The sequence below is a fragment of the Streptomyces sp. SAJ15 genome, from assembly GCF_007595705.1.
Classification (GTDB): Bacteria; Actinomycetota; Actinomycetes; order Streptomycetales; family Streptomycetaceae; genus Streptomyces.
Genome location: NZ_NISY01000002.1, coordinates 573346 through 688688, shown reverse-complemented (window position 1 = coordinate 688688; position 115343 = coordinate 573346). Strand labels below are relative to the sequence as shown.

Annotated in this window: 99 protein-coding genes and 2 pseudogenes (2 of these 101 only partly in view); 26 read left to right on the top strand and 75 right to left on the bottom strand. The window is 73.1% G+C overall.

The features are described 5' to 3' along the window. Both CD790_RS08390 and CD790_RS08385 read right to left on the bottom strand, forming a co-directional pair. On the bottom strand, positions 1-562 hold the 5' portion of the coding sequence (locus CD790_RS08390) for a methionine ABC transporter permease (RefSeq protein ID WP_144382401.1). It extends 317 nt beyond the left edge of the window; only the first 562 of its 879 coding nucleotides appear in the window; it begins with the start codon at positions 560-562; its stop codon lies beyond the left edge, outside the window. Next, positions 559-1635, bottom strand: coding sequence for a methionine ABC transporter ATP-binding protein (locus CD790_RS08385; RefSeq protein ID WP_144382400.1), 1077 nt, complete (start codon positions 1633-1635; stop codon positions 559-561). Before CD790_RS08385 ends, CD790_RS08390 begins: the two co-directional genes overlap by 4 nt. Positions 1636-2354: 719 nt before the next feature. Here CD790_RS08385 and CD790_RS08380 point away from each other — a divergent pair. Continuing rightward, a complete protein-coding gene (locus tag CD790_RS08380) occupies positions 2355-2723 on the top strand; it encodes a hypothetical protein (protein WP_144382399.1) in 369 nt (122 codons plus the stop codon). Between the two features lies 1 nt (position 2724). Beyond that, positions 2725-3180: a hypothetical protein gene (locus CD790_RS08375; protein WP_144382765.1), complete on the top strand. Its 456-nt coding sequence runs from the start codon at positions 2725-2727 to the stop codon at positions 3178-3180. Positions 3181-3369: 189 nt separating this feature from the next. Here the strand turns inward: CD790_RS08375 and CD790_RS08370 are convergent, their stop codons facing one another. From CD790_RS08370 to CD790_RS08360, 3 genes are all read right to left on the bottom strand, one after another. Continuing rightward, on the bottom strand, positions 3370-3873 hold the full coding sequence (locus CD790_RS08370; RefSeq protein ID WP_144382398.1) for a GNAT family N-acetyltransferase: 504 nt from the start codon (positions 3871-3873) through the stop codon (positions 3370-3372). Positions 3874-3990: 117 nt separating this feature from the next. Then, complete coding sequence (locus tag CD790_RS08365; protein WP_144382397.1) at positions 3991-4509, bottom strand: sigma-70 family RNA polymerase sigma factor; 519 nt, start codon at positions 4507-4509, stop codon at positions 3991-3993. Between the two features lie 175 nt (positions 4510-4684). Next, on the bottom strand, positions 4685-5839 hold the full coding sequence (locus tag CD790_RS08360; RefSeq protein WP_144382396.1) for a glycerophosphodiester phosphodiesterase: 1155 nt from the start codon (positions 5837-5839) through the stop codon (positions 4685-4687). Positions 5840-6082: 243 nt separating this feature from the next. Between CD790_RS08360 and CD790_RS08355 the strand changes: the two genes are divergently transcribed. After that, positions 6083-6751: a 1-acyl-sn-glycerol-3-phosphate acyltransferase gene (locus tag CD790_RS08355; protein ID WP_144382395.1), complete on the top strand. Its 669-nt coding sequence runs from the start codon at positions 6083-6085 to the stop codon at positions 6749-6751. A gap of 49 nt (positions 6752-6800) precedes the next feature. Here the strand turns inward: CD790_RS08355 and CD790_RS08350 are convergent, their stop codons facing one another. From CD790_RS08350 to CD790_RS08290, 13 genes and pseudogenes are all read right to left on the bottom strand, one after another. Further along, entirely contained in the window at positions 6801-7625 is an 825-nt protein-coding gene (locus CD790_RS08350; RefSeq protein WP_144382394.1) for an alpha/beta fold hydrolase, read from the bottom strand. A gap of 243 nt (positions 7626-7868) precedes the next feature. Continuing rightward, the gene (locus CD790_RS08345; RefSeq protein WP_144382393.1) at positions 7869-9410 is read right to left on the bottom strand and encodes an MFS transporter; all 1542 of its coding nucleotides are present in this window, start codon (positions 9408-9410) and stop codon (positions 7869-7871) included. 2 nt (positions 9411-9412) lie between these two features. Next, the gene (locus CD790_RS08340; RefSeq protein ID WP_222108228.1) at positions 9413-9958 is read right to left on the bottom strand and encodes a TetR/AcrR family transcriptional regulator; all 546 of its coding nucleotides are present in this window, start codon (positions 9956-9958) and stop codon (positions 9413-9415) included. A 304-nt stretch (positions 9959-10262) separates the two neighbouring features. Beyond that, entirely contained in the window at positions 10263-11690 is a 1428-nt protein-coding gene (argH, locus tag CD790_RS08335) for an argininosuccinate lyase (RefSeq protein WP_144382391.1), read from the bottom strand. Next, positions 11687-12883: an argininosuccinate synthase gene (locus CD790_RS08330; RefSeq protein ID WP_144382390.1), complete on the bottom strand. Its 1197-nt coding sequence runs from the start codon at positions 12881-12883 to the stop codon at positions 11687-11689. Before CD790_RS08330 ends, argH begins: the two co-directional genes overlap by 4 nt. 137 nt (positions 12884-13020) lie before the next feature. Beyond that, positions 13021-13761 (bottom strand): hypothetical protein, encoded by a 741-nt coding sequence (locus CD790_RS08325; protein WP_144382389.1) that lies wholly within the window; start codon positions 13759-13761, stop codon positions 13021-13023. Between the two features lie 81 nt (positions 13762-13842). Beyond that, positions 13843-14433, bottom strand: coding sequence for an arginine repressor (locus tag CD790_RS08320; RefSeq protein WP_144382388.1), 591 nt, complete (start codon positions 14431-14433; stop codon positions 13843-13845). 7 nt (positions 14434-14440) lie between these two features. Then, positions 14441-15661 carry an acetylornithine transaminase gene (locus tag CD790_RS08315; protein WP_144382387.1) on the bottom strand — a complete coding sequence of 407 codons (1221 nt, stop codon included), beginning with the start codon at positions 15659-15661 and terminating at the stop codon, positions 14441-14443. Then, positions 15658-16557: an acetylglutamate kinase gene (gene argB / locus CD790_RS08310; RefSeq protein ID WP_144382386.1), complete on the bottom strand. Its 900-nt coding sequence runs from the start codon at positions 16555-16557 to the stop codon at positions 15658-15660. Before argB ends, CD790_RS08315 begins: the two co-directional genes overlap by 4 nt. Continuing rightward, the gene (gene argJ / locus CD790_RS08305) at positions 16554-17708 is read right to left on the bottom strand and encodes a bifunctional glutamate N-acetyltransferase/amino-acid acetyltransferase ArgJ (RefSeq protein WP_144382385.1); all 1155 of its coding nucleotides are present in this window, start codon (positions 17706-17708) and stop codon (positions 16554-16556) included. The genes argB and argJ overlap by 4 nt, the downstream gene beginning before the upstream one ends. Continuing rightward, entirely contained in the window at positions 17705-18733 is a 1029-nt protein-coding gene (argC, locus tag CD790_RS08300) for an N-acetyl-gamma-glutamyl-phosphate reductase (RefSeq protein ID WP_144382384.1), read from the bottom strand. Before argC ends, argJ begins: the two co-directional genes overlap by 4 nt. 146 nt (positions 18734-18879) lie before the next feature. Further along, positions 18880-19821, bottom strand: coding sequence for a hypothetical protein (locus CD790_RS08295; RefSeq protein WP_144382383.1), 942 nt, complete (start codon positions 19819-19821; stop codon positions 18880-18882). A gap of 355 nt (positions 19822-20176) precedes the next feature. Then, positions 20177-20317, bottom strand: a pseudogene (locus tag CD790_RS08290) (carboxymuconolactone decarboxylase family protein); the annotation flags it as partial. Positions 20318-20320: 3 nt separating this feature from the next. Here CD790_RS08290 and CD790_RS08285 point away from each other — a divergent pair. Beyond that, a pseudogene (locus CD790_RS08285) lies at positions 20321-20425 on the top strand (RNA polymerase subunit sigma-24); the annotation flags it as partial. Between the two features lie 141 nt (positions 20426-20566). Here the strand turns inward: CD790_RS08285 and CD790_RS08280 are convergent. Beyond that, on the bottom strand, positions 20567-21250 hold the full coding sequence (locus tag CD790_RS08280) for a DUF899 family protein (protein ID WP_144382382.1): 684 nt from the start codon (positions 21248-21250) through the stop codon (positions 20567-20569). 290 nt (positions 21251-21540) lie between these two features. Next, positions 21541-22365, bottom strand: a complete 825-nt coding sequence (locus CD790_RS08275; RefSeq protein WP_144382381.1) for a class I SAM-dependent methyltransferase — start codon at positions 22363-22365, stop codon at positions 21541-21543. A gap of 120 nt (positions 22366-22485) precedes the next feature. Between CD790_RS08275 and CD790_RS08270 the strand changes: the two genes are divergently transcribed. From CD790_RS08270 to CD790_RS08255, 4 genes are all read left to right on the top strand, one after another. After that, positions 22486-23142 carry a TetR/AcrR family transcriptional regulator gene (locus tag CD790_RS08270; RefSeq protein WP_144382380.1) on the top strand — a complete coding sequence of 219 codons (657 nt, stop codon included), beginning with the start codon at positions 22486-22488 and terminating at the stop codon, positions 23140-23142. 608 nt (positions 23143-23750) lie between these two features. Beyond that, positions 23751-24881, top strand: coding sequence for a class I SAM-dependent methyltransferase (locus tag CD790_RS08265; RefSeq protein WP_144382379.1), 1131 nt, complete (start codon positions 23751-23753; stop codon positions 24879-24881). A gap of 190 nt (positions 24882-25071) precedes the next feature. Next, the gene (locus CD790_RS08260) at positions 25072-26295 is read left to right on the top strand and encodes a beta-ketoacyl synthase (protein ID WP_144382378.1); all 1224 of its coding nucleotides are present in this window, start codon (positions 25072-25074) and stop codon (positions 26293-26295) included. A gap of 12 nt (positions 26296-26307) precedes the next feature. After that, the gene (locus CD790_RS08255; protein WP_260867413.1) at positions 26308-27201 is read left to right on the top strand and encodes an aldo/keto reductase; all 894 of its coding nucleotides are present in this window, start codon (positions 26308-26310) and stop codon (positions 27199-27201) included. 61 nt (positions 27202-27262) lie between these two features. On the opposite strand, the gene CD790_RS08250 is transcribed toward CD790_RS08255, so the two are convergent. Together CD790_RS08250 and CD790_RS08245 are read right to left on the bottom strand one after the other, a co-directional pair. Continuing rightward, the gene (locus CD790_RS08250; RefSeq protein ID WP_144382377.1) at positions 27263-27691 is read right to left on the bottom strand and encodes a GNAT family N-acetyltransferase; all 429 of its coding nucleotides are present in this window, start codon (positions 27689-27691) and stop codon (positions 27263-27265) included. A gap of 197 nt (positions 27692-27888) precedes the next feature. After that, positions 27889-29331 (bottom strand): PLP-dependent aminotransferase family protein, encoded by a 1443-nt coding sequence (locus CD790_RS08245; RefSeq protein WP_144382376.1) that lies wholly within the window; start codon positions 29329-29331, stop codon positions 27889-27891. On the opposite strand from CD790_RS08245, the gene CD790_RS08240 reads away from it, so the two are divergent. Then, positions 29330-30415: a DMT family transporter gene (locus tag CD790_RS08240; protein WP_144382375.1), complete on the top strand. Its 1086-nt coding sequence runs from the start codon at positions 29330-29332 to the stop codon at positions 30413-30415. The genes CD790_RS08245 and CD790_RS08240 overlap by 2 nt on opposite strands. A 110-nt stretch (positions 30416-30525) precedes the next feature. Next, complete coding sequence (locus CD790_RS08235) at positions 30526-30726, top strand: DUF1918 domain-containing protein (RefSeq protein ID WP_144382374.1); 201 nt, start codon at positions 30526-30528, stop codon at positions 30724-30726. Between the two features lie 52 nt (positions 30727-30778). On the opposite strand, the gene CD790_RS08230 is transcribed toward CD790_RS08235, so the two are convergent. Next, positions 30779-32077 (bottom strand): glycoside hydrolase family 10 protein, encoded by a 1299-nt coding sequence (locus CD790_RS08230; RefSeq protein WP_144382373.1) that lies wholly within the window; start codon positions 32075-32077, stop codon positions 30779-30781. A 241-nt stretch (positions 32078-32318) separates the two neighbouring features. On the opposite strand from CD790_RS08230, the gene CD790_RS08225 reads away from it, so the two are divergent. Both CD790_RS08225 and CD790_RS08220 read left to right on the top strand, forming a co-directional pair. Further along, positions 32319-33179, top strand: coding sequence for a 3-hydroxybutyryl-CoA dehydrogenase (locus CD790_RS08225; RefSeq protein ID WP_144382372.1), 861 nt, complete (start codon positions 32319-32321; stop codon positions 33177-33179). 406 nt (positions 33180-33585) lie between these two features. Continuing rightward, positions 33586-33843: a hypothetical protein gene (locus tag CD790_RS08220; RefSeq protein ID WP_144382371.1), complete on the top strand. Its 258-nt coding sequence runs from the start codon at positions 33586-33588 to the stop codon at positions 33841-33843. Between the two features lie 34 nt (positions 33844-33877). Here CD790_RS08220 and CD790_RS08215 read toward each other — a convergent pair whose 3' ends face one another. The 10 genes from CD790_RS08215 to infC all read right to left on the bottom strand — a co-directional run bounded on the left by CD790_RS08215 (position 33878) and on the right by infC (position 45476). After that, positions 33878-34408 carry an NUDIX hydrolase gene (locus CD790_RS08215; RefSeq protein WP_144382370.1) on the bottom strand — a complete coding sequence of 177 codons (531 nt, stop codon included), beginning with the start codon at positions 34406-34408 and terminating at the stop codon, positions 33878-33880. A 58-nt stretch (positions 34409-34466) separates the two neighbouring features. Beyond that, entirely contained in the window at positions 34467-35804 is a 1338-nt protein-coding gene (locus CD790_RS08210; protein ID WP_144382369.1) for a transcriptional regulator, read from the bottom strand. Positions 35805-35928: 124 nt separating this feature from the next. Next, a complete protein-coding gene (locus CD790_RS08205; RefSeq protein WP_186318925.1) occupies positions 35929-37314 on the bottom strand; it encodes a PP2C family protein-serine/threonine phosphatase in 1386 nt (461 codons plus the stop codon). Positions 37315-37695: 381 nt separating this feature from the next. Beyond that, positions 37696-40221 carry a phenylalanine--tRNA ligase subunit beta gene (gene pheT / locus CD790_RS08200; protein ID WP_144382367.1) on the bottom strand — a complete coding sequence of 842 codons (2526 nt, stop codon included), beginning with the start codon at positions 40219-40221 and terminating at the stop codon, positions 37696-37698. Continuing rightward, positions 40221-41339 carry a phenylalanine--tRNA ligase subunit alpha gene (gene pheS, locus CD790_RS08195; RefSeq protein ID WP_144382366.1) on the bottom strand — a complete coding sequence of 373 codons (1119 nt, stop codon included), beginning with the start codon at positions 41337-41339 and terminating at the stop codon, positions 40221-40223. The genes pheT and pheS overlap by 1 nt, the downstream gene beginning before the upstream one ends. A gap of 114 nt (positions 41340-41453) precedes the next feature. Beyond that, entirely contained in the window at positions 41454-42917 is a 1464-nt protein-coding gene (locus tag CD790_RS08190; RefSeq protein WP_260867411.1) for an ATP-binding protein, read from the bottom strand. A 67-nt stretch (positions 42918-42984) separates the two neighbouring features. Beyond that, positions 42985-43815, bottom strand: a complete 831-nt coding sequence (locus CD790_RS08185) for an RNA methyltransferase (RefSeq protein WP_144382365.1) — start codon at positions 43813-43815, stop codon at positions 42985-42987. 194 nt (positions 43816-44009) lie between these two features. Beyond that, positions 44010-44402 (bottom strand): 50S ribosomal protein L20, encoded by a 393-nt coding sequence (gene rplT, locus CD790_RS08180; protein WP_144382364.1) that lies wholly within the window; start codon positions 44400-44402, stop codon positions 44010-44012. Between the two features lie 100 nt (positions 44403-44502). Continuing rightward, positions 44503-44697 (bottom strand): 50S ribosomal protein L35, encoded by a 195-nt coding sequence (gene rpmI / locus CD790_RS08175; protein WP_144382363.1) that lies wholly within the window; start codon positions 44695-44697, stop codon positions 44503-44505. 134 nt (positions 44698-44831) lie between these two features. Further along, positions 44832-45476: a translation initiation factor IF-3 gene (gene infC / locus CD790_RS08170; protein ID WP_144382362.1), complete on the bottom strand. Its 645-nt coding sequence runs from the start codon at positions 45474-45476 to the stop codon at positions 44832-44834. A 338-nt stretch (positions 45477-45814) separates the two neighbouring features. Here infC and CD790_RS08165 point away from each other — a divergent pair, with 338 nt between their 5' ends. Continuing rightward, positions 45815-46204, top strand: coding sequence for a DUF1844 domain-containing protein (locus CD790_RS08165; protein WP_144382361.1), 390 nt, complete (start codon positions 45815-45817; stop codon positions 46202-46204). Positions 46205-46248: 44 nt separating this feature from the next. Here CD790_RS08165 and CD790_RS08160 read toward each other — a convergent pair whose 3' ends face one another. From CD790_RS08160 to CD790_RS08145, 4 genes are all read right to left on the bottom strand, one after another. Next, positions 46249-47025, bottom strand: coding sequence for an MIP family channel protein (locus CD790_RS08160; protein ID WP_144382360.1), 777 nt, complete (start codon positions 47023-47025; stop codon positions 46249-46251). Between the two features lie 117 nt (positions 47026-47142). Next, the gene (locus CD790_RS08155; protein ID WP_144382359.1) at positions 47143-47889 is read right to left on the bottom strand and encodes an SseB family protein; all 747 of its coding nucleotides are present in this window, start codon (positions 47887-47889) and stop codon (positions 47143-47145) included. 274 nt (positions 47890-48163) lie between these two features. Next, complete coding sequence (gene mycP, locus CD790_RS08150) at positions 48164-49315, bottom strand: type VII secretion-associated serine protease mycosin (protein WP_144382358.1); 1152 nt, start codon at positions 49313-49315, stop codon at positions 48164-48166. After that, positions 49312-50154, bottom strand: a complete 843-nt coding sequence (locus CD790_RS08145; RefSeq protein WP_144382357.1) for a hypothetical protein — start codon at positions 50152-50154, stop codon at positions 49312-49314. Before CD790_RS08145 ends, mycP begins: the two co-directional genes overlap by 4 nt. 362 nt (positions 50155-50516) lie before the next feature. On the opposite strand from CD790_RS08145, the gene CD790_RS08140 reads away from it, so the two are divergent. Continuing rightward, positions 50517-51737 (top strand): amino acid deaminase/aldolase, encoded by a 1221-nt coding sequence (locus tag CD790_RS08140; protein WP_144382356.1) that lies wholly within the window; start codon positions 50517-50519, stop codon positions 51735-51737. A 34-nt stretch (positions 51738-51771) separates the two neighbouring features. Here the strand turns inward: CD790_RS08140 and CD790_RS08135 are convergent, their stop codons facing one another. The 4 genes from CD790_RS08135 to CD790_RS08120 all read right to left on the bottom strand — a co-directional run bounded on the left by CD790_RS08135 (position 51772) and on the right by CD790_RS08120 (position 56478). Continuing rightward, positions 51772-52743, bottom strand: coding sequence for a DUF2510 domain-containing protein (locus CD790_RS08135; protein ID WP_144382759.1), 972 nt, complete (start codon positions 52741-52743; stop codon positions 51772-51774). A gap of 156 nt (positions 52744-52899) precedes the next feature. After that, entirely contained in the window at positions 52900-53682 is a 783-nt protein-coding gene (locus tag CD790_RS08130; protein ID WP_144382355.1) for a 3-oxoacyl-ACP reductase, read from the bottom strand. 5 nt (positions 53683-53687) lie between these two features. Beyond that, a complete protein-coding gene (locus tag CD790_RS08125) occupies positions 53688-55073 on the bottom strand; it encodes an aldehyde dehydrogenase (protein ID WP_260867409.1) in 1386 nt (461 codons plus the stop codon). Positions 55074-55083: 10 nt separating this feature from the next. Then, the gene (locus CD790_RS08120; RefSeq protein ID WP_144382353.1) at positions 55084-56478 is read right to left on the bottom strand and encodes a glutamine synthetase family protein; all 1395 of its coding nucleotides are present in this window, start codon (positions 56476-56478) and stop codon (positions 55084-55086) included. 74 nt (positions 56479-56552) lie between these two features. Between CD790_RS08120 and CD790_RS08115 the strand changes: the two genes are divergently transcribed. The 4 genes from CD790_RS08115 (at position 56553) to CD790_RS08100 (ending at position 61287) form a co-directional block, all read left to right on the top strand. Beyond that, entirely contained in the window at positions 56553-57278 is a 726-nt protein-coding gene (locus tag CD790_RS08115; RefSeq protein WP_144382352.1) for a FadR/GntR family transcriptional regulator, read from the top strand. A gap of 303 nt (positions 57279-57581) precedes the next feature. Continuing rightward, the gene (eat, locus tag CD790_RS08110) at positions 57582-59069 is read left to right on the top strand and encodes an ethanolamine permease (RefSeq protein ID WP_144382351.1); all 1488 of its coding nucleotides are present in this window, start codon (positions 57582-57584) and stop codon (positions 59067-59069) included. A 23-nt stretch (positions 59070-59092) separates the two neighbouring features. Beyond that, positions 59093-59803: a gamma-glutamyl-gamma-aminobutyrate hydrolase family protein gene (locus tag CD790_RS08105; protein WP_144382350.1), complete on the top strand. Its 711-nt coding sequence runs from the start codon at positions 59093-59095 to the stop codon at positions 59801-59803. 275 nt (positions 59804-60078) lie between these two features. Further along, entirely contained in the window at positions 60079-61287 is a 1209-nt protein-coding gene (locus tag CD790_RS08100; RefSeq protein WP_260867472.1) for an MBL fold metallo-hydrolase, read from the top strand. A gap of 127 nt (positions 61288-61414) precedes the next feature. On the opposite strand, the gene CD790_RS08095 is transcribed toward CD790_RS08100, so the two are convergent. The 3 genes from CD790_RS08095 to CD790_RS08085 form a co-directional block, all read right to left on the bottom strand. Beyond that, a complete protein-coding gene (locus tag CD790_RS08095; RefSeq protein WP_399217118.1) occupies positions 61415-62221 on the bottom strand; it encodes a VOC family protein in 807 nt (268 codons plus the stop codon). A gap of 137 nt (positions 62222-62358) precedes the next feature. Next, positions 62359-62616 carry a DUF397 domain-containing protein gene (locus tag CD790_RS08090; protein ID WP_144382348.1) on the bottom strand — a complete coding sequence of 86 codons (258 nt, stop codon included), beginning with the start codon at positions 62614-62616 and terminating at the stop codon, positions 62359-62361. A gap of 3 nt (positions 62617-62619) precedes the next feature. Further along, positions 62620-63492, bottom strand: a complete 873-nt coding sequence (locus tag CD790_RS08085) for a helix-turn-helix transcriptional regulator (RefSeq protein ID WP_144382347.1) — start codon at positions 63490-63492, stop codon at positions 62620-62622. A 140-nt stretch (positions 63493-63632) separates the two neighbouring features. Here CD790_RS08085 and CD790_RS08080 point away from each other — a divergent pair, with 140 nt between their 5' ends. Continuing rightward, positions 63633-64076 carry an ATP-binding protein gene (locus tag CD790_RS08080; RefSeq protein ID WP_260867408.1) on the top strand — a complete coding sequence of 148 codons (444 nt, stop codon included), beginning with the start codon at positions 63633-63635 and terminating at the stop codon, positions 64074-64076. A gap of 134 nt (positions 64077-64210) precedes the next feature. On the opposite strand, the gene CD790_RS08075 is transcribed toward CD790_RS08080, so the two are convergent. Beyond that, positions 64211-65041: an SGNH/GDSL hydrolase family protein gene (locus CD790_RS08075; RefSeq protein WP_144382345.1), complete on the bottom strand. Its 831-nt coding sequence runs from the start codon at positions 65039-65041 to the stop codon at positions 64211-64213. A 429-nt stretch (positions 65042-65470) separates the two neighbouring features. On the opposite strand from CD790_RS08075, the gene CD790_RS08070 reads away from it, so the two are divergent. Further along, on the top strand, positions 65471-66280 hold the full coding sequence (locus CD790_RS08070; protein WP_260867407.1) for a tyrosine-protein phosphatase: 810 nt from the start codon (positions 65471-65473) through the stop codon (positions 66278-66280). An 86-nt stretch (positions 66281-66366) separates the two neighbouring features. On the opposite strand, the gene CD790_RS08065 is transcribed toward CD790_RS08070, so the two are convergent. From CD790_RS08065 to CD790_RS07930, 28 genes are all read right to left on the bottom strand, one after another. Further along, entirely contained in the window at positions 66367-67566 is a 1200-nt protein-coding gene (locus CD790_RS08065) for a serpin family protein (protein WP_144382343.1), read from the bottom strand. A 45-nt stretch (positions 67567-67611) separates the two neighbouring features. Continuing rightward, the gene (locus tag CD790_RS08060) at positions 67612-69012 is read right to left on the bottom strand and encodes an aspartate aminotransferase family protein (protein ID WP_144382342.1); all 1401 of its coding nucleotides are present in this window, start codon (positions 69010-69012) and stop codon (positions 67612-67614) included. Beyond that, entirely contained in the window at positions 69009-71057 is a 2049-nt protein-coding gene (gene dxs / locus CD790_RS08055; protein ID WP_144382341.1) for a 1-deoxy-D-xylulose-5-phosphate synthase, read from the bottom strand. Before dxs ends, CD790_RS08060 begins: the two co-directional genes overlap by 4 nt. Positions 71058-71078: 21 nt before the next feature. Continuing rightward, positions 71079-72245, bottom strand: a complete 1167-nt coding sequence (gene ispG, locus CD790_RS08050) for a flavodoxin-dependent (E)-4-hydroxy-3-methylbut-2-enyl-diphosphate synthase (protein ID WP_144382340.1) — start codon at positions 72243-72245, stop codon at positions 71079-71081. 4 nt (positions 72246-72249) lie between these two features. Further along, on the bottom strand, positions 72250-73275 hold the full coding sequence (gene hpnH, locus CD790_RS08045) for an adenosyl-hopene transferase HpnH (RefSeq protein WP_144382339.1): 1026 nt from the start codon (positions 73273-73275) through the stop codon (positions 72250-72252). 5 nt (positions 73276-73280) lie between these two features. Next, positions 73281-73928, bottom strand: coding sequence for a 1-hydroxy-2-methyl-2-butenyl 4-diphosphate reductase (locus CD790_RS08040; protein ID WP_144382338.1), 648 nt, complete (start codon positions 73926-73928; stop codon positions 73281-73283). Then, on the bottom strand, positions 73928-75874 hold the full coding sequence (gene shc, locus CD790_RS08035; protein WP_144382337.1) for a squalene--hopene cyclase: 1947 nt from the start codon (positions 75872-75874) through the stop codon (positions 73928-73930). Before shc ends, CD790_RS08040 begins: the two co-directional genes overlap by 1 nt. A gap of 196 nt (positions 75875-76070) precedes the next feature. Continuing rightward, entirely contained in the window at positions 76071-77168 is a 1098-nt protein-coding gene (locus tag CD790_RS08030; protein ID WP_144382336.1) for a polyprenyl synthetase family protein, read from the bottom strand. Beyond that, positions 77165-78676 carry a hydroxysqualene dehydroxylase HpnE gene (hpnE, locus tag CD790_RS08025; RefSeq protein ID WP_144382335.1) on the bottom strand — a complete coding sequence of 504 codons (1512 nt, stop codon included), beginning with the start codon at positions 78674-78676 and terminating at the stop codon, positions 77165-77167. Before hpnE ends, CD790_RS08030 begins: the two co-directional genes overlap by 4 nt. Before the next feature lie 79 nt (positions 78677-78755). Next, a complete protein-coding gene (gene hpnD, locus CD790_RS08020; RefSeq protein ID WP_144382334.1) occupies positions 78756-79718 on the bottom strand; it encodes a presqualene diphosphate synthase HpnD in 963 nt (320 codons plus the stop codon). Beyond that, the gene (hpnC, locus tag CD790_RS08015) at positions 79715-80581 is read right to left on the bottom strand and encodes a squalene synthase HpnC (protein ID WP_260867471.1); all 867 of its coding nucleotides are present in this window, start codon (positions 80579-80581) and stop codon (positions 79715-79717) included. The genes hpnD and hpnC overlap by 4 nt, the downstream gene beginning before the upstream one ends. A gap of 483 nt (positions 80582-81064) precedes the next feature. Further along, on the bottom strand, positions 81065-81808 hold the full coding sequence (locus tag CD790_RS08010) for a TetR/AcrR family transcriptional regulator (protein WP_144382333.1): 744 nt from the start codon (positions 81806-81808) through the stop codon (positions 81065-81067). A 163-nt stretch (positions 81809-81971) separates the two neighbouring features. Further along, on the bottom strand, positions 81972-83588 hold the full coding sequence (locus CD790_RS08005; protein ID WP_144382332.1) for a cytochrome P450: 1617 nt from the start codon (positions 83586-83588) through the stop codon (positions 81972-81974). A gap of 20 nt (positions 83589-83608) precedes the next feature. Then, positions 83609-84493, bottom strand: coding sequence for an SDR family NAD(P)-dependent oxidoreductase (locus tag CD790_RS08000; RefSeq protein ID WP_144382331.1), 885 nt, complete (start codon positions 84491-84493; stop codon positions 83609-83611). A gap of 73 nt (positions 84494-84566) precedes the next feature. Continuing rightward, positions 84567-85010 carry an ester cyclase gene (locus tag CD790_RS07995; RefSeq protein WP_186318924.1) on the bottom strand — a complete coding sequence of 148 codons (444 nt, stop codon included), beginning with the start codon at positions 85008-85010 and terminating at the stop codon, positions 84567-84569. Between the two features lie 88 nt (positions 85011-85098). Continuing rightward, entirely contained in the window at positions 85099-87576 is a 2478-nt protein-coding gene (locus CD790_RS07990) for a KR domain-containing protein (RefSeq protein WP_144382329.1), read from the bottom strand. Next, the gene (locus tag CD790_RS07985) at positions 87573-93644 is read right to left on the bottom strand and encodes an SDR family oxidoreductase (protein ID WP_144382328.1); all 6072 of its coding nucleotides are present in this window, start codon (positions 93642-93644) and stop codon (positions 87573-87575) included. The genes CD790_RS07990 and CD790_RS07985 overlap by 4 nt, the downstream gene beginning before the upstream one ends. A 55-nt stretch (positions 93645-93699) precedes the next feature. After that, positions 93700-95247, bottom strand: a complete 1548-nt coding sequence (locus CD790_RS07980; RefSeq protein ID WP_144382327.1) for an acyltransferase domain-containing protein — start codon at positions 95245-95247, stop codon at positions 93700-93702. A gap of 74 nt (positions 95248-95321) precedes the next feature. After that, positions 95322-96695, bottom strand: coding sequence for an NAD(P)/FAD-dependent oxidoreductase (locus CD790_RS07975; RefSeq protein WP_186318923.1), 1374 nt, complete (start codon positions 96693-96695; stop codon positions 95322-95324). A gap of 194 nt (positions 96696-96889) precedes the next feature. Then, positions 96890-97171: a response regulator transcription factor gene (locus CD790_RS07970; RefSeq protein WP_186318922.1), complete on the bottom strand. Its 282-nt coding sequence runs from the start codon at positions 97169-97171 to the stop codon at positions 96890-96892. A 195-nt stretch (positions 97172-97366) separates the two neighbouring features. After that, positions 97367-98158, bottom strand: coding sequence for an IclR family transcriptional regulator (locus CD790_RS07965; protein WP_144382324.1), 792 nt, complete (start codon positions 98156-98158; stop codon positions 97367-97369). Positions 98159-98347: 189 nt separating this feature from the next. Beyond that, positions 98348-99163, bottom strand: coding sequence for an ABC transporter ATP-binding protein (locus CD790_RS07960; RefSeq protein WP_144382323.1), 816 nt, complete (start codon positions 99161-99163; stop codon positions 98348-98350). Next, entirely contained in the window at positions 99156-100082 is a 927-nt protein-coding gene (locus CD790_RS07955; RefSeq protein ID WP_144382322.1) for an ABC transporter permease, read from the bottom strand. Before CD790_RS07955 ends, CD790_RS07960 begins: the two co-directional genes overlap by 8 nt. A 79-nt stretch (positions 100083-100161) precedes the next feature. Continuing rightward, positions 100162-101043, bottom strand: a complete 882-nt coding sequence (locus CD790_RS07950; RefSeq protein ID WP_144382753.1) for a glycosyltransferase family 2 protein — start codon at positions 101041-101043, stop codon at positions 100162-100164. An 11-nt stretch (positions 101044-101054) separates the two neighbouring features. Beyond that, positions 101055-101843, bottom strand: coding sequence for a CDP-alcohol phosphatidyltransferase family protein (locus CD790_RS07945; protein WP_144382321.1), 789 nt, complete (start codon positions 101841-101843; stop codon positions 101055-101057). Continuing rightward, positions 101821-102882 (bottom strand): iron-containing alcohol dehydrogenase family protein, encoded by a 1062-nt coding sequence (locus tag CD790_RS07940; RefSeq protein ID WP_144382320.1) that lies wholly within the window; start codon positions 102880-102882, stop codon positions 101821-101823. The genes CD790_RS07945 and CD790_RS07940 overlap by 23 nt, the downstream gene beginning before the upstream one ends. Further along, on the bottom strand, positions 102870-103607 hold the full coding sequence (locus CD790_RS07935) for a sugar phosphate nucleotidyltransferase (protein WP_144382319.1): 738 nt from the start codon (positions 103605-103607) through the stop codon (positions 102870-102872). The genes CD790_RS07940 and CD790_RS07935 overlap by 13 nt, the downstream gene beginning before the upstream one ends. After that, positions 103604-105409: a DUF5941 domain-containing protein gene (locus CD790_RS07930; RefSeq protein ID WP_144382751.1), complete on the bottom strand. Its 1806-nt coding sequence runs from the start codon at positions 105407-105409 to the stop codon at positions 103604-103606. Before CD790_RS07930 ends, CD790_RS07935 begins: the two co-directional genes overlap by 4 nt. Before the next feature lie 259 nt (positions 105410-105668). Here CD790_RS07930 and galE point away from each other — a divergent pair, with 259 nt between their 5' ends. The 3 genes from galE to idi all read left to right on the top strand — a co-directional run bounded on the left by galE (position 105669) and on the right by idi (position 108500). Next, complete coding sequence (galE, locus tag CD790_RS07925) at positions 105669-106655, top strand: UDP-glucose 4-epimerase GalE (protein WP_144382318.1); 987 nt, start codon at positions 105669-105671, stop codon at positions 106653-106655. 188 nt (positions 106656-106843) lie between these two features. Next, positions 106844-107767 (top strand): cation diffusion facilitator family transporter, encoded by a 924-nt coding sequence (locus CD790_RS07920; protein ID WP_144382317.1) that lies wholly within the window; start codon positions 106844-106846, stop codon positions 107765-107767. Between the two features lie 115 nt (positions 107768-107882). Then, positions 107883-108500, top strand: coding sequence for an isopentenyl-diphosphate Delta-isomerase (gene idi / locus CD790_RS07915; RefSeq protein WP_144382316.1), 618 nt, complete (start codon positions 107883-107885; stop codon positions 108498-108500). On the opposite strand, the gene CD790_RS07910 is transcribed toward idi, so the two are convergent. Then, positions 108475-108996 carry an ATP-binding protein gene (locus CD790_RS07910; protein ID WP_144382315.1) on the bottom strand — a complete coding sequence of 174 codons (522 nt, stop codon included), beginning with the start codon at positions 108994-108996 and terminating at the stop codon, positions 108475-108477. The two genes, idi and CD790_RS07910, sit on opposite strands and share 26 nt — an antisense overlap. A gap of 280 nt (positions 108997-109276) precedes the next feature. Between CD790_RS07910 and CD790_RS07905 the strand changes: the two genes are divergently transcribed. The 3 genes from CD790_RS07905 to CD790_RS07895 all read left to right on the top strand — a co-directional run bounded on the left by CD790_RS07905 (position 109277) and on the right by CD790_RS07895 (position 113508). After that, complete coding sequence (locus tag CD790_RS07905) at positions 109277-110035, top strand: enoyl-CoA hydratase/isomerase family protein (RefSeq protein ID WP_144382314.1); 759 nt, start codon at positions 109277-109279, stop codon at positions 110033-110035. 76 nt (positions 110036-110111) lie between these two features. Then, positions 110112-110975, top strand: a complete 864-nt coding sequence (locus tag CD790_RS07900) for an SCO6745 family protein (protein WP_144382313.1) — start codon at positions 110112-110114, stop codon at positions 110973-110975. Between the two features lie 121 nt (positions 110976-111096). After that, entirely contained in the window at positions 111097-113508 is a 2412-nt protein-coding gene (locus CD790_RS07895) for a Tex family protein (RefSeq protein ID WP_144382312.1), read from the top strand. A 200-nt stretch (positions 113509-113708) separates the two neighbouring features. Here CD790_RS07895 and CD790_RS07890 read toward each other — a convergent pair whose 3' ends face one another. Then, on the bottom strand, positions 113709-115343 hold the 3' portion of the coding sequence (locus CD790_RS07890; protein WP_144382311.1) for an ABC-F family ATP-binding cassette domain-containing protein. The gene runs 3 nt beyond the window's last position; the window shows 1635 of its 1638 coding nt (coding positions 4-1638); the start codon falls outside the window, past its right edge; it ends in the stop codon at positions 113709-113711.

Here is a 115343-nt window from a genome sequence, read left to right as displayed (position 1 = left end):
CGTTCTCGAACCGCAGATAGCCGTAGCGGATGGCCAGATCGCCCAGGCCGCCGCCGCCGACGGTGCCGGCCATCGCCGAGTAGCCCAGCAGCGCGACGATGGTGGTGGTCGCGCTGGAGATCAGCGACGGCAGCGACTCGGGCAGCAGCACCTTGCGGACGACGGTCCAGGTGGAGCCGCCCATCGACTGCACCGCCTCGACCAGCCCCGGGTCCACCTCGCGCACCGAGGTCTCCACCAGCCGGGCGAAGAACGGGATGGCGCCGATCGACAGCGGCACGATCGCGGCGTCCGGGCCGATGGTGGTGCCGACCACCCAGCGGGTGACGGACATCAGCGCGACCATGAGGATCACGAACGGCATCGAGCGCGCGATGTTGACGGTCTGTCCGAGGACCTTGTTGACCACCACGTTCTGCAGCAGCCCGCCGCGGTCGGTCAGCACCAGCAGCACACCGAGCGGCAGTCCGCCCAGGATGGCGATCAGCGCCGACCAGCCGACCATGTGGAAGGTCTCGTCACCCGCCTGCTCCAGCAGCGGCTGCATCTCCGACCAGGTCACTTGGCACCATCCTTCAGCAGCTCGGCCCCGGCCGCCCCGGCCACGGCTCCGGCGTCGGCGGCGTCGGCCGCCACGTCCGCCACCTCGACATGCAGTCCCTGCTCGCGCAGGTAGCCGATCGGCACCACGTTCTCCTCGAACCGGCCGGGCAGCTCGATGCGCATCCGGCCGACCTGCTTCCCACCCACGGTGTCCATGGCGGCACCGAGGATGGAGATGTCGATGTTGTAGGTACGGGCGAGCTCGGAGATGACCGGCCGGGTGGCGGCCTCCCCCTGGAAGGTGACGTCCACGACGGTGCGGTCCGGGCCGGAGGGCTGACCGCCCACCGGGAACAGCGCCTGCGCCAGCTCCGAGCCCGGAGTGGCCAGCAGCCCGGCGACCGTGCCGGACTCCACGATCCGTCCGCGCCGCATCAGCGCGGCCGAGTCGCAGATGGTCTTGACGACGTCCATCTCGTGCGTGATCAGCAGCACGGTCAGGCCGAGTTGCTGGTTGAGGTCGCGCAGCAGCTGGAGGATGGAGCGGGTGGTCTCGGGGTCGAGCGCGCTGGTCGCCTCGTCGGAGAGCAGCACCTTCGGGTCGCCGGCGAGCGCCCGGGCGATGCCGACCCGCTGCTTCTGACCGCCGGAGAGCTGCGCCGGGTAGGCCCTGGCCTTGTCGGCGAGGCCCACCAGGTCCAGCAGCTCCAGCGCCTTGCGGGAGCGCTCCCGGCCGGAGACCCCCAGGATCTCCAGCGGCAGCTCGATGTTGTCCTGGACGGTCCGCGAGGAGATCAGGTTGAAGTGCTGGAAGACCATGCCGATGCGGGTACGGGCCTCGCGCAGCGCCTTGCCGGCGCGCGGGCCGCGCCCGGCCAGCGTGGTCAGGTCCTGGCCGGCCACGGCGACCGTGCCGGAGCTGGGGCGCTCCAGCAGGTTCACGCAGCGGATGAGGGTGGACTTGCCGGCGCCGCTCTGGCCGAGGACGCCGTACACCTCTCCCTCGCGGACGTGGAGGTCGACGCCGTCGAGGGCGGCGACCTCGCGGCCTCGTGAGCGGTAGACCTTGGTCAGGCCCGTAGTGGTGATCACAGGGTTTCCGTCACTGTCGAGTGCGCGGCGGTCATACCGCCGCACACGGGGCACATCGATTACGGAACGCGGCATGCGGAGATCCCGACGGGCGCGGTGGCGCGGGTGCGGGTTTCCGTGACGCGGGGCGGGCGCGATGCGATACGGCTACGTCGTCGTATCGCCGCGGCGAAAGAAGTCTCGCTTCGGGGCGCGAGGCAGGCAGGGGCCCTCAGCAGTCACACATTCGACACATACAACGAGCACCGGGCGCTTCGATCGCCTCGGTCGCAAGGGTGCGGGTGCTCGTCGTGGTCATGCGGGCAAGTAAAGCAGACAAGGTGATGGACCGATCAACTATGTCCAGATAGCGGACAGGAGCGATCACCTTATGGACAACAGTGACGCCTGACGGTCCGCCGACAGCCCCCGCCCACCCACGGTGACCTGCGCGAACACCGACGCCCCGACCGCCGGGAGAGCGGCCGCGACGGTGCCGGAGCACCGCCTGTGGCCAATGCCACGGCCCGCCGTAGAGCGCCCCGAGACAGGGCGGGCGCCCTCCGCCGGGAGGCCCCCGGGCCCGGTGGCAGGCCGCGGGAGGGGGGGTCGGGGGGCGGCCTTCGCCAGGGCCAGGAGCACGGGGGCGGGCGCGGCGCGATATGTCCCGCGGCTTAGAGTTTTCCCATGCTTGTCACGCCCTGTGTGCGCCGCCACCGCCGCCCCGAGCGGAGGCCCCGGTGATCGACGCGCTGACGGTCGCGGTCGCGGTGACCGCCCTCGCCCTGGCCGCGTGGTGCGGGTTCGCCGCCTACCGCGATGAGCCGACCAAGGACTGGCACTTCATCGGCATGGCCGTGGTGACCGTACTGGCCCTGATCCAACTGGTCGTCGGCATAGTGCGGTTGGCCCGCGGGGAGCAGCCCGATCAGGGCACGGCGATCTTCGTCGCCTATCTCGTCGGCTCGGCCTGCGCGATTCCGGCCGGCGGACTGATGTCGCTGACCGAGCGCACCCGCTGGGGTTCGGCGACCGTGGCGGCCCTCGCCGTGGTGCTGGCCGTGCTCGAAGTGCGGCTCTTCGACATCTGGGGAGGCGTAAGTGCCTGAGCTGCCCGAATCCACGGAGTCCGCACCGGCGGCCGCGGCCGCCGCGCCGCGGCCGGCCCCCCGCGCCGGCGGGCTCGGCCAGGGCCCGGGCCGGCTGCTGGTGACGCTGTACGGGGTCTTCACGGTGGCGGCCGCGTCCCGGTCGATCTACCAGCTGATCGCGCAGTACGAGGAGGCGCCGCTGGCGTACGTCCTCTCGGCGGTCTCCGCCGCCGTGTACGCCTTCATCACGCTCTCCCTGGTGCGCGGCGGCGAGGGCGCCCGCAGGGTGGCCGTCGTCTGCTGCGCCGCCGAGCTGATCGGCGTGCTCACGGTGGGCACCTGGACGCTGCTGGACCGCTCCGCCTTCCCCGACGAGACGGTGTGGTCGGACTACGGCATGGGCTATCTGTTCATTCCGATCTTCCTGCCGGTGACCGGGCTGATCTGGCTGCGCAAGGCCCGCCGGGAGAGCTGACTCCCGACGGGCCCGAGGGGCGCTCGGTGCTCGACACCCACGGCATCGCGTGGATCAGCCGCCGATCGGCCGCGGACCAGGCGCCGACGCCCGCGCGGTGAGGCGCCGGGTCCGAAGCCGGTCAGGCGTCGAGGCCGAGCCGGTGAGGCATCGAGGCCGCAGCCGGTCAGGCGCCGAGGCCGCAGCCGGTCAGGCGCTGACGGCCAGGGCGGGCGCCGCGGCGGCCTTCTCCAGCCGCACCAGGCTCAGGCGCCGGCTGATCTGCTCGGTACCGACCTGTGCGTACCCGCAGCGGCGGTACAGACGCAGATTGCCGTCGCTGCGGTGGCCGGTGAACAGCCGGTAGCGGGTGGCGGCCCGCTCCGCCGCCAGCCGTTCCTCGATCGCCGCCAGCAGCCGGCCGCCGAGGCCGTGCCGCTGCATCCGGGGGTGCACGATCAGCTTGGCGATGGCCCCGATGCCGTCGTCGTCGACGACGCCCCGCACCGAGCCGACGACCTCCTCGCCGAGCCGGGCCACGAGCACACAGCCCTGGCCCAGTTCGGCGCGGAGGTCGTCGAGGGACTGGGTCAACGGCTCGATCGAGTAGTCGTTGTAGAGCTCCGCCTCACGCTGGTAGCAGAGGTACTGGAGCTTGAGGATCTGCTCGGCGTCGCGATCGGTCGCATCAGAAATGGTCACACTCATGCCCATGTTCCGCATGCCTCCCCATGTCGGTCCGGCCGTCGATGAGGGTGAGGGTACGGCCGGATGAAGTGCCCTGGCCGGAGGCGCCGCGAGGGTGCGCGACGGCTCCGAGGCGCCGATTGTCTAACGCTCCTTTCCCCAGAGTTCAGGAGCCGCAACCTCCGCCATCAGCATTCTGCGCAGGCATCCCAGACAACGGGAACGTACCGGGCCCAAGCTCCCCTGTGAGATTCCCAACGCGCCCGCGATCTCCCGGTATGTGGGGTCCGAACGGGACATCAGCGCGCTCAGCAGCCCGGGGCAGCGACCCGGCAGCCGGCGCACCGCGGCGTGCAACGCCCGGCGCCGCTCGGCCTCCAGCGCCCGGCGCTCCGCGCAGCTTTCCGGACCGCTCGGCGGACCGTCGGCGACCGGGTCGTACGGCACCTCCCGGAGCGCCCGGCGCCGGGCGCCGCGCGCCTCGGCCCGCACGGCGGAGCGCAGCCACCGCGCGGGCTGCTGCGGCGGCCCCGAGGCGCGGGTGTGCTCCAGCAGCCGCAGCCACACCCCCTGTTCGAGGTCGGCGGGTTCGACGCCCGCGCCGGGCGCCTCAGCGGCGGCCTCGGCGGCGAGCAGGGGGCGGAGTTCCTCCAGAAGGTCCATGCCGGGCGGGACGTGGCTCCGTCGGGGCGCGGTTGCCGCCGCGACCACGCCCCACCCGACCGGGTGAGCCGGCGCCAGTCCTTGACGGGTAGCACTGTCTACCTGCCGTTTTGTCGACCTGTCGGCAGGAGCGGCGGGCGGTCGACCGCCCGCCGTCACCCGTGGATCCGAGGCGCTATCGGCCCTTGCGGAACTCCTCACGCGCCAGCAGCGCGGTGTCCGGGTTGTCGGTGAAGATCCCGTCGATGCCCTGCTCGAAGTAGACCTTCAGCGCCCCGAACGCGTCTCCGTAGGCGTTGGGGTCGGTGCCGCGCCGGAAGTCCAGCGGCAGGAAGGTGTTCTCGTTGCGCAGGGTGTAGGGGTGCAGGATCAGCCCGGCCCGGTGCGCGTCACGCACCAGCGTGGTCGGCTTCCCCAGCTTGCCGCCGGCGTCCCGCGGGATGATCAGCAGCAGGGTGGGGCCGATGCCCTGGGCGAACTCCGCCATCCAGGCCAGACCCTCCGGCTTGACCAGGTCGGCCACCGTGCGCGGGTCGTTCGCCTCGACGAAGTCCCAGGGTCGGGTGTCGGCGGCGTCCAGCAGCACCACCTTGGGGGTGCGCACCAGCTTGTCCAGGCGCTGGATGCTGCTCGGTTCGAAGGACTGCAGGAAGGTCGCCGCGTTCTTCTTGTGACGGCCGTACCTGCGCAGCAGCTTGGCCAGCGGCTCCTCCAGGCCCAGCCCCAGCTTGCGGAAGTAGGTGGGGTGCTTCGTCTCCACGTGCAGCCACACCCGGCGGCCGCGGCGGCGACCCTCACGCTCGGCCCAGCGCAGCACCTCCTCGAAGGTGGGCACGGTCCACCGACCGTCGTAGAGGGTGTTGCGCTGCCGGGTGCCGGGGATGCGCTCCTTGGCGCGCAGCGTCTTCAGCTCGGCGAGGGTGAAGTCCTCGGTGAACCAGCCGGTGAGGCGCTCGCCGTCCACGGTCTTGGTCGTCTTGCGCCCGGCGAACTCCGGGTGGTCGGCCACGTCCGTGGTGGCCGTGATGTCGTTCTCGTGCCGGCAGACCAGGTGACCGTCCTTGGTCGGAACCAGGTCCTGCTCGATGACGTCCGCGCCCATGTCCAGGGCGAGCTGGTACGAGCCTATGGTGTGCTCGGGGCGGTAGCCGCTGGCGCCCCGGTGGCCGATGACGGTCGGCACCGGCAGCTCGTCGTACGAACCGGTCGAGGTCGAGGTGCCGTGTTCCGCGGCCCCCGCGGTACCCGCCCCGCTCAGCACCGCCGCTCCCGCGCCGAGGGCCGCGACCCCCAGGAGGGCGCGACGCCCCGGCTGCTGCTCCTGCTCCATGAGCACTCCTTGTGATGAAGTCCGACACCCGTCGGACGGACGGCCGATCGTAGACACGTTCATCTTTCGTACATGGGACGCACGATGGAACGTGATCAAAACATGGGTCAACACTGCGTATCGACTCCGTTAACCCGGCGTGCGGGCGGCGCGAACCGGCGAGTATGGTCCTCACCTGTGCTGGTGTGCGGTGGACACTCCGTACGCCCGGCACCTCATCGACGACTACGACCGGAGGACCCGTTGTCCCGCACTTTCCTCAAGGCGGTCCTGGGGCTGCTCATGCGCGTCCTGTACCGCCCGCGCGTCGAGGGAGTGGAGCGCATCCCGGACAGCGGTCCGGTGATCCTGGCCGGGAACCACGTCACCTTCATCGACTCGATGTTCCTGTCGCTGATCGTGAAGCGGCCGGTGTACTTCATCGGCAAGGACGAGTACGTCACCGGCAAGGGCGTCAAGGGCCGGCTGATGGCCTGGTTCTTCACCACCGCCGGCATGATCCCGGTGGACCGGGACGGCGGCCACGGCGGCGTCGCCGCGCTGATGACCGGACGTCGGGTGCTGGAGGAGGGCAAGGCGTTCGGGATCTACCCCGAGGGCACCCGCTCCCCCGACGGCCGGCTCTACCGCGGCCGCACCGGGATCGCCCGGCTGGCGCTGATGACCGGCGCCCCGGTGGTTCCGTTCGCGATGATCGGCACCGACCGGGTGCAGCCGAACGGCCGCGGCATGCCCCGCATCGCGCCGGTCACGGTCCGCTTCGGCGAGCCGCTGGACTTCACCCGGTACGAGGGCATGGACCGCGACCGCTATGTGCTCCGTGCGGTGACCGACGAGGTCATGAGCGAGGTCATGGGCCTCTCCGGCCAGGAGTACGTGGACGTGTACGCCACCAAGGCCAAGGCCGCCTGACGACTCCTCGACGAGTGGGGGGTGGCCTCGGGGCCACCCCCCACTCGTCTCACAGGCTGAGGCAGCGCGGCTGGAAGTCCGGGTCGGCCGGGCCGACCCGGTCCAACGCGTTCAGCACCCACTGCGCCACCACCGGGTCCTTGGTGGCCTGGTCGTGCATGAACGGGTCGAGCGGGCAGCGGTCCTGGAGCACCACATTGGTGACGTACTCCTTGGGGCCGTCGAGCAGGGCGCTGGTGTAGGGCACGACGACCTCGTCGTAGCGCGTCGTGACCACCGTGTAGTCCGGCCCTTCCGGGGTCTCGGTGCCGGCGTTGAGCTTGGTCAGCAGCTCGGAGCCGGTCTGCTGGTCGATGCAGGCCGGGCAGAACGCCTTGCCGATCAGCGGGGCCAGCGGGTTGGCCGTGCCGTGGTTGGAGGGCACGATGCCGACCAGGTCGTCCACCTGGTCGGCGCCGCCCAGGAACTTGATGTAGTAGCGCGGCATCATGCCGCCCTGGCTGTGGCCGACCAGGTCCACCTTGGCCGCCCCCGTCGCGGCCCGCACCGCCGCCACGAAGTCCCGGAGTTCACCCGCCGAGTCGGCGATCGGGTCGGTCGCCATACGGCCGTAGTTGAAGGCGAAGACGCAGTAGCCCGCTTTCTTGAGCTTGGGCGAGAGCGTCGCCCAGTTCTCCCGCATCAGCTTGAAGGTGCCGTTGACCAGGACCACCGGCTCCGGGTGGGCCGAATCGGGCTTGCAGGACCAGTCGTTGGCGCCGCGCGGCGGGGCGTCCAGCCCCGAGGCGGCCGCCGGGGCGACATGCCCCGCCAGCGTCAGAGCCGCCACGGCGGCCGCGGCGAACAGCGTGCGAACAGTAGCGCGAATACGCATGATTCCCCCTCATGGTGGCCGCGATCGGGCTCATCGCGGCGGTCGCCTGGGTCGCGATATGCCGATCGCCGGTCGACAATGCCGACCGGCGATCGCAAATATTTCGCGCGCGTTAAAGGTGGGTCAATGTTGCACGCATCACTTACCACCGGTTACGGCAACCACGCCCCTTTTGCCCGCACTCCCCGTCCACTCCGCTGAGCCCGTACGGCCACCACTCGGACCCCGAACCGACGGCGCCGGCTACTCCTGCGCGACGTCCGCCAGCCTCTGGCCGCGCAGCAGGAACCAGGCCGCCACCGCGGTGGCCAGCAGCACCGCCGCGCCGACGCCGGCCGCGATCCGCAGCCCGTCGACGAACGCCTCCTGCGCCGCGCCGAGAAGCCGGGCCCCGGTGCCCGGCGGCAGGGTCTCCGCCGCCTCGACCGCGCCACCGAGCGATTCGCGCGCCTCGGCGGTCGTCGCCCCGCTCGCCTCGGCGGGCACCGCGAAGTCGCGGTAGACCCCGGTGACGATGGAGCCGAGCACCGCGATGCCCAGCGCCGCACCCAGCTCGTACGCCGTCTCCGACACCGCCGAGGCCGAACCGGCCCGCTCCTTGGGCACGCTGGAGAGGATCACATCGGCGGTGACGGTGAAGGAGAAGCCCGCCCCGACGCCGACCGCCAGCAGCGCCCCACCGAGCAGCGGATATCCGGTGTCGGTGTGCAGCAGGGTGAGCGCGGCCAGCGCGCAGCCGACCATCGCCAGACCGCCGGAGACCACCGCCCGCACCGAGTAGCGGCGGGCGACGAGGCCGGCGACCAGCCCCGCCAGGACCGCGCCGACAGCCGCCGGCAGCTCCGCCAACCCGGCCTCCAGCGGCTCCCGCCCCTGCACCAGCTGGAAGAACTGCGACAGGAAGAAGACCAGCCCCGACAGGCCGAGGACGGTGAGCAGATCGGCGAGGACCGCCCCGGAGAACCCACGGTGCTGGAAGAGCCGCATGTCCAGCAGCGGCCGGGGAAGCCGAAGCTGCCGCCGCACGAACCCCATCAGGGCCAGCGCGCCGACGGCGCCGGCGGTGGCGGCGTCGAGGTGGACGCCGTGGGCCGCGGTCTCCTTGACCGCGTAGACCACGCCGACCACACCGATCAGGGACAGGGCCACGCTGAGCAGGTCCCAGGGGCCCGGGTCCGGGTCGCGCGACTCGGGCAGCGTCCGTATGCCGACCAGCACCAGAACGGCCATCACCGGCAGGTTGATCAGGAAGACCGACCCCCACCAGAAGTGCTCCAGCAGAAAGCCGCCGACCACCGGACCGACGGCCGCGCCCGCCGAAGCGGTCGCGCCCCAGATGCCGATCGCGAGGCTGCGCTCGCGGGGGTCGTGGAACAGGTTGCGGATGAGCGCCAGGGTGGCCGGCATCAGGGTCGCACCGGCCACGCCCAGCAGCGCCCGCGCGACGATCATCATCTCGGGGCTGGTGGCGTACGCGTTCAGCGCCGAGACGGCACCGAAGGCGACCGAGCCGCACAGCAGCAGCTTCTTACGGCCGATGCGGTCCCCGAGGCTACCCATGGAGACCAGCAGGCCGGCGATGACGAAGGAGTAGACATCGCCGATCCACAGCAGCTGGGTGCTGGACGGGCGCAGATCCTCGCTGAGGAAGGGGGTGGCCAGACCCAGCACGGTCGCGTCGACGGCGACCAGCAGCACCGCCAGCACCAGGACGGACAGCGCCAACCATCGGCCCGGCCGCGGTTCGATCGCCGTCCGCTTCGCTGCCAGCACGTTCTGGCTCATCGTCAGGTACTCCGTCGCACTCCGCCGAGCAGCAGCTCGACGACCATGTAGTTCATGTCCTTGGCGGCGACCCGGCCGTCCTGGACCGACCAGGCGGCTGCCGCGATCAGGCCGTAGAGCGCCTCGGTCAGCCAGCCCGGGGTCATATCGATCCGGAAGTGCCCCTCCTGCTGTCCGCGCCGGAAGAGCGCCGCGACGCGGGTGTCGATGCGCTCCCAGCCCTCATTGATCTCCTCGCCCTCGAAGAGCTGGTTCTCCGTGTAGAGGAAGGCGACGAAGCCGGAGACCGGGCGGGTGGCGGCGATCAGCCGACGCAGCGCCTCGTCCGCGTCCCCCTCCTCGACGCGGGCCTCGTCCAGGGCGGCTTCGAGCTGCTCGATGCCGAGCTGCTCCAGGGCGCGCATCAGGGCGTCCCGCCCGGCGAAATGCCGGTGCAGGGTGGCCCGACTGATGCCCGCCGCCTTGGCGATCTCGTCCATGGACGCCGTGGCCTTGCGGGTGAGCAGGGCGGCGGCTTCGCGCAGCACCTGCGCACGGTCAACACTCATGAGACAACCATAGCCCACATGAGACATTGACGTCTCACGCGCGACGCCGATATCTCGATCTTGAGGCCACACCACCCCGATCGCCGGCAGGCATACACAGAGGCCGGAGCCCGCCCGTGGCGAGATCCGGCCTCTGCAATATGACGCACCGTATGAATATAGAGACTCAGCGTGCCGAGTGGGTGAGAGTCGGAAAAGGCGGTTCCCCCAGCGGGTGCTGGGGGAACCGCCCCTTCCCTCGGTTCCCCGGGGAGCCCCTGGGCCACCCCCCGGGGAACCGAGGGAGCCCCGAGAAGGCCGGCGGCTAGCGCTTGGCGTTCGCCCACTCCCGCTGTGCGGCCAGGTCCGCCCGCACCTCGGCGAGCTGCACGGCGACCGCCGAGGGGGCCGTGCCGCCGCGTCCGCTGCGGGCGGCGAGCGCACCCGGAACATTGAGGACCGTACGAACCTCGGGGGTGAGGTGGGGCGAGATCTTGGCGAACTGCTGGTCCGTCAGCTCATGGAGCTCGATGCCCTGGGCCTCACACTCCTTGACGCACTCCCCTGCGACCTCATGGGCCACACGGAAGGGCACCCCCTGCTTCACCAGCCACTCGGCGATGTCCGTGGCGAGCGAGAAACCGGCGGGGGCCAGCTCCTCCATGCGCTCACGGTGGACGGTCAGGGTGGCCATCATTCCGGTGAACGCCGGGAGCAGCACCTCCAGTTGGTCACAGGAGTCGAAGACCGGCTCCTTGTCCTCCTGGAGATCCCGGTTGTACGCCAGGGGCAGCGCCTTGAGGGTGGCCAGCAGCCCGGTGAGGTTGCCGATCAGCCGGCCGGACTTGCCGCGCGCCAGCTCGGCGATGTCCGGGTTCTTCTTCTGCGGCATGATCGACGAACCGGTGGAGAAGGCGTCGTGCAGGGTCACAAAGGAGAACTCCTTGGTGTTCCAGATGATCACCTCCTCGGCGATCCGGGAGAGATCGACGCCGATCATGGCGGTGATGAAGGCGAACTCGGCGACGAAGTCACGCGCCGCGGTGCCGTCGATGGAGTTGGCCGCCGAGCCGTGCTCGAAGCCCAGGTCACGCGCCACGGCCTCCGGGTCGAGGCCGAGCGAGGAGCCCGCCAGCGCACCCGAGCCATAGGGCGAGACCGCCGTGCGCTCGTCCCACTGGCGCAGCCGCTCCGCGTCCCGGGACAACGCCTGGACGTGGGCCAGCACATGGTGCGCGAAGAGCACGGGCTGGGCGTGCTGGAGATGGGTGCGGCCGGGCATCGCGGTGTCCGGGTGGGCCTCGGCCAGGCCGATCAGCGCCTCCTGGAGGTCGGCGATCAGCCCACCGATGATCCGGGCGTGGTCCCGCAGATACATCCGGAAGAGCGTCGCCACCTGGTCGTTCCGGGAGCGTCCGGCACGCAGCTTGCCCCCCAGCTCCGGGCCGAGCCGCTCCAGCAGCCCACGCTCCAGGGCGGTGTGCACATCCTCGTCGGCCACGGTGCCCACGAAGGCGCCCGAGGCGACATCGGCCTCCAACCGGTCGAGCCCGGCGAGCATGCGCTCCAGCTCGTCGGCGGTGAGCAGGCCCGCCGCGTGGAGCACCCGCGCATGTGCGCGGGAGCCCGCGATGTCATACGGGGCCAGCCGCCAGTCGAAGTGGACCGAGGCGGAGAGCTTGGCGAGGGCCTCGGCCGGTCCGTCCGCGAACCGGCCGCCCCACAGCCTTACGTCCTGGTTCTCGCTGCTCACGAGGAGAGGTCCCGCTTCGCAGCGATCTTGCTCGACATGCCGAAGATCTCGATGAAGCCCTTGGAAAGCGACTGGTCGAAGGTGTCACCGGTGTCGTAGGTCGCCAGGTTGAAGTCATACAGCGAGGCGTCCGACTTACGGCCGGTGACGACGGCCCGGCCGCCGTGCAGGGTCATCCGGATGTCGCCGGTGACATGCTGGTTGGCCTCGTTGATGAAGCCGTCCAGGGCCCGCTTGAGCGGGGAGAACCACAGGCCGTCGTAGACCAGCTCGCCCCAGCGCTGCTCGACCTGCCGCTTGTAGCGGGCCAGCTCGCGCTCGACCGTGACGCTCTCCAGCTCCTGGTGGGCGGTGATCAGGGCGATGGCGCCGGGGGCCTCGTAGACCTCCCGGGACTTGATGCCGACCAGCCGGTCCTCGACCATGTCGATCCGGCCGATGCCCTGGGCGCCGGCCCGCTGGTTGAGCTGCTGGATGGCCTGGAGCACGGTGACGGGCTTGCCGTCGATGGCGACCGGGACACCCTCCCGGAAGGTGATGACCACCTCGTCGGCCTCGCGGGCCACCGCCGGGTTCTCGGTGTACTCGTAGATGTCCTCGATCGGCGCGTTCCAGATGTCCTCCAGGAAGCCGGTCTCGACGGCACGACCGAAGACGTTCTGGTCGATGGAGTACGGGGACTTCTTGGTGGTGGCGATCGGGAGGTTCTTGGCCTCACAGAAGGCGATGGCCTTGTCACGGGTCATCGCGTAGTCCCGCACGGGGGCGATGCAGCGCAGGTCGGGGGCGAGGGAGGAGATCCCGGCCTCGAACCGCACCTGGTCGTTCCCCTTGCCGGTGCAGCCATGGGCGACGATCGAGGCGCCGTGCTTCTTGGCGGCGGCGACCAGGTGCTTGACGATCGTCGGCCGCGACAGCGCGGAGACCAGCGGATAGCGGTCCATGTAGAGGGCGTTGGCCTTGATCGCCGGGAGGCAGTACTCGTCGGCGAACTCGTCCTTGGCGTCCGCGACCTCGGCCTCGACGGCCCCGCAGGCGAGCGCGCGCTTGCGGATGACGTCCAGGTCCTCGCCCCCCTGGCCGACGTCCACGGCCACGGCGATGACCTCGGCGCCGGTCTCCTCGGCGATCCAGCCGATGGCGACGGAGGTGTCCAGTCCGCCCGAGTAGGCGAGTACGACGCGCTCGGTCACGGGTTTCTCCTTACGATCCCTGCACTGCGACTGTTCATGCGGTGATGGGTATAAGTATGCACTCAGCCGTATGGTTCGTCAACGCGCTCCCGACGTCGGCGAGCCGTTCGGTGGAAACCGCGCTTCCGGCGCGCGGATCAGCCGTCGTGCCCGGGTGCCGTCCAGGCCCGGCGCAGGGCGGCGATCTCCTCGGGGCTGCTCTCCCGGGCGATGTAGGGGATCTCCAGGAGGTGTCGGATCCGGTGCTCGGGGATCCGTCGCCGCACCTCTGCCGCGTCGGCCAGCACCTGGCCGTACAGCTTCTCCCCGTCCAGACAGAAGACGTCGACCAGGACCACGCGACCGTCGAGCGCGCGCCGGACGTTGCCGGCGTTCAGGTCGAATCCGTACCACCACGGGACGCGGGACCGGAACTCCTCGTCCACCTCGGCCGCGACCCGGTACACGGCCGCGAGCTCCGGGTCGCCCGGCTCACCCTGGGCGGCGGCGGCGCCGACGGCGCGCCAGCGTTCGGCGATCTCGGCGGCCTTCTCGGCCTCCAGCGGCGGTAGGTACTCCAGCACCGTGAGCGTGCCCCCGCCGTCGAGGGCGGCCTCGAGTGCGACGCGCGGCAGGTACGGGTTGCCCGCGCAGCGGCGGCACAGTTCCAGGAAGGCCGCGTACGCCGGGTCGAAGGGGCAGATCCGGGCCACCAGGTGCCCGCTGGGGGAACGCACCGCCACCGCCCAGTCGCCCACTCCGCAGGGGGTCCAGCCGCGCTGCACGAGCTCGGCGAGCGCCTCACGGTGCGTGCTGTCGTCCCAGCTCCGCTCGGCCAGGGCGGCGAGGTCGGGGTCTATGGGGGACGCGGCCACGGCGGCGTGCGAGTCGATCGACATGCGGGCAGCGTAGGCAGTGCGACTTCGGTGCCGAAAGCGGATTTCGCCGCGCGGCCGGGGGCACGGCGCGGGTGTGCTCCGCTAGCGCGCCTTCTGGGCCAGCCGCAGCAGGTGGTCGGCGAGGGCCTGGCCGCCGGCCGGGTCGCGGCTGATGAGGAGCAGGGTGTCGTCGCCCGCGATGGTGCCGAGGATGTCGTGCAGCTCGGCCTGGTCGATGGCGGAGGCGAGGAACTGGGCGGCGCCCGGCGGCGTCCGCAGCACCACGAGGTTGGCGGACGCCTCGGCGGAGATCAGGAGCTCGCCGGACAGGCGCCGCATGCGCTCCTCCTTGGCGGACTCTCCCAGCGGCGCCTGCGGCGTGCGGAAGCCGCCCTCGCTCGGCACGGCGTAGATCAGCTCACCGCCGGTGTTGCGGATCTTGACCGCGCCGAGCTCGTCCAGGTCGCGGGAGAGCGTCGCCTGAGTGACGCTCAGCCCGTCGTCGGAGAGCAGCTTCGCGAGCTGACTCTGGGAGCGGACCGGCTGCCGGTTGAGGATGTCCACGATCCGGCGGTGGCGGGCGGTCCGGGTCTGCGGCACGGCCTGCCCGATGGACTGCGCCGCCGCCATGTCCCGGGCCGCGCTGTCCTCTTCCGCGCCGTTCCCTAGCTCGTTCTGCTGCGCCTCGTGCATCGTCTCGTCAGTCTCCGGATCGTCGTTCCCCGTGTGTGCCACCGTCGTCGACGGCGTCGCGCGCGGCGTCCAGGACGGCGGGGAGCGCCCCGAGGAACGCGTCCACGACGTCGTCGCCGACGACGAGCGGCGGGGCCAACCGGAGCACGTCCGGCGCGACCGCGTTCACCAGGAGTCCCGCGTCCTGAGCCGCCTGCTGCACGCGCTGTGCGAGGGGCTCTGTGAGCACGATACCCAGGAGAAGGCCGGAGCCACGGACATGGGCGACCAGCGGGTGGCCGAACGCCTCGATTCCCGCGCGCAGCCGCTCCCCGACCCGCTTGACGTGGTCGAGGGCGCCGTCGGCGGCGAGGGTGTCGAGCACGGCGAGAGCGGCGGCGCAGGCCACGGGGTTGCCGCCGAAGGTGGAGCCGTGCTGACCGGGCGTCAGCAGCTCGGCGGCGGCCCCGAAGGCGAGGGTGGCACCGATGGGCAGCCCGCCGCCCAACCCCTTGGCGAGGGTGACCACATCGGGCTCGACCCCCTGCGCCTGGTGTGCGAACCAGTGCCCCGTACGGCCGATCCCCGTCTGGATCTCGTCGAGGACCAGCAGGGTGCCGGTGGCCCGGGTGATCTCGCGGGCGGCGGCCAGATAGCCGGGGGGCGGCACGATCACGCCGTTCTCGCCCTGGATCGGCTCGATCACGACGATCGCGGTCTCGGTGGTGACGGCGGCCCGCAACGCCTCCGCGTCGCCGTAGGGCACATGGGTGACCTCGCCGACCAGAGGCAGGAAGGGCCCCTGCTTGGCGGGCTGGCCGGTGAGGGCCAGCGCGCCCATGGTGCGGCCGTGGAAGCCGCCGGTGGTGGCCACCATGTGGGTCCGGCCGGTGCGCCGACCGATCTTGATGGCGGCTTCGACGGCCTCGGCTCCGGAGTTGCCGAAGTAGACCCGGCCGGGGCGGCCGGCCAGCTGCAGGAGGCGCTCGGCGACCGCGACCGTCGGCTCGGCGATGTGGAGGTTGGAGACGTGTCCGAGAGTGGCGATCTGCTCCGAGACGGCGCGGACGACGGCGGGGTGGGCGTGGCCCAGGGCGTTGACCGCGATGCCCCCGACGAAGTCCAGGTACACGCGGCCCTCGGCGTCCCACACCCGGGCGCCCTCGCCACGGGTGAGGGGCAGCCGGGGCGTGCCGTAGTTGTCCATCAGCGCGCTCTGCCAGCGCTGGGTGAGCTGCTCGTTGCTCATGGTGTGGCCCCCTCGTCGGGCACGACCATGGTGCCGATGCCCTCGTCCGTGAAGATCTCCAGCAGGATGGAGTGCGGTACCCGTCCGTCGATCACCCGAGCGGTCCGCACCCCGTTGCGCACGGCGTACAGGCACCCTTCCATCTTGGGGACCATGCCGCTCGACAGGTCGGGCAGGAGCTCCTCCAGTCGGCTCGCGGTGAGCTGGCTGATGACGTCGTCACTGTGCGGCCAGTCCGCGTAGAGCCCCTCGACGTCGGTGAGAACCATCAGCGTCTCGGCGTCCAGGGCGGCGGCCAGCGCGGCGGCGGCGGTGTCGGCGTTGACGTTGTAGACATGGCCGTCGTCGACGCTGCGGGCGATCGAGGACACCACCGGTATGCGGCCGTCGTCCAGCAGGGCCCGGATGGCGCCGGTGTCGATGGCGGCGACCTCGCCGACCCGGCCGATGTCCACCCGCTCCCCGTCGATCTCCGCGTACCGCTTGGTGGCGCTCATGGTGTGGGCGTCCTCGCCGGTCAGACCGACGGCGAGCGGGCCGTGCTGGTTGAGCAGCCCGACCAGCTCGCGCTGGACCTGTCCGGCCAGCACCATGCGCACGACGTCCATGGCCTCGGGAGTGGTGACCCGCAGCCCGGCCTTGAACTCCGACTCCAGGCCGAGCCGGTCGAGCTGGGCACTGATCTGCGGGCCGCCGCCGTGGACGACGACGGGCCGCAGTCCGGCGTGGCGCAGGAAGACCACGTCCTGGGCGAAGGCGGCCTTCAGCTCCTCGTCGACCATGGCGTTGCCACCGAACTTGATGACGATGGTCTTGCCGTGGTGGCGGGTCAGCCAGGGCAGCGCCTCGATGAGCGTGCGGGCCTTGGGGAGGGCGGTGTGTTTACGGGTGCTCATGAGGAGTAGGCGCTGTTCTCGTGGACGTAGTCGGCGGTGAGGTCGTTGGTCCAGATGACGGCGGAGGCGTCGCCCGCCGCGAGGTCGGCGGTGATCTTCACCTCGCGGTAGCGCATGTCGACCAGGTCGCGGTCCTCGCCGACCGAGCCGTTCTTGCAGACCCAGACGTCGTTGATGGCGACGTTGAGCCGGTCGGGCTCGAAGGCGGCGGAGGTGGTGCCGATGGCGGACAGCACCCGGCCCCAGTTGGGGTCCTCGCCGTGGATGGCGCACTTGAGGAGGTTGTTGCGGGCGATCGAGCGGCCGACCTCGACGGCGTCGTCCTCCGTGGCGGCGTTGATCACCTCGATCCGGATGTCCTTCGAGGCTCCCTCGGCGTCGCCGATGAGCTGCCGCGCAAGGTCGTCGCAGACGGTGCGGACGGCCTCGGCGAAGTCCTCGTAGGCGGGCGTCAGTTCGGAGGCACCGGAGGCGAGCAGCAGGACCGTGTCGTTGGTGGACATGCAGCCGTCGGAGTCGGCCCGGTCGAAGGTGGTGCGGGTGGCGGCGCGCAGCGCGGTGTCCAGGGTCGGGGCGTCGAGGTCGGCGTCGGTGGTGAGGACCACCAGCATGGTGGCCAGGCCCGGGGCGAGCATGCCGGCGCCCTTGGCCATGCCGCCGACGGTCCAGCCCTCGGGGGACTGCACCACCGCGGTCTTGTGCACGGTGTCGGTGGTCTTGATGGCGATGGCGGCCCTCTCACCGCCGTGGGCGGTCAGCTCGGCGGCGGCCTTCTCCACGCCGGGGAGCAGCTTGTCCATCGGGAGCAGCACGCCGATCAGACCGGTGGAGGCGACGGCGACCTCGCCGGCGCTCTGTCCCAGCACCTCGGCCACCTTCTCCGCGGTGGCGTGGGTGTCCTGGAAGCCCTGGGGGCCGGTGCAGGCGTTGGCCCCGCCGGAGTTGAGGACCACGGCGCTCACCGCGCCGCCCTTGAGGACCTGCTCGGACCAGAGGACGGGGGCGGCCTTCACACGGTTGGAGGTGAACACGCCCGCGGCGGCCAGACGGGGTCCGCTGTTGACCACCAGGGCCAGGTCCGGCTTGCCGTTCTGCTTGATGCCGGCCGCAACGCCGGAGGCCGTGAAGCCCTTGGCTGCCGTGACGCTCATGGGGCGACTCCGATCGTGGAAAGTCCCAGCTCCTCGGGGAGGCCGAGGGCGATGTTCATGCTCTGCACCGCGCCACCCGCGGTGCCCTTGGTGAGGTTGTCGATGGCGCTGATGGCGATCACCCGGCCGGCCGCCTCGTCGAGGGCGACCTGGACCAGCGCGGCGTTGGAGCCGCACACGGCGGCGGTGGAGGGCCACTGCCCCTCCGGCAGCAGGTGGACGAAGGGCTCGTCGCCGAACGCCTTCTCATAGGCGGCGCGTACGGCCTCCGCGGTGGCGCCGGGCCTGGCCGTGGCGCTGCAGGTGGCGAGGATGCCGCGGGGCATCGGCGCGAGGGTCGGGGTGAAGGAGACCCGCACCGGCTCCCCCGCGGCCGACGACAGGTTCTGGATCATCTCCGGGGTGTGTCGGTGACCGCCACCCACCCCGTAGGGGCTCATGGCGCCCATCACCTCGCTGCCCAGCAGATGGGGCTTGGGCGCCTTGCCCGCGCCCGAGGTCCCGGACGCCGCGACGATCACCGCCTCGGGTTCGACCAGCCCCGCCTCGTAGGCCGGGAAGAGCGCCAGCGAGACGGCGGTCGGGTAGCAGCCGGGAACCGCGATCCGTCGGGTCCCGCGCAGCGCGGCACGGCCCCCGGGCAGCTCGGGCAGCCCGTACGGCCAGGTCCCGGCGTGCGTCGAGCCGTAGAAACGCTCCCAGGCGGCGGCGTCCCGAAGCCGGAAGTCCGCGCCGCAGTCCACGATCAGCGCGGCGTCTCCGAGGGTCTCGGCGACGGCGGCGGACTGCCCATGGGGCAGCGCGAGGAAGATGACGTCGTGCCCGGCGAGCACGGCCGCGTCCGTCGGCTGCAGCACCCGGTCGGCCAGCGGCAACAGATGCGGTTGCAGGCCGCCGAGGCGCTGCCCCGCGTTGGAGTTGCCGGTGAGGGCACCGATCTCCACCTCGGGGTGCGCGAGCAGCAGACGCAGGAGCTCGCCCCCCGCATACCCGCTCGCGCCCGCCACCGCCACGCGTATCGCCATCACGCCTCCTTCTCGATGGCATGACTATACGGTGGGTGGCAGTTTTATGCAATGACCGCTTCGGTGATCCACTCGGTGATCCACTCGGTGAGCCGCCGAAGGGCCCGCCGGTGGGCGGGCCCCTCACCCCTTCGGGGCGGATCGCGTCACCGCTCCGCGCACGTCGCCCCGGAGCCGCACGACTTCCTGAGCAGAAGCAGGCGTCCGCGACTGCCCTCCGCGTAGCGAAGGTTGAGCGAGGGAGTGGACACGCTCTCGAAGCCGGTGGCCGGATCCGTCGGACCCGGCCCGAGTCCGCCTCCGGCGAGCAGCCGGTTCAGCGGGGTTCCGGGCTTCGTGTACACCAAGCTCAGCGCCTGACCCTGCTCGGCGGGATCGTTCAGGAAATGCAGCGCCGTCGTGCCCCGCCTGCCGGCGTGCCAGAAGATCGAGTTCAGGACGCCGGCCGGTTGGTAGCCGAATCCCGTGTTCGACGAGTAGAAGGGAGAGCGCTTGGCGGGAACCCGCACGGCGAGATCGCCCACCCCGGCGTCGTTCATCCGGTGGTCGTAGGTGATCTTTCGCACGATGTCGACCGGCGTGTCCGCCTCCCGCAGGGTGGCGGCGTACCGAGGGTCGTTGGTGTAGGCGGCGAGCACGTAGAAGTGGAGGGCTCCCGGGATGTTCAGGCCGGCCGAGGAGGCAGCCGCCGGTTCCCTCACGAGGATGGACACCCGGATCTCCGCGTAGGTCGCCCGCCTCGGGGGTTCGCCGTCGATCCGGGGGTTCTCACCGCAGAAGTTCGTGATCGCCACGATCCCGTCGTCAGCGCCGCCCAGCCCGAGCTCCGACGCGGGACGGAACTCGTAGCCCCGCGGCAGGAGGGGAAGCAGCTTGTCCTTGCCGACGCGTACGGCGTTGCCGACCTCGGTGGCGAACGACTTGTCGTAGGTGTGCAGGACGGTGAAGCCGGCCTGCTGCGCCTCGGTGACGCGGTCCGCCGTCGTTCCCGCCGCGGGACTGCTGGACCGGCAGACCACTCGGGCGTCAGCCGGGTCGGCGGTCGCCGGCGCGGGGGCGGCCGCGAGCGGCGTCGCGGCGCCGAGCACCAGGAGAGCGAGGCTCGTGAGCCGTCTTCGGGACGGACCCCGGAGGGGATACGAGGCGATCCGCCTGATCGCCTCCAGGGCGCCCGACGGGGCGGGCGGCCCTGCCACAGGGGTTCGCGGTCCTCGCCCACTTCTCCGAAACGGACGCATGTGTCACCTCAGCGTGTCAGGGTGCGCAGCCGCTTTCGTCCCGGCCCGCGCCAGGTGGAGTGATCAGGCGTGATCCATTAGGTGACGCCCGACGACGGGCGGCAACCGCTCCGTGATCGGGTTACTGCAGACGGCCGACCCGGCCCGGACGGACGGGCCCGGCCCGGATTCGAGGATCCCGGGCCGGGCCGGACGCGTCCGCCGATCAGTCGAGCGCGGCGGCGAACAAGCCGGGCTCGTAGGTGCCTCCCCGCTGGTGCACGATCACGGCGAGCCGGTTGGCCGCGTTGATCAGGCCGACCAGGCAGACCAGCACGGCGATCTGGTCGTCGTAGTGCTTACGCACCTGGTCGTGGCGGTGCACGTCGACGACGGCCTCGTCACCGGGCTCTACGCCGTGCGGAATCCCGGGAAGCTGTCCCACATGCGGCGGCAGACCGTGCTGCGCGGCTGAGCCCAAACCCCGCGGAAACGGTCACGCGGTAACGATCACGCGATGCCGATCAACGCGGTGACGATCACGACCGGCGTCACCGTCCGCCGCGTCGGCATCCGGTGGCGCGTCCCCGCGTCACCCGTCGTGCGTCACGCCCCCTCACTCGTAGCTGACCGCGGGGTACCAGTCGTCCCGGCCCTGGCGGGTGAGATCGAGGAGGTGCCACACCGGGCTGAGCAGGTCGATGCCGCGCTCGTCGATGTCGTCGGCCATACGGGGGTGCACCGAGTAGAAGTGGCGTGTCGCGCCGTCGCCGTCGCGGGCGAACACCGACACCGTCGAGTCCTGGTTGCCCTCGGCGTCTTCGCTGCCGAGGTCGCGTTTGAAGGTGCCGGCCCCGGCGCTGAGCAGGCGCAGGTTGGTCCAGTGCCGACTTCGCGCGTACGTGCGGAGGGCGGGGAGGTCGGCCGCGGCGACGACCACGAAGTCGACGTTGCGCGTGACGTGGTGGGCGATTCCGTTGAACCCGTCGATCCACATGGTGCACATGGGACACGGCTGGGTCTGCCGCTTGCCGTACATGAAGTGGTAGACGACCAGCTCGCGTCCGGGGCGGGTGAACAGCTCGCTCAGTCGGACGGTCGTCACCGGCTCGTCCCCGGCCCGCAGGTCGGCGGGGCCTTCCTCGAACGCGTAGTCGTCGACGACGGGGCCCAGCGGCAGTCGGCGGCGCAGCTCGGCGACGCGCTCGCGATGGCGCATCAGCTCGATCTCGCCCTGCCGCAACTCCTCGCGGGCGCTGAGATATTCGGCCGACTCCCCCGTGAGATTGGTTTGACGCATCGCTACCTCCCGGGGGATGACCGGCGTAGTCGTCGTCTGTCGCCCCCCTGTCCGGCTCTCGTCACCATTGTCGGCGTCGGCCCGAGGGCTCGCGAGGCGGCGGCACCGCCAGGCCGGACGACGACCGCGGGCGGCGCGCCGTGTGCGTCATGTGTGGCCCACGGTGCGCCGACCGCCCACGGCCCGCTCCCGGCCGCGCCCCGGTGCGCCGACCGCCCTCGGCCCACTCCCGGCCACGCCCCCGCCCGCCGCGGACGGGTGCCCGCCGCGGACGGGGCCGTCCTGCCTGGTCAGGCGGCGTCGGCACGCGCCGCGGTGACCACCACCGCGGCGTACCGGAGGGTGAAGGCGCCGCCCATCGCGTCGATCGCGGCCCCGACGCCCGTCAGCAGCTCCTCCAGCGCGGCCGGCGGGAGGCGGCCGACGTCGCCTCCGGTCCGCAGCTGGTCCAGCCACTCGTCCCGGGTGTAGGCGCGTTCCCAGTCGAACCGCCACCGCTCCGGCTCGCCGAAGGCGCCCGCCTGCCGCATGCCGTCCGCCGCGCCGTCGAACAGCGGCGCGTAGCCGTCGAGGGCGGACCCGTCCCAGGGGTTGCGCGGCGCGTCGGGCAGGACGCGGCGGTAGACCTCGGAGAAAGCGTCCGCCGCCTCGGGCGAGGGCTGGAACACGTTCCAAAAGGCGGCCAGCCGGCCGCCGGGTCGCAGCACCTCGGCCGCCTTGACCGCTCCCGCGAGCGGGTCGATCCAGTGCCAGGTCTGTCCGGCGACGACCGCGTCGAAGGTCCGGCCGGCCGGGTCCCAGGACTCGAAGGTCGCCACCTCGGCCTCGATCCCGCCGCCGCGGGCGAAGCCCGCCATCCGCGCGTCGACGTCGACGCCCAGCACGCGACAGCCGGCCGCGCGGAACTGCCGGGCCGCGATGCCGGTCCCGACGCCGACGTCGAGGACGTCCGGACCGGGGGCCGCGGCGACGATCGCCGCCACCAGGGCGTCGGGATAGCGGGGTCGGGCTCGGTCGTAGCGCTCGGGGTCCACACCGAACGACTCGGCGGCCCCTCGGTGTCGATGAGGCTCGCGCGCGGGCATCGGCGCGCGCTCCGGCGGTAAAGTGGGCATGTGCCCACTATGAGTGGGCACTTGCCCACTCGTCAAGAGGGCTCGTCTGCGGGGCCGGACGACGGACGGATCCGTCGAAGCGTCGACGGCGGGCCGCCGAAACAGGGAAGGATGCGTGGCATGCCGACAGGGGTGGCTCTCCGCGACGTACGCCAGCAGTTGTTCGACGCCGCCGAGCGCGTCCTGCTCCGGGACGGGCCGAGCGCGCTGACCAGCCGGGCGGTCACCACGGAGGCGGGCTGCGCCAAGGGGGTCCTGCACCGGCACTTCGCCGACTTCGACGCCTTCCTGGCCGAGCTCGTGCTGGACCGCGTCGCCCGGATCGACCAGCAGGCCGCCGTCCTCCGCGCGTCCGCCGGGACCGGCACCGTCGCCGGCAACCTCACCGGCGCGCTGACGGACCTGTTCGCGTCGGTCGCCGTGGCCATCGTCGGCCTCGTCACCTCCCGGGACGAGCTGCGCACCCGGCTGCGCCAGGCCCGACCGGCCGGCGTCCCGGTCCTGGCCGAGGCCACGGCCATGATCGCCTCGTATCTGACCGCCGAGCGCGAGCGGGGCCGCCTCGCGCCCGACGCGGACGTCGACGCCCTCGCCCCCACGCTGATCGGAGCCGGACACCTGCTGTTCGCCGACCGGACGGGCACCCCGCCGGAGACCGAAGCCGTCCAGCGGGTCGTGGGCACGGTCATCGCCCAAGCGGCGCCCGCCCCGACCCCGGTGCCTTCCGAGCCGGCACCCGACGCGGACGGCGGGGCGGCTGGTACCCGGCGTGGCTGATACTCCACGTGGGGTTTGCCTCCGAGGCCGGACTGTGCGAGCCTCGTCAACCGACTCTTCCGAAGGGGCTGTTCATGACGCTCGGCATGGTTCTCGGCTGACACCTCCTCCCGCGCTTCGACGCGGGAGCGGTAGCCCCTGCCTGCCTGGCTGACGCCCGCGCGTACCACTGCGCCCGCGCGTAAGTCCCGCGCCCCGCGCGTACGACTGCGCCACGCGTAGTCCCGCGCCCGCGCGACAGGACGCCTGGGTCCGAGCCGCGCCCGGCCCGCACGTCACGGTCCGTCAGCTCGCACGGTCGCCCCGGTCCGCCGCCCCGTGCGGTCGGCTTCGCACGGTCGCCCCGGTCCGCCGCCCCACCCGGTCGGCCCCGCGCGGTCGCCCCGGTCCGCCGCCCCACGCGGTCGGCCCCGCACGGTCGCCCCGGTCGCCGCCCCGCGCGGTCGGCGCCGTGCGGCCTCGCGCGGTCGAGCCCGTGCGGCCTCGCGCGGTCGGCGCCGTCGGCCGCCGCCACGCGGTCGCTCGTCCGCGCGCGGCACCGCGATCGGCCCGCTCCTCGTCGAAGTGCTCTTCGTGCCCCCGCACATCCGTTCCCGAGGAGTACGACCATGTCCACGATCCACTGGGCCGAGGCCCACACCACCCACTCCGCCCGCTGGCACTCCGAGAGCGGCGCCCCGGCCCCCCGGCGGGTCGTCGTCGCCGACGACCGGACGCGGGCCGACACCGCCTACCGACTGGCCTGCGAGGGCACCGCGCTGCTGTGGCGCGGCGACTATCACGGCGGCCGACGGCTGTTGGAGGCGCTCGGCCGTCGCCTCGACCGGAAGTCGCCCCAGGTCGGCGACGACCCGGCCGACTCCTTCCGGCTGCACCGCCGGGCTCGTGGCCACCGGGCCCGGGTGCTGGGTCGGGTCCTGCTGGTACTGGAGGACGACCACGTGCTGGCGCTGCGCCGGGCGCCCGACGTCCGCCGGGCGTGCGCGGAGGCGTACGGCCCGCCGCGCGGCGCCGTGGCCATCGCGTTCCGGGAGCTCCTCGGCGTGATCGGGGCGCACCACTGGCGCCTCAAGGGCGTCCCCGTCCCCGCCCTCGGCGCGCGGGTCCATCCGCACTACGGGGTGTTCTCGCCGGTCAGGGGCGAGTACGTCGATCTGGTGGCGCGGGCCCCGCTGCCCTGGCCGACCGGGCGCGGCGGTGCCCGTACCGCGTTCGACCTGGGCACGGGGACCGGGGTGCTCGCCGCGGTGCTGGCCCGCCGGGGAGTCGATCGCGTCATCGGCACCGACGTCAACGCGCGCGCCGTGGCCTGCGCCCGCGAGAACATCGACCGCCTGGGTCTGACCGGGCGCGTCGAGGCGACGGGACCCGAGCTCTTCCCGGAGGGCCGCGCGGACCTCGTCGTGTGCAACCCGCCCTGGCTTCCCGCCCGACCGACCTCCGCGGTCGAGCAGGGCGTCTACGACCCGGACGGCCGCATGCTCCACTCCTTCCTGGCCGGGCTCGCCGACCGCCTCGAACCGGGCGGCGAGGGCTGGCTCGTCCTGTCGGACCTGGCCGAGCGCCTCGGGCTGAGGACGCGCGACGAACTGCTCGCGGCCGTCGCGGCGGCGGGCCTGCGGGTGGTCGGGCGCCACGACACCCGGCCGCGCCATCCCCGGGCGCGGGACGCCGCCGACCCGCTGCACGCCGCGCGCGCCGCGGAGGTCACCTCGCTGTGGCGCCTCTCCCCCGCCTGACCAAAGCGCCCGCTTACCCCTCTCGACGGCAGGACGAAACGATGAACTCCTACAAATCCCGATCACCGCTCTCCGTGGACCACCGCACCTGATCAACCGTCAACCCGCTGGCAGAGTGAGGGTCAAGGCTGATTCCTCGCACGGCCATCCGCGCGGGGAGTTGTATCTTTACGACAAAGGAGCTTGTGCGGTGAGCACTGAGACCGACAACGTGCTGGTGACCGGCCTGGGGGCCACCACTCCGCTCGGCGGGGACGTCGCCTCGACCTGGTCGGCGATGGTGGAGGGTCGGTCCGGGATCGGCGCGATCGAGGAGGAGTGGGCGGCGGATCTGCCGGTGCGGATCGCGGGCCGGCTCGCGGTGGAGCCGACCACGGTCCTGGACCGGGTGCGGGCCCGTCGCATGGACCGGTGCGAGCAGATAGCGCTCGTCGCCGCGCGGGAGGCGTGGGCGGACGCGGGCGCGCCGGACGTCGAACCCGAACGGCTGGCCGTGGTGATCGGCACCGGCACCGGGGGCGCGCTGACGCTGCTGGGCCAGGACGACATCCTGGAGACCTCCGGGGTGCGCAAGGTCTCTCCCCACACGGTCCCGATGCTGATGGCCAACGGTCCCGCGGCCTGGGTCAGCATCGACCTCGGGGCCCGTGGCGGCGCGCACACCCCGGTCAGCGCCTGCGCCTCCGGGGCCGAGGCGATCGCGACGGGGCTGGATCTGATCCGCCTGGGCCGGGCCGACGTGGTCGTGGCGGGCGGCACCGAAGCCTGTATCCACCCATTGCCGTTGGCGGGGTTCGCGCAGGCCAAGGCGCACTCGACGCGCAATGACGCGCCCGACCGGGCGTCCCGCCCCTTCGACGTCGAGCGCGACGGGTTCGTCATCGGCGAGGGCGCGGCCGTGGTCGTGCTGGAGCGCGCGGGGTTCGCGGCCGCCCGCGCGGCCCGCGCCCATGCGACGCTGGCCGGCGCCGGCGTCACCTCGGACGCCCACCACATCACCGCCGCGCACCCCGAGGGGCAGGTCCGGGCGATGCGACTCGCCCTGTCCTCGGCGGGGTTGCCCCCGCGGGCGATCGAGCATGTGCACGCCCATGCGACATCCACGCCCCTGGGCGATCTCACCGAGGCCCGGTCGGTCGCGGAGGCCGTCGGCACGCACCCGGCCGTCACCGCGACCAAGTCGATGACCGGTCATCTCTTCGGGGCGGCGGGGGCGATCGGCGCGATCGCCGCGCTGCTCGCGGTCCGCGACGGCGTCGTGCCCGCGACCCGGAACCTCGACTCCCTGGACCCGCGGGTGGAGTTGGACGTCGTCGCCGGCGGGCCCCGGCGCGGCCGGATCGCGGCGGCGCTGGCGAACTCCTTCGGCTTCGGGGGGCACAATGCCTCGCTGGTGTTCACCCCCGCTCCCTGAACTGGAGGTCCCGTGCACTCCTCCGCGCACACCGTCGACCCGGGTGGTACGGATGCCCCGGGGGGCGCCGAACCGGGCGGCACGCTCACCGTCCCACGCCTGGGCTTCGGCGCGATGCAGCTGCCGGGGCACTGGGACGGGCCTCCGGTCGACCATGCCACGTCGGTGGCGGTCGCGCGCCGCGCGGTCGAGCTGGGCGCGCTTCACATCGACACCGCGGCCTTCTACTTCTGCCGTGCCGAGCGCGCCAACCTCATCCTGCGTGAGGCGCTCCACCCGTATCGCGCGGACGTCACCATCGCCACCAAGGTCGGCCCGCTGCGCACCCCGAGCGGTGAGATGTACGCCGAGGCGGCGCCCGACCAGCTGCGTCCGGAGGTGGAGCGGAATCTGCGCGAGCTCGGGGTGGACGTGCTCGACCTGGTGTATCTGCGGGTGGGGCGCCTCGCGGCGCGGGGCGGCGCCCCGGTCGGGGACCGCTTCGCCGCGCTCGCGCGGCTGCGCGAGGAGGGGCTGATACGGCACCTGGGCGTCAGCAACGTCACGTACGAGCAGTTCGCCGAGGCGCGTGCGATCGCGCCGGTCGCGGCGGTGCAGAACCGCTTCGGGGTGCTCGACCAGGAGGACGCCCCGCTGGTCGACGCGTGCGCGGACGCCGGGATCGCGTACATGCCCTTCTTCGCGCTCGGCGGCGGCCACACCCCGCTCGCCGGGGCCGCGCTGCGCCGGGTCGCCGCCCGGCACGGCGCCACGGAGCACCAGGTGGCCATCGCCTGGGGGTTGGCGCGCTCGCCGTCGATCGTGCAGATCCCGGGCACGAGCTCGCCGGCCCACCTTGAGGAGAACATGGCGGCCGGGTCCCTCGCCCTCGACGCGGGCGACATGGAGTCGCTCGGCCGGCGGTGAGGTGCCGGTCCGGGACCGGCCCCGGTGCCGCGGTAGGGCCGCGGGTAGGCCCCGGTTCGGGCTAGGGGCGCGGCGGGAAGGAGAGATTCATCCAGTACCCCGAGTCTTCGAGCGGCTGGAAGCCCACCTTCGCGTAGACGCCGTGCGCGTCATCCGTGGCGAGCAGCATCCGACGCAGCCCCAGCGGCGCCAGGTGGTCGCGGACCGCGGTGGCCAGGGCGGTGGCCAGCCCCTTGCCGCGCGCGTCGGGGTCGACGTACACGTCGCAGAGCCAGGCGAAGGTGGTGTGGTCGGTGACGACCCGGGCGTAGCCGACCTGGGCGCCGGAAGTCCTCTCGTACGCGCCGAAGTTGAGGGAGCCGTCGATCGCACGGTCCTGTGTCTCGCGGGAGCGCCCCAGGGCCCAGGGCGCCCCGGTGGACAGCCAGTGGTGGATGCGGGCCCGGTCGAGACGGGCGGGGTCGGTGGAGAGCTCGTATCCGTCGATCATGGCCCGTTCCTATCAGTCGCCCACGCCGGCCGCGACGCGATATCGCCGACCGGCCACCGGGCCGGAATCGACGTCGGCGTCGGCGTCGGCGCACCGGAGACGACCTGTCCGCCAGGGTGGTCGGCCATGCCCGGCCCCCTGGGCCGGCTGTACGTCGCGGCCGCTCGGGGACGACCGGGGGCGGGGCGACGCCTGGCTCAACCGCCCCAGGCCGTGCGCAACCTGCGGACGCCCTCGACGAGTTCGGTCGGGCCGGCGGCCGAGGCGAAGCTGAGTCGCAGGTGGGGGGCGGGGGGTTCGGCGGGGAAGTACGGCCGGCCGGGGGCGACCGCGACGCCCGCGCGGAGCGCGGTGGCGGTCAGCGCGGCCTCGTCGGTGCCGTCCGGCAGCCGCAGCCACACGTGGTAGCCGCCGGCGGGGGCGTGGCGCACCTCGGCCGGCTCCGGCAGCTCCCGCCGTACCGCGGTGAGCAACGTCTCCCGGCGGGTGCGCAGTTCGGCGGCGATGGTGCGCAGGTGCCGGGCCCAGGCGGGCGAGCCGACGAGTTCGAGGGCGGCCTCCTGGAGCGGCCGGGAGACGAAGAACTGGTCGACGACCTGGATCGCGCGCAGCCGCTGCAGGACGGGGCCGCGGGCGGCGAGCGCGCCCACCCGCAGGCTGGGGGAGGCGGCCTTGGTGAGCGAGCAGACGTGGATCACCACGCCGTCGGGGTCGTCGGCGGCGAGGGCGGCGGGCAGCGGGCCCGCGTCCTCGTGCGCCAGGCGGCGCGCGAAGTCGTCCTCGATGACGAAGGCCCCGGCCTCCCGGGCCACCCGCAGCACCTCGGCGCGCCGCTCGGGAGAGAGCACCGCGCCGTGCGGGTTGGCGAAGAGCGGCTGGCACACGAAGACGCGCGCGCCGCTGGCCCGGAACGCCTGGGCGAGCAGGTCGGTGCGTACGCCGGCGGTGTCGGCCGGCACCGGCACCGGGCGCAGCCCGGCGGCGCGGGCGGCGGCGAGCAGGCCGGGGTAGGTGGGGGACTCCACCAGGATGGGCGCCCCGGGCGGAGCGAGCGCCCGCAGGGCGGCGGTCAGCGCGTTCTGCCCACCGGAGGTGATCAGCACATCGGAGGCGGCGACGGTGCCGGCCGGCCCGCCGATCTCCCGTGCGAACCAGGCGCGCAGCTCGCCGAGCCCCTCGACGGGCGGGCGCCCCCAGGCGCCGGGTCGGCGGCCGGCCCGGGCGAGCGCGGCGGCCAGTGCGCGCTCCGGTTGGAGGGAGGGGTGCAGGTAGCCGCCGTTGAGCTCGATGACGCCGGGCGGCGGGGCGGCGAGCGTGGCCAGCACCGCGGAGGCGTCGACCGAGCGCGGTACCGGTTCGTCCGCCGTCTCGGCGCTCAGTGCCACCTCCTGCCAGGAGGTGTCCCCGGTGGGGCGGTTCCCGGTCGGGGGCGGTGCCGCCCGGAAGGAACCGGCTCCGGGCCGGGTGACGATCAGCCCCTCGGCCGCGAGGGCGCCCAGCGCGCGGGTGACCGTCACCGGGCTCACTCGGAAACGCTCGACGAGGGCCCGACTCGACGGCAGTTTCTCACCGTGAGAGTAACGGTTCAGCTCTCCCCTCAGGATGCCTGCCAGTTCGGCCACGCTGCTACGCTCATGCATGAGACCAGAAGATAGCGCTACTCCCCGCAGGACGATAACGGTGGGGCGCCCGAGCGGCCCGGTGACCGAGGCGTCCGCGGCCTCGGCCCCGCCCCTCCCCCCGCGCGAAGCGGCCGCCCCGTCGACTCCCCCCATGGACGGGGCGCCCCGGTCCGGCACCGACACCGCGGCCTCCAGCGCACGGCGGGGCGACCGCGACGGGGCTCCGCGCGACGCCCGCCGCTCCGGCGCCGTCGGCACCTGGCTCGCGGCGCTCGCGGTGGCCGTCTTCTCGCTCACCTTCCCCGCCACCGCCTGGGCCCTGGAGGGCCTTGGCCCCTGGTCCGTCACCGCCACCCGGATGACGCTGGCGGGGGTGATCGCGGCCGGCGCGCTGCTGGTGCTGCGGGTGCCTCTGCCCGCCCGCCGCCACTGGCCCGGCCTGCTCGCCGTCGTGGGCGGGGTCGTCGTGGGCTTCCCGCTGTTGACCACCCTGGCGCTGCGGACCTCCAGCACCTCCCACGCCGCGGTGGTCGTGGGCCTGCTGCCGCTCACCACGGCGGCGTTCTCGGCCGTGCGCACCGGGGCCCGTCCCTCGCGGGCCTTCTGGCTGGCGGCCCTGGCGGGCGCGGTGGTGGTCGCGGCCTTCGCCGTGCGGCAGAGCGGCGGCCGGCCGACGACGGGCGATCTCTACCTCTTCGGGGCCCTGCTGACCTGCGCGGTCGGTTACTCCGAAGGCGGCCGGCTGGCCCGGCACATGCCGGGCTGGCAGGTGATCGGCTGGGCGCTGGTCGGCTGTCTGCCGCTGTCCGCCACGGGCGCGGCGCTGGCGCTGGCGCACGAGCCGGTGGAGCTGACGGCGCGGTCGGTCACCGGGCTGCTGTGGGTGGCGACGGCCTCGCAGTTCCTCGGCATGGTCGCCTGGTACCGCGGGATGGCGGCGATCGGGGTGGCTCGGGCCAGCCAGCTCCAACTCGCCCAGCCGCTGCTGACGCTCGTCTGGTCGGTCCTCCTTCTGGGCGAACACCTCACTCCGGCGGCCCCCCTGGCCGCGGTCGCCGTACTCGTGTGCATCGGCGTGACCCAACGGGCGCGAGTAACCTGAGAAGCGAGCTGATCGCGCCGTCGAGGGGGACCCGGACAAGACCACGGGCTGTAAACTTACGGCCACGGACCGCAGTCCCCTCCGGGGAATCCGGACAGGAGGTCAAGGCGATGCATGCGAGCAAGGGCGACCGACTGGTGGTGCACGGCAGGGTGGTCGGCAAGCACGACCACGTCGTCGAGATCGTCGAGGTGCTCGGCCAGGACGGGAATCCCCCGTACCGTGTCCGTGCGGAGAACGGCCACGAGACGATCATGTCTCCGGGGCCGGACAGCGTGGTGGACCACCGGAAGCCTTCGGACCGCATCTGATCGTTCCGGCGGGGCCGAGGCCCCGCCGTTACGCTCCGTCAGGCCGCGCCGATCACGCGGCCGCCTTGTCACGCGGCGGCCGCACCCGATTCGGGTAGTGGTCCCGGACCACGCGCGCCATCGCCCCGATCCGGTCCTCGACCACCTCCTTGGCGGAGAAGAAGACGTTCCCGAGCACCTCGGGGAAGTCCCGGTCGAAGGTGAGATGGCGGGACAGCTCGGCGGGATCCTGCCAGGGAGCCGGCTGCCCGGCGGCGCCGGCCTTGTAGAGGGCCTCGCCGATGTAGAGGTGCACGTCGGTGTCCCGGACGACCTCGGACCACCAGGGCACCAGCTTGGCGTAGTCGGCCGCCTCGAAGCCGAGGTGCCAGTAGACCTGCGGGACGATGTAGTCGATCCACTCCTCGAACACCCACTTCCGGGTGTCGGCGTAGAGGTCGTCATAGGTCTGCACCCCGGCCCGGGTGTCGGATCCGCGCGGGTCGGTCGCCTTGTTGCGCCATACGGCGAACGGGCTGATGCCGAACCGCACCTCCTTCTTGAGCTTCTTGATCCGCTCCGCCATCTCCCGCACCAGCCGGTCGGTGTTGTCGCGCCGCCACGCCGCCCGGTCGGGGAAGTCGCCGCCGTAGCGCTCGTACGCCGCGTCGTCGTCGAAGTGCCGGCCCGCCACCGGGTACGGGTAGAAGTAGTCGTCCCAGTGCACGGCGTCGATGTCATAGCGCGCCACCGCGTCCAGCATCGCGTCCTGGACGAAGCGCCGGACCCGCGGCAGCCCGGGGTTGTAGTAGAGCTTCCCGCCGTACGGGACCACCCAGTCGGGGTGCGTGCGGGCGGGGTGCCGCGGGGAGAGCCGCGCCGGGTCGGCGTGGTTGGCGATCCGGTACGGGTTGAACCAGGCGTGCAGTTCCAGGCCGCGCCGGTGCGCCTCGCGGACGGCGGTGCCCAGCGGGTCCCAGCCCGGGTCCTTGCCCTGCACCCCGGTCAGATACTCCGCCCAGGGCTCGTACGACGACGGCCAGAGCGCGTCCGCGGTCGGTCTGACCTGGAACACCACCGCGTTCAGACGCCGCTCCGCCGCCGTGTCGAGGAACGCCAGCAGTTCCTCGCGCTGCCGCGCGGCGGGCAGGCCGGGTCGGGAGGGCCAGTCACGGTTGGCGACGGTGGCCAGCCACATCCCGCGGAACCGCCGCTTGGCCCGGCACCCCGCCCCCGCGTCGTGGGCCACCGGCCGCGGGTCCCGCGCCGCCTCCTTCGCCCGCTCGCACGCCGCCGCCCGCGCCGGCACGGCGGCGGCGGTCACCGCGCCGGCCGCCGCCGCGGTCAGGCTCCGACGAGTGATCTGTCCCATGATCGCTCCCTGATCGTGCGTCGCGTCATCGCTCGCGCGTCATGTGGTGTCACGGTCCCTGTGCGTCTCGCCGATGATGCGGCGTGCGCCGGCGTGCGGCAATCCTCCATACGGGTCCCGGGCCCCCGGACGGCCCCCCGGCCACTACGACGGAGTAACGTCTGCCCCGAGGCGGGCGCCGGAATCGTACGGGGGCCCCGCCGGCCCGTAGATCAGCGAAAGGCACGATGTGACGGACACTGTGGCAGACGTGGCACGCGTTGGCGTGGTGGGCTGCGGCCAGATGGGCGCGGGCATCGCCGAGGTGTGTGCCCGCTCCGGCCTGGACGTCAAGGTCGCCGAGACCACCGGCGAAGCACTGGAGCTGGGGCGCACCCGCCTGACCAACTCCCTGGGCAAGGCCGCCGAACGCGGCAAGATCACTCCGGAGGAGCGGGACTCCGCGCTCGACCGGCTCACCTTCACCACCGACCTCGGCGAGTTCGCCGACCGTGATCTGGTCATCGAGGCCGTGGTGGAGAACGAGCAGGTCAAGACGGAGATCTTTCAGATCCTGGACCAGGTGGTGACCCGCCCGGACGCCATCCTGGCCTCGAACACCTCCTCGGTGCCGCTGGTCAAGCTGGCGGTCGCCACCTCCCGGCCCGACCAGGTCATCGGCGTCCACTTCTTCAACCCGGCCCCGGTGCAGAAGCTCGTCGAGCTGATCCCGGCGCTGACCACCAGCGAGGAGACCATCAAGCGCTCCGAGGCGCTGGTGCAGGACCTGCTGGGCAAGCACCCGATCCGCGCCCAGGACCGCTCGGGCTTCGTCGTCAACGCGCTGCTCATCCCCTATCTGCTCTCCGCGATCCGGATGTTCGAGTCCGGCATCGCCAGCCGCGAGGACATCGACAACGGCATGGAGATGGGCTGCGCCCACCCCATGGGCCCGCTCAAGCTCGCGGACCTCATCGGCCTGGACACCGTGGCGGCCATCGCCGACTCGATGTACACGGAGTTCAAGGAGCCCCTGTACGCCGCTCCCCCGCTGCTCCAGCGCATGGTCGACGCGGGCCGACTGGGCCGCAAGTCGGGCTCCGGCTTCTACCCGTACGGCTGAGCCCCGCCCGCGGGTCCGTGCCGACGTCCTGACCCCTGACGCGCCCGTGGCGCTGCCGCACGCATCACCCGCCTCCGCACCGAGGTCGCCGACGCGGCCCTGTCGCCCCCCTCCCCGCCTGCTCGGTGAGGGGGGCGTCGGCGTCCTGGAGCGGGCGCGACAGCGCTTACCGATGTCGTCCGGGTTCTGCTTCCTCCGCTGATGTGCGCGGGGGCGCAACGGCTTTCACACCGGAGTTCGCACGGGGTGTGCGGGACCGACCCGCACTCGCCCCCCGCACACGCTCCCGTCGGCCGCCGGATCGCGGTTGACTCGGACCGTTGGAGCACACACGGAACCACCACCGGAAGCCCACGGAACCGCCGTGGACGACATCCGGAAACCACCGTGAAAGGGGATTCAGACCGTGACCACCGAGCCCGAGCAGACCGTGGCCGCCGCGGAGCTCGCGGAACTCCGCCGGACCGTCGACGTGACCCAGGCCCGCGTCGAGGGACAGCTCGCCCTCCTCGCCCATCGGGGCGACGAGGCCGCCGCCGATCTGGCCCAACTCACCGCCCGGGTGCGCGTGCTGGAGCACAGCCGCTGGCCGTTGCCGTCCATCGCCGCGCTGACCGGGGTGTGCGCGCTCCTCCTCGCGCTGTGGCAGGCGGCCGGCCGCTGAGACGACGACCGGCCGCCGGGGCGCCGGATTCGGCTCAGCCGAGCCGGAGGTGGTACAGGAGCATCAGGGCGGCCGCCATGTTGGCGGCCGGGACCTCACCGCGCGCGATCATGTCGGGTACCGCCCTGAGCGGCACCCACTGGCGACGGTCGGACTCGAACTCGTCCTCCGGAGGCCCCACATAGGTCGCCTCCTGTGCCCAGTAGATGTGGTGCCGGGCGTCGGTGAGCCCGTTGGAGGGCTCCACGGAGAGCAGATGCCGCAGCGGGCCGGGGCGCCAGCCCGTCTCCTCCTCCATCTCTCGGGCCGCCGCGACGGCGATGTCCTCGCCGTCCTCGACCACGCCCGCGGGCAGCTCCCAGCCCCAGTTGTCGGTGATGAACCGGTGCCGCCACAGCAGCAGCACCTCATCGGCGTCGTTGACCGCCGTGGCCACGGCGACCGGACGCAGCCGGATCAGGAAATGATCGAGATGACGGCCGTCGGGGAGTTCGACGTCGGCGAGGTTCACCCGGAACCATCGGTTCTCGTACACGGTCTCTTCCCCGAGATTCTTCCAAAGCACTGTCAGCCACCTTCCGCCGGGTAGATGGCAGCATGCCGACGGGGAGGGCCGACCGTGCTCAGAGGGGCACGCGCAACGCCCCGTCGATCAGCTCCGCGGCCTCGGAGGTCGCCGAGCAACCGCTCTCCGCCAGGTGCTCGCGCACCGCGCGGAGTCGGTCGCGTAATCGCTGCGACTCCATTCCGCGGGCCCGCTCGGTCATTTCCACCGCCGTGGCCACCGCCTGGTCCGCGTCACCTTGGCGCAGCTCGATATGGGTGAGCATGGCCAGCCGGTGCACCCGGCCCCGGTCGTGGGCGGGGGTGCCGACGGCCGCGGTGGCGTGCTCGCGCGCCGCGCCCAGCTCGCCCAGGCTCAACAGCGCCTCCGCCACCTGCACGTTCACCAGTCCGGGCTGGACATAGCCGGTCTCGTCGGGCTCCTGTCCACGCCGGATGTGCTCGGCGGCGGTCTCGGCCCGCCGGATGCAGGAGAGCGCCCCCGTGCCGTCGCCCAGCCGCGCGTACGCCTTGGCCTGCATCGCGTACAGGTCGGCGGCGAGCGCGGGGGTGAGGTGCGGGCCGGCGGCCCGCAGCGCGGACTCGGCGAACGCCACCGCCTGCCGGTACTCCTTCATGAACAGCGACTGGTTGACGAGCAGCGCGATCACATACGCGCCCAGACCGCGGTCCCCGCTGGCCTTGGCCAGCCGCAGGGCCTGGTGGAAGTAGCGCTGGGCGAGGCCGTGCGCGTCCGAGTCGTAGGCGCAGATGCCGGCGACGGCCACCAGGCCGCCGGTCGCCCGGTGCAGCTGACGACCCGTCTGGTCGGGGTAACTTCCGCGCAGCAACGGCGCGGCCTCGGAGTTGAGGAACCCGACGACGCGGACGCGGGTCGCGACACCGCCGGCCTTGCGGTACAGCTGCTCGTAGTGGGCGCGCGCGGCGCGCAGCATCTCGATGTCGGCCATGCTCACCCGGGTCAGTCCGGACCGGGAGACGTCCGAGTCCTCCGGGGGGTTCTCCCACTCCCATACCGGGATCACCGCCGAGGTGCCGGTGACGGCGGGGGCGCTCAGCACATGGGGCCGCTGCTGCTCGTCGGATCGCCACAGCGCGGTGGCCCGCTCCACGAAGCCGGACAGCGGGGTGCTGGGGGTGCGCGGACTGCCGGGCGTGCCGAGCCCGATGTCGTCCAGGGTGAGCGCCCGGCGCAGCCGCTCCCCCAACACCTCGCAGACCAGGTCCGGTACCTGCCCGCGGGGCCGTTGGCCCTTCAGCCAGCGCGCCACCGCGGTGTGCTCGTAACGCAGCGTCAGTCCGCGTGCTCGGCCCGCCTCGTTGATGTGCGCGGCCAGCCCCGCGTGCGAGATGCCGGCCTCGTCGAGTAAGGAGTCGAGGAGTGTGTTGGGCTCCATCCCGTGCCCTCCCGAGGTGCTGGGTGCGTTTTCAGCCTAGTGGAGCGCGTTTCGCACGGGGTGTGAAAGCCGGTGCGCCTCTCCGGGTGCCGGGCCGGTCACGCCGGTCGTGACCGGCGCCGTGTCACCAGGGGCGGGTGGAGCCGGCGGGCCCGGCGCAGCCGGCCGGTTGGGCGGGCAGCCGCTCCCGGTCGTTGCGCAGCGCCAACAGGGCGACGTCGTCGGCCAGCCGCCCTCCGCTGTGCTCGACCACCTTGGCCTGCATCGACGCGACGACCGTCGCGGGGGCGGCGGTGGCGCTGCGGGCCACGTCGACCAGCGAGCGGTCCAGCGGGAAGAAGTTCCCCTGCGCGTCCCGGGCGTCCTCGGCGCCGTCGGTGTGCAGCACCAGCACGTCGCCGGGGAGCAGCCGGGTGCAGTGCACGGTCGACAGCTCGGCCGGCAGCGGGAACAGGCCGAGCGGCGGCATCGCCTCCGCGGGGTCGAGCTGTCGGGCCCGCGGCTCGCCGGTGAGCTCGTAGAACAGCTGATGTGGCCAGGGGTGGCCGCAGTTGAGGGCGGTGACCTCGCCGTCGGGGCGCACCTCCAGGAGGAGCACGGTCACGAAGTCCTCACCGGCCGGGCTCGCGGGCTCCTCGCGGCAGGAGGCGGGGCGGGCGTCCCGGCCGCAGGGGTGGTCCGCGGTCTCCGCGCCCGTCTCCGCGCCCGCGCCGGCGGTCGCGTCCGGGCTCCGGGGGTCCGCGGCGCGGCCCGGGTCGGCCGGGGCTCCGGGCCACGCGGCACACGTCGCCTCGGCCACCGGGTGCTCGGGGCAGGCCCGCTCCCACAGGTGCCGGTGGTGCGCCCGCTCGAGCCGGCGCAGCACATCGGTCAGGTCCGGCTCGTCGTGCGCGGCCTCGCGGAAGCTGCCGAGGACGGCGGCGACGGTGCCGAGCGCGGCGAGTCCATGGCCGCGCACATCGCCGATGACCACCCGTACGCCGTGGGCGGTGGCCAGCGCCTCGTAGAGATCGCCGCCGAGCGCGGAGCCGCTGGTGGCGGAGAGGTGGCCGCCCGCGACCGCGATGCCGTCCAGGCGGGTGGGCAGTGGTCGCAGCACCACGTCCTGTGTGGCGGCCGCGACCTCCCTGGCCTGCTCCAGCTCGCGGACCAGGCGCAGCCGGCGGCCGGAGGTCAGATAGCTGGCGCCGACCACGGCGACGATCGCACCGCAGGTGCCGGCCCGCGCCTCGAAGTCCTCGCCCTGGTCGGCCGGCCGGGCCTCGCCGATGGGCACGAGCGCGAACAGGGCGCTCACCCCGCCCATCACCACGCACAGCCGACGACCGCTGCCGGCGCACGCGATGGCCGGAGCGGCGGCGAGCAGTTGCACCAGCTGTGTGTCGAGGGGACTGAGCGTCTCCCAGACCACGACGGCGAGCACCCACAGGGCGGGCAGCGTCAGGACGAGCTGGCGGACGCACCACCCGGCGCCGGCACGCAGGCAGCACAAAACCCTGGTCCCGATCATGCAGTCGGCCCCCCTAGCAACCGATGAGGCGGTTGGCCGGCCCTGGTGTCGACGCATGCGGTGGGCCTTGGCGATCGGCACGATTCTCGCGACCTTCCGCCCCGAATTGACCACTCTCCGTATGATTCTCACCCGATCGGGTGACTTCCCTACGGGGGCGGCGACGGCGTGCGTGGACGAACCCGAAAGGGCGCGTTCCCCGACGCCCCGGGGCAGGCGCTCCCACCGCCCCGACGCCTCCGCCCTCGCCCCGGCGCACCCGGCCCACGCACGAGCCGGGGCACGCCCCGGCGCCGCCCTGGTGGATGTGGCCGCGGACGCGCGAAGGCGCACCCCGGGGTGGGATGCGCCTTCATGGGTGGTGCCGGAGCCGGCCGCGGGTCAGGCGCCGCGGAGGACGGCTCCGGTGCGCTCGACGGCGGTGGCCACGGCGGCGTCGCGGGCCGCGGACGCCTCCTCGGCGGTCAGCGTCCGGTCGGCGGCGCGGAAGCGCAGCGCGTACGCGAGCGACTTCCTGCCCTCGCCGAGCTGCTCACCGGTGAACACGTCGAACAGCCGCAGCGATTCGAGGAGCTCGCCGGCGCCCGCGCGGAGCGCGGCCTCCACGTCGGCGGCCGCGACCGAGGCGTCGACGACCAGCGCGACATCCTGGGTGGCCACCGGGAAGGTGGACACGCGCGGGGCCTGGACGGCGCCCGCCCCGGCCCGCTCCAGGCGGTCCAGCTCGATCTCCATCGCGCAGGTGCGCTCCGGCAGGCCGAGCGCCTTGGTGACGCGCGGGTGGAGCTCGCCGGCGTTGCCGACCAGGATCTCCTCGCCGTCGACGACGGCGAGCAGCGCGGCGCACCGGCCCGGGTGCCACGGCGCCTGCTGGTCCTGGCGGACGATCAGCTCCACACCCGCCTCACGGGCCACGGTGCGGCCCGCCTCGACGGCGTCCGCCCAGCCGGCGGCGCGGCCCTCGCTCCACCAGCCGGCCTGCTCACGGGAGCCGGTGAGCACCACGGCGACGCGGCGCGGCTGCTGCGGCAGCGCGGCGTTGAGCGTGGCGATCTCCTCGTCCGTGGGACGGCGGTCGACCGGGAGCGTGGCGGCGACGGGCTCGTCACCGGTGGTGCGGAAGACCAGGCCGGTCTCGAAGAGCGCCAGGTCGTGCTCGCCGCGGCCGATGTTGCGGCGCAGCGCGCCGAGCAGCCCCGGGAGCAGGGTGGTGCGCAGCGCCGGCTCGGTGTCGGAGAGCGGGTTGACCAGGCGCACCAGGTTGCGGCGCGGGTCGTCGGCCTCCAGGCCCAGCTGGTCGAGCGCCTCCTCGCCGATGAACGGGTAGTTGAGCGCCTCGGTGTAGCCGGCGCCGGCCAGTGCCCGGCCGACCCGGCGGTGCAGCCGCTGCCGCGCGGTGAGGCCGCGGCCGGCGGGCGGCAGCGGGAGGGTGGCGGGCAGGTTCTCGTAGCCCTCCAGCCGGATGACCTCTTCGGCGAGGTCGTTGGGGTCCCGCAGGTCGGGGCGCCAGCTGGGCACCGTGACGGTCAGGTCGTCGGCGCCGTAGACGTCGCAGCCGACCTGCTGCAGGCGGCGCACCACGGTCTCGCGGCCGTAGGCGACGCCGGCCACGCGGTCCGGGTGGTCGGCGCGGACGGTGATGGTGCGCGGTCCGCGCGGGGAGACGACCTCGGTGACGCCGGCCTCGGCGGTGCCGCCGGCGAGCAGCACCAGCAGGTCCACGGTGCGCTGCGCGGCCGCCGAGGCGGCCTCGGGGTCCACGCCGCGCTCGAAGCGCCGCGACGCCTCGGAGGAGAGCTTGTGGCGGCGGGCGGTGCGGGCGATGGAGACCGGGTCGAAGTGCGCGGCCTCGATGACCACGTCGGTGGTGCCGGTGACGGTGCCGGTGGCGTCGTCGAAGACGGCGTCGGCGACCTCGGTGTTGGCCCCGCCCATCACGCCGGCCAGGCCGATCGGCCCGTTGTCGTCGGTGATGACGAGGTCCTCGGCGTCCAGGATCCGCTGGCTGCCGTCGAGGGTGGTGAGCTTCTCGCCGGGCTCGGCGCGGCGCACCCCGATCGACCCGGCGAGGCGGGACCGGTCGTAGGCGTGCAGCGGCTGGCCCAGTTCGAGCATCACGTAGTTGGTGACGTCGACCGCCAGCGAGATCGGGCGCATCCCGGCCTTCTGGAGCCGGCGCTGGAGCCAGATCGGGGAGCGCGCCTCCGGGTCGAGCCCGGTGACGACGCGCGCGGTGAAGCGGTCGCAGCCGATCGGGTCGGCGACCTTGACGGGGTAGCCGTAGGAGTTCGGGGCGGGCACGTCCAGCAGCGCCGGGTCGCGCAGCGGCAGCCCGTAGGCGGTGGCCGCCTCGCGGGCGATGCCGCGCAGCGACAGGCAGTAGCCGCGGTCCGGGGTGACGGCGATGTCGAGCACCTCGTCGACGAGCTCCAGCAGCTCCATGGCGTCGGTGCCGGGCTCGTACTCCGGCGGCAGCACGATGATGCCGTCGTGGTCGTCCGACATGCCCAGCTCGCTGGCCGAGCAGATCATGCCCTCGGAGACCTTGCCGTAGGTCTTACGGGAGGCGATCTTGAAGTCGCCGGGCAGCACCGCGCCGGGCAGCACGACGACGACCTTGTCGCCGACCGCGAAGTTCCGGGCGCCGCAGACGATGTTCTGCGGCTCGCCGGTGCCGTTGGCCGTGCCGACGTCCACCTGGCAGTAGCGGATCGGCTTCTTGAAGCCCTCCAGCTCCTCGATGGCCAGGACCCGGCCGACGACCAGGGGGCCTTCGAGGCCCGTGCCGAGCCGGTCGACGGTCTCGACCTCGAGCCCGGCGGCGATGAGCTTGGCCTGCACGTCACGGCCGGTCTCGCCGGCCGGCAGATCGACGTACTCCCGCAGCCAAGAAAGCGGGACCCGCATCAGATCTCCATCCCGAAGGGCCGGGTGAAGCGCACGTCACCCTCGACCATGTCTCGCATGTCTTCCACGTTGTGGCGGAACATCAGCATCCGCTCGATCCCGAAGCCGAAGGCGAACCCGCTGTACCTCTCCGGGTCGATGCCGCAGGCGATCAGCACCCGCGGGTTGACCATGCCGCAGCCGCCCAGCTCGATCCAGCCCTCGCTGCCACACGTCCGGCAGGGGCGGTCGGGGTCGCCCACCGACTCGCCGCGGCAGACGTAGCACTCCATGTCCATCTCGGCGGACGGCTCGGTGAACGGGAAGAAGTTGGGGCGCAGCCGGGTGCTCATGCCCTCCCCGAACAGCGCCTGCACCATGTGGTCCAGGGTGCCCTTGAGGTCCGCCATGGTCAGGCCCTCGTCGATGGCGAGCAGCTCGACCTGGTGGAAGACCGGGGTGTGGGTGGCGTCCAGCTCATCGGTGCGGAACGTGCGGCCCGGGCAGATCACGTAGATCGGCGGCTCGCGGTCCAGCATCGAGCGGACCTGCACCGGCGAGGTGTGGGTGCGCAGCACGACACCGGAGTCGGTCCCCTTGGGGCCCTTCACGAAGAAGGTGTCCTGCATCTCGCGGGCCGGGTGGTCCGGGGGGAAGTTGAGCGCGTCGAAGTTGAACCACTCGGCCTCGACCTCGGGGCCCTCGGCGACCTCGTAGCCCATGGCCACGAAGACGTCCTCGATGCGCTCGGAGAGCGTGGTGATCGGGTGCCGGGCGCCGGCGGGCACGCGGTCGTACGGCAGCGTGACGTCCACCGCCTCCTCGACCAGCACGCGCGCGTCGCGCTCCGCCTCCAGCTCCTCCTGGCGGGCCTTGAGGGCCTGGTTCACCTGCCCGCGCGCCTGGCCGACGCGCTTGCCCGCGTCCGCCTTGGCGTGCGGCGGCAGGGCGCCGATCTCGCGGTTGGCGAGCGCCAGCGGCGAGCGGTCACCGGTGTGCGCCACCTTGACCTCGCGCAGCGCAGCCAGGTCACCGGCGGCGGCGATGGCGGCGAGCGCCTCGTCCCGCATGCGGGCGATCTCTTCCGGTTTCAGTGCCTCGACCTCGACCGGGTCGTACGACTTATTGGGTGCCGACATCTCTTCCCGTGCTTCCGTTCGGCTGGCTTTGGGGGTCCCCGCAGAGGACAAGGACGCAAAGGTGCCAAAGGCCGAGTCTACGGGGCGTACGAGGGTGAAGAGCCCGCGGGCCGCTCAGGCCATGAAGGCCGGCGCGCCCACGGGCAGGGTAAATCGGAACTCGGCGCCGCCGCCGCGGGCCCGGCCGACGGTGATCGTCCCGCCGTGCGCCTCGACGATTCCCTTGACGATGTACAGGCCCAGGCCGGTGCCGCCGCGCTTGCTGCCCCGCCAGAAGCGGGTGAAGACGCGGCCCATCGACTCGTCGGGGATGCCGGGGCCCTCGTCGCTCACGGTGACGGCCGTCCCTTCCACCTGGCCCGACGATCCGGGGGGGCTCCCCCGGAAGGGTCCCGCGGCGGGCGCGGGAGCCACCTCAATGGTGACGGTTCCCTCGCCGTGACGCACCGCGTTTTCCAGCAGGTTGCTCAGCACCTGGTCGACCTTGTCCGGGTCGGCCCACAGCTTCGGCAGCGGCTCACGCACCAGGATCGGGAACCGCTCGGGGCGGTGGCCCGCGGTGGTGTACGCCTGGACGTGGCGTCGCACGGCGGCGACCAGGTCGACCGGCTGCCGGCGCACCTCCAGCCGTCCGGAGTCGATCCGGGAGATGTCCAGCAGCTCGGCTATCAGCCGGGTGACGCGGTTGGCGTCGGCGTCGACGGTCTCCAGCATCAGCCGCTTCTGGTCGTCCGTGAACCGCTCCCACTTGGCCAGCAGGGTGGCGGTGAACCCCTTGACCGAGGTGAGCGGCGAGCGCAGCTCGTGGGCGACGGTGGCGATCAGCTCGGCGTGGCTGCGCTCGGTGCGGCGACGGGCCTCGGTGCCGCGCAGCGAGACGACCAGCCGGTGCACGGGGCCGGTGGGGCGCTGGCGCACATAGCGCGCGGAGACCAGCACCTCGCGGCCGCCGGGGAGCAGCAGATTGCGCTCCGGCTGGCCGACCCGGATGGCCAGGCCGCCGTACGGATCGGTCAGCGCCCACCAGCGGCGGCCCTCCAGATCCTCCAACGGCAGGGCGCTCTCCAGGGGGCGGCCGATCGCCTCGGCCGCGCACAGCTCGGTGATCCGGGCCGCGGCGGCGTTGAAGCAGGTGACGCGGCCGTTCTCGTCGGCGACCACGAGGCCGTCCGGCAGGTCGTCCGGGTGCAGGCCGAGGCCGGCCGGATCGGGCAGCGTGAACGCCACGGCGGACGTCGGCGGGCCGGCGGACGCGCGTGCCGTCTCCGAGGCGGACACCCCCGCGGAGGCGGACACCCCCGCGGAGGAGGGCGCACCGGCCGAGGCGGGCGGCGCACCGGCAGCCGCCGCGGTGGTGCGCGGGGCCGGCAGGGCGGCGGCCGCGCGCCGGGTCGTCGTGGCGGCGGCTACCGCGGGCGGGGTGGCGGGTGACGTCGTCGGGGCGGCTGCCCCGACCCGTGTCGCCGACGTGGGTGTGCCGCGGTCGGCGGGCGTGGACGGATCCCGGCCCGGCGGCTCGCGCCGCTCACGCCGCTCCGCCCGGCGCGCGCCCGCTCCGGGCGCATGGGCGCTCCTCATCCCGGCACTGGAGGTCCCGACCTCCATCCGCGCACCCCCTTTCGGGCCCCCAGGGAGTGCAACCCTACTAGCTGGATGTGACGGAGCGGCACCCTCCGGGCGCACGCTGCGCACGCGCGGAGGCGTAGAGGCACACCGCGGCGGCCGTGGCGAGGTTGAGGCTCTCGGCCCGGCCGTGGATCGGGACGCGCACGACGGCGTCGGCCAGCGCGCGGGTCTCCTCCGGGAGACCCCACGCCTCGTTGCCGAAGATCCACGCGGTCGGGCCGCCCATGGCGCCCGCGTCGAGCTCGGCGTCCAGGTCCGCCTCGCCCGCGCCGTCGGCGGCCAGCAGCCGCACCCCGGCCTCGCGCAGCCCGCCGACCACGGTCTCCACCGGCACGCCCACGGCGACCGGGAGGTGGAAGAGGGAGCCCACGGAGGCGCGCACCGCCTTGGGGTTGTACAGGTCGACCGAGGCGTCGGTGAGCACGACCGCCTCCGCGCCCGCGGCGTCGGCGCAGCGCAGCACGGTGCCGGCGTTGCCGGGGTCGCGGACGTTCGCCAGCACGGCGACCAGCTTGGGGCGGGCCCGCACGATCTCCCCGAACGGCGTGTCCAGGAAGCGGCACAGCCCGACGACGCCCTGCGGGGTGACCGTGTCCGACATCTCCGCGATGACCTCGTCGGTGGCGGTCAGCACGGGGATGCCCGCGTCCCGCGCCGCGGCGACGATGTCCGCGTGCCGCGCGGCCGCCTCCGGCGTCGTGTACACCTCCACGAGGTGCTGGATCGCCTCCCGCACGGCCTGCGGCCCCTCGGCCAGGAACCGCCGCTCCTTGCCGCGGAAGCTGCGCTTGGCCAACCGCCGGGCCGCGATGACACGCGGCGATCGCAGGGAGGTCAGCTCGGGGGCCATGGCGTTCTGCTCGCTTCGGGGAGGAGGGGCGTCCCGCGCGGTCGCCTGGGCGGCGGGCGGGGTGCCGGTGGGTCGGTGGGCGGGGCGCCGCCGGACGGCGTGGGCGGCCCGGCGTCGGGGCGCATGAGACGACCGGACCCGCAGGCGAATGTTCGCCTGCGGGTCCGGTCACGCCGTGCGGCTCAGTGCGACCGTCAGGCCGCGGAGGCCGCCTTCGGGGCGTTGACGTCGCTCGGCAGCGCCTTCTGGGCCACCTCGACCAGCGCGGCGAACGCGTTGGCGTCGTTGACCGCGAGGTCGGCCAGGATCTTGCGATCGACCTCGACGTTGGCGGCCTTCAGACCCTGGATGAAGCGGTTGTAGGTCATGCCGTTGGCGCGGGCAGCGGCGTTGATGCGCTGGATCCACAGCTGACGGAAGTCGCCCTTGCGCTTCTTACGGTCGTTGTAGTTGTAAACGAAGGAGTGGGTGACCTGCTCCTTCGCCTTGCGGTACAGGCGGGAACGCTGGCCCCGGTAGCCGCTGGCCTGCTCCAGGATCGCCCGGCGCTTCTTGTGGGCGTTGACTGCGCGCTTGACGCGTGCCACTTGATTAACTCCTTGTACGGGGCCGCGGATATGTCACACGGCCCGGAAACGAATGGGTCCCGAACTCAGTCGCGCACCCCGCCGGAGCGGGGCGGGGGCGTCACTTGCCGAGAAGCTTCTTGATCTTCTTGGCGTCGGCCGGGGCCATCTCGACCGTGCCGGCGAGGCGGCGCGTCAGCGTGGACGACTTGTGCTCGAGAAGGTGGCGGCGACCGGCGCGCTGGCGGACCACCTTGCCGGAGCCGGTGATCTTGAAACGCTTGCTGGCACCACTGTGCGTCTTGTTCTTCGGCATGTCGCCGTTCTCTCCTCGTCGGTGGCGCTTCCGAGGCAGTCGACCGGTGAAACCGGGCAGGCGGAAGCGTCAGCTGTTTCCATTGGACCCCGGGGCGGGTGGCCCCGGAGATGCCGGGGCTCACGCCCCGGACGTCACGCCTCGGCGGGCTCCTCGGCAGGCTCCTCCGCAGGGGCGTCGCCCTGCTGGCGCGCGGCCTTGCGGGCGGCCTGGGCCTCGCGGGCCTCGGCCATCGCCTCGGTCTTCTTCTTGTGCGGACCGAGGACCATGATCATGTTGCGGCCGTCCTGCTTCGGGTTCGACTCCACGAAGCCCAGATCCTGGACGTCCTCCGCGAGGCGCTGCAGCAGCCGGTAGCCGAGCTCCGGCCGGGACTGCTCACGTCCACGGAACATGATCGTGATCTTGACCTTGTCGCCCTGCTTGAGGAACCGGACGACGTGACCCTTCTTGGTGTCGTAGTCGTGCGGGTCGATCTTCGGCCGGAGCTTCATCTCCTTGATGACCGTGTGCGCCTGGTTCTTGCGCGCCTCACGGGCCTTCATGGCCGACTCGTACTTGAACTTTCCGTAGTCCATGAGCTTGCAGACCGGCGGACGGGCGTTCGCCGCCACCTCGACCAGGTCGAGGTCGTACTCCTGCGCAAGCTCCAGGGCCTTGGCAAGCGGCACAATGCCGACCTGCTCGCCACTGGGACCGACGAGTCGCACCTCGGGGACGCGAATCCGGTCGTTGATGCGGGGCTCGGCGCTGATGGATCCTCCTCGGTTGCACCACACGACCGCCTGGCGGACAGCCGCGTAAAGCCTGTTTCGGTTCGACCCACCGCGCCCCGGACGCGAAAAACGCCCCGGACGGGACACAGGCGGGGCTCCATACAACCGGGAGCACCACCGTGCGTATTCCACGGGGCGCAACATGACCGGTGACCCGCCGACCGCTGGTCGACTGGGTGGGAGATCGGAGCCTCCACTTGTGGGCTGGTACAGGTGTCCAGCCGGTCGTGGCCCCAACTCTACACGACTCGGGAGCGAGACGCTTCCCGTGCGGCCGGCGGAGGGCGAGCGTCCGGGGGCGCCTAGGCTGGGGCCGGCACCGTCCACCAGAAAGTTGAGCCATGAGCGACGCCACCCCCGCCCCGAACGACCCCAACGGTTCGAACGCCTCCCACCCCGGCTTCGACGCGATGACCCGCGACATCGCGGACGTGCCCGCGGTCGAGGTCATCACGACGGTGGCGGTCCACCTGATGAGTGCCGCCGCGGTCAACCTCGGGCTGGCCGAGGAGGGCGAGCGGCACAAGGACCTCGATGAGGCCCGGAAGCTGATCAACGCCCTGGCGGGCCTGGTGACCGCCAGCGCCACCGAGATCAGCTCCTTCCACGCCGCGCCGCTGCGGGACGGCCTGAAGTCGCTGCAGCTCGCCTTCCGCGAGGCGTCCGTGGTGCCGGACGAGCCGGGCCAGGGGCCCGGCGAGAAGTTCACTGGGCCGATCTTCTCGAGCTGACGTAAGCCCCGGGCGGGCCTGGTGCGCGGGGTCGGACCGTCGTCCTAGCCTCGGCCGGGTCCCGCCCGCCCCGGGCCCCCGGCCCGCGGAGTGGTCTCGGCCGTCTCGTCCGCCGTCTGCGCGTGGATGTACTGGTGCACCAGGGCCGCCAGCGCGCCGCCGACCAGCGGCGCGATCAGGAACAGCCAGAACTGGGCCATCGCGTCACCCCCGGCGAAGATCCCCGGGCCGAGGCTCCGCGCGGGGTTCACCGAGGCGCCGGTGAGCGGCACCCCCACCATCGTCACCACGGCTAGGGTCAGCCCGATCGGCAGCGGGTCGAAGCCTCCGACCAGGACCGTCTGGGTCACCGAGAGGAACACGAAGACCAGCAGGAAGGTGAGCACCACCTCCGCGAGGAAGGCGCCCCCCGCGTCCATGCTCACCGCGGACCGGTCGCCGTAGCCGTTGCTGCCGAAGGCGCCGGACGTCTTCAGGTCCGGCACCTGCTTGGCCACCAGGAAGAGCAGCGCGGCCCCCACGATGGCGCCGACGATCTGCGCGATCCAGTACTCGATGGCCGTACGCAGCTCGATGCGCCGGGCCATCAGCACGCCGAGGGTGATCGCCGGGTTCAGATGGCAGCCCGAGATCCGACCCAGCGCGTAGGACAGCCCCACCATCGTGAAGCCGAAGGCCAGCGCGATGCCCGTGGTGCCCAGATAGCGCGCCCCCAGGACCGCGGAGCCCACCCCGAAGAACACCAGCAGCAGCGTGCCGACGAACTCCGAGAGGGCCGTACGGATCTCGGCCTCGCTGATGTCGAGCGTTCTGGTCTCCATGGCGCTCTCCTCGACCGGGTCGCGATCATTGCTTGCATTCTCGGACAATCCGGAATGTTTCGCGCGTCGAAGATCAGCGGTGCGGGTGGGGATGCGGGTGGGGGCGGGGCCGGTGGGTCAGCGGCTGAACAGCGGCTCGCCCGGCACCACGGCGCCGGGCGGCAGCAGCGCGAGGTCCAGGCCGCGCACCAGCCGGGCCCGCAGCACCTCGTGCGCCGCCAGCGCGCCCGCCACCCGCTGAGCGGTCTCCCGCGGCTCGGCCTGCGGCGCGACCGCCAGGGCGAGGGTGCCGTCGGCGCCGCCGGGGGCGGAGCGCGCGAGGTAGGCGCGGAGCACACCGGGCTCGGCCGCCACCACGCCGCGGACCGCCTCGGTCACCGTCGGGTCGGCGAGCGGGTCCGCGCTGGTCCGGCCCTCGGCGAGGGCCAGCAGGGCGGGGCCGGTCAGCTGGTAGGTCACCGGTCCGGCCAGGTCGAGCACCAGGGTGTCGGCCTTCTCGTGGGCCATCGCCTCCAGAGCCTGGCGCAGCGGTACCGCCACGGGGCGGCCGTCCGGTCGCCAGCGGGCCAGGGCGTCGGTGGAGGTGAAGGCGGGCAGCGCGCGCCGGCCGTCGGGGGCCTGGAGCGTCGGCACCGCCATGTCGCTGGTCTTCTCCCGGCGCAGCCCGTCGGGGCCCTCCTCGACCTCGCCCAGGACGGCGACGACCGGCACCAGCAGCCGCGCCCCGGCGAGCGCGGCCAGCACCTCGGACTCGGACCCGGGCGACCGGTCCGCCGCCCATGCGGCCAGGGCCGCGCTCAGCCGGGGGTCGGCCGAGCCGTCGTCGTCGGAGAAGCCGGGGTCGGGAATGTTCTTGAGGGCCACCCGATGAGGGTATCGGGGGTGCGGTGGCGTGCCCGCTCAGGGGTCTGAGCGGGGATGTCGGTGCGGGGGCCGGTGCCGGGGGGACGGCGCGTGGGTGGGTCGGGCCGGGGCCTCCAGGGCAGGGTCCGAGCCCGCATATTGACGGGCGACGACCCCGTACCGTCGGCTCACCCCCTCTTCGCCCACACATATGCGACAGCGGCTCGGACTACCTGCCCTTGCGGCCCCGGCCGCTCCCGTCGTCCCCCGGGTGCCGGCCCGTGCTGTGTGCCGGTCAGCGGCGTCGGCGGCGCAGGGAGACCGCCGCGATCAGGAGGCCCACGCCGCCCAGGGCCGCCGCCAGGGCGAGGCGGTTCGGGGTCTCGTCCGTCTCGGGGGCGGGCGCAGGGCTCGGACCGCGGCCGAAGTAGCGCCGGGGGTAGGGCGCGGCGGACGGGGTGGGGGGCCGCGGGGTCAGCTTGTCGCCCGCCTCGATGGCGGCCGCCGGGTCCACCAGGCCGGCGCCGAGCTCGTCGCTGCGGCCGCCCTCGGGGCGGTCCTGGGCGGTGTCCATGAGCAGCTGTTTGATCTGTGCGGGGCTGAGATCGGGGTGGGCGGCGCGGACGAGGGCGGCCGCCCCGGAGACGAACGCGGCGGCCGCGCTGGTGCCCCAGCCCTCGTAGTAGCGGCGGTCCGGGTCGGCGATGACGACGTTGACCCCGGGGGCGCAGACGGTGGCGTACCAGCGGCGGGTGGAGAAGGGGGCGCGGACGCCGTGCCGGTCGACGGCCGTCACGGCGATCACTCCGGGGTACGCGGCCGGGTAGGAGGCCCGGTCGCCCTTCTCGCCGCCGTTGCCGGCCGAGGCGACCACGACGGCGCCCTTGCGGAGCGCGTACTGGACGGCGGCGTCCTCGGCGGCCTCCGGGTGGGCGGACGCGCTGTCGTCGCCGAGCGACAGGTTGATCACGTCGGCGCCGTGGTCGGCGGCCCAGCGGATCCCGTCGGCGAGGGCGTTGCCGCGGGCGTTGCGGGCCTTCTTGCGTGCCGGGTCGGCGTCTTCGAGGATCACCCGGACCGGAAGGATCTTCGCCTCGGGTGCCACTCCGAGCACCCCGTCGTCGTTGGTGGGGCCGTGGCCGCGTCCGGCGATGATCCCCGCCATGGCGGTGCCGTGTCGCGCCCATGCGCGGTCGCCGCGTTCGGCGCCGAAGCCGATGAGGTCCTTGCCGTCGAGGACCTGGCCGGAGAGGTCGGGGTGGGCGGCGTCGACCCCGGTGTCCAGGACGGCGACGGTGACGCCTTCGCCCTTGGTCGTCTCCCAGGCCCTGGGGGCGTTGATGGCGTCCAGCGCCCACTCCTCGGCCCGTATGGCGTCCGCCTGTGCCGGAGAGGAGGCCAGCAGGACGAGGGCGGCGGCCGCGACGGCCGAGAGGCGGCGGGTCACGGTCGGTCCTCCGTCGTCTTCGCGACGGCCGCGCGGAAGGCGCGTTCGACACCGGCGGCCACGCCCTTCGCGTCGTGGGCGAGGCCGGACTGTGCGGGCATGCTGGTCGCTCGGGGCCCGGTCGCCTCCCGCGCGGGTCGCGGGTCGATGACCTCGCGCCCGTCGGTGAAGCCGGTCACCGCGTAGACGAGGGCGGGGGCGTCGGTGAGGACGCTGATGTGCCAGGTGGCGCGCTGGGCGGTGGTGAACTCCGCGGCGGGGGTGTCCGCGACCGGGTACGGGCGGGGCATCAGGTCCGCGCGCTCCGCCAGCCGCTCGTCGGTGAAGCGGGTGCGCAGCGCGCGCATGCCGTCGGCGTCGGCGCGGGTCACCAGGACCCCGACCGTCGTCACGCTGGTGCTCGTCGCGTCCAGGTAGGTGGCGCGGAGCAGCCGTCCGCAGCCCACCGGCGCCAGCACCGTGGTCAGCAGCGGGTCGAAGGCGTCGGCGCAGCGGCTGTCCGGGGCGACCGCGACGCGGGTCCACACCCGGTCGGCGCGGCCCGGTCCGGTGCCGCGCAGGGTGGTCGGGAAGAGGTCGTCCACCGGGACGTCGTGCCAGGCGTCGCGCGCCCGTGCGTAGTCCGCCCGGGTCGACGGGTGCTTGTCCGACTCCTCCGCCAGCCAGGTGCCGGCGCCGGCCCCGGCGAGCAGCCCCAGGCCGAGGACGAGACAGGTCGCGGCGGTGACCGTGCGGGCGTGACCGCGGGTCGAGGTGTGCCGCGGCGCGGGCGAACCGCTCTCCGCGGGGGGCGCGTCGGTCGCGGGGACGCCGGTCGGCGCCGTTCTCGGTCGGGGCACTCCCCCGGGCGGTCGCACCGCGCGGCGCGGCAACACGGGGGTGGGGTCGTCGAGTTCGACGCGTCCCCGTCGTGCGGGACCGGGTATCGCGCCCGGATGGACGGGCCGCGGCGGGTGGGGTGGGGGCGGTGGAGTGGTGGGGCGTGCGGGCTCGGCCTCCGTGCTCACCGCCACCCCCTCGACCCCGCTGCCCCCGGGCGCGCCCGCCCCTCCCGCCCGTGCGTGGGCGGCACACCGCCGACCTGCCGGTCGTGGCGTGCGCGCGTACGCGGGGCGTGCGCGACACTTTACGGGGCGGGGGCCCGCGTCCGCACCGGCCGCCCCTCTACCCCCGGCTCAGCGCCCTCTGGCAAGCTGCGGTCATGTCGGCCGACGTCTTCGTTCCCGCGTACGGGCCCGCCGCGGAGCGGGCCCGGTACGAGCGGGCCACCGCTGAACTGGACGCTCCGCTGGCCATCGTGGACCTGGCCGCCTTCGACGCCAACGCGCGTGATCTGGTGCGCCGGGCGGGGGGCAAGCCGGTGCGGGTGGCCAGCAAGTCGGTGCGGTGCCGGGCGCTGCTGGAGCGGGTGCTGGCGATGGACGGTTTCTCGGGGGTCATGAGCTTCACGCTGGCCGAGTCGGTGTGGCTGGCGCGGGAGGGCTTCACGGATGTGCTGCTCGCCTATCCGTCGGCCGATCGGGCGCGGTTCGCCGAGCTGACCTCGGATCCCGGGCTGGCGGCGGCGGTGACCGTGGTGGTGGACGACGTGGCGCAGCTCGATCTGATCGACGCCGCGCGCGGGGGCGCGGCGGAGGTGCGGGTCTGTCTGGAGCTGGACACCTCGCTGCGGCTGTTGGGCGGCCGGGTGCGGGTGGGGGCGTTGCGCTCGCCGCTGCACGAGCCGGCGCGGTTGGTGGAGCTGGCTCGCGCGGTGGCCCGTCGGCCGGGCTTCCGGGTGGTCGGGCTGCTGGCGTACGAGGGTCATCTGGCGGGCGTCGGGGACGCGCCGGTGGGGCGGCCGCTGCGGGCCCGCACGGTGCGGCTGATGCAGGCGGCGGCCCGTCGGCAGTTGGTGGCGCGGCGTGCGGAGGCGGTGCGGGCCGTGCGGCAGGTGACGGAGCTGGAGTTCGTGAACGGCGGTGGCACCGGGAGCGTGCAGCACACGGTGGCCGAGGCGGTGGTCACGGAGGTGGCGGCGGGCTCCGGGCTCTACCAGCCGCGGCTGTTCGACGACTACACCGCGTTCCGCGGGCGCCCGGCGGCGCTGTTCGCGCTGCCGGTGGTGCGCCGGCCCGGGGTGGGCGTGGCGACGGTGCTCGGTGGCGGCTATCCGGCGTCGGGGGTGCCGGGCGCCGATCGGCTGCCGGTGCCGTATCTGCCGCGGGGTTTGCGCTACGACTCCATGGAGGGGGCGGGCGAGGTGCAGACGCCGCTGGTGGGCGCGGCCGCCGACGAGCTGTCGGTGGGCGACCGCGTCTGGTTCCGGCATGCCAAGGCCGGGGAGCTGTGTGAGCGCTTCGAGGCGCTGCACCTCGTCGACGGGGACCGGGTGGTGGACACGGTGCCCACCTATCGGGGCGAGGGGCGGACGTTCCTCTAGCTCCGCCGAGTTCACACCGAGGACTCCGCCCGGGTCACACCGACTCGCTGTCGCCCTCCTCGCCGACGCCCTTGATCCCCCGCAGGATCCGGTCCATGTCGGAGAGGGGCGGCGCCTCGTCGCTCGCGTCGAAGCCCATGCGGACCAGGACCATCTGGTCGGGCAGGGTCGGCGAGGGGAAGACCACGGACTGGACGTAGCCGTCGGCGCCCATCTTGGTGTCCACCTTCCAGCGCACCAGGTAGCCCCGCTGGCCGGCGACGGTCACCGCCTCCGACTTCAGCCGGCTGTGTCCCTTGAGGCCGCCGTAGGCGCTGCGCTCGCCGTCCGGGTCGGTGCCGTAGGAGTCCTCGGCGTTCCGCTCGATGTCCTCCTTGGCTATGCCCTCCGCGGTCTTGGCCTTGAAGCCGGTGGCCGTGGAGGTGAAGACGCCGCCGCGCACGCAGTTGGTGTCCGGGTCGTTGGGGCAGGGGTAGGTGGAGGTGGACAGGCCGGCGCCGCCCGCGTTGCTGCGGCCGGCCTGCCAGCCGGGGAGGACGGGCAGGCTGATGCCGTTGAGCGCGTCGACCGCGACGCCGGGGTCGTCGGAGGGCGGCGGGGTGGGGATGTCGTCGGTGCCGCCGTCGTCGCCTTCGGGCGCCGGGGTCGTCGGAGTCGTCGGGGCGGAGGCGCTCGGTCGCGGGTCGGCCCGGTCGTCCTTGTCGTCGTCGCCGTCGTCCTGGAGCAGGAGGACGCCGCCGACGATGGCGGCCACCAGGACCGCCGCGGCGACGACCACCGCCGCGATCTTCGGGCCGCGGCCGCGCCGACCGCCGCCGTCCGGCGCCGGGTACCCGGGCGGGTATCCCGGGGTGCCGGGGTACCCCGGAGCGGCCTGACCGAAGGGCGGCGCGTAGTGCGGCTCGCGACGGTGGTCGGTCCAGGCGGTGCCGTCCCACCAGCGTTCCGGGGCGGGGCCGGCGGCCCGGTGTTCGGGGTCGGGGTACCAGCCGGGCGGGGTCGTCATGCTCACACCGTCACCCTATGGGCAGACTTCGATGCCGTATACCGGATCCCCGTCGCCCGGGCCAGACGTTTACAGGGGTGTGATGTTCACCGGCGCCCGCCGCCCGAGCGAGGCGGCAGACGCCGGTAAACCCCCACAGAACCCGACGAACAGGACCTACAGCGGGGTGACGTAGGCCCCCGCGATGCCGCCGTCGACCAGGAACTCCGCGGCGTTGACGAACGAGGAGTCGTCGCTGGCCAGGAAGGCGACCGCGGCGGCGATCTCCTCGGGCTCGGCGAACCGGCCGACCGGCACGTGCACCAGGCGGCGTGCGGCACGCTCCGGGTCCTTGGCGAAGAGCTCCTTGAGCAGCGGGGTGTTCACGGGGCCCGGGCAGAGCGCGTTGACCCGGATGCCCTCGCGGGCGAACTGCACGCCCAGCTCGCGGGACATGGCCAGCACGCCGCCCTTGGAGGCGGTGTAGCTGATCTGCGAGGTCGCGGCGCCCATCTTGGCGACGAAGGAGGCGGTGTTGATGATGGAGCCCCTGCCCTGGCGCTGCATGTAGGGGATGGCGGCCTTGCAGCACAGGTAGACGGAGGTGAGGTTGACCTCCTGGACCCGCTTCCAGGCGTCCAGCCCGGTGACGAGGATGGAGTCGTCGTCGGGCGGGGAGATGCCCGCGTTGTTGAAGGCGATGTCGACCGAGCCGTAGGTGTCGTACGCGGTCTTGAACAGCGCCTCGACCTGCTCGGCGTCGGTGACGTCGACCTTGACATAGGTGCCGCCGACCTCTTCGGCGGCGGCCTTGCCCGCGGTCTCGTCGATGTCGGCGCAGACGACGTTGGCGCCCTCGGAGGCGATCCGGCGCGCGGTGGCCAGGCCGATGCCGCTGCCGGCTCCGGTGATCACGGCGGTGCGGCCCACCAGGCGGCGGCAGATGTCGGTGTCGGTCATGGTGCTCAGGCCTCCGTGCTGATGAAGACGTTCTTGGTTTCGGTGAAAGCGGCGAGCGCGTCGGGGCCCAGCTCCCGGCCGAGGCCGGACTGCTTGAAGCCGCCGAAGGGGGTCCAGTAGCGGACGCTGCTGTGGGAGTTGACCGACAGGTTGCCGGCGGCGACGGCGCGCGAGACACGGATGGCGCGCCCCACGTCGCGGGTCCACAGCGACCCGGACAGGCCGTATTCGGTGGCGTTGGCGATCCGCACCGCCTCCGCCTCGTCGTCGAAGGGGATCACGACCGCGACCGGGCCGAAGACCTCCTCGACGGCGGCGCGGTCCCCGTGCCGGCCCTCCAGGACGGTGGCCGGGTACCAGAAGCCGTCGCCCTCGGGCGCCTCGCCGCGGATGGCGGCGGGGGCGTCCTCGGCCACGTAGGAGCGGACCCGCTCCCGTTGGGCGGCCGAGATCAGCGGGCCCATCTGGGTCGCGGGGTCGGCGGGGTCGCCGACCCGGAACGCCTTGACGGCGGGCTCCAGCAGCTCCATGAAACGGTCGTAGACGGCGCGCTGCACCAGGATCCGGCTGCGGGCGCAGCAGTCCTGGCCGGTGTTGTCGAGGAAGGATCCGGGGGCGGAGGCGGCGGCCAGCTCCAGGTCGGCGTCGGCGAAGACGATGTTGGGGCTCTTGCCGCCGAGTTCCAGGGTCACCCGCTTCACCGTCCGGGCGCACTTGGCCATGATCTGCTTGCCGACCGTGGTCGAGCCGGTGAAGACGACCTTGGCCACGCCGGGGTGTTCGACCAGCGCGTCGCCGGCGACCGGGCCCTGGCCGGGCAGCACCTGGAAGAGCCCCTCCGGCAGCCCGGCCTCCAGGGCCAGTTCGGCCAGCCGCAACGCGGTGAGCGGGGTGGTCTCGGCGGGCTTGAGGATCACGGCGTTGCCGGCGGCCAGCGCGGGCGCGCTGCCCCAGCCGGCGATCGGCATGGGGAAGTTCCACGGCGCGATGACGGCGATCACGCCCAGCGGCTCGTGGAAGGTGATGTCCAGTCCCCCGGCGACCGGGATCTGACGGCCATTCAGCCGCTCCACGCCGCCGGCGGCGTAGTCGAGCAGGTCGCGGAAGTTGCCCGCCTCCCAGCGGGCGTTGCCGATCGGGTGGCCGGCCTCACGGACCTCCAGCTGGGCGAGCTCCTCGACGTGCTCGTCGACGGCGGCGGCGAACCGGCGCAGCAGCCGGGCCCGGTCGCCGGGGGCCAGCGCGGCCCAGTCGCGCTGCGCGGCGGCGGCGCGGCCCACCGCGGCGTCGACCTCGGCCGGGGTGGCGGCCGGGACGGTGGCGATGACCTCCCCCGTCGCTGGGTTGAGGACGTCGAGGGCGGGGAGCGCCTCGGTCTCGTGCAGAGTCACGCGGTAGTCCTTACATGCGCTCGAAGGAGCGGAAGCGCTCCCAGTCCGTGACGGCGGTGTCGAACGCGTCCTGTTCGACACGGGCCATGTTCAGGTAGTGCTCGACGACCTCGTCGCCGAAGGCGGCGCGCGCGATGGGGCTGGCGGCCCACAGCTCGGATGCCTCGCGCAGCGTGGTGGGCACGTGCTGGGCGCCGCCGGTGTAGGCGTTGCCGGTGCACGCCTCGGGGAGTTCCAGCTCGTTCTCGATGCCGTGGAGCCCGGCGGCCACCATGCCCGCGACCGCCAGGTACGGGTTGACGTCGCCGCCCGGCAGCCGGTTCTCCAGCCGGTGGGCGTGGCCGTGGCCGATGACGCGCAGCGCGCAGGTGCGGTTGTCCGGCCCCCAGGCCACGGCGGTGGGCGCGAAGGACCCGGGCCGGAAGCGCTTGTAGGAGTTGATGTTGGGGGCGTAGAGGAGGGTGAAGTCCCGCATGGCGGCGAGCTGTCCGGCCAGGAAGTGCCGCATGGTCTTCGACATGCCGTACGGGTCCTGGCCGGTGTCGTCCGCGAGCACCGGCACGCCCTCCTCGTCGCGCAGCGAGAGGTGGATGTGGCAGGAGTTGCCCTCGCGCTCGTCGTACTTGGCCATGAAGGTGAGCGCCACGCCCTCCTGGGAGGCGATCTCCTTGGCCCCGGTCTTGTAGACGGAGTGCTGGTCGCAGGTGGTGAGCGCCTCGTCGTAGCGGAACGCGATCTCGTGCTGGCCGAGGTTGCACTCGCCCTTGGCGGACTCCACCGTCATGCCGGCCGCGCCCATCTCGTTGCGGATGCGGCGTAGCAGCGGCTCGACCCGGCCGGTGCCGAGCACGGAGTAGTCGATGTTGTACTGGTTCGCGGGGTTCATGCCGCGGTAGCCGCGGCTCCAGGCCTCCTCGTAGGTGTCCTTGAAGACCATGAACTCCAGTTCGGTTCCGGCGTAGGCGGTCCAGCCCCGTCCGGTTCTGTCCAGCCCCGCCTGGTGGAGTCGGTCCAGCTGGCGGCGGAGGATCTGCCGGGGCGAGGCGAGGACCGGCGAGCCGTCGTGCCAGGCGAGGTCGGCGGTGATCAGCGCGGTGCCGGGGTTCCAGGGGGTGCGGCGCAGGGTGGCGGTGTCGCCGTGCATGGCGAAGTCGCCGTACCCGCGCTCCCAGGAGGACATGGCGTATCCGTCGACGGTGTTCATGTCGGTGTCCACGGCGAGCAGGTAGTTGCAGCCTTCGGTGCCATGCTCCAGGGCGTCGTCGAGGAAGAAGCGCGCGGCGAACCGCTTGCCCTGCAACCTGCCCTGCATGTCGGTGAAGGCGAGGACGACGGTGTCGATCTCTCCGGCTTCGACGAGCTTGCGTAGTTCGTCGACGGAGAGCGGGGGCGTGCGGTCTGACACGGTTGGTGCCTCCTGTCGGTGCGACCGGAGGTCTTAAGGTAGGGCCGTAGACCATTGATTGGGAAGAGGCTTCCATGGACGAAGACGCGGCGGACCGGCTGGCGCCGGTGCTGCGGCCGGTGCGCGCGGGCAACGGCTTCGAGGAGGCGCTGGAGCAGATACTCCAGATCGTGCGGCTCGGACTGGTGCCCGACGGCGGGCGGCTGCCGGCCGAGCGCGAGCTGGCGGAGCGGCTCCAGATCAGCCGGGTCACACTGCGCGAGGTGCTGAAGGTGCTCCAGGACCAGGGGCTGGTGGAGAGCCGGCGCGGCCGGTACGGCGGCACCTTCGTCCGCGCCCGCCGGGAGCCCTCCGGCGGCGAGGCGGAGCTGCGCCGCCGGATCGCGCGGGTGGACGTGGAGGACACGCTGCGCTTCCGCGAGGTGCTGGAGGTGGGCGCGGCCGGGCTGTGCGCGGCGCACGGGCTGGACACGGACCAGGTGGCGCGGCTGCGCGGGGCGCTGGACGCCACCCGCGACGCCCCGCTGACGGACTACCGGCGGCTGGACACGCTGCTGCACCTGACCCTGGCCGAGCTCTCCGGCTCGCCGTCGCTGGCCGCGCGCTACGCCGCCGTCCGGGCGACCGTCAACGAGCTGCTGGACTGCATCCCGCTGCTGGTGCGGAACCTGGAGCACTCCCAGCACCAGCACACCGCGCTGGTGGAGGCGGTGCTGGACGGGGACGCGGACGCGGCACGCGAGGTGATGCGGGAGCACTGCGCGGGGACGGCGGCGCTGCTGCGCGGCTTCCTGGCGTAGCCGGGGTGGGCGCCGCGCCCGGGATCGGTGCGGCGTGATCGGGCTGGACACGGCGCCCGGGGATCGCGCGGCGTAGCCGGGCGGGGGCGGTACGCGACCGGGAGCGGCGGCGCCGGCCGTGCCGGCCGGCCGGTAAGGGCGACGTGACGTGCTCGTAACCATTGTTTTACGCAAGGGGCTTGCGCATGGCCATGCGGAGAGAAAAGGTATGCCCCCAAACCATTGCCACACCCCGTCCGCCGACGCCTCCCCCACGCCCGCGTGGACGATATCCCCTCTCCCCGCCCCGAGCAGGAGCTCCCCATGGCCGATGGAACCGAGTCCCGCACCCCGCTGAGCGACGCGCCGCCTGGCGCCGACGCCTCCGTCTCCCCCTCCTCCCCCGACGACGGTTATCTGGAGCGCCGCTCACTGCGCCGCGGCAGCTCGGGCCCGCTGCTGCTGACCGGCCTGGGCGTCGCCTACGTCGTCTCCGGCGACTTCTCCGGCTGGAACCTGGGCCTCCAGGAAGGCGGCTTCGGCGGGCTGGCCATCGCCGCGCTGATCATGGGCGTGATGTACACCTGCATGGTGTTCTCGCTGGCCGAGCTGGCCGCGATCCTGCCGACGGCCGGCGGCGGCTACGGCTTCGCGCGCCGTGCGCTGGGCACCTGGGGCGGCTTCCTCACCGGCACCGCGATCCTCATCGAGTACGTGCTGGCGCCCGCGGCGATCTCGCTCTTCATCGGCGACTACGTGGAGTCGCTCAAGCTCTTCGGTCTGGAGTCCGGCTGGCCGGTCTACCTCGCCTGTTTCGTCATCTTCATCGGCATCCACCTGTGGGGCGTGGGCGAGGCGCTGCGCTTCAGCCTGATCGTCACGGCGATCGCCGTCGCCGCCCTGCTGATCTTCGCCGTCGCCGCCTTCACCGACTTCGACGCGGGCTCGCTCAACGACATCCCGGTCGACCACGACGCCTTCGGCGCCAACTCCTGGCTGCCCTTCGGCATCCTGGGCATCTGGGCGGCCTTCCCCTTCGGCATGTGGTTCTTCCTGGGCGTGGAGGGCGTGCCGCTGGCCGCCGAGGAGACCCGCGACCCGGCCCGTACGCTGCCCAAGGCCATGGCCGCGGCGATGGGCGTGCTGCTGCTCCTGGCCCTGGTCACCTTCCTCGCCGCGACCGGGGCGCGCGGTTCGGCCGCGATCCAGGAGGCGGGCAACCCGCTGGTGGAGGCGCTGCAACCGGACGGTGAGCCGACGGTGCTGTCCCGCATCGTCAACTACGCCGGCCTGGCCGGCCTGGTCGCCTCCTTCTTCTCCCTCATCTACGCCGGCTCCCGGCAGCTCTTCGCCCTCTCCCGCGCCGGCTACCTGCCCCGCTTCCTCTCCCTGACCAGCCGCCGCAAGGCGCCGTACCTGGGCCTGCTGGTCCCCGGCGGGCTGGGGTTCGCGCTGGCCGCCTGGTCCGGGGACAGCGCGCGGATGCTCAACGTGGCCGTCTTCGGCGCCACCATCTCCTACGCCCTGATGGCGCTGTCCCACATCGTGCTGCGCCGCCGCGAGCCGCTGCTGCACCGGCCCTACCGCACCCCCGGCGGCGTGCTCACCTCCTCGGTGGCCTTCGTGCTGGCGCTGTCGGCGCTGGTGGCCACCTTCCTGGTGGACAAGGACGCCGCCTTCATCGCCCTGGGCGTCTATGCCGTCGCCCTCGCCTACTTCGCCCTCTACAGCCGTCACCGCCTGGTCGCCAGCGCCCCCGAGGAGGAGTTCGCGGCGCTGGCGGCCGCCGAGGCGGAACTGTCCCGCGACTGAGAACCGAAACCGGAGCGTCTCCCGTGACCCAAGCCAAGCCCCTCATCGGCATCAGCACCTACCTGGAGCAGTCCGTGCGCTGGGGGGTGTGGGAGCTGCCCGCCGCGCTGCTGCCCGCCGGCTACCACCGGCTCGTCCAGCGGGCCGGCGGCCTGGCGGCGCAGCTGCCGCCGGACGACCCGGCGGCGGCCGCGGCCGTGGTGTCCCGACTGGACGGCCTGGTCATCGCGGGCGGCCCCGATGTGGAGCCGGTGCGGTACGGAGCCGAGCCGCACCCCCGCACCGGGCCGCCCGCCCGGGAGCGCGACGTCTGGGAACTGGCCCTGATCGAGGCGGCCCTGGCGGCCGGGGTGCCGCTGCTGGGCATCTGCCGGGGCATGCAGCTGCTCAACGTCGCCCGCGGCGGCACGCTCGTCCAGCACCTTCCGGAGACGGTGGGGCACGAGGGGCACAGCGGGCCGCCCGGCGTCTTCGAGCGCCACGAGGTCATCCCGGTCCCGGGCACGCTGCTCGCCCGGGCGCTGCCGGAGCCGGTGTCCGTGCCCACCTACCACCACCAGGCGGTGGACCGGCTCGGCGCCGGACTGGAGGTCTCCGCGCACGCGGCGGACGGGACGGTGGAGGCCCTGGAGCTCCCGGGCGCCCAGGGCTTCGTCCTCGGGGTGCAGTGGCACCCCGAGGCGGGCGACGACCCCCGCGTCATGGAGGCGCTGACGGCCGCCGCGCGCGGCTGACCTCCCGGAGGGGACGGACGGCCCCGGACCCGGTACGCCGGGCCCGGGGCCGTCCGCGCGCGCCCGGGTTCGGTCCGCACGCGTGCACCGGCCACCGCGCGAACGCCCGCCGCCGTACGGGTCCCGGGCGGGCACCCCGGGCGGCTCCGCGTCGCCCTCGCGGAACAAGGTGACCAGCGGTGTGAGTTCTTCCCACAGATAATGGGGTGGCCCCACCCCCTCACGCTGGAGGTGCCGTGACCGGTTCGCACACGACGGAGACGCAGACCAGCCGGGTGTCCCCGCGCTCGTGGCGCGGTGCGCCGCGCCCCGCCGCCTTCGGGGCGGACCCGGACGGCGAGCGGATGGAGCGCATCCGCCGGTCGCCGAACTTCGCCGACGGCGTGTTCGTCAATCCGGTGGCCGCACGGGTCGCCCCGTCCGGGTCGATGCTGAAGTTCCTGTCCACGTACTTCCGCAGGGAGGAACGGGTGCGCAGGGCGCCGGCCGGCACCGTGCCGGTGCATCCGACCACGCTCGCCGACCTGGCCGCGCCGCCCGCCTCCGGGCTGCGGTTGACCTGGATGGGCCATTCCAGCGTGCTGGCGGAGATCGACGGTCGGCGGGTGCTGTTCGACCCGGTCTGGGGGCAGCGCTGCTCGCCGTTCGCCTTCGTCGGGCCGAAGCGGCTGCACCCGGTGCCGGTACCCCTGCGCGAGCTGGGGACCGTGGACGCCGTGGTCATCTCGCACGACCACTACGACCACCTCGACATGCCGACCGTCCGGGCACTGGCCCGCACCGGCACGGTCTTCGTGGTGCCCCTGGGGGTCGGCGCGCACCTGGAGCACTGGAGCGTCCCGGCCGAGCAGATCACCGAGCTCGACTGGCACGAGTCGACCAGGGTCGCCGGGCTCACCCTCACCGCCACCCCGGCCCGCCACTTCTGCGGTCGGGCGCTGCGCAACACCCAGCACACGCTGTGGGCCTCCTGGGTGGTCGCGGGCCCGGAGCACGCCGTCTTCCACAGCGGGGACACCGGGTACTTCCCCGGTTTCCGGGACATCGGCGCCGCGTACGGCCCGTTCGACGCCACGATGATCCAGATCGGCGCGTACAGCGAGTTCTGGCCGGACATCCACATGACGCCCCAGGAGGGGCTGCGCGCCCATCTGGACCTGCAGGGCGGCCGGCCCACGGGCGTCATGCTGCCGATCCACTGGGGCACCTTCAACCTGGCTCCCCACCCGTGGGAGGAGCCGGCCGAGGGGACCGTGACCGCCGCGGGGGCGGTCGGGGCGACGGTGGCGATGCCGCGCCCCGGGCAGCCCTTCGAACCGGCGGCCGGGCTGCCGCTGGACCCGTGGTGGCGCGCGGTCGCGGCGCCGCCCCCGGGCGGCCGGCAGGCCCCGCCGGAGGGCGGCGCGCCCGGCGCGGGAGCCGGCCCCGAGCGGCCGGAGCGCAGGGACGACGCCACGCCCGCCGTGCCCCAGCCCCTGCCGTAGGGCCCAGCCGAAGAGCCCAGCCGTGGGAGACCCCGGCCTAGACCCCGGTCGCGGGTCGCGCAGTCGAGGAGCGACGGCGCCCCGTACGGGATCCCCTCGTAGCCCCCGGGGGGCCCCGCGGCGGCGGTCAGCCCGCCTTCTCGATCTCCTCCGACGAGAGGTGGAACAGCGCGCCCTGCGGGTCGCGGACGCTGGCCATCGGGCCGAAGGGGGTGTCACGCGGCCGGGTGATGACCGTGCCGCCCGCGGCGTCGGCCCGGTCCACCGCGGCCTCGACGTCGTCCACGCAGAAGTAGACGTGCCACTGCGGCCGCAGATGGGGGTCGGGCGCGGTCTCCACCCCGCCGCCGTAGATCCCGGCCACGGTGTGGCCGCCGACGGAGAGCATCACCCGGTCGTGCTCGTAGCGCACGTCGATCTTCCGGGGGCCCTCCACGTCCCAGTCGAAGACACCGCCGTAGAACATCGCCGAGGCGAACGGGTCCCTGGTGCGCAGCTCCAGCCAGGCCGGGGCGCCGGCGGTGCGCCCCACCTGCCACTCGGGGTCGACGGCGCCCTCCCAGATGCCGAAGACCGCGTCGAAGGGGTCGGCGGCCCAGGCCACCCGGCCGTTGCCGAACTCCAGCGGGCCCACCGCGACGGTGGCGCCGCGCTCACGGATCCGGGAGGCGACCACGTCGGCGCTGTCGGCGACGAAGTACGCCGTCCAGACCGCCTGCCGGCCGAGGCCGGAGGCCGCCCCGATGCCGGCCACCGGGGTGGCCTTGGCCAGGGCCACGGAGTAGCTGCCCTGGCCCTGGAAGCCGGGCTTGTACTCCCAGCCGAGCACGGCCGCGTAGAAGTCCTGCGCGGCCTTCAGGTCGGGCACCGTCAGGCTCACCCAGCAGGGTGCCCCCTGGACCCCGCGCGATGTGGCCGTCGTCAACGCCGTCACCTCGTTCCCAGTCGTTCTCTACACCCTCCGTCCGAACCGGTCCGGGCGCCACCCGTGGCCCGCCTGTCGGGGCAGCTCGGCGCCCCGTCGGGGCCGGGCCGGTGGCGACGCTGAGTAGTCCGCCGGGCTGTCGGCGGTCATGCGAGCAGGAAGTCGGCCTCCCCGGCCTTGGCCCCCTCGATGAACCGTTCCATCTCGTGGAGCGTGTAGATCAGGGCGGGGCCGTCGGGATCGGTCGACTGGCGCAGCGCCACCCGACCGTCACCGAGCTTCATGGCCTCGACGCAACTTCCCCCGTTACCGCCGCTCCACGGCTTCTGCCAGCCCTCGTTGCCGAGGTCCCTCGCCGGCATGCCGTTGTAGATGCGTATGCGGTCCCTGCATATGCGATCCATGGTTCAGATCTCCTTGCGAATACCACCCAGAATGTCCTGAGTGTTCTGTGCTGGCGCGGCCTGCGCGCACATCCGGTCCAGGGCCTCCCGGAAGACGGACACGTCATCGCGTTGGTCGATATACGAAGCACCGATGAGGTTCTCCGCATACGCGATGTCCGGCAGTTCCGGGATCGGGAACCGGAAGACATGGAAGGGGCCGTACATCGCCGGATGCGGTCCGGCGGCGAACGGCATGATCTGCAACCGCACGCTGGGCAGCTCGGACGCCTCCAGGAGGCGGGTGAGCTGTCCGCGCATGATCTCCGACGAGCCGCCGATGGGCCGACGCAGCACCGTCTCGTCCATGACCACCCACAGCAGCGGCGGGTCGGGCCGGGTGAGGAGCGCCTGGCGCTCCACCCGCAGCGCGACGACGCGCTCGATCTCCTCGTCGGCGGCGGTCGGCATCCCGGCGCGCAGCACCGCGCGGGCGTACTCCGCGGTCTGCAGCAGGCCGGGCACGTAGTGCGGCTCGTAGGCCCGGATCAGGTTGGCCTCCGACTCCAGGCTGACGAACGCGCTGAACCACTCGGGCAGGACGTCCCGGAAGCGGTGCCACCAGCCGGGCTGGTTGGCCTCGCGGGCCAGGGCCACGAAGGAGTCGAACTCCTCCGGGTCGGTGACGCCGTAGGTCGACAGCAGCTTCTCGACGTACGGGATCTTCAGCCCGACCTCGGCCTTCTCCATCCGCCGGATGGTGGCGTGGGTGACGTCGAGGGCACGACCGGCCTGCTCGTACGACAGCCCCGCCTTCTCCCTGAGGTCCTGCAGCCGTCTGCCGAGCACCACTCTGAGTACGGTGGGGGCACCCCCGCCGTGCCGCGCGTCCGCCACTACCGCTCCCCTTCAACTGGCCCCACGGAGCAGCAGTCTGGCACGCCCTCAACTTCGCCCGGAACACTCTGTCCGGTGCGATTCTGCAATTTACAGATTGAACCTTGCCATACGTGAGAGTGACAGAGCATAGTGACGGCGTGGCTCCTTCCCATGAGGCTCTCCGTTTAGGGCATTCGGGCGGCGGTTCCCTCGCCCAGTGTCTTCAGGACGCGTTCTCCCTCCCCGCGCTGAGCACGTCGGTCGCGGAGGCGCGACGGCGGGTCCTGGCGCGGCTCCGGGAGTGGGGCATCGGCGAAGAGGTCCGCGACAACGCCGAATTGATCGTCTCCGAGCTGTTCACCAACGCGGTGCGGCACACCTCCAGCGAGCGGGTCTGCTGCGAGGTGCGCGCGGTCGGCCTCCGGCTGCGGCTTGAGGTCACCGACCAGGGTTGCGCCCGCACCGAGCCGATGGCCCGCCCGGTCACCGTCGACCAGGAGGGCGGACGCGGGCTGATGCTGGTGGAGGCGCTGTCCGACTCATGGGGCGTCAGACCCGCGGAGGACGGCCGGGGTCGGGCGGTCTGGGCGCATCTGAGCTAGCGCGTTCGACGAGCCGCACCGTCCACCGTCCGAGTCTCCGGGCGCGCTGAGGTGGCGTCACGCGTCCTCGGCGGTCGGGCGGGCTCGGTCTCCGAACCCGCCCGACCGCCGAGGACGGCGCCTGTCACCGCCGACTACGGCAACGGCAGCAGGTCCGGGCGCTTGGGGTGGACGTGGTCGCCGGAGGACTCCCCGCGCAGCCGCCGCCCGATCCAGGGCACCAGGTGTTCCCGCGCCCAGTGGATGTTGTCCCGGCGCACCTCGGCCGCCGAGCGATGGCCCTCCTCCGGCCAGGGCTGGTCCGGGTCGGTGGCCAGGGGCAGGCCGAGCACCTGTGCGGCGCGCAGCGCCACCCGGGTGTGGCCGTCCGCCGAGAGGTGCAGCCGGTCCTCGCTCCAGGCCCGGCGGTCCTGCACCGAACGCAGCGACCACAGGTCGAGCACCGGGCAGCCGTGCCGGTCGGCGATGGCCCGGACGTGCGCCGTGTAGGTGGCGATCTTTCCGCGCAGATGGCGCAGCACCGGGACGCCTCGGGTGTCGAAGCCGGTGCACACCAGCACGGTGCCGACGGAGGCGGTGAGGTCGGCGACGGCCGCCTCGTAGCGGGCGGCGATGTCGTCGGGGTCGCTGCCCGGACGCAGGATGTCGTTGCCGCCGGCGCAGAAGCTCACCAGGTCGGGGGCGAGCTCCTTGGCGCGCGGCACCTGCTCCTCGACGATCTGGTCCAGGAGCCGGCCACGCACGGCCAGGTTGGCGTACCGGAAGTCGGCAGCGAAGTCCCCCGCGGACTCCGCTGCCGGATGGGCGGTGTGCAGCCGATCGGACAGCAGTACGGCCAGCCGGTCGGCCCAGCCGACGAACGCCCCCGCGGGACCGGGGTCACCGACCCCCTCCGTGAAGCTGTCGCCGACGGCTGCGTACGACCCGATCGTGCCAATGGTGAATCTCTTCGAATCGTCTGCCATGTCAGCACATCCTTCACCGTGGGAAGTGACTTACGCCACCGTAACCAGGGGTTGACGAGGCGTGATGAATACCACCCGGTCAGTTTTGGCGGAGGTGGAATAGGACGGCGAGGCGCAACGCCGTCCGGTGCCGCGCATACGCCCGCTTCCCCCTCGCGGTCGGGGCGCGCGAGCCGGGATCCGCCCTCGACCGGCCACCCCGCACGCCCACCGGAGGGAGATTCACGGCTCGGAGCCGCGGGGATGGGGTCGGCGACGGGGAGACGGGGAAGGCGAGTCGGCCCCTGCGAACGGCGCGACACGGCACGGAGCCGACGCACCGATCGGGGCCGCCATGTCGAACTGATTGCCCTGGGAACAGATGTCGTATCGTCAACAGAACCGTGTCTCGCCGACGACCAGCGCCGGCGAACGACCCGAGGAGCGCCCGTGACGCAGTCGCCGCAGATCCCGTCCGTCGAGCCCGACCTGGTAGGGGTACGCAACTTCCGGGACGTGGGCGGACTGCCCACCGGGGACGGACGGCGGATCCGGCACGGCGTGCTGTTCCGCAGCGGGCACCTCGCGGGCGCCACCCCGGAGGACACCGCCTTCCTCGACTCTCTCGGCCTGCACACCGTCTTCGACTTCCGCAACTCCGCCGACATCAAGCTGGAGGGGCGGGACGTCGCCCTGACCGGTGTGCGGAACGTCAACATCCCGCTCAGCGACCCGGCCGACGGCTCGGGCTTCTGGACCATGGTGCGCGAGGGCGAGCTGCGCGAGCTGCGGGAGCTGCTCGCCGAGGGCCGGGCGGCCGGGCGCATGATCGCCTCCTACCGCGAGATCGTCACCACCCGGACGGTGGAACACGGTCGGCTGCTGGCCGAGCTGGCCGGCGGCAGCTCCCCCGCGCTCCTGCACTGCTCCGCCGGCAAGGACCGCGCGGGGCTCTCCATCGCGGTCATCCTGCTGGCCCTCGGCGTCGAACGGGACGCCATCGAGCAGGACTACCTGGAGTCCGGCGCCGCCCACCGCCGCTACAAGATCTGGCGCAGCGGCGACCCCGCGAACGCCATGGCCCCCGAGGTCATCGAGCTCCTCACGCCCCTCTTCGACGCCCGCCTCGAATACCTGACCGCGGCCTGGGACACGATCGACTCCGTCTGGGGCGGCGTGGAGAGGTACCTGACCCAGGGCCTCGGACTGACCGACCAGATGCGGGAGTCCCTGCGGGAGCGCTTGCTGGTCTCTTTCTAAGGGCTCGGTCCGTACGGGGCCGGAGTGCGTCCGAGGCCGTGAGGCGGGGGCCCGCCCTTCGGCTCGGTTCGCCGGGCGGCGGGGTGTCACCAGGGGCGGTTCGGGGCCTCGTCCGGGCCGGTGACCCAGCCGGCGGCCAGGATCAGGCCGGAGGCGCGGTGGCGGGCGAGGAAACCGAAGGGCTGGTCGAAGCGGGCGGCGACCTGCTTCGAGCGCTGCCTGGGGACGCCGCCCAGGCCCATCCCGACGGAGGTCACGGCCGCCGCCTCGAAGCCCGTGGCGGTGAAGCCGGCCGTCATGCTCTGGCGTGCGGAGGTGACGGCGAGCGGGGTCGGGCTGATGCCCGGGAAGTGGCCGCGCCCGGTGTCGGTGGCCGTGCGCAGGCCGAACAGCCCCGCGCGGTCGAGCAGATCGTGCTCCGCCCGCACGGTGAAGCGGACGGTGGCCAGGTTGAGGGTCGGGCGCTCCTCCCAGCTGGTCGCCTCCACCACGCGGACGCCGGGGGCCGGTTCACCGTACGGGAGCGCCGAGCCGGGCAGCGCCGGGTGCTCCCCGTCCAGTACGGCCACCGCCGTCTGCAGCACCTCGCCGCCGGGGACGCCCGCGGCGCCGCGGACCAGGCGCACCTCCAGCCCGTTGTCGCCGGCGACCTCGGCGAGCGTCAGCGGCCCCGCCGGGGTGTCGGGGGCGACCCGAAGCAGGTCGAGGTCCGGGCCGGAGCGGTAGAGGCCGGTCAGCCGCCGCCCCCGCCACGGCCCGTCGTCGGGCTCCAGCCAGCCCTCGCCGAAGGGGCGGGTCCACCGGGTGCGCAGCAGCAGCGCCCCGGCCAGGACCAGCAGGGTGTCGGCGGTCAGCGGCACCGGCAACCCGGTGATCCGGCCGTCCGTGTGCCGGGTCGCCCAGGCGTCCAGCGCCGCGCGGTCCCGGTCGGGGGCGCCGGTCAACTCCCCGTGGACGCCGGGCGGCAGCGCGGCCGCCCACACCGGCCGTAGCGGCACCCGCTCCGCGCGGGTCCACAGGCCGGTGGCCACGGCCACGCCCTCCATCGCGCCCAGCGCCTCGATCAACTCGCGGCCGCGGGCCGACGCGCTGTCCGCGCCGGCGAGGGAGAGGGTGCCGTGCAGTTCCCCCCGGGCCCGGCCGTCGGCGCCGCCCGCCAGCAGGGCGAGCAGCGGCCACACCCCGGCGGCGGAGAACACGGTGCCCTCGGCCGCCTCCGGCACCGCGCTCCGCGCCCACCACCCGGTCAGCTCGTTGACGGAACGTATGGTCTCCGTGGCGAGCATGGCTCGTGCCTCTCCCGTGTGCGACGCGTCAGTCGGCCGGCCGGTTCACCGTCCCGCCACCGCCTGCTTCACCAGCGTGCGGCCGAAGTCCCAGATCAGACCGCCGCCCGAGTGGGCCTCGTCCATGACGGCGGTGAAGGCATCGACGAAGCGGTCCACTTCGCGCTCGCCGATGATCAGCGGCGGGATCAGCTTAATGACCTCCATGTGGTCGCCGGAGACCTGGGTGAGGATGCGGTGCCGGTGCAGCAGCGGGGCGACGACCAACTGCGCGAACAGCCCCTTCCGGGCCGTCTGGAGCATGGTCCAGCGGCCGCGCAGGGCCAGCGACCGGGGCCGGCCGAACTCGATCCCGATCATCAAGCCGCGCCCGCGCACCGCGTACAGCAGCTCGTAGCGGTCCACCAGCGCGGCGAGTCGGTCGCGCAGCAGGTCGCCGGTGCGCCGGGCGTTCTCGACGGTCCTCTCGTCCTCCATGACGGCGAGCACGGCCAGCCCCGCGGCCATGGCCTGCGCGTTGGAGCCGAAGCTGGCGGAGTGCACCAGCACCCGGTCCATCGAGGAGTAGACCTTCTTGAAGATCCAGTCCTTGCCGAGGGTGGCGCCGACCGGCACATAGCCGCCGGAGAGCGCCTTGGCCACGCAGACCAGGTCCGGTTCGACGCCCTCCTCGTGCTGGTAGGCGAAGAAGTCCCCGGTCCGGCCGAGCCCGGTCTGCACCTCGTCGGCGATGAGCAGCCCCTTGTGTCGGTGCAGCAGCTCCTGCGCGGCCCGCAGGAAGCCGGGCGGGGCGGGGTGCACGCCCTTGCCCTGGATCGGCTCGACCACCAGCGCGGCCACGTCACCGCGCCCGAGCTCCCGCTCCAGGGCGGCCAGGTCCCCCAGTTCGATGGCGGTGTCCGGCAGCAGCGGGGCGAAGCCCGCGCGGAAGCCGTCCTCACCGTTGACCGAGAGCGAGCCGGTGGTCAGCCCGTGAAAGGCGTGCGCGCAGTAGACGACGCGCGGCTTGCCGGTGGCGAACCGGGCGAACTTCAGGGCCGTCTCGACGGCCTCGGTGCCGCTGTTGCCGAAGAACACCCGGTCCAGGTGGGGGACGTACGACAGCAGCCGCTCGGCCAGCAGCCCGGGCAGCGGCGGGCAGTCGAAGCGGGTCAGATCGGCCAGCGAGGCGTCCAGGACGTCGTGCAGCGCCCGGCGCACGACGGGGTGGTGGCGGCCCAGGCCCATCACGCCGAAGCCGGCGAGCATGTCCAGGTAGTCGCGGCCGTCCGCGTCCCAGAAGTAGGCGCCCTCGGCCCGCTCGTAGACCTTGTCGAAGCCGATGGTGCGCAGCATGCGCGGCAGTTGGTGGTTGAGGTACCGGGCGTGCAGCTCGTACCGCTCGGCGCCGCGCTCCGCGAGCAGTCCGGCGAGGTCGAAGCCCGGTGACGGTTCGGCGGCGGTCATCGGCGGCGCTCCCTGCTCTCCATGGTGTGCTCACCCGCCCCGCTCGACGCGTGGTCCGGGACCTGCCGGCGGCTCTCGGCGGTGGTCTCGCCGGGGCTTTCGGCGAGGGTCTCGGTGGGCCGGGCGTGAGCCCGGGCGTCCTCGGCGGCGGACCCGCGCTGTCGGCTGACCCGTCCGTGGCCCAGCGCCGCGCCGATCCCCGCGGCGATCTCGACCGGGGTCAGCCCGATGTCGGCGAGGACCTCGCCCCGCTTGGCGTGCGGCAGGAACCGCTCGGGGATGCCGAAGGTGCGCACCGGCAGGTCCACCGCGGCGTCGCGCAGCGCCTGGGCGACCGCCGACCCGACGCCGCCGTTGCGGCTGCCGTCCTCCACGACGGCCACCGCCCGGTGGCGGGCCGCCAGCGCGGGCAGCGCCGCGTCGACGGGCTTGACCCAGCGCGGGTCGACGACCGTGCAGTGGACGGCGCGCTCGGCCAGCAGCTCGGCCGCCGCCAGCGCGACCGGCGCCATCGCCCCGACCGCGACCAGCAGCACATCGGCGCGGTCCGGGGCCTCGCGCAGCACGTCCATGCCGCCCACCCGGGCCACCGCCGGGATCGGCTCGCCGACCGACTCCTTCGGGAAGCGGACCACGGTGGGCGCGTCGTCCACGTCGACCGCCTCCCGCAGTTGCGCCCGCAGCTGGTCGGCGTCGCGCGGCGCGGCGATCCGCAGTCCGGGCACGACCTGGAGGATGGACAGGTCCCACATGCCGTTGTGGCTGGGGCCGTCGGTGCCGGTGACGCCCGCGCGGTCGAGGACGAAGGTCACCCCGCAGCGGTGCAGCGCGACGTCCATCAGCAGTTGGTCGAAGGCCCGGTTGAGGAAGGTGGCGTAGACGGCGAAGACCGGGTGCAACCCGCCGGTGGCCAGCCCCGCGGCCGACACCGCGGCGTGCTGCTCGGCGATGCCCACGTCCCAGACCCGGTGCGGGAACCGCTCGGCGAACGGGCCGAGCCCGACCGGGTGCAGCATCGCCGCGGTCAGGGCCACCACATCGGGCCGCTCGGAGCCGATCCGCACCATCTCGTCGCCGAAGACCGAGGTCCAGGACGGCCCGCCGGAGGGGCTGAGCGGCTGGCAGGTCAGCGGGTCCATCGCGCCGACGGTGTGGAAGTGGTCGGCCTCGTCCTCCAGGGCGGGCCGATAGCCGCGGCCCTTGGCGGTGATGCAGTGGATCAGTACGGGGCCGTGGAACCGTCGGGCGCGGCGCAGCGCCGACTCGACGGCCGCGATGTCGTGCCCGTCGACGGGTCCGACGTACTTCAGCCCCAGGTCCTCGAACATGCCCTGCGGTGCGAAGGTGTCCTTGAAGCCCTTCTTGGCGCCGTGCAGGGACCCGTAGATGTGCTGGCCGACGACGGGTGTGCGTTGCAGCACGTCCTTGCCCCAGGCGAGGACGCGCTCGTAGCCGTCGGTGGTGCGCAGCGTGGCGAGGTGGTTGGCGAGGCCGCCGATGGTGGGCGCGTAGGAGCGCTCGTTGTCGTTGACGACGATGATCAGTGGCCGGTCCTTGGCGGCGGCGATGTTGTTGAGCGCCTCCCAGGCCATGCCGCCGGTCAGCGCGCCGTCGCCGATCACCGCGACCACGTGCCGGTCGGTGCGGCCGAGCACCTCGTCGGCCTTGGCGAGGCCGTCGGCCCAGCCCAGCACCGTGGAGGCGTGGCTGTTCTCGATGACGTCGTGCTCGGACTCGTCGCGGGACGGGTAGCCGGAGAGCCCGCCCTTGCCGCGGAGCTTGGAGAAGTCCTGGCGGCCGGTGAGCAGCTTGTGGACGTAGGACTGGTGCCCGGTGTCCCACAGGATGCGGTCGGTGGGCGAGTCGAAGACCCGGTGGAGGGCTATCGACAGCTCCACGACGCCGAGGTTGGGGCCGAGGTGTCCGCCGGTTCTGGTCACCGCGCGGACCAGGAACTCGCGGATCTCGGCGGCGAGTCGGCCGAGTTGGTCTTCGGGTAGCGCTTTCAGGTCGCGCGGGCCTCGGATGGTCTCCAGGAGCGACATGGTGGGTCCCCCTCTTCGTGGCTAGCTCACGGTCACATCGGGGGTCCCCGACGGGACACCCTCGGTCTCCATCACCTCCGCGAGTCGCATGGCCTCTTCGATGAGGGTCTCGACGATCTTCGACTCGGGCACCGTCTTGATCACCTCGCCCTTCACGAAGATCTGCCCCTTGCCGTTGCCCGAGGCCACACCGAGGTCGGCCTCCCGGGCCTCGCCGGGACCGTTCACGACACAGCCCATCACCGCCACCCGCAACGGCACCTCCATCCCCTCAAGACCCGCGGTCACCTGATCCGCCAGCTTGTAGACATCCACCTGGGCGCGGCCGCAGGAGGGGCAGGAGACGATCTCCAGTCGACGCTGGCGCAGGTTGAGCGACTCCAGGATCTGGATGCCGACCTTGACCTCCTCCGCCGGCGGAGCGGAGAGGGAGACCCGGATGGTGTCGCCGATGCCCTCCGAGAGCAGGGCACCGAAGGCCACCGCGGACTTGATCGTGCCCTGGAAGGCGGGGCCCGCCTCGGTCACGCCCAGGTGGAGCGGGTAGTCACACCGGGCGGCGAGCTGCCGGTAGGCGTTGACCATGACCACCGGGTCGTTGTGCTTGACGGAGATCTTGATGTCCCTGAAGCCGTGCTCCTCGAACAGCGAGCACTCCCACAGCGCCGACTCCACCAGCGCCTCCGGCGTGGCCTTGCCGTACTTCGCCAGCAGCCGCTTGTCCAGCGAACCGGCGTTGACGCCGATACGGATCGGGACACCGGCGTCGGAGGCCGCCTTGGCGATCTCCTTCACCTTGTCGTCGAACTGCCGGATGTTCCCCGGATTGACCCGCACCGCGGCGCAACCGGCGTCGATCGCCGCGAACACGTACTTCGGCTGGAAGTGGATGTCCGCGATCACCGGGATCTGCGACTTCCTCGCGATCACCGGCAACGCGTCCGCGTCATCCTGCGACGGACACGCCACCCGCACGATCTGACACCCCGAGGCCGTCAACTCCGCGATCTGCTGCAACGTCGCACCGATGTCCGCCGTGACCGTCGTCGTCATGGACTGCACCGACACCGGCGCACCCCCGCCCACCGCCACCGACCCGACCTGGATCCGTCGGCTGGGCCGGCGCGGGGCGAGCGGCCGGACGGGCATGGCGGGGAGCCCGAGGTCGAGCGTCTCTGTCGCTGTCATGGCCTCACCCATGGTTCCCGGACATGGTCTCGCGGGCCGCGCGCAGCGACTCCTTGAGCGAGCCCACGGTGGCGAGCACGGCGGTCGGCTCATAGCCGCAGTGCGCCATGCAGTTGTCGCAGCGCGGGTCCTTGCCGCGCCCGTACTTGTCCCAGTCGGTCTCCTCGACCAGCTGCCGGTAGGTGGGGACATAGCCGTCCGCCATCAGATAGCAGGGGCGCTGCCAGCCGAAGAGGGAGTAGTTCGGGATCCCCCAGGCCGTGCAGGGGAAGTCGGTGCGGCCTTCCAGGAAGTCCAGGAAGAGCGGGCTGTGGTTGAGCCGCCAGCGCTTCCGGTTGCCGCCGGCGAACGCCTTCTTGAACAGTTCCCGGGTCTGCTCGACGCCCAGGAAGTGTTCCTGGTCGGGTGCCTTCTCATAGGCGTAGGCGGGCGAGATCATCATCTCGTCCACCTTCAGGTCGTCGTTGAGGAAGTTGAGCACCTCGACCACGGTCTGCGGGGTGTCGGTGTTGAAGAAGGTCGAGTTGGTGGTGGTGCGGAAACCGCGCCGCTGCGCCTCCTTGATGGCCGCGACCGCCTCGTCGAAGACCCCCTCCTTGGCCACCGACTCGTCGTGCCGCTCGCGCAGCCCGTCGATGTGCACCGCGAAGGCGAAGTACGGGGACGGGGTGAACTCGTCGATCTTCTTGCGCAGCAGTACGGCGTTGGTGCAGAGGAAGACATAGCGCCTCCGCTCCACCAACTGTCGGACGATCTCGCCGATCTGGGGGTGCATCAGGGGTTCGCCACCGGCGATGGAGACCATCGGAGCACCGGATTCCAGCACCGCGCCGACCGCCTGGGCCACCGGCATGCGCTGCTTGAGCACCCCGGCCGGGTGTTGGATCTTCCCGCAGCCCTCGCACTTGAGGTTGCAGGCGTACAGCGGCTCCAGCTCCACGATCAGCGGGAACTTCTCACGCCGCCGGATGACTTTCTGCGTGAAAACGTATGTCGCGACCCGGATGGACTGTCGGAGCGGCATGGCCATCTGGCTCACCTCCTGGGGAGCGGCAAGGATCGGTGCCATTCAAAGAAAGCCGGGAGCAGAGTGCGTAGTACCCGGAAAGCAGATATTCCACCGCACAATGTGCCAATCCGGACGAGTTCATGTTCAGGAGCGTCCACGACCACTCGTACGGCCGCAACCGGGCGGGCGCCCGCCGACACGGCGGCGCGGAGCGTGGCGGCGGACTCCATGTCCACCGCGAGGGCGCCGGTGGCGCGCAGTACCGCGCGCTCCGCACCCCGCACCACATGGTCGGAGCCGACGACGGGCCCGATGTGCGGGGTGCGTCGGACGCCGGCGGGGGCCAGGGCGGACAGCGCGGCGGCCAGGGTCTCGCTGGCGGTGCACGGGGTGCGGCCCTCGGGGTCGCGGGTCTCGTCGGCGACGACCAGGTCTCCGGGGTGCATCCCGGGGGCCAGCCCGGCGCAGAAGCCGGTGGCGATCACGGCGGTGTCGCGGGCGGCCGCGCCGTCGCCGAGCGCGCGGGCCACCGCGCGCTCGGCGGACCGCGGGCCCATGCCGGTGCGCACCACCGTCACCGGCCCGTGTGCGCCGTCGTGGTCGCCGCGGAGGGCGAGCCGCTCGATGCCGAGCGCGCACGCGATCAGGAGAGGGGCGGGCCGGGCGGGCTCCATCAGGCGTCCCGGGCCGGCGGCAGGGCCGGCTCGCCGTACACATAGCGGCCGAGCGCGGTGACCGGGAAGACCTGCCGGTACAGGTGGTAGTTGATGGAGAAGTCCCAGGGGAAGCCGGTGCCGGTGAACTGCGGCTCGTCCCAGGAGCCGTCCGACAGCTGGGTGTCGGTCAGCCAGGTCACCGCGCGCTCCACGGCCTTGGACTCCCGCTCGCCGGCCGCCAGCAGCGCCAGCAGCGCCCAGGCGGTCTGTGAGGCGGTGGAGGGTCCGCGGGCGATCCACTCCGGGTCCCGGTAGGACCGCTGGTCCTCGCCCCAGCCGCCGTCCTCGTTCTGCACCCGCTCCAGCCAGGCGACGGCGCGCCGGATCGCGGGGTGCGAGGCGGGGACGCCGGCCGCCACCAGGGCGGGGACGACCGAGCCGGTGCCGTAGACGTAGTTGGTGCCCCAGCGGCCGAACCAGGCGCCGTCGACCTCCTGCTCGGCCAGCAGCCAGGCGATGCCGCGCCGGGCTCGCGGATCCCGCGCCAGACCCACCCAGGCGAGCATCTCCACCACGTGCGCGGTGACATCGGCCGAGGGCGGGTCGATGACCTCGCCGAAGTCGCAGAACGGCAGCCGGTTGGGGAACGGGCTGGTGTTGTCCACGTCGAAGGCGGCCCAGGCGCCGTTCTTGGACTGCATGCCCAGGTTCCAGCGGGTGGCGCGGCGGACGGCCGCCTCGACCCGGTCCGGTTCGGGGTGGTCCACCCGGCGCAACGCCAGCACCACCTCGGCGGTGTCGTCGATGTCGGGGTAGGTGTCGTTGTGGAACTCGAAGGCCCAGCCGCCGGGCGGGAGTTCGGGCCGGCGCACCGCCCAGTCGCCACGTCGGTCGATCTCCTCCCCCAGCATCCAGTCGGCGGCCTTGACCAGGGCCGGGTGGTCCGGGGCGAGTCCGGCGTCGACGAGGGCGATGGTGGCCAGGCAGGTGTCCCAGACCGGGGACTGGCAGGCCTCGATCATCCGGCTGCCGTCCTCGCGCCACACGGCGAACCGTTCCAGCGACTCCAGTCCGGCGCGCAGCACCGGATGGCCGAGGTCGTAGCCGAGGATGTGCAGGGCGATGAGGGAGTAGACGGCGGGCGGCTGGATGCCGCCCCAGCAGCCGTCGTTCTCCTGGCGCTCGATGATCCAGCGGGTGCAGCTCCGCACCGCGGCCCGGCGCAGCGGGCCGACGGCGACCCTGCGGTAGCCGTGCAGCGCCCGGTCCAGGCGCTGGAAGAGGCCGTCCCAGCTGGTCAGCGGGGCGCTGGGGCGCGGCGGGTTGGGGTGGCGGGGGTCGGTGTGCAGCTCGTCCACGCTGAACGGCCCGGGCCGCACCGGGCGGTGGGCGGAGACGATGGTGAGCGGCACGATGGTCTGCCGGGCCCAGCAGCCGAAGTCGTAGATGTTCAGCGGCACCCAGGTGGGCAGGTAGATCAGCTCGGGGGGCAGCTCGGGCAGGTCCTCCCAGCGCCACCAGCCGAAGAGAGCGAGCCAGATGCGGGTGAAGACACGGGCCCGGGCGATGCCGCCGCGTTCGCGGACCCAGGCGGAGGCGGCGGCCATGTGCGGCTCGTCGGGCCCGTCCCCGGCCAGCCGCAGGGCGACATACGCCTCGACGGTGGCGGAGAGTTCGGAGGGGCCGCCGTAGAAGGTGGCCCAGGTGCCGTCGGCTCTCTGCTGGGACCGGATGTGGCGCGCCGCGGCGGCGAGGACGCGCTCGTCCCTGATGCCGAGGAACTGGCGGAGCATCAGGTCCTCGGCGTCCATGGTGACGTTGGTCTCCAGGTCGCCCTTCCACCACCCCTCGGGGTCCTGACACCCCAGCAGGTGGTCGACGGCGCGGGCCGTGGCCTGCCGGGCGGCCGTCAGGGTCTCGGGCTCGGAGGGGGTCTCGGAGGGTTGGACGGTGGTCGCTGTCATGGTTTCCCCTTGCAGTGCGAGATCTCTGCCGAAATGGGGTTTCCGTCGGCCGGCGCCCCGCGGGGGCGCCGGCCGGCGACTGCGAGCTATATGCGATGGGTGGCGACGCCGTCGACGGCGGTACGGCCGAGGACGACACGACTGGTGGCGATGCGGCTGACGGCGATACGGCCGGAGGCGATGCGGCTGATGGCGATCATCTCTCTCGTACGACCACGAAGTCGGCGAGCGCCACGAGCTGCGCCCGGACCGTCTCGGGCAGCCGCACCTCGCTCAGCGCGGAGACCGCCGTGGCGTGCTGGCGGCGGGCCTCCTGGGAGGTCCAGTCGCGTCCGCCCGCCCGCTCGATCAGCGCCGCGCGGGTGGCGAACTCCTCCTCGTCGAAGTCGGCGAACTCCGAGTCGGGCTGCTTGGCGTCGGCCGCCAGCAGCTCGGCGAGCTCCTCGGAGGCCGCTCCGCCGGCGGCCAGGGCGGCGACGACGGGCAGCGACTTCTTGCGCTGCCGCAGATCGCTCCAGGTCTGCTTGCCGGTGGCCTCGGGGTCGCCCCAGATCCCGAGCAGGTCGTCGACGGCCTGGAAGGCGAGGCCGAGGTGGTAGCCGTAGCGCTCCAGGGTGTCGGCGGTGTGGTCGTCCGCGCCGCCCAGAACCGCGCCGATGGAGGTGGCGCAGGCCAGCAGCGCGCCGGTCTTGTTGCCCTCCATCTCCAGACACTCCTCGACGGTGACCCGCTCCCGGTGTTCGTAGGAGATGTCCTGGGCCTGGCCGTCGATGAGCCTGCGGGTGGCGGCGGTCAGCCTCCGGGTGGCGCGCCCCGCCTCCGCGGTGCCCAGCTCCAGCAGTATCTCGTTGGCCAGCGCGAAGAGCGCGTCGCCGACGAGGATGGCCTGGGCCGGTCCGTGCACCTTCCACACGGTGTCCCGGTGGCGGCGCTGCTCGTCCCGGTCCATCAGGTCGTCGTGGAGCAGCGAGAAGTTGTGCACCAGCTCGACCGCGACCGCGCCGGGGATGCCGGTCTCGGGCGGCGCCCCCGCGGCCTCGGCGGAGATCAGCGCCAGCGCCGGGCGGACCGCCTTGCCGCTGTCGCCGGCGGACGGCCGGCCCGCGGCGTCGATCCAGCCGAAGTGGTACGCCGCGACCGCGTCCATGGGTGCCGCCAGTCGGCCCACGGCCGCGCGCAGCACCGGTGTGGCGAGCGTCCGACCGCGCTCCAGCAGCGCGGCGACGGCCGCGGAGTCGACGGCGGGGGTCACCGGGGTCACGGGCTCTCCTCTGTTCTGGGTCATGGTGCTCATGCCGCCTCCTCGGGGGTCACCCCACGCAGGGCGGGGAGAGGGTTCTCATGTGGGCGGCCCAGGGCGGCGAGCGCCTCGCCGGCGGCGGTCAGTCCGCTGCGCACGGCGCCCTCCATGGTCGCGGGCCATCCGGTGGCGGTCCACGCGCCGGCCAGGTAGAGGCCGGGCGCGTTGGTGGGGGCGGACGGCCGCAGCCGGCCGACCCCGGGGGTGGGGGCGAACGTGGCCGTGCGCTCCCGGGTGACGAAGAAGTCCCGGACCACCGCGCGGCGGGCGGCCGGCAGCAGCCGCGCCAGCTCGGGCAGGTAGCGCTCGCGCAGCTCGGCGACGGGACGGTCGATGTCGTCGTGGGCGGCGGACTGGGAGACCGCCAGATACTGTCCGGCCGGGCCCCCGCTCGCGGGGGCGGCGAGCCCGGAGGAGTCGGTGCGGTCGAAGACCCACTGGATCGGGCTGCCGACGGCCGCGAAGAAGGGGCGGCGCAGCACGGTCCGGTCGTAGACGACGTGCAGGTTCAGGATGGGCGCCGTGCCGATCCGCAGCAGCCGGTCCGGGTCGTCCAGCGCGCCCTCGGGCAGCAGGGCGTGGGTCTCGCGCTGCGGGACGGCCAGCACCACGGCGTCGGCCTCCAGCGTCTCGGCGCCGGTCCCGCCCTGGACCGCCACGCTCCAGCGGCCGGCCTCGGTGCGGGTGAGGGCGCCGGCCCGGGTGCGCAGCAGGGTGCGTACGCCGGCCGTGTCGAGGGCGGCGCCGGCCCGGGTGTCGTGCAGCTCGCCGAGGGGGGCGTGCGCCCAGCCGATGTCCGCGGCGGCCGGGTCGGAGAGCAGCCCGGTCCTGAAGACCATGGCGGCAAGGCCGAGCGAGGCGTGCGCGGCGGTGGCGTTGAGGGTGGCGACGCCGATCAGGTCCCACAGCGCCTCGACGGCGCGCGGCGACTGGCCGTGGCGGCGCAGCCAGCTGGCGAAGTCCACCCCGTCCAGGGCCGGGTCGGCGGGGTCGAGCCCCCGGAGGGCGAGTGCGGCCCGGCCGACCTTGGCCCGCTCGGTCAGGGACAGGTGCGGATAGCCGGCCAGGCTGGGGGCCAGGTGCAGCGGCACCGGCAGCGGGGCGCGGCGGATCCGGCCGAGCCGCGGGCCGTGGGCCGCGCCGGTCCCGCGCCGCGCCCCGGGGTCGAGCACCGGCACGTCCAGGGTGCTCTGGAGCGGAGCGAGCCGGGACGCGTCGACGCGGTCCAGGAACCAGCGGTAGGCGGTGCAGCAGCGCAGATAGACGTGCTGGCCGTTGTCGACGCTCAGTTCGCCGGCCGGGGAGTCGCGACGGAAGGAGAAGGCGAGGCCGCCCAGGCGAGGCCGGCCCTCGAGAAGGGTGACGCGCACTCCGGCGTCGGCGAGCGCCAGCGCCGCGGTGGTGCCGGCCAGTCCCCCGCCGACAACCACGGCGGCCGCCCCCTCGGGACGGCCTGTCGCGTGCGTCCGGTGCCGGTCGGTGCGCGTGGTGTGTGTCGTCATGTGTCCACCCCCTCACTCGTGGACTGGGACGTGCGGCCGCGGCGGAGGGTTGCCCGCCGCTTGTGCCGGACGGTTCGGATCAACGCAGCTCTCCCCTCGGTCCCCGGGCGTGTTGTCGGGCGACCAGCCGGGCGTCCATCCCGGCCAGCCCGCGCACCGCGACGTACGCCTTCTCATGGCCGGGCAGTGAGACCCGGCCGCGTAGCACGGCTGCCGGATCGCGGGCGATGCGCTCCAACAGCCGCCGGTAGATGCCCGCCATGGCCGCCACACAGGCGCCGCTGCGCCGGTCCAGCATGGGCAGCAGCCGGAAGCCGGTGGCGAACAGCGCCCTGGCCCGCCGCACCTCGAAGTGCACCAGGCCGGTGAAGTCGGCCTCCGGTGGTGCGACGGAGGTGAGGAAGGCCGGCGGGCAGCCGAACTTGGCCAGGTCCTCGGCGGGCAGGTAGCCGCGCCCACTGGCCGCGTCCTCGCGAACGTCCCTGAGGATATTGGTCAGTTGGAGCGCCAGGCCAAGCGTGTCGGCGTACTCGGCGGCGCGCTCGGCGTCCCGCGCGCCCGGCAGGGTGCCGAAGACCCCGAGCGAGAGCCGGCCGATGGCGCCGGCCACGCAGCGGCAGTACACCTTCAGGTCGTCCCAGGTCTCGTAGCGCTCGCCGGAGACGTCCATCAGCACGCCGTCGATCAGCTCGTCCAGCCCGTCCAGCGGGATCGGGAAGCGGCGGGCGGCGTGGGCGAGGGCGACCGCCACCGGGTCGGTGTCGTCCTCGGCGATCCGGCCGTCCCGGATGCGGTCGAGCACCGCGCGGGTGTCGGTCAGCCGGGCCCGCTTGGCGGCGGCGTCCAGCGGTCCGTCGCCGATGTCGTCGACCCGGCGCGAGAAGGCGTACAGCGCGGACATGGCGTGTCGCTTCTCGGTCGGCAGCAGCCTGATGCCATAGGCGAAGTTACGGGCCTGTACCCCGGTCACGGCCTCGCAGTAACGGTACGCCGCGAGTACGGGCGCGGACACGTGCCCCGATCCGTTCACGGTCCGGCTCACCTCTCTCTTCGCAGTGTCGCCCCCACCTCGCGCAGCACGCTGAGCTTGGTGGGCTTGGGAGGTCCAGCGAGGACGTCGTGTCCCCGGGTGGCGACCGCGCGCAGCGCGGCTCGGCCGCCCGCCACGAAACCGGCGAGCAGCAGTCTGAGCCGGCCGTCGACGCTACCCACCAGCGGGCTGCCTTCGTCCAGCAGGTCCCGGGCGCGTTCCGCCTCGAAGGCGACCAGCGCGCGCACCGAGGCGTTCGCCTTCGGCGCGGCCAGGTCGGCCTCGGTGACGGAGAAACGCGCCATGTCCTCGGCGGGGAGGTAGACGCGGTCGCGGCCGAGGTCCTCGGCCACGTCCTGGAGGTGCTCGACGATCTGGAGGGCGGTGCAGACGGCGTCCGAGTGTCGGACGCGCTCCGGGCTGGTGGTGCCGGTGATGCCCAGCACCAGCCGGCCGACGGGGTTGGCGGACAGCTCGCAGTAGTCGAGCAGCTCCTGGTAGGTGGCGTAGCGGCGGACCCGCTGGTCCTGTCGGTTGGCCTCGATCAGCCCCAGGAAGGGGCCGGGGGTGAGCCCGCAGCGACGGACGGTGGGGCGCAGCGCCCGCAGCAGCGGGTGGCGGGGCGACTCGCCGGTGGCGGCGAAGACGCGCCACAGGTCGGCCTCGAAGGCGTCCAGCAGCGCCAGCCGGTCGGCGGCCCGCTCGGGGTCGACGCCGAGCAGGGCGGCGTCGGTGCCTCCCGGGGCCAGGTCGCCGTCGCCGATGTCGTCGACGAGCCGGGCGTAGCCGTAGACCGCCATCAGGTCGGTGCGCCAGGCCCGCGGCAGGAAGAACGGCGCGACCGGGAAGTTCTCGCGGTCGGCCTTGCCGAGCAGGGCTCGGGTGTGCGCCTGCGCGTCGGGCCGCTGGTCGGGGCCGAGCCGTGGGCGTGCGGCGGCGCGGACCGGGCGCCCGGGCACGGGGCGGCCGCCGGTCGTCGGATCGCCGGAGCGGCCGTGGGGCATGGCGTACTCGTGCGACGTAGGAGACTCGAGGGAGGACCCGCTGCGCTCGTCCTCCCCGGTCACTGTGGACAGCCAGGCATACGGACGAGGACCGCGCCTCCGCGCGGGAGCGGTCGACCGGGCCCAGTGGGAGCGCTGGAGGTGGGCCGTGAAGCCAATGCCGTCACATCCCCCGTTCTACACCGGTTAACAGGATCGGCACGAAGCGGACACGCCGCGCCGCCCTGTCAAGGGCGGCTGACCGCTCACCTCCGCTCACCTGGAACGGGGTGAGCGGGCGACGGTCCCGGCGCGGCCCGAATGGGCACCGGTCCAGCTTACGCCTTCGCTTGTGGAGCCGTCCGTGGGGAGTCCCTACGCCTCCCGTTCGAACAGGTCCTCGATGCCCACGACCCGGGTGAGGTCCAGCAACTCGCGCTCGAAGAACGCCTCCCCGTCGGCCAGCGCGAACGACATGAAGCCCAGGGTCTCCAGGCACATCAGCCCGTAGAGCCGCACCCAGCAGCGCAGCATGACGGCGATGGCGCCGGTGGGGAGCGTGATCTCCTGGGCCTCGCTGAGCCCGCGCAACTGCTCCACCAGCGCCGGTTCCAGCTCGGCCACCTCGGGCACGGGCCACGGCCGGACCCGCCACAGGTCCTCGAACAGGTCGGACCAGAGCGAGCCGAAGACGGACCAGCCGGTCTCCGGATCCGGCCGGGCGCCGGACCGGCCGAGACCCTGTGTCCAGGGGCCGAGCACCAGCCCGAACTCGTGCGGGTTCCGCAGCGCCCAGGCGCGCAGCGCCCGCGCGGCGGCGATCAGCCGTCGGCCGGGGTCGTCCGCGGGGAGCGCCTCGGTCATCACCCGGACCCGCTCCGCCATCTCGGCGAAGATGTCCGCCCGCAGCGCCATGATCAGGGCGTCACGGCTGGTGAAGTAGCGGTAGACGGCCGGGGCGGTCATGCCCATGTCCCGGGCGATGGCCCGTATCGTCACGTTCTCCGGCCCCTGCTGGACCAGCAGCTCCCGCGCCACGTCCTTGATCTCGCGGATGGTGGCGATCCGCAGTCGCTCGCGCCGGGTGTACGACACGACCGGCGCGTCCCCCTGGGACATGCGCTTCCCCCTCGTCTTCGCCCACCGAGCCCCTCACGGCGCCCGGCTTCACGATACAGCCATAGGTTTGGTGAACACCTGCCGCTGAGGCGTCTCGCGTTCACCGTGAACGACCCCCGTCACCGCGCCCACCTGCGGACACGGCGACGGGGGCCGGAGCCGGTCAGGAGGGATGATGCGGGCAGGAGGCGGGCGGGGCGTCCCCCGCCGCCGCGGTGTCGACCGTCGTCCCGGGGGAGGCGTCGACCGCCCCCGTGTCGGCCGTCGTCCCGGCCGAGGCGTCGACCGCCCCCCTGTCGGCCGTCCCCGTGTCGACCGTCCCCGCGTCGGTGTCCCCCGCGGCCGGGGTCGGGACGCGCGCCGGGGTCGGGACGCGCGCCGGGGCGGGTTGCCGCGCCGGGGTCGCGGTCCGCTCGCGCGGGACCACGGTCACCATGACGTCCTGGAGCGGGCGCAGCGAGACCACCGGCGAGCCGTACCGCAGCGAGCTGCCGGGGATCCGCTGGATCTTGAACCGCTGGTTGACCATGGCCACGATGAGCCGCAGCTCCAGCAGGGCCATGAAGTTGCCCACACACTGCCGGGGGCCGGAGCCGAACGGGAAGTACGCCAGCCGGGGCCGCTGCCGGATGGCCTCGGTGGTGAAGCGGTACGGGTCGAAGGCGAGCGGGTTGTCCCAGTAGCGCGGGTTGTGGTGGGTGACGAGCGGGGAGAGCAGGACCGAGGAGCCGGCCTCGATGTCGTAGCCGCCCAGCTGGTCCGCCCCCACGGCGGCCCGCGGGAAGATCCAGATCGGCGGGTGCATCCGCAGGCTCTCGTCGACGACCATGCGGGTGTAGGAGAGGGACTCCGCGTTGTCCGCGTCGGGCCGTCCGCCGCCGAGCACGGTGGCGATCTCGGCGTCCAGCTCCTCCTGCACGTTGGGGTGGGAGGCGATCGACAGCAGCGTCCAGCACAGCGACACCGCGGTGGTCTCGTGGCCGGCCAGGTAGACCGTGAGCAGCTCGTCCTTGATCTGCTGGTCGGTCCAGGGGCGGCCGGTGACGGGGTCGACGGCCTGCTCCATCAGCGCGATCAGCGGACCCTCGCCGGTCTCCGCGTACCGCCGGCGCACATCGGCCACCACCCGGTCGAAGACCCGGTGGATCCGCTCGATCTTGCGCTTGCGCTCCGTGGGCACCCAGGAGGGCAGCATCTCGGAGGCGCTGCCGCGGCGGAACATCACCTCGACGACGTCGTCGACGATCTGCTTCAGCACCCGGGTCTCGGTCTTGATGTCGTAGGCGAACAGCGAGCGGCTCAGGGTGACCAGGGTCAGCTTGAGCATGTCGGTCATCAGGTCGACCGGCTGGCCCGCGGCGGCCTTGCGCTCCCAGCCCTCCATCATCTCCTCGGTGGCCTGGATGATGTTGGGGACGATGTCGTTGACGGCCTGCTTGAGGAAGACCGGCTGGACCGCGCGGCGGTGGCCGCGCCAGAACTCGCCGTCGGTGGTCAGCAGGCCCTTGCCCATGACCACGCCGAACTGCTCGTACAGCGGGCCGCGGACGTAGTTGGCGTGGTTCTCCACCAGGACCCGGCGCACCGCGTCCGGGCCAGTGACCTGATGCACCGTCATCGGGCCCAGCCGCATGCGCACCACCTCGCCGTAGTCACGCTGCAGGCCCAGCAGGAACTCCGCGGTGTTGCGCTTCCAGTGCGCCAGGCTGCCCAGCAGGGGGACGCCCTTGGGGCCGGGCGCGAGGGAGCGCCGGCGCTGAGGGATGGTGGTCGTCGCCATGGGTGGGGTTCTCCTTGCTGTCAAGAGCGCGGCCCGCGCGGGACCGGGAACAGGCGGCGTACGAAGAGGTTGTCGAAAACCGAGTCCGGGGCGAGGCGGCGCAGCGCGAGGGTGCTGTGCGCCAGGAACCCCACGGGGTAGCGGGCACGGGGCCGCGCGGTGCGCAGGATCCGCTCCACGGTCCTGGCCACGTCGTCCGACTGGATGGCGAAGGTGCCCGCCAGGGTGCGGCGGCCGCCGCCGTAGATGGCGTCGAAGTAGTCGACCGTCTGGCGGCGGAACTCCTCGTAGTCGCGGCCGGCGAGCTTGAGGTTCCGCACGTTCTCCACGTACTTGGCGCCGAACTCGGTGCTGCGCACCGGGCCGGGCTCGACGAGGACCACCCGGACGCCGAAGGCGGCGGTCTCCAGTCGCAGCGCGTCGCTGAGCGCCTCGACGGCGTGCTTGGTGGCGTTGTAGTAGCCGGAGCCGGGCACGGCGTAGCGGCCGAAGATGGAGGAGACGTTGACGACGGTGCCGCCACCGGCCGCGCGCATGCCCGGCAGCACCAGTTGGCTGAGCCGCACCAGACCGAAGACGTTGGTCTCGAACTGTCGCCGCACCTCGTCGAGTTCGGCCTCCTCGACCACCGCGGACAGGGCGTAGCCGGCGCTGTTGACCAGCGCCCCGACGGAGCCGTGCGCGGCCTCCACCTCGGCCACGGCCGCGCGCATGCTCTCCTCGTCGGTGACGTCCAGCGGCAGGGTGTGGATGCCGACCCCGGCGAGGTCCTTGATCGAGTCGGGGCGGCGGGCGGTCGCGTACACCCGGTGCCCGGCCCGGTGCAGCCGCAGCGCGCAGGCCCGGCCGATGCCGGAGGAACAGCCGGTGATCAGGACCGAGGTCGGGGTGGGCTTCGTGGTCATCGAGGTCCTCGTGTGACGGGTCGGTGGGCGGCCGCGCGGGCCGGCCCCGAGGGCGGGACCGGCCCGGGGCGGTTCAGGACGCGGCGGGCGGGTCGAAGGCGCCGAGCTGCTGGGCGAGGTCGTAGGAGTCCATGGAGAACCAGCTCTCCACGATCAGACCCTCGTCGTCGAACTCGTCGATGACGATGCCGGGGATCTCCAGCTTCCGGCCGCGCGCCGGGATGAGGCCGCCGGCGTAGGGCTCGCCGGTGTGGGTGCCCCGCGCGGTGAAGCGGCTGACCACCTTGTTGCCCTCGATGATCCAGTCCTCGACGGTGACGTGCAGGTCGGGGAAGGAGGCGCGCTGGATCCGCACCCACTCCTTGAGGTGCTCCACGCCCGACTTGCCGTTGGGGGCGGTGCCGTGGCTGATGTGGTCGTCCCCCGCGCCCTCGTAGATGACGTCGAGGTTGCCCTTGTTGAGGCACTCCTCGTAGTAGCGCTCCAGGGTCGCCTTGTTCTGCTCGGCGGTTGCCATGTTCGTCCCTCTCGTCGTTCGTCGCTCGCCGCTGCGGACAGCGGTGGTCATGGGTGGTGGGTCGTGGGGGCGGGCGCGGCCGGGGCGGTCACCGGGGCCCGTGCCGGGTGGCGGGGGCGTCGTCGGACGGGCCGGGGGGATCGTCGCCGAGCGGGCCGGGCAGCCCGGAGACGGTGAGCACCGGCTCCCCGGTGGCCGCGCGGGTGACCCGCCACACCCCCAGGGCCGGGTCGCCCTCCACGCGGGACGGCCCGCGCTCCGCGGCGTGCGGCGTGACGCGCCCGATGACCAGGGGGTCGACGGTGACCGAGAGCCCCTCCCCGCGCCGGGCGCAGCGCCGCACCACGTTCTCCAGCGGCGCCACCGGCAGCGCGGGGTGCGGCACCTGCGGGGTCGCCCACAGGTCGTTGGCGGCGCACGGCCGCACCTCGGCGACCGGCCGGCCGTCGGGGCCGGTGTGCCACGCGGCGGCCGGCACCACCGTGGACCGCCAGCGCAGGAACGGCGGGCCGGAGCGCAGCGTGGTGCTCTGGGTGACCGCGGGACGCTCCAGCGGGCCGGGCGGCTCGGCGTCGCGCCGGTGGACGACGCGCAGGCTCGCCTCCGTCGCCTCCCCGCCGTCCTCCCCCGCGCCGGTGTCGCCGGCCCGGCGGTAGCGCACCTCCACGACCCAGTCGCGGCCCTCGTGGAAGCCGCGCGCGGTGCGGGTGAGCCGGAGCCGTCCGCCGTCGAGCCGCAGCAGCGCCAGGGGCACCACGATCCGCTCGACGGCGGCGACCCGCAGTGCCGGGTAGTCCTCGGGGACCAGCCATTCGGCGCCGCGCACCGCGTTCTCCAGCAGCACGCTGACCGGCACCGCGTCGCCGCCGTCGACCTGGAAGTCGCCGAGCACCGGCGCCCGGTCGCGGTCGAAGGTGACGGTGGCGTCCAGGCGGGCGTGCGGCTGGAAGGCGGTGACCTCGCCGAGGTGGAAGATCCGCGGGTAGGCGGCCTGGAAGCCGGGCAGCGCGGGCACCACCGGGTAGCCGATGGCCTGGCCGGGGTCGATCGCCCGACCCAGCGGGCCGACGAAGGTGACCTCCCCCGCCGTGCCGGCCAGCAACTCCGCCTCCCAGCGGGCCAGTCCGTCGGCGACGTCGATGGCCGCCATGTAGCGCAGGGTGGCGCCGAAGTTGGCGATGAGGCCGATCCGGTCCCAGGTGGGCCAGGCCAGCGTCATCACGGGGAAGGCGGCCCGGCGGTCGGCCCAGGTGCCCAGCCGCGCCAGCCCGTCGTTGGCCGCCGCGTACTCCAGCTGGCCGACCATGCCGCCCAGCCGGCCGGTGAGCGAGCCGACGGCGCAGAAGAACTTCAGGTCGAGCTGCCGCACCTCCTCGAAGAGGTGCAGGAAGCCGTCGACCTTGACCTCGACGGTGCGCAGGATCTCCGCGTCGGACTTCTTGGGCAGCCGGGCGGCGGTGTCCACGCCGGCGTTGTGGATCACGCCGGTGAGCGCCCCGCCCTCGCGCCGGACCAGCTCCCGGACCTGCGCGGGGTCGGTGAAGTCGCAGCGCGCGTAGTCGATGCGCAGGCCGTTTCGCCGCGCGGAGGTGAGGTTGGCCGCCAGCTCCCACAGCCGGCGCTCGCGGCCGAGGCGGCGACGCACCTCGGCGGGCGACCGTCCCGGGGGCCGCTTCGCCCACACCCCGCGCTCATACGCCTTCAGCGCGGCCTCGTCGGCGCCGAACCACGGCTCGTCCCCGGTGGGGAAGGGCTCGCGACCGGTCACCACGACCCGTACGCCGTGTCGTTCGGCGAGGGTGCGCGCCAGCTCCCAGCCGATGCCGCGACCGCCGCCGGAGACCAGCACGGTGTCGGCGGGCCCGAGGGTGAGCGCCGGCGCGGCGGGCGGCCGGGCGCCGGGGGTGAGGGTCAGCCGGCGCCCGTCGCGGTAGCCGACCTCGATCTGGCCGACCCGGCCCAGCTCGGCGGCGATGATGTCGGGCAGCTCGGCCGCGGCGTCCAGGGCGATGTCGACGACCCGCGCGTTGCAGTTGGGGAACTCGCGGTGCAGGGTCTTCGCCAGGCCCGCCCAGATGCCGCCGAGCGGCTGCGCCAGGTCGTCGTCGGGGTGCCGGCCCATCCCGCCGCCCAGATAGCTGACGGCGAGGTAGAACAGCCGGTCCGCGGCGGTCTCGGCCGCCCAGGCGTCGTACACCCCGCGCAGCGCCGTGACGGTCTCGGTCAGCGCCGCCCGCCACGCCCCCACCGCCTCGCGACCGCCGGCCGCGAGGCGGTGCCCCACGGTGAGGTCGACGATGGCGTCGACGGGGCCGGTGTGGGCCGCGCCGTGCCGGACCCGGGCGCCGCGCCGGGTCAGCTCCGCGCCGACGGCCCGGGCCACGGCGGGCTCCCCGCCCAGCAGCAGGACCCGCAGGCCCGTCAGCCGGGCGGGCTCGTCGACGGCCGGCGGCAGTTCGGTGAGCTCCCACACCATCCGGGTCACCGGCTGGACGGCGGCGTCCTCCGCCGGCGCCTGGGCGGGGGCCGGCGGCGCCGCGAGGGGCGTCGGGTCCGTGAGCGTCATCGGCGGGCCTCCTTGGCCGCGTCGACGGGGACCGCCGCGCCGGTCTCGGCGTCGACGTAGCCGATCAGCGTCGCCTGGAGGTCCTTCATCTGGAGCAGCATCCGGCCGTCCTCGCGGGCGGCGACGAAGCGGTTGCTCACCTGGTCGGCGGCCAGGTCGAAGCCGGGCGGGGTGACGTACAGGTCGATGACGTCTCCGCCGGTGGCCAGGGCGTGGTCGCTGGTCTCCTCGTAGAGGTCGATGCGGCGGATGGAGAGCGGCGCGGCCACCGGCACCAGCCGGCCGTCGACCAGGTCCAGCACGCCCACCCGCGCCAGCCCGTCCAGCAGGATGGCGGGCACCGTGAAGCGGGACCAGACCGGGTCGCCGGCCGGGATGTCGGGGGCGTAGCGGGCCCGCTTGCCGCGCGGGTGGACGCGGGTGTCGGTGGTGGAGACGAAGGGGCCGGTCAGCTTCACCGGCGCGCCCGGCTGGTGGTACGGGTCGGGCACCGGGGTCTCCGCGCCGGCCTCCCACGGCTCCCAGCGGGGCGCGGCGGGCAGGGCGTCGGCGAGCAGCACCCTGGCCAGGAAGTGCACCCGGTCCTTCTTGAGCACCACGCCGCTGGGTGCCACCACGTCCTCGGTGATCCGCACCTGGACGACGGTGGTGTCCCCGACGGCCTCGGCCAGTTCGGCGCGGATCCGCTTGGGCCCGGTGGGCACGTCCTGGTAGACCCGCAGGAAGTGTTCGAAGCGCAGGTCCTCGAAGCCGACGACCTTCTTGTCGGGGACCAGCGCCCGGGCGGCCTCGGCCGCGATCTCGGTGACGAAGGTGCCGGGCAGCGTCGCCTCGCCGCGCACCGTGTGGTGGCCGAGGTAGGCGTCGGTCTCCAGGTCGAAGGGGCACTCGTAGACCACCGCGGTCGCGCTGCGCTCGACCGGGCGGCGCAGGTAGAACCCCTGGTCCGCGGCGGCCGGTCCGGCGAGGTAGCCGGGGTAGAAGCGCTCCACCGTGGCCCGCTCGGCCTCGCCCAGGTGCACCACCGAGGGCCGGCGGTGCGGCGCGTGCAGCTCCTGGACGAAGTGCTGGATCCCCTCGGCGATCGACATGTTGCTGTAGGAGCCGGCGCGCTCGTAGTACGCCTTGGTCAGTTCGTTGGCGCCCATGCCGACGCCCTCCCACAGCGTCCAGCCGATGGTGAACTCCTCGGTGGCGGTGGTCGCCGAGACATGGGTGGCGGCGCTGGCGAGGAAGTCGTTGGCGGCCGCGTAGTCGGCCTCCCCCAGCTGTCCGAAGTAGCCCAGCAGCGAGCCGAAGTTGCACCACAGCCGGGGCGGCCGGCCGCGCAGCGCGTGCTTGAGGTTGAGGTAGGAGTCCACCTTCAGGTCGCGGATGGCGGTGAACTCCGCGAAGCCCTTGTCCTTGATCAGCCCGGAGCGCTGCAACCCGGCGGCGTTGACCAGCAGGTCGATCCGGCCCTGCTCGTCCAGGACGCGGCCCATGGCGCGGTCCACCGCGTCCCGGTCACGCGTGTCGCAGGCGAGGTAGGTCACCCGGCCGGGGCCGCTGTGCGCCTCCATCTCGGTCAGGTTGCGGCGCGCCCAGCGGGCGTTGACGAGGCGGTCGAAGGCGCGGTTGATGTCGGCGACGCTGCGTCCGTCGCGCCGGGCCAGCTCCGCCTTGATGAAGCCGGAGCGGCGGGCGGCGAACTCCTCGTCGGTGCCGGTGAAGGTGTCCGCCGGGTGGCTGTCCAGCGCGTTGCTGCCGAGGACGTAGATCCGCGGCCGGAAGTGCTCGGCGACGGCCTTGACCACCTCGGCGGTGATGCCGCGCGCGCCGCCGGCGACCACCACGACCGACTCCCGGTCCAGGACCGCGGTCGCGCCGGCGGCCAGCGCGTTGGGCTCGTCCCGGAGCACGTACCCCTTCCGCACCCCGTCGAGGTCGAAGACGACCGGGAAGGCGCGGTGCGCGGCGCTCTCCCGCTCGACGCGGGCGACGGCCGCCGCCGGGTCGGTGGCGGAGGTGAACAGCGCGTAGCCCAGCGCCTCCGGGCGCTCCAGGCGGGCGGTCTTCAGCAGCCCGGAGAACAGCCCGGTGTACGGGTGCGGGGTGTCGCCGGACGCGGCGCCGAGCAGCAGCACCACGAAGGAGGCGGCGGGGTCGCCCAGGTCGTCGTACGCCTGCTGGAGCACCAGGTAGGCGGCGTCGTGCAGGGCGGTCAGCCGGGGCGCCGGGGTGGTCAGCGCCCGCTCGGGCGGCGCGGAGCGGCCGAGGTCGCCGAAGACCCGCAGCGCGGTGACTCCCGGGCCGGCGGCGGCCAGCACCTCGCGCACCGCCTCCGGGGTGACCTCGGGCAGGTGGTGCCAGCCGGGGCGCGGGGCGTCCAGGGGCGCGGTGGAGAGCACCGTCAGCCGGGCGTCGGCGGGGGCCACCCGCGCGAGCGCCTCGGGGGCGTCGGTGAGGACCAGCGCGCCGCTCGGCAGGAACGGGGTGCGGGGGCGCACGTCCCGCGCGGGCAGCTCGGTGAGCACCGGCACCTGGCGGTGGACGCGCGGCGGGGTGCCGGTGGTGAAGGTCGAGGGAAGCGGGGCGCGTTCGACGGCGGGGCCGTCCGCGTCGCCCTCCTCGCCGGGGATGGTGAGCCGCAGCCGGGCACCGGCCGCGCTCTCGCTCTCGTCGGTGGAGACCGCCACCGTGCCGGGGCGGCCGTGCAGCGCCTTCAGCACGGCCAGTCCGCCGGCCGCGCCGAGGTAGCGGGCGGTCGCCGGGGCGGGCGCCCCGCACAGCAGGGTCTCGTCCTCGCCGGCGTCCTGGTCCAGCGCCTCGTCGACGTAGGCCAGCACCTTCAGCCCGGCGGCGCGGGCGCGCTCCTCGGTGGTGAGCGCGAAGAGGAAGGCGCCCTCGGCGAGCTCCGCGGCCTCCGGCGGCAGCAGGTCGCCGATCAGCGTGCGGTACTCCGGCAGGCTGTTGCCGTTGATGCCGCCGGCCAGCGCGAAGTCCAGTTCGCCGGTGCGCAGATAGCGGCTGGCGGAGGTGATGGAGGACAGCGCGGAGGCGAAGCCGGAGTCCATCGTCATGTTGGGGCCGTGCAGGTCGAAGTAGTTCGCCACCCGGGCCGAGATGATGTTCGGCATCTGGCCGGGGAAGGAGTCCTCGTTGGAGGCCGGGATCATCTCCCGCACCTGGGCGCGCAGCCCGTCCAGCAGCCGCGGCACGGCGTCCGAGGCCACGTCGGCCAGCGCCTCCTCGATGTCGTCGAGGTAGCAGCGGTTGGCGTAGAGCATCGCCGCGCGGGTGGGGCCCATATGGCCGACGAAGACGCCGGTGGTCAGGGCCTGCTCGGCCCAGAAGTCGGGCATCTGGTCGCGTAGTTGGTGCGCGCACTCCAGGATCATCAGCTGGCAGCGGTCCAACGCCCGGATGGTCTTCGGAGGGAGCCGCACCTTGTTGAACGGCGGCGCCGGGTAGTCCCGGCCGAAGCTGTCCAGCGGGCGCGCGCCGCCGTCGAGCCAGCGGAGCACGTCGTCGCGGGAGTCGAGCCCGGGCAGGTGTGCCGACCAGCCCACGACGGCCACCCGGTGGCCGGTGTCCGGCACCTTGGCGGCGGGTGCGGCCGCGGCCCGGGCCGGTGTGGCGGCGGAGCGGGCGGCGGGCCGGCTCTCGGAGACGATCAGGTGGGCGTTGGTGCCGCCGAAGCCGAAGCCGGAGACGGCGGACAGCCGCGGCTCGCCGGCCGGCCCGGACCACTCCCGGTGCTCCGGGGTGATCTCCAGCCCGGTCTCCGCCAGCCGGAAGTCCTCCCGGGGCGCGCTGAAGCGGAACTGGCCCGGGATGGTGTGCTCCTCCAGGCCCAGCAGGTTCTCGATCAGGGAGACCACGCCGGCGGCCCAACCGGTGTGCCCGATCAGCGACTTGTTGGAGGTCACGGAGGCGGGCCCGGAGGTGCCGTAGTACTCGCGCAGCGTGGTGAACTCCGCCAGGTCGCCGGCCGGGGTCCCGGTGGCGTGCGCGTTGACCCACCGCACATCGCCGCCGTCGACGTCGCCGGCCTCCAGCGCCCGCTGCACGGCGAGCGACTGGCCGGCGGCGTTCGGGGCGTAGATCGCCTTGCCCTTGCCGTCGGAGGAGGAGCCGAAGGCGCGCAGCACGCCCAGCACCCGGTCGCCGTCGGCCTCGGCCCGGCTGAGCCGCTTGAGGACCACCAGCGCGGCCCCGTCGGCGAAGATCACGCCGTCGGCGTCCTCGTCCAGCGCGTGCACCCGGCCGCGCTTGGAGAGCCCCTGGAGCTTGGAGAAGAGCACGGTCCCGCGCGGGGCCAGGGCGAAGGCGCCGCCGCACACCGCGATGTCCTGCTTGCCCATCAGCAGGCCCTTGGCGGCGATGTCGATCGCGTACAGCGACGAGGAGCAGGCCGTGTCGACCATGTGCAGCTCGGTGTCGGCCGGCAGCAACCCCTGCATGGCCAGCTCGCCGACGCGGTGCGGCAGGAACCGCTCCCCGCCCTGCGCCGCCCGCCAGTAGCGGCGCTTCAGCGCCGCGTCGACGTCGCCGCGCAGCGCCTCGCGCTCACCCTCCGCGAGCGGTAGCCCGCCCACGATGTCGTGCGTCATCCGCGCCACGCTGTCCAGCACCCCGGCCTCCTCCAGGTGCTGGCTGCCGTCGGGGGTGTAGCCGACCACGAAGGAGGCGCGGTCGGTCTCCCGGTGGGCCACCCCCTCCAGCGCCTGCACCAGGCTGTGCCGCAGCCACATGGTGGTGAACTCGTGGTCCTCGGCGCCGTCCGCCATGCTCTCCACCGAGCCGGGCGCCGCCTGGAAGTCGGTGATGAACACGCAGTTCTCGGCGTAGGCCTTGTCCTCGTCCGCGGTGTCCGCGGAGTGGAAGTTGGCGTGCCGCCAGCGGTCCGCGGGCACGGGCACGAACAGCTCGTCGCCCGTGGTGCGCAGCTTCCAGAACTCCTCGGGGCTGTTGGCGCCCGCGACCGTGAGGCCCATGCCGACGACGGCGATGGCGTCGTCCTCGACGGGGGTGGCCGCGGCCCGGTCGGGCTCGCGCTCCCGTACGACGGCGGGCCGCCGGGTCGCGGCGGCGGGCGCGACCGCCTCGGCGGCGGGGCGCGCGACCGGGTCCGCGGCGGGCGGCGTGCCCTCGCCCGGGGTCGCCACCACCGGGGCCGCCCCCTTCTCGTCGGCCCGCTCCCCGACCGTGCCCGCCTCGTCGACGGCCGACCCCACGGCGGGGACGGCCGCGGCCGCCGTCCGGGGCTCGACCGTCGCGGTCGGCTCCGCCGGCGCGGTCGGTGCCGGCGGGGGCGAGAGCAGGGCCGCGCCCAGGGAGAGACCGCCGTCGGCGAGGACGACCTGGCCGGTGATCCAGCGGGACTCGTCGGAGGCGAGGAACGCGACGACGTCCGCGAACTCCTCGGGGGTGCCGAGCCGACCGAAGGGCGTGGCGCGGGCGATGACCTCCTGCATCTCCCGGGCGCGGGGGAACCTGTCGGCGACCTCGCTGGTGAGCATGGCGGCGGAGGCGGTGTTGACGCGGATGCCGAGCGGGGCGAACTCCACCGCGAGGTAGCGGGTCGCCGCCTCGGCGGCGGCCTTGGCGGGGCCGCACGCCGAGTAGTTGGCCATGACGAACTGCGAGCCGCCCAGCGCGGAGACGGTGACGATGGAGCCTCCGCCGTGGCGGGCCATGAGCGGGGCCGCCGCGCGGGCGACCCGCAGTCCGCCCTTGTAGTTGGTGTCGACGGCCTTGGCGATGTCCTCGTCCGTGACCTCCCGCAGGGGCAGCAGCGCGCCGTTGGCGGCGCTGTTCACCAGGATGTCCAGCCGTCCGTGGCGCTCTTCGAGCTCCGCGAACATCCGGTCGACCTGCTCCTGGCGGGCCACCGAGGCGCGGGCCAGGTCGACCGTGGCGCCGGCGGCGACCAGCTCGTCCCGGGTCCGCTTCGCCTGGTCGTGCGAGTGGAAGTAGTTGATGACGAGATGGGCGCCGCGCGCGGCCAGCGCCTGGGCGATCGCCTTCCCGATCCCCTTCGACCCACCGGTGACGAGCGCCACCTTCCCCGTGAGGTCACTCATTGGAACGCCTACTCCTTACGAAACACTTCGAAACGGGAGGGGGTTGGAGTGGCCGTCAGCCGGCGGCCGAGGCGGACACCGCGGCGCGGTCGCCCCGCGCGTTCAGCTGCTCCAGCACGAAGTCGGTGATCCGGCCCATGGTGTTGTAGGTGGCCAGCCGGAAGCCGGAGTCGCGCGGCGGCAGCCCGTAGCGGTCCGAGACCCGGGAGAGCAGTTCGACCTGCTTGACCGAGTCGACCCCGAGCTCCGCCTCCAGCTGCACCTCGTCCTCGAAGACGTCCTCGGGGTACTCCAGCGCCTCGGCGTACAGCGCCCGCAGCTCGTCGAAGAGCCGGGAGCGGTCGTAGGAGGCGCCGTCCGTCGGCTCGGCGGCCGCCGGGGCGCCGTCCGCCGGCTGGGCCGCGGCCGGCGCCGGGGCGGGCGCCTCAGGGGAGGCGGTGGCCGGCTCCGCGGCCGCCGCGTCGTGCGCCTTGCGGAAGGCGTCCAGCTCGCCGCGGACCAGCTCCAGGACCATCTCGCCGCGCTCGCTCCAGTAGGCCGCGAAGACCTCGGCGGGCACCGCCGGGGCGAGCAGCTCGGCGAGTCCGCCGCCGTGGTCGTGGTCGGCGAGGCCCGCCTCGCGCAGGGTGTCCAGGGTCTGGTCGAGCGCGAGCCGGCCACCGAGCACCGCCAGCGTGGGCAGGGCCCGCACCGGGGCCCCGGAGGTGAGCCGGCCGACCAGCTTGGCGAGCGCGGCGCGGCCGCCGGCCTCGACGAAGACGCTGACGCCCGTGTCCCGCAGCTGCCGCACGGCGGCGGCGAACCGGACCGGCCGGGTGAAGTGCTCCGCCAGCAGGTCGGCCAGCGCGTCACCCGGCTCGTAGTAGCGCTGAAGGATCGGCGAGTAGACCGGGCGGGCCAGCGGGTGCTGGTCCAACTTCCGCACGTACGCGGCGAACTCCGGAGCGGCCGGGGCCAGCGCGGGGGTGTGGAAGGGGAACGGGGTGTCGATCTCGATGGCGTTCACGCCCAGCTGCCCGGCGATGGCCACCACGCGGTCCAGCACCCCGGCCGGGCCGCTGACCACGGTCTGCTCGTCGTGGTTCTCGGTGGCCACGGCGAGCAGCGGCTCGTCGATGAGCTCCAACAGCTTGCCGGTGCGCTCCGCGCTCGCGGACAGCGCCACCATGCGGCCGTCGATGCCGCTCTGCCGCTCGATCACGGCGACCCGCTGGGCGACGATGCGCACCCCGTCCTCGACGGAGAACGCCCCGGCCGCCACCAGGGCGGTGATCTCGCCGAGGCTGTGTCCGGCCAGCACGTCCGGGGCGGCGCCGTGCGCGGTGAGGATCTCGTGGGCGGCCAGGCCCGCGCCGTAGATGGCGATCTGGGAGGCCCAGGGGTCGCTGTCCAGCAGGTCGCGCAGGTCGGCCTTGCGGTCACCGAAGAGCAACTCGCTGACGCGGCGCGAGTAGAGCTCCTCGGTCACCGTGTCGATGCGTTCGAAGACCCGACGGACCTGCGGGTGGCGGGTCCTGGCCCGGCGCAGCGCCTCGCCGTCGAAGCCGCCCTGGCCGGGGAAGAGGAACGCGGTGGTGAAGCCGGCGGAAGAGCTGGGAGACATGCCGATACCTCCGTCATGGGGGTTGGGGTCGGGAAGGGAAGGGGGTGGGAAGGGGGCCGGGATCCGGCGGGCGCTCAGGCCGTCCGGCCTGCGGAGCCGCCGAGCAGGTAGGTCCCCATGGAGCCGAGGTTCGCGGCGATCAGCCGGTCGGCGAGCCGGGTCACCGGCGGCAGGTGCCGGGGGGCGCCGCGGACCAGCCACTTGACCATCCGGATCTTCCAGCCGGGGTCGCCGCCCGGCGCGACGTGGTCGAAGAGCGCGTGGATGTTGGCCGGGGCGTAGAACTCCGCGGGCGGCACGATGGTGGCGAACATGCCGACCATGCCGGAGCCGTGCTCCGGGCTGCGCGTCATCGCCCGGATGATCTCGAGCTCCTCGCGGTTGTGGTCGGCGATCATCGCGTGGTCGCGGGTGTACCGGTAGTGGCCGCGCACCAGCGCGTCGCGCCGGCGGGCGTAGCCGGCCAGCGCCTGGTTCAGGTCGCGGTCGCCGGACAGCGCCGGCTCGACGGCCTCGGCGAGCAGTTCGGCCCCGCGCAGCGCGTCGGTGATGCCGGCGGCGGTGATCGGGTCGCGGGTGTAGCCGGCGTCGCCGACCAAGGCCCAGCCGCGGCCGTGGGAGCGGCGCAGGAAGTTGGGCACCGCACCGGTCATCCACCGGTCGACCCGCTCGGTCTCCCGGAGCCGGGCCGCGAAGTCGGGGTCGACCTCGTCGAAGGCGGCGATGACGGTCTTGTCGCGCTCCTCGTCGGGGGCCGCCTGGAAGTCCTTGACCGGCAGCGCCACGCCCACGATGGTCAGGCCGTCGTGGGTGGGCCAGGTGAAGGCGTGTTTGTGGTTGTGGCGGTAGGTGCGCACCCTGCCGTCGTGCGGCAGCCCCGCCCAGTAGGACCAGTGGCTCTTGTTGAGCACCGGGGAGGTGTCGTACTTCTCGGCGCCCACCAGTCGGGCGACGGTGGAGTTGGCGCCGTCGGCGCCGACCACCAGTCGGGCGTGTGCGACGACGGGGGTGCGGTCCTCGGTCTCGGCCCGGACGCCGATGACGGTGCCGTGGTCGTCGGTGAGCAGCTCGCGCAGCGCGACCTGCTCCCGCAGCTCCGCCCCGGCCGCGACCGCGCCCTCCAGCAGGATCTCGTCGAGCTTCTCGCGCTCCGGCGAGTACGCCTCGGCGACGCCGTCGACGGCGGGAAGCCTGGCCATCAGGGCGACCGGACCGCTCTGCAGTCCGTAGGAGTGGATGGGCGGGCAGCCGGTGGCCCGGACCGCGTCCAAGAGGCCCCAGCGCCGCAGTCTGAGAATTCCCGGCGGATGGATCAGATTGGTCGCCGCCGCCTTGCCTCCGGGGAATTTTGCCCGGTCAAGCAGCAGAACCCGGTGGCCCGCCTTCGATAACAGCATCGCCGTCGCCGCACCGCTGACTCGTGCGCCCACAACAATGACGTCGTACATCGCGACCCCCATGTCCGGTCGGCGCCCGCGCACGGTCGACCGGATCGGCAATTTCGCACTTGGAAAGATGGCAGCATGACGGAGGCGATTCCGGCATCGCGACATCGACGATGCTCATCGCCCGCATGGCTTACGGATGAGAAGAACGGCCCACACTATGCGACGCATACTCGGCGGGGGCGGCATGAGTAACGCTATCCGGCCTTCTTCTCCGAGGACACTGTACTTTCGTTCAGGTGCCGGTAGCTGAGGGCGACGAGGCCCGCCTGCAAACGCGACTCCACCTGCAGTTTCTCAAGTATTCGGGCCACATGTGCCTTGACTGTGCGCTCGGTCACCTGCATCCGCACCGAGATGCTGCGATTGGACCAGCCGGCGCCGAGCAGCGCGAAGGTCTCGGCCTCGCGAGCGGACAGGAGCCGGACCCGGCGCAGCTCACGCGACCAGGTCGGCTCGGGGAGATCCATTGTCGACATCACTGACAGCCGCGTCACCACAGCGCTTCCCCCTTGCATCGCATTCCATCGGGTACCCCGCAATGATCCGGTTCACCCGCCGGTTTGTGTACCGATTATTAGTCGCGCGGCCCCCACTCGGTCAAGCTTTCGAACTTTCTCGCGAGGTGAGAAATGCCTGCGGAGCGCTCCGGAGAAGGCCAGGTATTCACACCGTTAACGAGAATTTATTCTGATTCCGTCAGCGGCGCGCCGAGTGGCTGCGATCACATCCCGCGAAATCTCCGCGGGCAGCGCGTGGGCCGGCTTCAGCAGCAGCACCGAGCCCATGATCAGCTCATCCGCGTGGACCGGGGCGGCGCATCCGTGCCAACCGGCCGCGCTCTCCTCACGCTCCAGGGCGTACCCCTGCTCCCGGATCGGCTTCAGGGACGCCAGCAGCTCGACGTCGTCCCGGTGGGCGCCGGGGCCGGCCTCCGGCGGCACGGGCTGCTCCAGCACCGCCTCCCGGATGGCCTCCGGAAGATGGGCCAGGATGGCCCGGCCGGCCGCGCCCACCCGCAGCGACTGCGAGACGGCCAGCAGGGCCCGCGGCGACAGGCCGAGCTCCGTCAGGTCGGAGTCGCCGACCGCCATGTCCACACACTGTCGCCCGGCGCCGCCGAACGGCGCCAGGAGATAGAGGAAGGCCAGACCGCCCTCGGTGGCCTCGCGCAGGTCCTCCAACGCCGCGTGGCAGGCGTCCCGGACGGGCGCGTGGGCCAGCGCCTTCAGGGCCAGGTGTGGAGTGGTCGAGCCCAGGCGGTAGAGCCCCCGCCCCTCCTGGACGAAGGCGCCCTCGCCCACCCCGGAGCGCAGGATGCGGTAGACCGTCGAGTCGTCCAGACCAGTCGCCCGAGCCAGCTCCCCGGGGCCGTGCGCCCGCCCCCGCAGCCAGGTGAACGCCCGCTGGACGCGGAAGACACGCTCCGCGTGCCCGGTTCCGCCGACCGCACCTCTACTGACCACCCGCCCCGGCCCCCTGCCCGCGCGCCGATCTCGACACTGGTCTTCTGATCACATCCAGGCAGGTCAACGCGGCTGCCAAGGGGCGGATTCCAGCATGGCAGGTTGTTGACGACGAAGGCCCCGCCGGGAACTCCGGCGGGGCCTCGTCGTTCATGGTCGAACCAGGAAAGTGGCAGGAAACTGCGACCGCTATTTCCCGGTCTCCTTCTCGTATGCCTTGATGACCTCGTCGGTCGGCCCGTCCATCAGCAGCTCGCCCTTCTCCAGCCACAGCACCCGGTCACATGTGTCCCGGATCGACTTGTTGTTGTGGCTGACCAGGAAGACGGTGCCGGCCTCCTTGCGCAGCTCGCGGATGCGGGCCTCGGAACGCCGCTGGAAGGCGCGGTCGCCGGTGGCCAGCGCCTCGTCGATCATGAGGACGTCGTGGTCCTTGGCGGCGGCGATGGAGAACCGCAGCCGGGCGGCCATGCCGGAGGAGTAGGTGCGCATGGGCAGCGTGATGAAGTCGCCCTTCTCGTTGATGCCCGAGAAGTCGACGATCTGCTGGTACCGCTCGCGGATCTGCTCTCGCGACATGCCCATGGCGAGCCCGCCGAGCATCACGTTGCGCTCACCGGTCAGGTCGTTCATCAGCGCCGCGTTCACGCCCAGCAGCGAGGGCTGGCCGTCGGTGTAGACCTTGCCGCGCGCGGTCGGCAGCAGCCCGGCGACCGCCTTCAGCAGCGTGGACTTGCCGGAGCCGTTGGAGCCGATCAGGCCGATCGACTCACCGCGGTAGGCGACGAAGGTCACGCCGCGCACCGCGTGCACCTCACGGATGCCCGGCGCGTCCTTCCGGCGGACGATGCGGTTGAGCGCGGCGGTCGCGCTTCCCCGGCCCCGGCCCCCGCCGTTGACCTTGTAGATGATGTGCACGTCATCGGCGATGACGGTGGGCACGCGGGCACCACCGGAGGCGGCGGCCAGATTCCGGTTCTGTTCGGCGTTCTTCTGCTCAGCCACGGCCGTACTCCTCCTCCGCCTTCCAGAAGTAGATGAAGCCGCCGATGCCGAACAGCAGCGCCCAGCCCGTGGCGGCCAGCCACACGTGCGGCGGCAGATTCGTGGAGCCGTACCCGTCGATCAGCGCGAACCGCATCAGGTCCATGAAGATCGCGGCGGGGTTCCACTGGAGCACGGGGGCGATCCAGTCCGGCTTGTCCTTCAGCATGTGCGGGATGCTGAACATCACGCCCGAGGCGTACATCCAGGTGCGCATGATGAACGGCATCAGCTGGGCCAGGTCCGGCGTCTTGGAGCCCAGCCGGGCCATGATCATCGCCAGACCGGTGTTGAAGACGAACTGGAGCGCCAGCACGGGCACCATCAGCAGCCAGGACAGCGTCGGGTAGCTGCCGAAGCCGACCGCGACGACCACCATCACGATCATCGAGAACAGCAGCTGCTGGAGCTGCTGGAGGGAGAACGAGATGGGCAGCGACGCCCGCGGGAAGTGCAGCGCCCGCACCAGCCCCAGGTTGCCGGAGATCGCGCGGACGCCCGCCATCACCGAGCTCTGGGTGAAGGTGAAGACGAAGACGCCCGTCACCAGGAACGGGATGTAGACGTCCTTCTCCAGGCCACGGTCGGCGTTGAGGATCAGGCCGAAGATCAGGTAGTAGACCAGCGCGTTCAGCAGCGGGGTCGCCACCTGCCACAGCTGGCCCAGCTTGGCCTGGCTGTACTGCGCGGTGAGCTTGGCCTGCGAGAAGGCAAGGATGAAGAAGCGCCGGCCCCACAGCTGGCGGAGGTACTCCGCCAGCCCCACCCGGGCACCGCTGACCGACAGGCCGTACTTGGCCGCCAGTTGGCCGGGGGTGAGGCCGTCATCAGGTGATGGCGGGGCACTCACGACCGCACGCTCGTGCGTTGTCTCGCTCACAGTAGACACTTTCGTCCTCGGGGTGCGCTGCCGGGGCCGCGCCCCGGATCGCGCCCGATGCTCTCAGATCCGAGCTTGTTCAGATGACAGGAGGTCGGCCCAGTCGGGTCAGGCGCCATACCGTACGCCACTTCATGGGCCGGCGGGGCCCGCACGGAGTCTTCCAGCCTTCCCGGAAACCGCCGAACCACGCCCGGAGCGCCGCCCCCGAGGGCTTGCGGACCAGCGTGAGCAGCATCCACACGCCCAGGTACACGGGCACCAGCGGGGCCGGGAGGTTGCGCCGGGCCAGCCAGACCCGGTTCCGGGCCACCATCCGGTGGTAGACCGCGTGCCGGCTGGGCGCGGTGGCCGGGTGGTGCAGCACCATGTCCGACCGGTAATCGATCATCCAACCGGCGTCCAGCGCCCGCCAGGCCAGGTCCGTCTCCTCATGCGCGTAGAAGAAGTCGTCCGGAAGCCCTCCCACCTGCTCGAAGACCTCGGTGCGCACGGCGTTGGCACCGCCGAGGAAGGTGGTGACGCGCGAGGAGCGCATCGGGTCGGCGGCCCGCAGCCGCGGCACGTGCCGGCGCTGGGTGGTGCCGGTCTCCGGGTCCGCGATACGGAAGCTGATGATGCCGAGTGCCGGGTCGGCGGCGAACGCCTGCCGGCACAGCTCGGCGGTGTCGGTGTTGGGCAGCAGCCCGTCGTCGTCGAGGAACAGCAGCACATCGACGTCGCGACCACCGGGGCCGAACGCCTCTATGCCGACGTTGCGGCCCGCCGGGATGCCCACGTTCTCGGGCAGCTCGACGGTACGGATCGTCAGCCCCGACACCGCCAGCTCAGGCAGCGGAGAACCGTTTCCGACGACCACGACCTCGATCGGGTCGCCGTTCTGCTTGGCGACGGAGTCGAGCAGCGCACGCAGCTCTTCGGGGCGGTTGCCCATGGTCAGGACAACCGCGCCGAGCCGCATCGTAGGGGCGCTCACTTGAGCCTGCTCGACGCGAGGATGGACACGAGGTGAAGCACGGTTTGCAGCAGGGCGATGCCGGCCAGCACGGCCACGCTGAGCCGGGTGAAGAAGAGGTCGCCCCGGGCCGCGTCGAGAATCGCCACGAACAGGATGAGCAGGGACGCCTCGACCCCGAGGACCAGTCGGTGGAACTTCAGCGCCGCGGCCGCCTTGCGGGCCAGCGCCATGCCCGAGGAACGCGGCTCGGACGCCGCCTCCTTGACCGGCGGCAGTCCGCCCTGGTGCCGGGCGACGCCGACGAGGTCGGTCTCGGCCTTGATCAGGATGGCGCCGAGCGCGGCGAGGGTGCCGAGGAACGCCCACAGCCACTCCGGTCCGTCGGTGGTTCCCTCCCCCCACAGGTCGGCGGCGCGCAGGCCCAGGCCGACGAGGACCGCGGCGTCGCACAGGTAGGCGGCCACCCGGTCCAGGTAGACCCCGCTGAGCGAGAACTGCTTCTTCCACCGGGCGATCTCGCCGTCGACGCAGTCGAGCAGCAGGTAGAGCTGGACCGCCACCACGCCGAGCACGGCGCCCCAGATCCCCGGCACCAGCAGGGCCGGGGCGGCGAGGACACCGGCGACGGTCATCAGGTAGGTCAGCTGATTGGCCGTGACCCGGGTGTTCACCAGGTGCCGGTCGATGCGCAGCGAGACCTCGCGCATGTAGAGCCGGCCGGCCCAGTGCTCACCGCTGCGTCGGTCCTTGACCCCCGGGGGGTGGACGACCGGGCGGAGCTCAGCTACCGATGGCTTTTGCATAGTCGGCGAATGCGTCCCTGATCTGGTCGGTGGACAGGTCGAGGTGTTCCAGGATCGTGTAGCGGCCCGGACGGGTCTTCGGGGCGAACTCCACCACCTGCGCGAACTCCTCCGCGGTGAAGCCGATCTCGGAGGGCAGCACCGGCAGCCCGTGACGGCGCAGGACCTCCGCCATGAAGCCGGCGTCCTCGTGGGCGCCGCGCAGGTGCATGGCGAAGGCGGCGCCGAGGCCGCACTGCTCGCCGTGGCTGGCCGCGCGCTTCGGGAAGAGCAGGTCGAAGGCGTGGTTGATCTCGTGGCAGGCGCCGGAGGCCGGGCGGCTGTCGCCGGCCACCGACATCGAGATGCCGGTGAGGACCAGGCCCTCGGCCAGCACCTGGAGGAAGTCGTCGTCGCCCACGCCGCCGGGGTGGCGCAGCACGGCCTCGCCGGCCTGCCGGGCCATGGCGGCGGCCAGCCCGTCGATGCCCTCTCCGGTCTCCCGGTGGGACAGCTCCCAGTCGGCGACGGCGGAGATGTTGGACAGCGCGTCGCCGATGCCGGAGCGGACGAACCGCACCGGGGCCTCGCGGATGATGTCGAGGTCGATGACGACGGCGATCGGGTTCGGGACCCCGTAGGAGCCGCGGCCCGCGTCGTTGTCCAGGGTGGCGACCGGCGAGCACAGCCCGTCGTGCGACAGGTTGGTGGCCACCGCGACCAGCGGCAGCCCGATGCGCGCGGCGGCGAACTTCGCACAGTCGATGATCTTGCCGCCGCCCAGGCCCACGACCGCGTCGTAGTGCCCGGACTTCATCGCGTCGGCGAGCTTGATCGCGTCGTCCAGGGTGCCGCCGCCGACCTCGTACCAGCTGGCGCCCGGAAGGGCCGGGGCGAGCCGCTCGCGCAGCGCCGCCCCGGAACCACCGCTGATCGCGATGGCCAGCTTGCCCGATGCGGAGATCCGCTGGTCGGCCAGGACCCCCGCGAGATCATCCAGCGCGCCGGGACGGATGTCGACGACGACCGGCGAGGGGATGAGTCGGGTCAGTACTGGCACGCGATCTCACGGCCCTTCGCGAGGTCGTCGTGGTTGTCGATCTCGACCCAGCGCACCTCGCCGATCGGGGCCACGTCGACCTTGAAGCCGCGGTTGACCAGCTCCTGGTAGCCGTCCTCGTAGTACAGGTCGGGGTCGCGCTCGAAGGTGGCGCGCAGCGCGTCGCCCAGCTCCTCGGCGGCCTCGCCCTCGATGAGGGTGACGCCGATGTACTCGCCGGTGGCCTCGGACGGGTCCATCAGCTTGGTGATCCGCTGGACGCCCTTCTCCGGGTCCACGATGACCTTCATCTCCTCGTCGGCGAGCTGCTTCACCGTGTCGAGGGCGAGGATGATCTTCTGGCCGTTGCCGCGGGCGGCGAGCAGGGTCTTCTCGACGGAGACCGGGTGCACGGTGTCGCCGTTGGCGAGGATCACGCTGTGCTTGATCTCGTCACGGGCGCACCACAGGGAGTAGGCGTTGTTCCACTCCTCGGCCTTGTCGTTGTCGATCAGGGTGATCTTCAGGCCGTACTTCTGCTCAAGCGCCGCCTTGCGCTCGTACACGGCCTCCTTGCGGTAACCGACGACGATCGCGACCTCGGTCAGTCCCACCTCGGCGAAGTTGCCCAGGGTCAGGTCGAGGACGGTGGTGTCGCCGTCCACGGGCACCAGGGCCTTGGGCAGGGTGTCGGTGTAGGGGCGCAGACGCCGTCCGGCGCCGGCGGCCAGCACGAGGCCGATCATGCGGGTTCTCCTGTTTCGTCGTGTACAGCGGGTGCTCCGGAGGACACCCAGAAGCGGATGCTCTCGATGAGCACCGCCAGCGCCAGGGCCCCCGCGAGGGCCGTCAGCGCGATGGTGAAACCTTGGTCATGCCACACGGCGGCGGCGGCCGTGACAGCCAGGCTCCGCCCCTCGTGCCCCCCGGTGATCCGCACCAGCCAGTGCGGCGGCGCGCCGGTGCCACCGCGGATGCGGTACACCGTGTCGTAGTGATGGTAGGCGACGGCGGCCACCAGCCCGAAAGCCGCGGGCAAGGCTCCGTTCACCTCGCTGCGAGCCGCCAGGATGAGCACCGCGGTGTACTCCGCCACCCGGAACAGCGGCGGGACCAGCCAGTCCAGCGGGCCCTTCAGCGGCCGGCCGACCGCGAGACCGGCCAGCAGGGCGTAGACCGCGGCCGCGCCCACCGGGGCCCAGCCGCCGTACGCCGGCAGGGCCACCCCCGCCAGCAGCACGCCCGTCGCGGCCGCCGCCCACAGCAGCGGGCCGTAGGTCCCCAGCCCGATCCGGCGGCCGGCGCCCTTGGCCACCAGCTCCGCCAGCGGCCCGGTGTCGGCCAGGTCCGCCAGCGCCCGCGCGGCCCGGTCGGTCCGCCGCGCCCTGCGGGTCAGCGAGCGCAGCACCCGGCCGGCGGTGGTGTAGCAGGCGGCGAACGAGCAGCCGATCAGCAGGGCGTAGAAGACGATGCGCGGCGTGGTGAGCGCGGTGAGGACGGCGATCATCGCCCAGCGCTCGCCGATCGGCAGCACGATCATGCGCCGGGCCCAGACGGTCCAGCCGACGCTGTCCAGTCGGTCGGAGAGCGCGGCGGTGGGGCTGGTGTTGCCGGTGGCGTCGTGGTTGGCCTCGTTGAAGGAGAAATCCACCACATGCCGGCAGGTCTGGAGCACCATCGCGGCCAGCGCCAGCGCCCAGACGTCGTCACCGCCGCCGCTGTTGGCGGCGCCCAGCGCCAGGCCGGCGTAGTACGCGTACTCCTTGGCCCGGTCGAAGGTGGCGTCCAGCCAGGCGCCCAGCGTGGAGTACTGCAGGGAGTAGCGGGCCAGCTGGCCGTCGGCGCAGTCCAGCACGAAGGAGAAGATCAGCAGCGCGCCGGCGGCGATGAAGCCGGGCCGGGTGCCGGTGGCCGCGCAGCCCGCCGCGATCAGCGCGGTGAGCAGCGAGGCGGTGGTGACGTGGTTGGGCGTGAGGCCGCGGCGGGCGCACCAGCGGGCGATGTAGCGCGAGTACGGGCTGATGAAGAAGGTGGTGAAGAAGCCGTCCCGCGACTTCACGGCGCTGCGCAGCCGGACCTCTTCGTCGTCGACGCGGTCGACGGCGGCGCGCGCCTGCGCCCGCTCCTCCGGGGCGACCGGCACCCCCGCGACCAGCACCCCGAGCTCGGGGCGGTGCACGTCGACGCCCGCGGCGAGCAGATCGTCGACCAGCAGGTCGGGCAACACGTCCGGTGGTGCGTTCCGCCCCGCGGACCGCGTGCCGACCACCCCGGCGAGCTCGCTGCGCGCCTCCGGCTGCACGGTCATCGCGCCCGGGACCGCGCCCGCGGTGAAGCGGGGGTCGGTCAGGGCGAGCCGCAGGGCGTGCGCGTGGCCCACGAAGCGGGTGTCGACGACGGCGACGCGCTCGCCCGCCGGGACGGCGGCCAGCTCCGTCGCCAGACCGGCGGCGTCAGCCGCCATACGCACGTCGAACCCCAGCGACCGCAGCTCGTCCCCGAGGGACGAGCCGACGACCGGCGGACCGGTGAGAATGGCGGTCGACAGACGACTCACTCCTTGGCGACTGGACGGGGCGGCCCCGCCGGTTCCACGGCGTCCGGGCAGCGGGTGGTGCCCGCTTGGGCCCGACGTCGGGCGGGTGCGGCACGTCGGCAGAGGCTATCGGATACGTCGAAGCACCCGTTCACCGCACATTCACCGCCCGATCGGGTGAGCGACGGCTATGTCTGCCGCGATCATCATGGTGGATACCGGCTTCCCCATCAAACGGCAGCCGCTCCTCCGCTCTGGGTAGGGTGCCGTCATGACATGGCTGATCACGGGTGGTGCCGGATATATCGGGGCGCATGTAGTAGGGGTCATGGCGGAGGCCGGGGAGCGGGTCGCCGTGCTCGACAACCTGAGCAGCGGCCTGGCCGATCGGCTGCCGCGGGACGTGCCCCTGGTGCACGGCTCGGTCCTCGACCGTGAGCTGGTGCGCCGGACCCTCGCGGAGCTGGGGGTGACGGGGGTGGTGCACCTGGCCGCGCTCAAGCAGGTCGGGGAGTCCGTCGAGCAGCCGCTGCGGTACTACCACGAGAACGTCCACGGGCTGACCGTGCTGCTGGAGGAGGCGGTCGCGGCGGGCGTCGACAGCTTCGTCTTCTCCTCCTCGGCGGCCGTCTACGGGATGCCGGATGTGGACCTGGTCACCGAGGACACCCCGTGCCTGCCGATGAACCCCTACGGCGAGACCAAGCTGGCCGGTGAGTGGCTGGTGCGGGCCACCGGCGCCGCGCACGGCATCTCCACGGCCTGTCTGCGCTACTTCAACGTGGCCGGGGCCGCCCGCCCGGAGCTGGCGGACACCGGGGTCTACAACATCGTGCCGATGATGTTCGAGCGCCTCACCCGGGGCGAGTCCCCGCGGATCTTCGGCGACGACTACCCCACCCCGGACGGCACCTGCGTCCGCGACTACATCCATGTGGAGGACCTGGCCGCGGCCCACCTCGCGGTGGCCCGCCGGCTCGCCGAGCGCCCCGACGCGGGCGATCTGACGGTGAACGTCGGCACCGGCCAGGGCGTCTCGGTGCGCGAGATGGCCGACCTGATCGCCGAGGTCACCGGCCACCGCGAGCCGGCCCCGCTGGTCGAGCCGCGCCGCGCGGGCGACCCGGCCCGGGTCGTGGGCTGCGCCGAGCGGATCGCCAAGGAGCTGGACTGGACCCCCCGGCACGAGGTGCGGGCCATGGTCGAGTCGGCCTGGGAGGGCTGGTGCCTCCGCCACCCCGAGGCCCGTCACGGATGACCCGCCACGGGTAACGGCGGAACCTCGGGGCGGAGCGGAGGCCCTGCGACTCGACGGGCGGCGGGCGGGGCCGGGTCGACCGGCGCGGGGCCGGTGGGTGACGTACCGTGGCGGAAGGGTGACGCCTCACCTGGTCGAGGGGCCGCAGGGGCCCTCGGCGCCGGTGGCTACCGGGGAGAGGGAGCCGGATGGGCGCGGGCCACGGTCACGGCGGCGGCGCGGTCACGGCCGCGACGACGCACCGCTGGCGGCTGCGCTGCGCCCTGGCGATCACGATCTCGGTGATGGTCGTGGAGATCGCCGGCGGGCTGCTCTCGGGCTCCCTGGCACTGCTGGCCGACGCCGGGCACATGGCGACGGACGCCCTGGGCCTGGCGATGGCGCTGCTGGCGATCCACGTCGCGGCGCGCCCGCCGAGCGCCCGCCGCACCTACGGCTACGCCCGCGCCGAGATCCTGGCCGCGCTCGCCAACTGTCTGCTGTTGTTCGGGGTGGGCGGCTACATCCTCTACGAGGCGGTGCGCCGGTTCATCAGCCCGACGGAGATCGACAGCGGGCTCACCATCGTCTTCGCCCTGGTCGGCCTGGCCGCGAACCTCGTGTCGCTGGCGCTGCTGCTGCCCGGCCAGGGCGAGAGCCTCAACGTCCGCGGCGCCTTCCTGGAGGTGCTGGCGGACGCCCTGGGCTCGGTGGCGGTGCTGGTCTCCGCCGGGGTCGTCCTCGCCACCGGCTGGCCGGCGGCCGACCCGGTGGCCTCCGTCGCCATCGCCCTGATGATCGTCCCGCGCACCTGGCGGCTGCTGCGGGAGACGCTGAACGTGCTGTTGGAGGGGGCGCCGCGGGACGTCGACCTGGCGGAGGTGCGGGACCACATCCTCGCCCTGGACGGCGTGGCCGGCCTGCACGACCTGCATGTGTGGACCATCACGTCGGGGATGCCGGTGCTCTCCGCGCATGTGGTGGTCAGTCGGGAGGTGCTGGACGTGGTGGGGCACGAGCGGATGCTGCACGACCTTCAGGACTGTCTCGGCGGCCACTTCGACGTCACCCACTGCACCTTCCAGCTGGAGCCGGTGGGTCACGCCGCGCACGAGTCCCGGCTCTGCCACTGACAAACGTTTGCCATGTCCGGCGTTTGACTGTGACGAAACCGCAGGAGAGGGCACAGATGAATGGGCAGAGGTACGAGAGACTCTGAAGGCTCCGGATCGACTACGAGGATGGTCAATGCCGATCACACCCGCCAACGGCCGCTCCACTGACACGCCGCACAGCACGGCTGCCGCGCCCGCGGGCGCCAGCGATCCGATCATGCTGGAACTGGTCGACGAGGACGGCGCCACGATCGGCACCGCGGAGAAGCTCGCCGCCCATCTGCCGCCCGGCCGGCTGCACCGCGCCTTCTCCGTCTTCCTCTTCGACGACCGCGGCCGGCTGCTGCTCCAGCGCCGGGCCCTGGGCAAGTACCACTCCCCCGGTGTGTGGTCCAACACCTGCTGCGGGCACCCCTACCCCGGTGAGCCGCCCTTCGTCGCCGCGGCCCGGCGCACCGCCGAGGAGCTGGGGGTGGCGCCCACGGTGCTGCGGGAGGCGGGCACGGTCCGCTACAACCACCCGGACCCGGCCTCCGGGCTGGTCGAGCAGGAGTTCAACCACCTCTTCGCCGGGCTGGTGCGGGCCGAGCCGGCACCGGATCCGGAGGAGGTCGGGGAGATCGCCTATGTGACACCCGGGGAGCTGGCGCGGTTGCGCGAGCAGGGCCCGTTCTCCGCCTGGTTCCCGACCGTGCTGGACGCCGCCCGGCCGGTGATCCGCGAGCTCACCGGGCCCGCCGCGGGTTGGTAGCGCGGACGGCCACGGAGACCGCCGGCGCCAGCGGCAGGGCGGCCCACACCGCCTTTCCGCCGCCGGCGGTGTGTTCGACGTCATAGGCGCCGCCCGACTCGGCGGTGATCGCCTGGACCAGCAGCAGCCCGCGCCCGCCGGTCTGCCCCTGGTCGGCCTCGAGCGCCTTGGGGCGGTACGGATGGTTGTCCTCCACCGCCACCCGCACCCAGTCCCGCCCGATGGACAGCTCGACCGCGATCTCCGGGGAGAGCAACGCCGCGTGCCGCACCGCGTTGGTGACCAGCTCGGAGACGATCAGCAGCAGGTTCTGCACCAGCTCCTCGGTGACCGGCACCCGCTGGTGGACCAGCAGGTCGCGCACCGCGTGCCGGGCCTGGGGCACCGAACAGTCCAGGGCCGGGGCGGTGAACCGCCACACCCCCTCGTACGCCATCGGCGTGCGCGGCGGGGGGGCCTGGCCCTGTTCAGGTGGGACGCTCCCCAGGATCTCCATGTCCGATACCCACCCATCCGCCGCCGCTCAACCACGCACGCTCAACCACTCACCTCGAGTGTTGGGAATCACACGGTCCGTACAGGGCCACTGAACCGAAGTCAGCACATATCGATGCGTTTTGATCGAGTACGCGGTAACCAGCCTTACTTCTCGCCCCTTCTGAGCGGATCATCCCCCCTCCCTGTTCGGTCGTCGCAGGCATGGTGACGCGCTGTAACCTCGGACGGGCGTGCGACCCACCCGACCCGGACCCCGAGCCCCGGATACGATCCGCCGCATGGAGCCCTGCCTGCAGCACGGATGCGCCGACGGCGTCGCCACCGTCACCATCGCCAACCCCGCCAAGCGCAACGCGATGACCGCCGCCATGTGGCGTGAGCTGCCCGGGCTGTTGGCCCGCTACGCCGCCGACCCCTCCGTTCGGGCCCTGGTCCTCACCGGCGCCGGGGACACCTTCTGCGCGGGCGCCGACATCTCCTCGCTGACCGAGGGCGGCCCGGACTCGCGGGAGCTGGCCATCGCGGCGGAGGAGGCGCTCGCCGCCTTCCCCAAGCCGACGCTGGCGGCCGTGCGCGGCTACTGCGTGGGCGGCGGCTGTCAGCTGGCGGCCGCCTGCGACCTGCGGTTCGCGGAGCAGGACGCCCGGTTCGGCATCACCCCGGCCAGGCTCGGCATCGTCTACGGCCCCGGCTCCACCCGGCGCCTGGTGGACCTGGTCGGCCCGGCGACCGCCAAGTACCTGCTGTTCTCGGCCGAACTGATCGACGCCGAGCGGGCCCTGCGCACCGGCCTGGTGGACGAGGTGCTGCCGGCGGGCGGGTTGGACAAGCGCGTCGCCGAGTTCACGGCGGTGCTCACCGCCCGCTCACAGCTCACCCAGGCCGCGGCCAAGGAGTTCGCCGCCGGCCCGGTGGACCCGGCGCGGCACGCGTACTGGACCCGGCGGATGGACGCCTCCGGCGAACGGGCCGAGGGGGTCGCCGCGTTCCTGGAGCGGCGGGAACCACGCTTCACCTGGACGCCGGCGACGGACTGAACGGACCGCGCGAGCCGGGCGCCGGCATCGCCGGACCGCCCTTCCACGCGAGGTTACCAGCGGGTAACGTGCGGGCATGACCTCACTGCCCGAGCGTGCCGGACGCCACTGCCACGGCGTCGTCAACCCGCTGCACTCCGCCGTCTACTTCGCCCCCGACTACCACCGCGAGCTGACGGAGCTGGGCCTGGCGGACCGCGGCGCGTCCTACTTCGTCGGCCGCGCCGCCGCCCTGGGCCCGGTCGGCGCCGGCGTCGTCACCGCCGCCTTCTACAACTTCCGCCACGAACTGGTGGCCCGGCACCTCCCGGCCGCCTGGCAGGTGGTGAGCCCGGAGGACGCGCTGGCCGCCCGGCTGCGCGCCGTCGACTCACTGCTGCGCCGACTGCTCGGGGAGGAGGCCCTGGACTCCAAGGAGATGGTCGAGGCGGCCGAGCTGGCGCTGCGGGCCACCGAGGGCTGCTCCCGCGCCGCCCGTCCGCTCTACGCCGCGCACGCCGACCTGCCGGTCCCCGAAGCCCCGCACCTGGCGCTGTGGCACGCCGCCACGCTGCTGCGCGAACACCGCGGCGACGGCCATCTGACGACGCTGCTCGACGCCGAGCTCGACCCGGTCGAAGCGCTCGTCAGCCACACCGCCAGCGGCCGCGGCATGACCCCCGCCTGGATCTTCCGCAGCCGCGGCTGGACGGCGGAGGACTGGGCGGCGGCCCAGGACCGGCTGCGGACACGCGGGCTGCTGGACGCCGACGGCGAACTGACCGACGCCGGCACGGAGCTGCGCAAGGAGCTGGAGAACGAGACGGACCGGCTGGACCAGGGCCCGTACGAGCACCTGGGCGCGGCCGGCGTGGCCCGCCTCACCGAGCTGGCCGGCGCCTTCACCGCCACCGCCCTGGCGGCCGGCGCGTTCCCCGAAGGGATGATCGGCAAGCGCTAGCCCGACCTCGCCGACGGCGGCGCGGCCGCTGGGTCTGGCGGTGGCACCTGCCACAATGCAGAGCGCAGCGCAGACGTGAACGAACCAGGCAGAGAGAAAGCCGAGCGTGATCGTGACGATCGTGACGACGTCCATCGAAGGCCGGATCGCCGAGGAGCTCGGCGTGCGGGAGCGGCAGGTGAAGTCCGCGGTGGAGCTGCTCGACGGCGGCGCCACCGTGCCGTTCATCGCGCGCTACCGCAAAGAGGTGACCGAGAGCCTCGACGACGCCCAGCTGCGCACCCTCGAGGAGCGGCTGCGCTATCTGCGGGAGCTGGAGGACCGGCGGACCGCGATCCTGGACTCGGTGCGCTCCCAGGGCAAGCTGGACGAGGCCCTGGAGGCGCAGATCCTGGCCGCCGACTCCAAGGCCCGGCTGGAGGACATCTACCTGCCCTTCAAGCCCAAGCGGCGGACCAAGGCGCAGATCGCGCGGGAGGCGGGCCTGGAGCCGCTCGCCGACGGGCTGCTGGGCGACCCGTCGGTGGCGCCGCTGGCGGCCGCGGCCGCCTTCGTGGACGCCGAGCGCGGCGTCGCCGACGCGGCCGCCGCGCTGGAGGGTGCGCGGGCCATCCTCACCGAGCGGTTCAGCGAGGACGCGGACCTCATCGGCGAGCTGCGTGAGCGCATGTGGGAGCGGGGCCGGCTGGTCACCCGGGTGCGCGAGGGCAAGGGCGACGGCAAGGAGGGGCCGGGCGCGAAGTTCGCCGACTACTTCGACTTCGCCGAGCCGTTCACCGAGCTGCCCTCGCACCGGGTGCTGGCCATGTTCCGCGGTGAGAAGGAGGAGATCCTCGACCTCACCCTGGAGCCCGAGGACCCGCAGCAGGCGCCGGAGTCCGGCCCCTCCTCGTACGAGCGGTCCATCGCGCACCGCTTCGGCATCGCCGACCGGGGTCGGCCCGCCGACTCCTGGCTGGCCGACACCGTCCGCTGGGCGTGGCGCACCCGCGTCCTGGTGCACCTCGGCATCGACCTGCGGCTGCGGCTGCGGCAGGCCGCCGAGGACGAGGCGGTGCGGGTCTTCGCCGCCAACCTGCGTGACCTGCTGCTCGCCGCTCCGGCCGGCACCCGCGCCACCATGGGCCTGGACCCCGGCTTCCGTACGGGCGTGAAGGTGGCCGTCGTCGACGCCACCGGCAAGGTCGCGGCCACCGAGACCATCTACCCGCACGTCCCGCAGCAGAAGTGGGACGAGGCCCTGGCCAAGCTGGCCCGGCTGGCCCGCGAGCACTCCGTGGAACTGATCGCCATCGGCAACGGCACCGCGTCCCGTGAGACCGACAGGCTCGCCGCCGAGCTGTGCGCCCGCCACCCCGAGCTCGGGCTGACCAAGGTCATGGTCTCCGAGGCGGGCGCCTCGGTGTACTCCGCCTCCGCCTTCGCCTCACAGGAGCTGCCCGACCTCGACGTCTCGCTGCGCGGCGCCGTGTCCATCGCGCGCCGACTCCAGGACCCGCTGGCCGAGCTCGTCAAGATCGACCCCAAGTCGATCGGCGTGGGCCAGTACCAGCACGACCTGTCCGAGGTGAAGCTGTCACGCTCGCTGGACGCGGTGGTCGAGGACTGCGTCAACGGCGTCGGTGTCGACGTCAACACCGCCTCCGCGCCGCTGCTCTCCCGGGTCTCCGGCATCGGCGCCGGCCTCGCGGAGAACATCGTCGCCCACCGCGACGCCAACGGCCCCTTCCGCAGCCGCAAGGCCCTCAAGGACGTGCCCCGGCTCGGCCCCAAGGCGTACGAGCAGTGCGCGGGCTTCCTGCGCATCCGTGACGGCGAGGACCCGCTGGACGCCTCCAGCGTGCACCCCGAGGCGTACCCGGTGGTGCGCACCATGGTGAAGGCCGCCGGCACCGACGTGGCCTCGCTGATCGGCAACGCGGCCGCGCTGCGCGGGCTGCGGCCGCAGGACTTCGTCGACGACTCCTTCGGTCTGCCCACCGTCACCGACATCCTGCGCGAGCTGGAGAAGCCGGGCCGCGACCCCCGCCCCGCCTTCAAGACGGCCACCTTCAAGGAGGGCGTCGAGAAGCTCGGCGACCTCGCCCCCGGGATGATCCTGGAGGGCGTGGTCACCAACGTCGCCGCCTTCGGCGCCTTCGTGGACATCGGCGTCCACCAGGACGGCCTGGTGCACGTCTCGGCCATGTCGAAGACGTTCGTGAAGGACCCCCGCGACGTGGTGAAGCCGGGGGACATCGTGCGGGTGAAGGTGCTGGACGTCGACATCCCGCGCAAGCGGATCTCGCTGACGCTCCGTCTGGACGACGAGGCCGGGGGCTCCGGCGCGGGTGGCGGCGGGCGTGGGGGCCGCCCGGAGCGCGGCGACCGCGGCGACCGCGGCGACCGTTCTCGCGGTGAGCGGGGCGACCGCGGTGAGCGGGGCGGGGCCCGGCGCGGGGCGCCGCAGCAGCGCCGCGGCAACCGCGATGCCGCCGCCGCTCCGGCCAACGGCGCCATGGCCGACGCCCTGCGCCGCGCGGGCCTGCTCTGACGGGACGCCCGTCCCCTCTAAGGCCCACCGACGGCCGGTTCGGCACCGCCGGACCGGCCGTCGGGCTCCGCACCGTCGCGACGGGATGAGCGCCGCGGCCCCGCCCCGATGCGTGCCGTCGCACGGCGGGACGGGTGGGCGGGAACCGCCCCCGCCCACCCCGGCCCACGTTCGAGAGAACAGCGGGCGCCGGCGGGCGGTCAGTGCTCGGTGACCCGGCCCGCGGCGAGTTGGAGGCGGCGGGTGGTGTGTACGGCTTCGAGCATGCGGCGGTCGTGGGTGACGAGCAGGAGGGTGCCGGGGTAGCCGGCCAGGGCGGATTCGAGCTGCTCGATGGCGGGCAGGTCGAGGTGGTTGGTGGGCTCGTCCAGGACCAGCAGGTTGACGCCCCGGGCCTGGAGGAGGGCGAGGGCGGCGCGGGTCCGTTCGCCGGGCGAGAGGGTGGCCGCGGGGCGCAGCACGTGGTCGCTCTTGAGGCCGAACTTGGCCAGCAGGGTGCGCACCGCCGCCGGCTCCAGGTCCCCGGCGGCCGCCCCGAACGCGTCGAGCAGGGCGTCCTCGCCGAGGAACAGCGCCCGCGCCTGGTCCACCTCGCCGACCACCACCCCCGGGCCGAGCGCCGCCGCGCCCGCGTCCAGTGACAGTCGGCCCAGCAGCGCGGCCAGCAGGGTCGACTTGCCCGAGCCGTTGGCGCCGGTGATCGCCACCCGGTCCGCCCAGTCGATCTGGAGGTCCACCGGCCCGAGGCGGAAGTCGCCGCGGCGCACCTCGGCGCCGCGCAGCGTCGCCACCACGGCCCCGGCCCGCGGCGCGGCGGCGATCTCCATCCGCAGCTCCCACTCCTTGCGCGGCTCCTCGACCACCTCCAGCCGTTCGATGAGCCGGTCGGTCTGGCGCGCCTTCGCGGCCTGCTTCTCGGTGGCCTCCACCCGGCCCTTGCGGGCGATCTTGTCGTTGTCGGTGGCCTTGCGGCGGGCGTTCTTGACGCCCTTCTCCATCCAGGCGCGCTGGGTACGGGCCCGCAGCTCCAGCCCGGCGCGGGTATCCGCGTACTCCTCGTACCGCTCCCGGGCGTGCCGCCGCGCCGTCTCCCGCTCCTCCAGGTACGCCGTGTAGCCGCCGCCGAAGAGCGTCACCTGCTGCTGGGCCAGGTCCAGCTCCAGCACCTTGTGCACGGTGCGGGCCAGGAACTCGCGGTCATGGCTGACCAGCACGGTCCCGGCGCGCAGTCCGGACACGAACTCCTCCAGCCGGCGCAGCCCGTCCAGGTCCAGGTCGTTGGTCGGCTCGTCGAGCAGGAAGACGTCGTAGCGGCTGAGCAGCAGCGAGGCGAGCGAGGCGCGGGCCGCCTGGCCGCCGGAGAGCGCGGTCATCGGCCGGTCCAGACCGATGTCCAACCCGAGCGAGGCGACGACCTCCTCCGCGCGCTCGTCCAGGTCGGCCGCGCCGAGCTGCAGCCAGCGCTCCAGCGCCACCGCGTAGGCGTCGTCGGCGCCGGGCGCCCCGTCGACCAGCTGCTGGGTGGTGGCGTCCAGCGCGGTCTGGGCGGCCGCGACCCCGGTCCGCCGGGCCAGGAACTCCCGCACGGTCTCGCCGGGCCGACGCTCCGGCTCCTGCGGCAGATGCCCCACCGTCGCGTGCGGCGGGCTCAGGCTCACCCTGCCCGTCTCCGGGGTGGTCAGGCCGGCCAGCAGGCGGAGCAGGGTGGACTTGCCGGCGCCGTTGACGCCGACCAGGCCGATCACCTCCCCCGGGGCGACGACCAGATCCAGGCCGGAGAAGAGGGTGCGGTCGCCGTGCGCGGCGGCCAGGTCCTTGGCGACGAGTGTTGCGGT

Coding starts and splice junctions, on each gene's coding strand:
- CD790_RS08370 (WP_144382398.1), bottom strand. CDS start 3,873: ATGGGCATGAGTGTGACCATTTCTGATGCGACCGATCGCGACGCCGAG.
- hpnE (WP_144382335.1), bottom strand. CDS start 78,676: ATGACGACACACACCACGCGCACCGACCGGCACCGGACGCACGCGACA.
- CD790_RS07905 (WP_144382314.1), top strand. CDS start 109,277: ATGGAGCCCTGCCTGCAGCACGGATGCGCCGACGGCGTCGCCACCGTC.
- hpnH (WP_144382339.1), bottom strand. CDS start 73,275: ATGGCCATGCCGCTCCGACAGTCCATCCGGGTCGCGACATACGTTTTC.
- CD790_RS08320 (WP_144382388.1), bottom strand. CDS start 14,433: ATGCACGAGGCGCAGCAGAACGAGCTAGGGAACGGCGCGGAAGAGGAC.
- CD790_RS08005 (WP_144382332.1), bottom strand. CDS start 83,588: ATGGCGACGACCACCATCCCTCAGCGCCGGCGCTCCCTCGCGCCCGGC.
- CD790_RS08235 (WP_144382374.1), top strand. CDS start 30,526: ATGCATGCGAGCAAGGGCGACCGACTGGTGGTGCACGGCAGGGTGGTC.
- galE (WP_144382318.1), top strand. CDS start 105,669: ATGACATGGCTGATCACGGGTGGTGCCGGATATATCGGGGCGCATGTA.
- CD790_RS07900 (WP_144382313.1), top strand. CDS start 110,112: ATGACCTCACTGCCCGAGCGTGCCGGACGCCACTGCCACGGCGTCGTC.
- CD790_RS07920 (WP_144382317.1), top strand. CDS start 106,844: ATGGGCGCGGGCCACGGTCACGGCGGCGGCGCGGTCACGGCCGCGACG.
- CD790_RS07945 (WP_144382321.1), bottom strand. CDS start 101,843: ATGCAAAAGCCATCGGTAGCTGAGCTCCGCCCGGTCGTCCACCCCCCG.
- CD790_RS07985 (WP_144382328.1), bottom strand. CDS start 93,644: ATGAGTGACCTCACGGGGAAGGTGGCGCTCGTCACCGGTGGGTCGAAG.
- CD790_RS08245 (WP_144382376.1), bottom strand. CDS start 29,331: ATGCATGAGCGTAGCAGCGTGGCCGAACTGGCAGGCATCCTGAGGGGA.
- argJ (WP_144382385.1), bottom strand. CDS start 17,708: ATGAGCGTCACGGCAGCCAAGGGCTTCACGGCCTCCGGCGTTGCGGCC.
- dxs (WP_144382341.1), bottom strand. CDS start 71,057: ATGTCGCTCCTGGAGACCATCCGAGGCCCGCGCGACCTGAAAGCGCTA.
- CD790_RS08230 (WP_144382373.1), bottom strand. CDS start 32,077: ATGGGACAGATCACTCGTCGGAGCCTGACCGCGGCGGCGGCCGGCGCG.
- CD790_RS07980 (WP_144382327.1), bottom strand. CDS start 95,247: ATGTCTCCCAGCTCTTCCGCCGGCTTCACCACCGCGTTCCTCTTCCCC.
- ispG (WP_144382340.1), bottom strand. CDS start 72,245: ATGACAGCGACAGAGACGCTCGACCTCGGGCTCCCCGCCATGCCCGTC.
- idi (WP_144382316.1), top strand. CDS start 107,883: ATGCCGATCACACCCGCCAACGGCCGCTCCACTGACACGCCGCACAGC.
- CD790_RS08165 (WP_144382361.1), top strand. CDS start 45,815: ATGAGCGACGCCACCCCCGCCCCGAACGACCCCAACGGTTCGAACGCC.
- CD790_RS07995 (WP_186318924.1), bottom strand. CDS start 85,010: ATGGCAACCGCCGAGCAGAACAAGGCGACCCTGGAGCGCTACTACGAG.
- argC (WP_144382384.1), bottom strand. CDS start 18,733: ATGGCGATACGCGTGGCGGTGGCGGGCGCGAGCGGGTATGCGGGGGGC.
- CD790_RS07935 (WP_144382319.1), bottom strand. CDS start 103,607: ATGATCGGCCTCGTGCTGGCCGCCGGCGCCGGACGGCGTCTGCGCCCC.
- CD790_RS08160 (WP_144382360.1), bottom strand. CDS start 47,025: ATGGAGACCAGAACGCTCGACATCAGCGAGGCCGAGATCCGTACGGCC.
- eat (WP_144382351.1), top strand. CDS start 57,582: ATGGCCGATGGAACCGAGTCCCGCACCCCGCTGAGCGACGCGCCGCCT.
- CD790_RS08115 (WP_144382352.1), top strand. CDS start 56,553: ATGGACGAAGACGCGGCGGACCGGCTGGCGCCGGTGCTGCGGCCGGTG.
- CD790_RS07910 (WP_144382315.1), bottom strand. CDS start 108,996: ATGGAGATCCTGGGGAGCGTCCCACCTGAACAGGGCCAGGCCCCCCCG.
- CD790_RS07990 (WP_144382329.1), bottom strand. CDS start 87,576: ATGACGCTCACGGACCCGACGCCCCTCGCGGCGCCGCCGGCCCCCGCC.
- CD790_RS08190 (WP_260867411.1), bottom strand. CDS start 42,917: ATGAGGAGCGCCCATGCGCCCGGAGCGGGCGCGCGCCGGGCGGAGCGG.
- CD790_RS08000 (WP_144382331.1), bottom strand. CDS start 84,493: ATGACCACGAAGCCCACCCCGACCTCGGTCCTGATCACCGGCTGTTCC.
- CD790_RS08250 (WP_144382377.1), bottom strand. CDS start 27,691: ATGATCGACGGATACGAGCTCTCCACCGACCCCGCCCGTCTCGACCGG.
- CD790_RS08345 (WP_144382393.1), bottom strand. CDS start 9,410: ATGAGCCAGAACGTGCTGGCAGCGAAGCGGACGGCGATCGAACCGCGG.
- CD790_RS08090 (WP_144382348.1), bottom strand. CDS start 62,616: ATGGATCGCATATGCAGGGACCGCATACGCATCTACAACGGCATGCCG.
- CD790_RS08325 (WP_144382389.1), bottom strand. CDS start 13,761: ATGTCGATCGACTCGCACGCCGCCGTGGCCGCGTCCCCCATAGACCCC.
- CD790_RS08340 (WP_222108228.1), bottom strand. CDS start 9,958: ATGAGTGTTGACCGTGCGCAGGTGCTGCGCGAAGCCGCCGCCCTGCTC.
- CD790_RS08210 (WP_144382369.1), bottom strand. CDS start 35,804: ATGGAGCCCAACACACTCCTCGACTCCTTACTCGACGAGGCCGGCATC.
- pheS (WP_144382366.1), bottom strand. CDS start 41,339: ATGTCGGCACCCAATAAGTCGTACGACCCGGTCGAGGTCGAGGCACTG.
- shc (WP_144382337.1), bottom strand. CDS start 75,874: ATGACAGCGACCACCGTCCAACCCTCCGAGACCCCCTCCGAGCCCGAG.
- CD790_RS07975 (WP_186318923.1), bottom strand. CDS start 96,695: ATGTACGACGTCATTGTTGTGGGCGCACGAGTCAGCGGTGCGGCGACG.
- rpmI (WP_144382363.1), bottom strand. CDS start 44,697: ATGCCGAAGAACAAGACGCACAGTGGTGCCAGCAAGCGTTTCAAGATC.
- CD790_RS08135 (WP_144382759.1), bottom strand. CDS start 52,743: ATGACGACCCCGCCCGGCTGGTACCCCGACCCCGAACACCGGGCCGCC.
- CD790_RS08140 (WP_144382356.1), top strand. CDS start 50,517: ATGTCGGCCGACGTCTTCGTTCCCGCGTACGGGCCCGCCGCGGAGCGG.
- CD790_RS08275 (WP_144382381.1), bottom strand. CDS start 22,365: ATGCCCACTTTACCGCCGGAGCGCGCGCCGATGCCCGCGCGCGAGCCT.
- CD790_RS08075 (WP_144382345.1), bottom strand. CDS start 65,041: ATGGCAGACGATTCGAAGAGATTCACCATTGGCACGATCGGGTCGTAC.
- CD790_RS08040 (WP_144382338.1), bottom strand. CDS start 73,928: ATGGAGCCCGCCCGGCCCGCCCCTCTCCTGATCGCGTGCGCGCTCGGC.
- CD790_RS08360 (WP_144382396.1), bottom strand. CDS start 5,839: ATGGAGCAGGAGCAGCAGCCGGGGCGTCGCGCCCTCCTGGGGGTCGCG.
- CD790_RS08205 (WP_186318925.1), bottom strand. CDS start 37,314: ATGATCGGGACCAGGGTTTTGTGCTGCCTGCGTGCCGGCGCCGGGTGG.
- CD790_RS08265 (WP_144382379.1), top strand. CDS start 23,751: ATGTCCACGATCCACTGGGCCGAGGCCCACACCACCCACTCCGCCCGC.
- CD790_RS08350 (WP_144382394.1), bottom strand. CDS start 7,625: ATGCGTATTCGCGCTACTGTTCGCACGCTGTTCGCCGCGGCCGCCGTG.
- CD790_RS08365 (WP_144382397.1), bottom strand. CDS start 4,509: ATGGACCTTCTGGAGGAACTCCGCCCCCTGCTCGCCGCCGAGGCCGCC.
- CD790_RS08130 (WP_144382355.1), bottom strand. CDS start 53,682: ATGACCGACACCGACATCTGCCGCCGCCTGGTGGGCCGCACCGCCGTG.
- CD790_RS08060 (WP_144382342.1), bottom strand. CDS start 69,012: ATGACCGCCGCCGAACCGTCACCGGGCTTCGACCTCGCCGGACTGCTC.
- CD790_RS08030 (WP_144382336.1), bottom strand. CDS start 77,168: ATGAGCACCATGACCCAGAACAGAGGAGAGCCCGTGACCCCGGTGACC.
- CD790_RS08065 (WP_144382343.1), bottom strand. CDS start 67,566: ATGCTCGCCACGGAGACCATACGTTCCGTCAACGAGCTGACCGGGTGG.
- CD790_RS08280 (WP_144382382.1), bottom strand. CDS start 21,250: ATGCGTCAAACCAATCTCACGGGGGAGTCGGCCGAATATCTCAGCGCC.
- CD790_RS07950 (WP_144382753.1), bottom strand. CDS start 101,043: ATGCGGCTCGGCGCGGTTGTCCTGACCATGGGCAACCGCCCCGAAGAG.
- CD790_RS08185 (WP_144382365.1), bottom strand. CDS start 43,815: ATGGCCCCCGAGCTGACCTCCCTGCGATCGCCGCGTGTCATCGCGGCC.
- CD790_RS08315 (WP_144382387.1), bottom strand. CDS start 15,661: ATGAGCAACGAGCAGCTCACCCAGCGCTGGCAGAGCGCGCTGATGGAC.
- CD790_RS07970 (WP_186318922.1), bottom strand. CDS start 97,171: ATGTCGACAATGGATCTCCCCGAGCCGACCTGGTCGCGTGAGCTGCGC.
- CD790_RS08010 (WP_144382333.1), bottom strand. CDS start 81,808: ATGTCCCAGGGGGACGCGCCGGTCGTGTCGTACACCCGGCGCGAGCGA.
- pheT (WP_144382367.1), bottom strand. CDS start 40,221: ATGCGGGTCCCGCTTTCTTGGCTGCGGGAGTACGTCGATCTGCCGGCC.
- argB (WP_144382386.1), bottom strand. CDS start 16,557: ATGAGCACCCGTAAACACACCGCCCTCCCCAAGGCCCGCACGCTCATC.
- CD790_RS08270 (WP_144382380.1), top strand. CDS start 22,486: ATGCCGACAGGGGTGGCTCTCCGCGACGTACGCCAGCAGTTGTTCGAC.
- CD790_RS08240 (WP_144382375.1), top strand. CDS start 29,330: ATGAGACCAGAAGATAGCGCTACTCCCCGCAGGACGATAACGGTGGGG.